Annotated in this window: 84 protein-coding genes, 1 tRNA gene and 9 pseudogenes; 60 read left to right on the forward strand and 34 right to left on the reverse strand. The window is 69.6% G+C overall.

Going from position 1 to position 101,428, the window contains the following annotated elements; translation table 11 throughout:
• Nucleotides 1-123: 123 nt before the first annotated feature.
• Nucleotides 124-399 (reverse strand): hypothetical protein, encoded by a 276-nt coding sequence (locus ACIBLA_RS06515; protein WP_399197952.1) that lies wholly within the window; start codon nt 397-399, stop codon nt 124-126.
• Nucleotides 400-1,413: 1,014 nt separating this feature from the next.
• On the opposite strand from ACIBLA_RS06515, the gene ACIBLA_RS06520 reads away from it, so the two are divergent.
• The 12 genes and pseudogenes from ACIBLA_RS06520 (at nt 1,414) to ACIBLA_RS06575 (ending at nt 13,673) form a co-directional block, all read left to right on the forward strand.
• A complete protein-coding gene (locus ACIBLA_RS06520; protein ID WP_399197953.1) occupies nt 1,414-3,219 on the forward strand; it encodes a CocE/NonD family hydrolase C-terminal non-catalytic domain-containing protein in 1,806 nt (601 codons plus the stop codon).
• 198 nt (nt 3,220-3,417) lie between these two features.
• Complete coding sequence (locus ACIBLA_RS06525) at nt 3,418-3,840, forward strand: RICIN domain-containing protein (protein ID WP_381795782.1); 423 nt, start codon at nt 3,418-3,420, stop codon at nt 3,838-3,840.
• 109 nt (nt 3,841-3,949) lie between these two features.
• Nucleotides 3,950-4,228 carry a hypothetical protein gene (locus ACIBLA_RS06530; protein WP_399198078.1) on the forward strand — a complete coding sequence of 93 codons (279 nt, stop codon included), beginning with the start codon at nt 3,950-3,952 and terminating at the stop codon, nt 4,226-4,228.
• An 84-nt stretch (nt 4,229-4,312) separates the two neighbouring features.
• Nucleotides 4,313-4,408: pseudogene (locus tag ACIBLA_RS06535) on the forward strand (DUF3052 family protein); the annotation flags it as partial.
• Nucleotides 4,409-4,778: 370 nt separating this feature from the next.
• Nucleotides 4,779-6,197: a DEAD/DEAH box helicase gene (locus tag ACIBLA_RS06540; RefSeq protein ID WP_399197954.1), complete on the forward strand. Its 1,419-nt coding sequence runs from the start codon at nt 4,779-4,781 to the stop codon at nt 6,195-6,197.
• An 81-nt stretch (nt 6,198-6,278) separates the two neighbouring features.
• Nucleotides 6,279-6,617 (forward strand): thioredoxin family protein, encoded by a 339-nt coding sequence (locus ACIBLA_RS06545; RefSeq protein WP_399197955.1) that lies wholly within the window; start codon nt 6,279-6,281, stop codon nt 6,615-6,617.
• 411 nt (nt 6,618-7,028) lie between these two features.
• Nucleotides 7,029-7,846 (forward strand): IS5 family transposase gene (locus ACIBLA_RS06550; RefSeq protein WP_399197956.1). Its coding sequence is split into 2 segments (ribosomal slippage): nt 7,029-7,376 and nt 7,379-7,846, totalling 816 coding nucleotides; the frame shifts between segments, so codons are not numbered across the junction.
• Between the two features lie 732 nt (nt 7,847-8,578).
• Nucleotides 8,579-8,971: a transposase gene (locus ACIBLA_RS06555; protein WP_399197957.1), complete on the forward strand. Its 393-nt coding sequence runs from the start codon at nt 8,579-8,581 to the stop codon at nt 8,969-8,971.
• A 510-nt stretch (nt 8,972-9,481) separates the two neighbouring features.
• Nucleotides 9,482-11,551, forward strand: a complete 2,070-nt coding sequence (locus ACIBLA_RS06560; protein ID WP_399197958.1) for a GNAT family N-acetyltransferase — start codon at nt 9,482-9,484, stop codon at nt 11,549-11,551.
• Nucleotides 11,548-12,027, forward strand: a complete 480-nt coding sequence (locus tag ACIBLA_RS06565) for an ASCH domain-containing protein (RefSeq protein ID WP_399197959.1) — start codon at nt 11,548-11,550, stop codon at nt 12,025-12,027. Before ACIBLA_RS06560 ends, ACIBLA_RS06565 begins: the two co-directional genes overlap by 4 nt.
• Before the next feature lie 471 nt (nt 12,028-12,498).
• On the forward strand, nt 12,499-13,140 hold the full coding sequence (locus ACIBLA_RS06570) for a hypothetical protein (RefSeq protein ID WP_399197960.1): 642 nt from the start codon (nt 12,499-12,501) through the stop codon (nt 13,138-13,140).
• Nucleotides 13,137-13,673, forward strand: coding sequence for a hypothetical protein (locus ACIBLA_RS06575; RefSeq protein WP_399197961.1), 537 nt, complete (start codon nt 13,137-13,139; stop codon nt 13,671-13,673). Before ACIBLA_RS06570 ends, ACIBLA_RS06575 begins: the two co-directional genes overlap by 4 nt.
• A gap of 122 nt (nt 13,674-13,795) precedes the next feature.
• Here ACIBLA_RS06575 and ACIBLA_RS06580 read toward each other — a convergent pair.
• Nucleotides 13,796-13,954, reverse strand: a pseudogene (locus ACIBLA_RS06580) (IS5/IS1182 family transposase); the annotation flags it as partial.
• Nucleotides 13,955-14,112: 158 nt separating this feature from the next.
• Here ACIBLA_RS06580 and ACIBLA_RS06585 point away from each other — a divergent pair.
• The gene (locus ACIBLA_RS06585) at nt 14,113-14,970 is read left to right on the forward strand and encodes a hypothetical protein (protein ID WP_399197962.1); all 858 of its coding nucleotides are present in this window, start codon (nt 14,113-14,115) and stop codon (nt 14,968-14,970) included.
• A gap of 207 nt (nt 14,971-15,177) precedes the next feature.
• Here ACIBLA_RS06585 and ACIBLA_RS06590 read toward each other — a convergent pair whose 3' ends face one another.
• Complete coding sequence (locus ACIBLA_RS06590) at nt 15,178-15,807, reverse strand: peptidase (protein WP_399197963.1); 630 nt, start codon at nt 15,805-15,807, stop codon at nt 15,178-15,180.
• Nucleotides 15,808-16,479: 672 nt separating this feature from the next.
• Between ACIBLA_RS06590 and ACIBLA_RS06595 the strand changes: the two genes are divergently transcribed.
• Nucleotides 16,480-19,683, forward strand: a complete 3,204-nt coding sequence (locus ACIBLA_RS06595; protein ID WP_399197964.1) for a hypothetical protein — start codon at nt 16,480-16,482, stop codon at nt 19,681-19,683.
• Between the two features lie 102 nt (nt 19,684-19,785).
• Here ACIBLA_RS06595 and ACIBLA_RS06600 read toward each other — a convergent pair.
• The 4 genes and pseudogenes from ACIBLA_RS06600 to ACIBLA_RS06615 all read right to left on the reverse strand — a co-directional run.
• Nucleotides 19,786-20,235, reverse strand: a pseudogene (locus ACIBLA_RS06600) (aminotransferase class I/II-fold pyridoxal phosphate-dependent enzyme); the annotation flags it as partial.
• A 12-nt stretch (nt 20,236-20,247) separates the two neighbouring features.
• A pseudogene (locus ACIBLA_RS06605) lies at nt 20,248-20,505 on the reverse strand (pyridoxal-phosphate dependent enzyme); the annotation flags it as partial.
• A 103-nt stretch (nt 20,506-20,608) separates the two neighbouring features.
• On the reverse strand, nt 20,609-21,100 hold the full coding sequence (locus tag ACIBLA_RS06610) for a GNAT family N-acetyltransferase (protein ID WP_399197965.1): 492 nt from the start codon (nt 21,098-21,100) through the stop codon (nt 20,609-20,611).
• Nucleotides 21,101-21,266: 166 nt separating this feature from the next.
• Nucleotides 21,267-21,560, reverse strand: a complete 294-nt coding sequence (locus ACIBLA_RS06615; protein WP_399197966.1) for a hypothetical protein — start codon at nt 21,558-21,560, stop codon at nt 21,267-21,269.
• Between the two features lie 189 nt (nt 21,561-21,749).
• Between ACIBLA_RS06615 and ACIBLA_RS06620 the strand changes: the two genes are divergently transcribed.
• Nucleotides 21,750-22,844 (forward strand): IS630 family transposase, encoded by a 1,095-nt coding sequence (locus ACIBLA_RS06620; protein ID WP_399197967.1) that lies wholly within the window; start codon nt 21,750-21,752, stop codon nt 22,842-22,844.
• A 312-nt stretch (nt 22,845-23,156) separates the two neighbouring features.
• On the opposite strand, the gene ACIBLA_RS06625 is transcribed toward ACIBLA_RS06620, so the two are convergent.
• Nucleotides 23,157-23,230: transfer RNA gene (locus ACIBLA_RS06625), tRNA-Gly, on the reverse strand.
• Between the two features lie 186 nt (nt 23,231-23,416).
• On the opposite strand from ACIBLA_RS06625, the gene ACIBLA_RS06630 reads away from it, so the two are divergent.
• The 3 genes from ACIBLA_RS06630 to ACIBLA_RS06640 all read left to right on the forward strand — a co-directional run bounded on the left by ACIBLA_RS06630 (nt 23,417) and on the right by ACIBLA_RS06640 (nt 24,749).
• Entirely contained in the window at nt 23,417-23,596 is a 180-nt protein-coding gene (locus ACIBLA_RS06630; RefSeq protein ID WP_363240392.1) for a hypothetical protein, read from the forward strand.
• A 74-nt stretch (nt 23,597-23,670) separates the two neighbouring features.
• Nucleotides 23,671-24,246 carry a dCTP deaminase gene (dcd, locus tag ACIBLA_RS06635; RefSeq protein WP_363240391.1) on the forward strand — a complete coding sequence of 192 codons (576 nt, stop codon included), beginning with the start codon at nt 23,671-23,673 and terminating at the stop codon, nt 24,244-24,246.
• Nucleotides 24,247-24,251: 5 nt separating this feature from the next.
• Complete coding sequence (locus tag ACIBLA_RS06640) at nt 24,252-24,749, forward strand: phosphoribosyltransferase (RefSeq protein ID WP_399197968.1); 498 nt, start codon at nt 24,252-24,254, stop codon at nt 24,747-24,749.
• A 53-nt stretch (nt 24,750-24,802) separates the two neighbouring features.
• On the opposite strand, the gene ACIBLA_RS06645 is transcribed toward ACIBLA_RS06640, so the two are convergent.
• From ACIBLA_RS06645 to ACIBLA_RS06660, 4 genes are all read right to left on the reverse strand, one after another.
• Nucleotides 24,803-25,750, reverse strand: coding sequence for a Yip1 family protein (locus ACIBLA_RS06645; RefSeq protein WP_363240389.1), 948 nt, complete (start codon nt 25,748-25,750; stop codon nt 24,803-24,805).
• A 138-nt stretch (nt 25,751-25,888) separates the two neighbouring features.
• Nucleotides 25,889-27,013 (reverse strand): FG-GAP repeat domain-containing protein, encoded by a 1,125-nt coding sequence (locus ACIBLA_RS06650; RefSeq protein WP_399197970.1) that lies wholly within the window; start codon nt 27,011-27,013, stop codon nt 25,889-25,891.
• A 178-nt stretch (nt 27,014-27,191) separates the two neighbouring features.
• Nucleotides 27,192-29,474, reverse strand: coding sequence for a heterodisulfide reductase-related iron-sulfur binding cluster (locus ACIBLA_RS06655; protein ID WP_399197971.1), 2,283 nt, complete (start codon nt 29,472-29,474; stop codon nt 27,192-27,194).
• 107 nt (nt 29,475-29,581) lie between these two features.
• On the reverse strand, nt 29,582-30,193 hold the full coding sequence (locus ACIBLA_RS06660) for a sugar transferase (RefSeq protein WP_363240386.1): 612 nt from the start codon (nt 30,191-30,193) through the stop codon (nt 29,582-29,584).
• Nucleotides 30,194-30,448: 255 nt separating this feature from the next.
• Here ACIBLA_RS06660 and dnaK point away from each other — a divergent pair, with 255 nt between their 5' ends.
• The 4 genes from dnaK (at nt 30,449) to ACIBLA_RS06680 (ending at nt 34,749) form a co-directional block, all read left to right on the forward strand.
• The gene (dnaK, locus tag ACIBLA_RS06665) at nt 30,449-32,314 is read left to right on the forward strand and encodes a molecular chaperone DnaK (protein WP_363240385.1); all 1,866 of its coding nucleotides are present in this window, start codon (nt 30,449-30,451) and stop codon (nt 32,312-32,314) included.
• Nucleotides 32,311-32,988: a nucleotide exchange factor GrpE gene (gene grpE / locus ACIBLA_RS06670; protein ID WP_363240384.1), complete on the forward strand. Its 678-nt coding sequence runs from the start codon at nt 32,311-32,313 to the stop codon at nt 32,986-32,988. The genes dnaK and grpE overlap by 4 nt, the downstream gene beginning before the upstream one ends.
• Nucleotides 32,989-33,055: 67 nt before the next feature.
• The gene (gene dnaJ, locus ACIBLA_RS06675; protein ID WP_399197972.1) at nt 33,056-34,267 is read left to right on the forward strand and encodes a molecular chaperone DnaJ; all 1,212 of its coding nucleotides are present in this window, start codon (nt 33,056-33,058) and stop codon (nt 34,265-34,267) included.
• A gap of 5 nt (nt 34,268-34,272) precedes the next feature.
• On the forward strand, nt 34,273-34,749 hold the full coding sequence (locus ACIBLA_RS06680) for a heat shock protein transcriptional repressor HspR (protein WP_356587483.1): 477 nt from the start codon (nt 34,273-34,275) through the stop codon (nt 34,747-34,749).
• Here the strand turns inward: ACIBLA_RS06680 and ACIBLA_RS06685 are convergent.
• Both ACIBLA_RS06685 and ACIBLA_RS06690 read right to left on the reverse strand, forming a co-directional pair.
• A complete protein-coding gene (locus ACIBLA_RS06685) occupies nt 34,746-35,798 on the reverse strand; it encodes a LuxR C-terminal-related transcriptional regulator (protein WP_399197974.1) in 1,053 nt (350 codons plus the stop codon). The genes ACIBLA_RS06680 and ACIBLA_RS06685 overlap by 4 nt on opposite strands.
• A gap of 134 nt (nt 35,799-35,932) precedes the next feature.
• On the reverse strand, nt 35,933-36,916 hold the full coding sequence (locus tag ACIBLA_RS06690; protein WP_363240381.1) for a helix-turn-helix transcriptional regulator: 984 nt from the start codon (nt 36,914-36,916) through the stop codon (nt 35,933-35,935).
• Nucleotides 36,917-37,254: 338 nt separating this feature from the next.
• Here ACIBLA_RS06690 and ACIBLA_RS06695 point away from each other — a divergent pair, with 338 nt between their 5' ends.
• Nucleotides 37,255-37,575, forward strand: a complete 321-nt coding sequence (locus tag ACIBLA_RS06695) for a hypothetical protein (RefSeq protein ID WP_023539836.1) — start codon at nt 37,255-37,257, stop codon at nt 37,573-37,575.
• A 164-nt stretch (nt 37,576-37,739) separates the two neighbouring features.
• On the opposite strand, the gene ACIBLA_RS06700 is transcribed toward ACIBLA_RS06695, so the two are convergent.
• Complete coding sequence (locus ACIBLA_RS06700; protein ID WP_363240380.1) at nt 37,740-38,144, reverse strand: TIGR03618 family F420-dependent PPOX class oxidoreductase; 405 nt, start codon at nt 38,142-38,144, stop codon at nt 37,740-37,742.
• A gap of 158 nt (nt 38,145-38,302) precedes the next feature.
• Between ACIBLA_RS06700 and clpB the strand changes: the two are divergent.
• Nucleotides 38,303-40,882, forward strand: a pseudogene (gene clpB, locus ACIBLA_RS06705) (ATP-dependent chaperone ClpB); the annotation flags it as partial.
• A gap of 202 nt (nt 40,883-41,084) precedes the next feature.
• Nucleotides 41,085-41,630, forward strand: coding sequence for a YbjN domain-containing protein (locus tag ACIBLA_RS06710; RefSeq protein WP_363240379.1), 546 nt, complete (start codon nt 41,085-41,087; stop codon nt 41,628-41,630).
• Between the two features lie 56 nt (nt 41,631-41,686).
• Here the strand turns inward: ACIBLA_RS06710 and ACIBLA_RS06715 are convergent, their stop codons facing one another.
• The 3 genes from ACIBLA_RS06715 to ACIBLA_RS06725 all read right to left on the reverse strand — a co-directional run bounded on the left by ACIBLA_RS06715 (nt 41,687) and on the right by ACIBLA_RS06725 (nt 44,937).
• Complete coding sequence (locus tag ACIBLA_RS06715; RefSeq protein ID WP_399197976.1) at nt 41,687-42,742, reverse strand: hypothetical protein; 1,056 nt, start codon at nt 42,740-42,742, stop codon at nt 41,687-41,689.
• Nucleotides 42,743-43,481: 739 nt separating this feature from the next.
• Entirely contained in the window at nt 43,482-44,366 is an 885-nt protein-coding gene (locus ACIBLA_RS06720) for a hypothetical protein (protein WP_399197977.1), read from the reverse strand.
• A 130-nt stretch (nt 44,367-44,496) separates the two neighbouring features.
• The gene (locus ACIBLA_RS06725) at nt 44,497-44,937 is read right to left on the reverse strand and encodes a hypothetical protein (RefSeq protein WP_399197978.1); all 441 of its coding nucleotides are present in this window, start codon (nt 44,935-44,937) and stop codon (nt 44,497-44,499) included.
• Nucleotides 44,938-45,038: 101 nt separating this feature from the next.
• Between ACIBLA_RS06725 and ACIBLA_RS06730 the strand changes: the two genes are divergently transcribed.
• Entirely contained in the window at nt 45,039-48,989 is a 3,951-nt protein-coding gene (locus tag ACIBLA_RS06730) for a CHAT domain-containing protein (RefSeq protein ID WP_399197979.1), read from the forward strand.
• Here ACIBLA_RS06730 and ACIBLA_RS06735 read toward each other — a convergent pair.
• Nucleotides 48,986-49,209 (reverse strand): annotated as a pseudogene (locus ACIBLA_RS06735) (aminotransferase); the annotation flags it as partial. The gene ACIBLA_RS06730 and the pseudogene ACIBLA_RS06735 overlap by 4 nt on opposite strands.
• Before the next feature lie 92 nt (nt 49,210-49,301).
• Here ACIBLA_RS06735 and ACIBLA_RS06740 point away from each other — a divergent pair.
• Nucleotides 49,302-52,508 carry an amidohydrolase family protein gene (locus ACIBLA_RS06740; protein ID WP_399197980.1) on the forward strand — a complete coding sequence of 1,069 codons (3,207 nt, stop codon included), beginning with the start codon at nt 49,302-49,304 and terminating at the stop codon, nt 52,506-52,508.
• A gap of 145 nt (nt 52,509-52,653) precedes the next feature.
• Here the strand turns inward: ACIBLA_RS06740 and ACIBLA_RS06745 are convergent, their stop codons facing one another.
• Complete coding sequence (locus ACIBLA_RS06745; RefSeq protein ID WP_363240371.1) at nt 52,654-53,871, reverse strand: pyridoxal phosphate-dependent aminotransferase; 1,218 nt, start codon at nt 53,869-53,871, stop codon at nt 52,654-52,656.
• Between the two features lie 926 nt (nt 53,872-54,797).
• On the opposite strand from ACIBLA_RS06745, the gene ACIBLA_RS06750 reads away from it, so the two are divergent.
• From ACIBLA_RS06750 to kynU, 11 genes are all read left to right on the forward strand, one after another.
• Entirely contained in the window at nt 54,798-55,316 is a 519-nt protein-coding gene (locus ACIBLA_RS06750; protein WP_399197981.1) for a DUF2617 family protein, read from the forward strand.
• 138 nt (nt 55,317-55,454) lie between these two features.
• The gene (locus ACIBLA_RS06755) at nt 55,455-57,080 is read left to right on the forward strand and encodes a polyamine aminopropyltransferase (RefSeq protein ID WP_363240369.1); all 1,626 of its coding nucleotides are present in this window, start codon (nt 55,455-55,457) and stop codon (nt 57,078-57,080) included.
• A 60-nt stretch (nt 57,081-57,140) separates the two neighbouring features.
• The gene (locus tag ACIBLA_RS06760; RefSeq protein ID WP_399197982.1) at nt 57,141-58,229 is read left to right on the forward strand and encodes an SRPBCC family protein; all 1,089 of its coding nucleotides are present in this window, start codon (nt 57,141-57,143) and stop codon (nt 58,227-58,229) included.
• A 35-nt stretch (nt 58,230-58,264) separates the two neighbouring features.
• Entirely contained in the window at nt 58,265-59,083 is an 819-nt protein-coding gene (locus ACIBLA_RS06765) for an aldose 1-epimerase (RefSeq protein ID WP_363240367.1), read from the forward strand.
• A gap of 54 nt (nt 59,084-59,137) precedes the next feature.
• Nucleotides 59,138-59,683 carry an orotate phosphoribosyltransferase gene (gene pyrE, locus ACIBLA_RS06770; RefSeq protein WP_399197983.1) on the forward strand — a complete coding sequence of 182 codons (546 nt, stop codon included), beginning with the start codon at nt 59,138-59,140 and terminating at the stop codon, nt 59,681-59,683.
• Nucleotides 59,684-59,788: 105 nt separating this feature from the next.
• A complete protein-coding gene (gene fbaA, locus ACIBLA_RS06775; RefSeq protein ID WP_363240365.1) occupies nt 59,789-60,817 on the forward strand; it encodes a class II fructose-bisphosphate aldolase in 1,029 nt (342 codons plus the stop codon).
• A gap of 142 nt (nt 60,818-60,959) precedes the next feature.
• Nucleotides 60,960-62,471: an MFS transporter gene (locus ACIBLA_RS06780; protein WP_363240364.1), complete on the forward strand. Its 1,512-nt coding sequence runs from the start codon at nt 60,960-60,962 to the stop codon at nt 62,469-62,471.
• A gap of 81 nt (nt 62,472-62,552) precedes the next feature.
• A complete protein-coding gene (locus ACIBLA_RS06785; protein ID WP_363240363.1) occupies nt 62,553-62,966 on the forward strand; it encodes a DUF3151 domain-containing protein in 414 nt (137 codons plus the stop codon).
• A gap of 153 nt (nt 62,967-63,119) precedes the next feature.
• Entirely contained in the window at nt 63,120-63,974 is an 855-nt protein-coding gene (locus tag ACIBLA_RS06790; RefSeq protein WP_399197984.1) for a DUF3152 domain-containing protein, read from the forward strand.
• 92 nt (nt 63,975-64,066) lie between these two features.
• Nucleotides 64,067-64,912, forward strand: a complete 846-nt coding sequence (locus ACIBLA_RS06795; protein WP_399197985.1) for a tryptophan 2,3-dioxygenase — start codon at nt 64,067-64,069, stop codon at nt 64,910-64,912.
• Nucleotides 64,905-66,167 (forward strand): kynureninase, encoded by a 1,263-nt coding sequence (kynU, locus tag ACIBLA_RS06800; RefSeq protein ID WP_399197986.1) that lies wholly within the window; start codon nt 64,905-64,907, stop codon nt 66,165-66,167. Before ACIBLA_RS06795 ends, kynU begins: the two co-directional genes overlap by 8 nt.
• A 50-nt stretch (nt 66,168-66,217) precedes the next feature.
• Here kynU and ACIBLA_RS06805 read toward each other — a convergent pair whose 3' ends face one another.
• The gene (locus ACIBLA_RS06805; protein ID WP_363240358.1) at nt 66,218-67,135 is read right to left on the reverse strand and encodes a hypothetical protein; all 918 of its coding nucleotides are present in this window, start codon (nt 67,133-67,135) and stop codon (nt 66,218-66,220) included.
• Nucleotides 67,135-67,569, reverse strand: coding sequence for a hypothetical protein (locus ACIBLA_RS06810; RefSeq protein ID WP_399197987.1), 435 nt, complete (start codon nt 67,567-67,569; stop codon nt 67,135-67,137). Before ACIBLA_RS06810 ends, ACIBLA_RS06805 begins: the two co-directional genes overlap by 1 nt.
• A gap of 139 nt (nt 67,570-67,708) precedes the next feature.
• On the opposite strand from ACIBLA_RS06810, the gene ACIBLA_RS06815 reads away from it, so the two are divergent.
• Nucleotides 67,709-72,001: a CHAT domain-containing protein gene (locus tag ACIBLA_RS06815; RefSeq protein WP_399197988.1), complete on the forward strand. Its 4,293-nt coding sequence runs from the start codon at nt 67,709-67,711 to the stop codon at nt 71,999-72,001.
• An 83-nt stretch (nt 72,002-72,084) separates the two neighbouring features.
• Nucleotides 72,085-73,347: a serine hydrolase domain-containing protein gene (locus ACIBLA_RS06820; RefSeq protein ID WP_399197989.1), complete on the forward strand. Its 1,263-nt coding sequence runs from the start codon at nt 72,085-72,087 to the stop codon at nt 73,345-73,347.
• Between the two features lie 92 nt (nt 73,348-73,439).
• On the opposite strand, the gene ACIBLA_RS06825 is transcribed toward ACIBLA_RS06820, so the two are convergent.
• The 4 genes from ACIBLA_RS06825 to ACIBLA_RS06840 are packed head-to-tail and all read right to left on the reverse strand — an operon-like array spanning nt 73,440 to nt 76,322.
• Nucleotides 73,440-73,850, reverse strand: coding sequence for a hypothetical protein (locus ACIBLA_RS06825; protein WP_363240354.1), 411 nt, complete (start codon nt 73,848-73,850; stop codon nt 73,440-73,442).
• A 32-nt stretch (nt 73,851-73,882) separates the two neighbouring features.
• Entirely contained in the window at nt 73,883-74,383 is a 501-nt protein-coding gene (locus tag ACIBLA_RS06830) for a protease inhibitor I42 family protein (protein WP_363240352.1), read from the reverse strand.
• Between the two features lie 2 nt (nt 74,384-74,385).
• Nucleotides 74,386-75,936, reverse strand: a complete 1,551-nt coding sequence (locus ACIBLA_RS06835; RefSeq protein WP_399197990.1) for a peptidoglycan-binding protein — start codon at nt 75,934-75,936, stop codon at nt 74,386-74,388.
• 11 nt (nt 75,937-75,947) lie between these two features.
• Entirely contained in the window at nt 75,948-76,322 is a 375-nt protein-coding gene (locus tag ACIBLA_RS06840; protein WP_399197991.1) for a hypothetical protein, read from the reverse strand.
• A 276-nt stretch (nt 76,323-76,598) separates the two neighbouring features.
• On the opposite strand from ACIBLA_RS06840, the gene ACIBLA_RS06845 reads away from it, so the two are divergent.
• The 6 genes from ACIBLA_RS06845 (at nt 76,599) to ACIBLA_RS06870 (ending at nt 82,534) form a co-directional block, all read left to right on the forward strand.
• Nucleotides 76,599-77,504, forward strand: coding sequence for an alpha/beta fold hydrolase (locus ACIBLA_RS06845; protein WP_363240349.1), 906 nt, complete (start codon nt 76,599-76,601; stop codon nt 77,502-77,504).
• 63 nt (nt 77,505-77,567) lie between these two features.
• Complete coding sequence (locus tag ACIBLA_RS06850) at nt 77,568-78,419, forward strand: NmrA family NAD(P)-binding protein (RefSeq protein WP_399197992.1); 852 nt, start codon at nt 77,568-77,570, stop codon at nt 78,417-78,419.
• Nucleotides 78,420-78,525: 106 nt separating this feature from the next.
• The gene (locus tag ACIBLA_RS06855; protein WP_363240347.1) at nt 78,526-79,866 is read left to right on the forward strand and encodes a histidine kinase; all 1,341 of its coding nucleotides are present in this window, start codon (nt 78,526-78,528) and stop codon (nt 79,864-79,866) included.
• Nucleotides 79,863-80,522, forward strand: coding sequence for a response regulator transcription factor (locus ACIBLA_RS06860; protein WP_363240345.1), 660 nt, complete (start codon nt 79,863-79,865; stop codon nt 80,520-80,522). Before ACIBLA_RS06855 ends, ACIBLA_RS06860 begins: the two co-directional genes overlap by 4 nt.
• Nucleotides 80,523-80,609: 87 nt before the next feature.
• Complete coding sequence (locus tag ACIBLA_RS06865; RefSeq protein ID WP_363240344.1) at nt 80,610-81,209, forward strand: Uma2 family endonuclease; 600 nt, start codon at nt 80,610-80,612, stop codon at nt 81,207-81,209.
• A gap of 80 nt (nt 81,210-81,289) precedes the next feature.
• Nucleotides 81,290-82,534, forward strand: coding sequence for a cytochrome P450 (locus tag ACIBLA_RS06870; RefSeq protein WP_363240343.1), 1,245 nt, complete (start codon nt 81,290-81,292; stop codon nt 82,532-82,534).
• Nucleotides 82,535-82,549: 15 nt separating this feature from the next.
• Here ACIBLA_RS06870 and ACIBLA_RS06875 read toward each other — a convergent pair whose 3' ends face one another.
• Together ACIBLA_RS06875 and ACIBLA_RS06880 are read right to left on the reverse strand one after the other, a co-directional pair.
• Complete coding sequence (locus ACIBLA_RS06875; protein ID WP_399197993.1) at nt 82,550-84,208, reverse strand: ABC transporter permease; 1,659 nt, start codon at nt 84,206-84,208, stop codon at nt 82,550-82,552.
• Nucleotides 84,205-85,149: an ABC transporter ATP-binding protein gene (locus ACIBLA_RS06880; protein WP_363240341.1), complete on the reverse strand. Its 945-nt coding sequence runs from the start codon at nt 85,147-85,149 to the stop codon at nt 84,205-84,207. Before ACIBLA_RS06880 ends, ACIBLA_RS06875 begins: the two co-directional genes overlap by 4 nt.
• 121 nt (nt 85,150-85,270) lie before the next feature.
• Here ACIBLA_RS06880 and ACIBLA_RS06885 point away from each other — a divergent pair, with 121 nt between their 5' ends.
• Nucleotides 85,271-85,780: a MarR family transcriptional regulator gene (locus tag ACIBLA_RS06885; RefSeq protein ID WP_363240340.1), complete on the forward strand. Its 510-nt coding sequence runs from the start codon at nt 85,271-85,273 to the stop codon at nt 85,778-85,780.
• Nucleotides 85,781-85,820: 40 nt separating this feature from the next.
• Here the strand turns inward: ACIBLA_RS06885 and ACIBLA_RS06890 are convergent, their stop codons facing one another.
• Entirely contained in the window at nt 85,821-86,666 is an 846-nt protein-coding gene (locus ACIBLA_RS06890; protein WP_399197994.1) for a diacylglycerol kinase, read from the reverse strand.
• 207 nt (nt 86,667-86,873) lie between these two features.
• Between ACIBLA_RS06890 and ACIBLA_RS06895 the strand changes: the two genes are divergently transcribed.
• Nucleotides 86,874-88,157: an adenylosuccinate synthase gene (locus ACIBLA_RS06895; RefSeq protein WP_363240338.1), complete on the forward strand. Its 1,284-nt coding sequence runs from the start codon at nt 86,874-86,876 to the stop codon at nt 88,155-88,157.
• A gap of 58 nt (nt 88,158-88,215) precedes the next feature.
• Nucleotides 88,216-88,536: a hypothetical protein gene (locus ACIBLA_RS06900; protein WP_363240337.1), complete on the forward strand. Its 321-nt coding sequence runs from the start codon at nt 88,216-88,218 to the stop codon at nt 88,534-88,536.
• A 15-nt stretch (nt 88,537-88,551) separates the two neighbouring features.
• On the opposite strand, the gene ACIBLA_RS06905 is transcribed toward ACIBLA_RS06900, so the two are convergent.
• Nucleotides 88,552-90,078: a substrate-binding domain-containing protein gene (locus ACIBLA_RS06905; RefSeq protein WP_363240336.1), complete on the reverse strand. Its 1,527-nt coding sequence runs from the start codon at nt 90,076-90,078 to the stop codon at nt 88,552-88,554.
• Nucleotides 90,079-90,482: 404 nt separating this feature from the next.
• On the opposite strand from ACIBLA_RS06905, the gene ACIBLA_RS06910 reads away from it, so the two are divergent.
• The 8 genes and pseudogenes from ACIBLA_RS06910 to ACIBLA_RS06945 all read left to right on the forward strand — a co-directional run bounded on the left by ACIBLA_RS06910 (nt 90,483) and on the right by ACIBLA_RS06945 (nt 95,960).
• The gene (locus tag ACIBLA_RS06910) at nt 90,483-90,962 is read left to right on the forward strand and encodes a hypothetical protein (protein ID WP_399197995.1); all 480 of its coding nucleotides are present in this window, start codon (nt 90,483-90,485) and stop codon (nt 90,960-90,962) included.
• 133 nt (nt 90,963-91,095) lie between these two features.
• A complete protein-coding gene (locus tag ACIBLA_RS06915) occupies nt 91,096-91,359 on the forward strand; it encodes a hypothetical protein (protein ID WP_363240333.1) in 264 nt (87 codons plus the stop codon).
• The gene (locus ACIBLA_RS06920) at nt 91,356-91,757 is read left to right on the forward strand and encodes a hypothetical protein (RefSeq protein ID WP_363240331.1); all 402 of its coding nucleotides are present in this window, start codon (nt 91,356-91,358) and stop codon (nt 91,755-91,757) included. Before ACIBLA_RS06915 ends, ACIBLA_RS06920 begins: the two co-directional genes overlap by 4 nt.
• A 362-nt stretch (nt 91,758-92,119) precedes the next feature.
• On the forward strand, nt 92,120-92,815 hold the full coding sequence (locus tag ACIBLA_RS06925; protein WP_363240330.1) for a hypothetical protein: 696 nt from the start codon (nt 92,120-92,122) through the stop codon (nt 92,813-92,815).
• Between the two features lie 93 nt (nt 92,816-92,908).
• Nucleotides 92,909-93,016, forward strand: a pseudogene (locus tag ACIBLA_RS06930) (carbohydrate ABC transporter permease); the annotation flags it as partial.
• A gap of 20 nt (nt 93,017-93,036) precedes the next feature.
• Nucleotides 93,037-93,282: pseudogene (locus ACIBLA_RS06935) on the forward strand (ArsR family transcriptional regulator); the annotation flags it as partial.
• 26 nt (nt 93,283-93,308) lie between these two features.
• Nucleotides 93,309-94,646 carry a 6-phospho-beta-glucosidase gene (locus tag ACIBLA_RS06940; RefSeq protein WP_399197996.1) on the forward strand — a complete coding sequence of 446 codons (1,338 nt, stop codon included), beginning with the start codon at nt 93,309-93,311 and terminating at the stop codon, nt 94,644-94,646.
• Nucleotides 94,647-94,709: 63 nt separating this feature from the next.
• Nucleotides 94,710-95,960, forward strand: a complete 1,251-nt coding sequence (locus ACIBLA_RS06945) for an alpha-L-fucosidase (protein WP_399197997.1) — start codon at nt 94,710-94,712, stop codon at nt 95,958-95,960.
• A 9-nt stretch (nt 95,961-95,969) separates the two neighbouring features.
• Here ACIBLA_RS06945 and ACIBLA_RS06950 read toward each other — a convergent pair whose 3' ends face one another.
• From ACIBLA_RS06950 to ACIBLA_RS06965, 4 genes are all read right to left on the reverse strand, one after another.
• Nucleotides 95,970-97,109 carry an RNA polymerase sigma factor gene (locus ACIBLA_RS06950; RefSeq protein WP_399198079.1) on the reverse strand — a complete coding sequence of 380 codons (1,140 nt, stop codon included), beginning with the start codon at nt 97,107-97,109 and terminating at the stop codon, nt 95,970-95,972.
• The gene (locus tag ACIBLA_RS06955) at nt 97,106-97,528 is read right to left on the reverse strand and encodes a YciI family protein (protein ID WP_363240327.1); all 423 of its coding nucleotides are present in this window, start codon (nt 97,526-97,528) and stop codon (nt 97,106-97,108) included. The genes ACIBLA_RS06950 and ACIBLA_RS06955 overlap by 4 nt, the downstream gene beginning before the upstream one ends.
• 88 nt (nt 97,529-97,616) lie before the next feature.
• Entirely contained in the window at nt 97,617-97,850 is a 234-nt protein-coding gene (locus tag ACIBLA_RS06960; RefSeq protein ID WP_399197998.1) for a DUF397 domain-containing protein, read from the reverse strand.
• Nucleotides 97,847-98,683, reverse strand: a complete 837-nt coding sequence (locus ACIBLA_RS06965; protein ID WP_399198080.1) for a helix-turn-helix domain-containing protein — start codon at nt 98,681-98,683, stop codon at nt 97,847-97,849. The genes ACIBLA_RS06960 and ACIBLA_RS06965 overlap by 4 nt, the downstream gene beginning before the upstream one ends.
• A gap of 228 nt (nt 98,684-98,911) precedes the next feature.
• Between ACIBLA_RS06965 and ACIBLA_RS06970 the strand changes: the two genes are divergently transcribed.
• The 3 genes and pseudogenes from ACIBLA_RS06970 to ACIBLA_RS06980 form a co-directional block, all read left to right on the forward strand.
• Entirely contained in the window at nt 98,912-99,283 is a 372-nt protein-coding gene (locus tag ACIBLA_RS06970; protein WP_399197999.1) for a hypothetical protein, read from the forward strand.
• Between the two features lie 74 nt (nt 99,284-99,357).
• On the forward strand, nt 99,358-100,134 hold the full coding sequence (map, locus tag ACIBLA_RS06975) for a type I methionyl aminopeptidase (RefSeq protein WP_399198000.1): 777 nt from the start codon (nt 99,358-99,360) through the stop codon (nt 100,132-100,134).
• A gap of 197 nt (nt 100,135-100,331) precedes the next feature.
• A pseudogene (locus tag ACIBLA_RS06980) lies at nt 100,332-101,428 on the forward strand (hypothetical protein); the annotation flags it as partial.

Consider the following 101,428-nt stretch of genomic DNA (forward strand, 5'->3'; position numbering starts at 1 on the left):
ACAGCCATCTGGCACAACCGCCGCACCAGAACACCGATCACCCGGTCACTGACCGCCTACGACCACTGACCAGCACATCGGACTTACTCATCTAGTCCAGTACTAGTCCCCCAGGAGCCATAGTTAGAGGTGTGACTCGCCCTCCACCTGCAGACAGAGCCTCTCGATCTCCGCCGTTGCGTCATGCCCAAGGAGCTCACGCGCGGACTGGTCGGCAACTTCCTGCCGAAGCTTCACCGTCTGGCGCGAGTTGAACATTGTGTCCGCGAACGGCAGCAGACTTCCGAGAAAGGGGTGCTTGTCAGCATCCACATGCTGAAGCGCGTTCATCCAATCCAGTCTGGACGATCCGTTCACCACGATGTCACCGGTCTCCCCTCGCACCTGCATATTGATCACCAAATTCCTCCTCGTTCAGAGTCCGCTGTGTCGATCCCGCTCGCCCGGCTCATGGAGTTAACCGTGACAGCCACGCGTGCCGCGAGGAAGATCCCAACGAGCTGCGGTACAGCAGGGCCGCGGCGCCCGCATCGTTGTACGCGTGCTCGTAGTGCTCGGACCATGAGCGACGGCAGGAGGTCGTGAGCGGGCTGGTCGACCTCGCGCGCACCGCTCGCGAGAAGGCCGAGGAGAAGCCTTCTGGTACGGATCTGGTGCGGGGCCCCTGAACTGGTCCAGACAACAAACAAGGCCCAAGTCGCTGACTTGGGCCTTTGTTGTGGAGCGGGTGACGAGAATCGAACTCGCGCTCTGAGCTTGGGAATCAACGGTGCCTAGCAGCACCGCACTGTTCTGACCAGGGGTTACTTGGCCCGCGAGCTGTGCTGAAGCGGAACGTCTCGGCCGCTTCTGACCGTGATTTACCGTGCTGAAGGGCTGGTACGGGGCTGGCCTGCGGCAAGGCGGTTGCCGAGACGGCTCGGGTGGTGTTGGGCTCGTACGGCAAAGGACATCGGGCCCCGGGACGCGGCACGGTGCGCGCACGCGAAGGAGTCGGCGGGGTCCGGATCGACGGGGCGGTTGGGCGCAGGCAGTGCGTAACGGGCGGCCTGTAGGAAAGCCGCGGGCTTCCGAGCGTACCGACGGGCGCTCTCTCGCCGGGCCTGCGGCGGCATCGCGACGTAGCTGGCTCGGCGCACTGCTCGTACGAAGGCTTCCTTCTCCCTCGGCCGGGCCGCACCCGTGATCGATGGGCAGCCAGTAACGCTACCTGATGATCGTGGTGCCTGGAAGGCGCAGCCTCACACCATGTGATGAATGCCCAGATCTCAGGTCAATTTGCCCTGAACCTCGTTGATCATGGTGCTGGACCACGGCCATCCAGAGCCGTGCCGGCCGGAGCGGGAAGTTCTCGCGCCGCCACCGCGTGACCCTTCACCGGGTCTCGCGTCCGTTACGGAAAGGGTGGACCTCATGACCGCTGCCGGTGAAGAGCCGACCGCATCGATCAACAACATCGCCACACAAGGCATTTGGGCCTCGGGCCCCACCATCAACCCCGCTGTCGTCCAAGTGGCCAGGGCTCTGCTCGCGGCGCTTGAGGACGAGGCGGCCGGGACGGCCGGGGCGCTGCCCGCGGAGTTGTCGGAGCTGGTGGCCGGTGTGCGGGAGAGGGCCTCGATCGGCTTCCCGCGCATCGTCGCCTCGGACGGGATCCGTCTTTCGGCGTTCTCCATCAAGCTGAACGACGGCAAACCGCACCCCGTCGTGATCGTCCCCGCCGGCTGGAGCCCGTACGGTTGGCTGCCCTTCGCGTACTCCTACCTCACGCTGGCGCAGCGCGGATACCACGTCCTGGCCTACACACCCCGAGGTATCGGCGACCCGGCACTGCCGTCCACGTCCGAGGGCACTGTCGATGTGGCCGGGCCCAAGGACTGGGCTGACGGTTCAGCGGTGATCGACTACGCCCAGGCGCACTTCGACCCGAGCGGCATCGGGTTCCTCGGCGAGTCCTACGGCTCCGGGATCAGCCAGCTGGTCGCCGCGCACGACCCCGACGCTCGGGTCTCCGCCGTCGTCGCGCTCAGCACCTGGGGCAATCTGGCCACCAGCCTGTACGCCAACGGCACCCGGCATCTCGCAGCCGCTCAGGCGCTGATCGCTTTCACCGGCGGCCCGATGGAGGACAAGTTCGACGAGGAGACCCAGCAGATCCTCACCGACTTCCTCCACGGCCAGAACCTCGACGACGTGGTGGCCTGGGCCACCGAGCGTTCGCCCGCTTCCTGTGTGAAGCTCACCAACAAGCGGCGGATCCCGACGTTCGTATCGAACACATGGCACGAGAGCCTGTTCCCCGCCGGTCAGACGATCGACATGTTCACCCGGCTCACGGTTCCGAAGCGGCTGAACATGTGGACGGGCGACCACGGCGCTCCGGAAGGGCCCGGCCTGAGCGGGCTGCTGACAAGCCTGCCGTTCCCCGGGCTCCGGGAGCCGATGCGGGAGGCGTACGAGTGGCTGGACCACCATCTGCTCGGCGCCGACAACGACGTGTCCGGCCGGCCCGAGGTCAGCAACCAGGTCATGTTCACCTACAAGACCGCCCCGGTGCCGGGCGGTACGCGCCGGATCACCGCCCCCGCACGCCGCGAGACGCACGCCGCGTGGGGCGACGTCAGCACCGGGAGCGAGACCTGGTATCTCACGGCCGCCGCCGCCGGCTCCGGTGATGGCGTGCTGGCCGAGGAGGCGGCCAACGGCTGGTCGCGCGGTTTCGCCACCGGCGGCCTCACCGAGGCCACCGCGATGGACGCCGTCCTGCAGACCGGCCAGAAGGAGTGGAGCGGCAATCCCAAGACCTACGACCTGGAGAAGTTCGACCGCTCGCAGCTGCTGGTCTGGGCGACGGAACCGCTGTCCGGCCGGAGCGGAGTGGCCCGCCGGATCCGCGGAGCCGCCACCGTACGGATCACCGTACGCAGCACCGACGACGCCGCCACACTGGTCGCCTACCTGTTCGACATCGCTGCGGACGGTACGGCGCGGATCATCACGCACGAGCCGTACAGGGCCGCCGACCTGACGCCGAACACGGACCGCACCCTCAGCTGGCAACTTCAGCCCGCTGTCTACGACGTGGCGGAGGGCCACCGGCTCGCGCTGGTCGTCAACAGCCGCGACCAGCTGTACTCCTTCGCCGGAACGGACGGCGGCACCATCACCGTTGGCTCACCCGGCGGACAGGACGCCGGCGTGGAGATCCCGCTCGGCTGAGCCCGCCGTGGCTGGCACACCTGCCGGCGCTGCACATCCGCCCCGCCGGTGGAGTCCCCGTTTCCCCGCTTCGAGGACTGCCGATTCTTCCGAGTCAATGGTGGGCGCTTTCTGGCCATACCGCCCAGGAGCCCATCGCTGAGAAGCCGAACGGCCATTACCGCAATGCCCCACTGATCAACCAACGAGGAGAAGTTCATGGCTGTTTTCACCGCCGCTCTGGTCGCCCGCCACAGCGACAAGCTGGTGTCCGTCACCGCCTCGGGTACCGAGGACGGCGCCGAGGTGGTCCAGTGGACCGACAAGAACAAGCCCAACCAGCACTGGAACTTGGTGGCGACGACGGGCGGTTACTACCACGTCGTCGCTGTGCACAGCGGCAAGGCGCTGTCCGTCACCAACTCGGACATGGAGGACGGCGGGACCGTCGTCCAGTGGACCAACAAGAACAAGCCCAACCAGGAATGGAAGCTCGTCCAGAAGGACGACGGCTACTTCTCCCTGGAGGCCCGCCACAGCGGCAAGCTCCTGTCCGTCGTCGGCGAGGACACCGCGGACGGCGGCAAGCTCGTCCAGTGGACCGACAAGAACAAGCCCAACCAGCACTTCCGCCTCGGCTGAGTCATCTGCGCGCACGGCCTCGCCGACGTTCTCGGCGAGGCCGTGCCGCGCCGTCGCCCGTGCGGCGTTGATCGCACCTCACCGAAAACCCACTCAGGAAGGACTCATGGTGATCGCAAGGATCATGGTGGAGGGGCAGTGGACCCTGACCGCCTCCGACATCGACGCCCTCAACGCGCTGGACGACGAGTTGAGCGTCGCGGTTGAGACCCACGACGAGGAGGGCTTCCGTAACGCTCTCGGCGCCCTCCTTGCGGAGGTTCGATGCCGGGGGACCCCACTGCCTGACGACGCGGAGGAGCCCAGCGAGTTGATCCTTCCCTCCTCCGACGCCTCCCTCGACGATGTCCGTGTGATGTTGAGCGACAGCGGCCTCATTCCCGGCTGACTTCCGCCAAGGCGCGACGGTCGCGCGGAGGAAGGCGGGAGCCGTGATGGCAGCAGCAGCAGAAGAACGGACGCAGCGGTCAAGTTGGGCCTCACGGCCGGCCAGGTCGTCCTGGAGATCGGCTACGCCGACGACGCCGACCAGGAGCTGCGTGAGGGCATCGTGGCGATCACCGGCAAGGACTTGGTCGAGGCCCTGACCCTGCCTCGTACGGCGCCGCCCTGCGACAGTGGTGCGTCAGCTCTGCCTTCCGATCGCCCGCGCCCCGACCGTGCCCGCCGTGGTCTCCAGCTGCGGGGCACTCGCGTCCAGCGCCGGCCGGCTACGGCAGAAACCCTTGTACGGCTCGGCAAGAGCATTCCGGATGTCGAGGGGCTTACCGGCCTTCAGCGCGTGACGATCCCTGGGACGGGTGCCCGGCCGGGCCGCGGGACGGCCGACGCGAGGCCCGCGCTGGTAAGGTCGGGTCACGCTTGCAGAGAGCCTGGGCCCGTGCCGGACAAGGCACGGGCCCAGGTCCGTTCAGGGCGCCGAAACGAGGAAACCCCCAATGAAGGTGAAGCAGTCGGCCTCAGGTCGCTCCGGACCCGGCAGGTCCGACCGGGGGAGGGCCCCGAAGGGCGAGCTCTCGGTGCCGGGGACACCGGTGCCTGGTCTCCCGCCGGCCGGCTCCTTCGCGGAGCTGGAACTGCCGGTCGCGCTGATGGGGGTGCTGGCGGGGCTCGGGGTACGAGAGCCATTCCCGATCCAGGCGGCCACCCTGCCGAGCGCGCTGGCCGGCCGGGATGTCCTGGGCCGCGCGCGGACCGGCTCGGGAAAGACCCTCGCCTTCGGGCTTGCGCTCCTCACACGTACGGCGGGCCGGCGCGCCGAACCGAAGCGCCCTCTCGCGCTGGTCCTGGTGCCGACAAGGGAACTCGCGCAGCAGGTGAGCGAGGCGCTGGCTCCCTACGCGAAGGCGCTCGGGCTGCGCTCGGTGACTGTGGTCGGCGGGCTGGCGATCGGCCGGCAGGTGGCGGCGCTCCGGGCGGGTGCCGAGGTCGTGGTGGCGACGCCGGGACGGCTGGCCGATCTCGTCGCCCGGCGGGACTGTCACCTGGACCGGGTGCGGATCGCGGTGCTGGACGAGGCGGACCAGATGTGCGACATGGGTTTTCTGCCGCAGGTCTCGGAGACCCTGGACCGGACGCCGCCCGGCGGGCAGCGGATGCTGTTCTCCGCGACGCTCGACCGCAACGTCGATCAACTGGTCAGGCAATATCTGAGTGAGCCGGTGTTCGCCGCGGTCGATCGGGCGGAGGGCTCGGTCGCGACGATGGAGCACCACGTACTGAACGTCCATCCCGCCGACAAGTACGTGACAGCCACCGAGATCGCGGCTCGGGACGGGCGGGTGCTGATGTTCCTGGACACCAAGCACGGTGTGGACCAGTTCACCCGCCACTTGCGGAACAGCGGCATTCAGGCGGGTGCTCTGCACAGCGGGAAGTCGCAGCCGCAGCGTACGCACACGCTGGCCCAGTTCAAGGACGGGGAGATCACGGTGCTGGTGGCCACCAACGTCGCTGCCCGTGGCATCGACGTCGAGCACCTGGACCTCGTGGTCAACGTGGATCCGCCCTCCGACCCCAAGGACTACCTCCACCGCGGCGGGCGCACCGCGCGTGCCGGGGAGTCCGGCAGCGTGGTCACGCTGGTCACGCCCGGCCAGCGCCGGGACGTGAACCGGATGATGTCGGATGCCGGGATCCGGCCCACGGTCGCTCAGGTTCGCTCCGGCGAGGAGAGGCTGACCAGTATCACAGGCGCGAAGCGCCCGCCGATGCAGGACGGGGCGAAGACTGGCAATGCGGCGTTCCGGGGTCTGGGCACCCGCGCGGGCCGCCCGCCGAAGGAATCCCGCAAGGCCGCGGAGGCGCGCACGATGGCGGAGGCCCGCAAGGCCGCCAGAGCGCGCAGGGCCCACTGACGGGCTGTACGGCCGTCGCGGGTGGGGAGACACACGGAGCCACCCACTGCCTCGCATCGAGTGGAGCGTCAAGGAGTGCCGATGGCGAACAGGGTCCAACGACCCCATGAGGAAGCCGAGTTCGAGTTCATCCTGGCGAGGGCGGACGTCCCGGTGCTCGCGTACTTTCACGGGGTGTGGCCCAAGGCCGCGGCAGCATGCAAGGAAATGGATGCCCTGGTGCGGGAGGTGGCCGACGTTTACCAGGGCCGACTGATTGTTGTGCGGGCCGACATCGCAAGGTGCCCCGGCCCCGTACGGCGGTACGGCGTCACCGGCGCGCCCTCCTTCGTGCTGATCGATCGGGGCGAGGCGATGGAGGCCGGGAGCGGTCCGATGTCCAGGACAGCGCTCGGGGAGTTCCTGGACGCCCACCTGTGATCAGGCCGCGTACCGGCCGACGAGGTTGTGCCCGCAGCGACCGGCCCGGGCACCATCGGGGCCGCAGATGTACAACTCTTCACCGAAACCGCCGAGCGCCCTCGTCAGGTCCTGGTACTCGCGTAAGGCGGCTACCCGTCGTGGCTGGAAGCCTGCTCATCGAACGACGAGATCGAAGTGAACCTGGGCGCCGCGCGTCGATGGATGAGCCACCTCCGTAATCACGGAACGCCGGCGTCCAGCTCTCTCGAATCAGGACCTCACCACGATTCAACCGACATCACGAGTTCAGTTCAGTCCAGTAGCGGATACGGGCGAGACTCGTGCCGCCGCACCGATTGACCGCCAGATGTTGTGCATAAGAGGATGTCTCATGTGGTGATGGTGTGAGCTGCGGCATGATGTCTCTTCGTGAGTGCCGATTTGTCGCAGCGGCTGGTTCCTGACGGTCTGTGGGAACTCGTCGCCCCGTTGTTGCCGTCGTTCAACTCCCGTCCGCAGGGCGGTGGGACTGCGCCGCTGGATGAGCGGGCTGTGTTCACGGCGGTGGTGTATGTGCTGACCAGCGGGTGTGCCTGGCGGCACCTGCCGGAGATGTTCGGGGTGTCGCCCGCGACGGCACACCGTCGGTTCACCGCGTGGACCCAGGCGGGGCTGTGGCGCCGACTGCACCGGTCGGTCCTGGACGAACTCGGCGCCAGGGGCGAGCTCGACTGGACCTCCGCAATCGTCGACGCCGCGTCGGTGCGGGCGAAAAGGGGGGTCCGCTGACCGGGCCGAATCCGGTCGATCGCGGCAAGAAGGGCAGCAAACTACATGTGCTGTCCGAGGCCCAGGGCATCCCGCTCGCTGTCGCCGTGTCCGGCGCGAACATGCACGACAGCCTTGCCCTCAAGCCGCTGATCCGCGGCATACCCGCCATCCGTTCCCGGCGCGGACCCCGTCGGCGCCGCCCAGTCAAACTCCGCGCGGACAAGGCGTACTTCTCCGCCGATCACTTCGCCTGGCTGCGTGAACGGGGGCTGATCCCGCGTATCGCCCGGCCGGGCATCGAATCCGGCGAACGGCTCGGCCGGCACCGCTGGAAGATCGAGCGGTCCATCGCCTGGCTGTTCGGCTATCGCCGCCTTACCGTCCGATACGAACGAAAGGGCTCCCACTTCCTCGCCTTCCTCGGCCTGGCCGCCGCTCTGACCTGCTACAAGAAGCTCGCAAAACTCGCCACATGAGACACGCTCTAAGTGGTGCGTGGCCTTCGAATTGGACTAGACAACAAACGACCCCCGGGCCGCTGGCCTGGGGGTTCGTCGTGGAGCGGGTGACGAGAATCGAACTCGCGCTCTGAGCTTGGGAATCAACGGCGCTCCGGAGTGCCACAGCGCTCTGAACAGGGATAACGAGATCCCCGACCTGCGCTGGGACCTGATGGATTGACCGTTTCGGACCCCTGGCGTACCGCACTAAAGGGCTGGGATGGGGCTGGTCTGCGACGGGGCGGTTGCGAAGACGACTTGAGTGGCGTTGGCCTATTCGGGCAAGGGATTTCGCGCTCATGACCAGAGTGGAGTGTGCGCACGCGAAGAATTCGGAGTCCCGGATACTCGCACGCACCAGCACGCTAGAACATGAGCTTTGCGGTGGACACGCAGTGCGGCACCCGGAGCTGGGAGTCGCCGGATAGTAAAACCATGTCCCTGCGCAGTTCCCGGCGTGGCCGGGAGTCGCCGGAGGTCCGGGCCCGGCGGATCCTGGTCGTGCCCATAGGGGATGAGTAGACCGATCTGCGGCTCCTCCAGCCAAGACCTGGATCATGTCACCTGACTTCTCTTGGAGGCGAGCGTCACCATGAGTCAGCTATGCGGGTGAGGGTTCACACAATCGCATGAACGGGTCAGGGGGGCAGTGTCTCTCCCCGGGTGGATCACGTTCCCCTAGTGTCCCGACTGATACGAGGGGAACTTATGACCGCTCAGTCCAGGTTCACTGCTAACGAGCGTGAGACGTTTGCCGATCAGGTGATCGACGGCGCTCGCACCATCCGAGAGGTCGCCGACGATTGCGAAGTACCGCGGCAGACTGTCCAAAATTGGGTGAAGAGCCGTAGGGAGAGGCGTGGAATCCCGACGCCGCGGCCTGGGTCTGGACCGTCGACCCCAGAGCGCATGGCTGCTCGGCTTGAGAAGTTGGAGAAGGCGAAAGCGGACGCAGAGGTGCGAGCGGCAAATGCGGAGGCACGAAGCGCTTCCCTGGAAGCACTCGTTGCTCGCCAGGGGATCGCAGTGGCAGCACTTAAGGGGACGTTGCGGTTGTACGTCGATCCGGAGGGCTTCGGCGATGGTGTGACCCCTGCTTGACGTGAGGCGGGAGCGACGGACAAAGTTGGTTCTGATCCGAGCGGTACTTTCCCCCATCACGAGCGTGCGAGCCGTGGCCACCCGATTGAGGTGCGTGCCCCCGCCTTCATTCAGCGATGCCTGGCGGCTAGTAAGGGTTAGCGCGCATCCGGATGAGCTGGTCTACGACCTATGCAAGACCCAGGTCGGTAAACCCACCGGATCTGCTTCACCTCGGGTGGTAGCAGAGAACAAGGACGATCATTGATCGTTGAGGCGCTAGCGGGGTACCGCGCGCAATCCGCTATGTAGAGGCGGGAAAAGGGCTGCCCCGTAGAAGCGTGACGACACGGTGGCGAAGTCAAACCGATCGAATTCGCTACGCCAGTGGCCGCGTTGGGACTACTGCTATAGCACCATGCGCCCTTCGTGCCCCCTTGAGGGACGGCTTCCACTGCGATCAGCTTGCCCCGTATGTACTGACAGGGGAGTTGAGGCTGCTCTCGGTCGGCCCTTCTGGAGGGGGAAGTAGTGGCAATCAAGTTGCTGTACGTTGCGCCTGCGCAGAACGACCTGATCGACAAGGCCATCACTCTGGGCAATCGCTACACCAAGACACTGGGGCTCCTGAAGCCTCCCGCGTACAGCAAGGCAGCGGAAGATGGTGGACTGCTCGTAGCGGTTGAAGCGGAAGAGGTGATCGGTTACGCACTGTTCGGGCTGCCGAAAAGGAGTGCCCACATCCGCCTAGCCCACCTGTGTGTGGCGGAAGAACAGCGCGGCAGGAGCGTTGCACGGCGACTGGTGGAGGAGATCAAGGAGCGGTATCCACAACGGCTTGGCATCAAGGCCAAGTGCCGTCGTGACTACAACCTCAGTGCCATGTGGACGAGCTTGGGATTCGTCCCACATGGCGAGGTACGAGGACGCGGTCGGGATGGAGAGATCCTCGACGGATGGTGGCTGGATCTCGGGCACCCGCACCTATTCACGGAGGTGGAGAGCGACGCGCTGCTGGTGGTTGCGATCGACCACGCGGTGTTCGCTGATCTCCGCGGGCGCACCTATACAACCGACGTAGAGGAATCCCGCGCGCTGGAAGCGGGCTGGCTGACAGACCTTGTCGAGCTCGCCTACACGCCCCAACTCGTTCATCAAATCCGCGATATCGCCGACACTGCTGAGCGCCAGCACCAGAGAGCGGCGCTGCCCGGACTACGTCAGCTCACTCCCGCCCCCGCAGCCGTGGCTGAACGGACGGCAGCGCTGCTCAGCGTGGCGGCGGAGTCGCTCCCGGACCTCCCCGACGACGACGGGGCACTGCGTCGTTGCGCGCAGTACGTCGCTGAGACGTCGTGCGCCGGCCTCCGGGTACTGGTCACTCGAAACCCCCTCCTGTCCCGTCTGACGGACGTGGCTTGGGAGGTTGCCAGGGTCCGTGTCGTGGCGCCATCCACGGTGACGCTGCACGTGGACGAGCTTCGGCAGGCCCAGGTGTACCGCCCGGCGGACCTGATGGGTACGGACTTCCGGTCCGTGGAGGTGTCCCCACGAGCGGAGGATGAACTAGTTGCCTTCTTCGATCAGTCCGGCGGGGACGACGGATCAGCCTTCGCCGAATGCTTGCGCTGCCTGACCGCAGACTCGGTCGCATGGCGCCGCGAGCTGCTGCGGGATGGGGAGGGTCACCCTGTCGCCCTCTACGCGTGGGCTCTGGACGGGCGGACGCTGATTGTCTCCGTGCTCCGCACCGCGGAGCACGCACTGGAAGAGACCCTGGCCAGGCAACTCCTCTTTCTGCTCAAGCGTCTTGGGCGCGACTGCGGCGCGGAGATGATTCGGATCACCGATCCGCATCCTTCCATGGTCGCCAAGGCAGCCGCTGGGGACGACGGCTTCTTCGAGCACGACGGTGGGCTCGTGGCTCTGCTGGTGAATGTGTGCGGTACGACAGCTCAGGTCGAGGCAGTGGCCGGCGGGCTCGCTCGCGAGCTGATCGTAGAGGCAACTACGCTGCAGGAGGGGATGCCTGCCGAGGTGGCCGCTGTGGTGGAACGCGCCTGGTGGCCGGCGAAGGTCATCGATTCCGGGATGCCGTCCTTTCTGGTGCCGATCAAACCGCGTTGGTCCACCGAACTGTTCAATTGCCCGGCCACGCTTCTACCGCGTAGCCAGGTGTTGGGCATCAGCAGGGAGCATGTCTATTACCGAACCTCGGGGCACCGAGGCGAGAGCGTTCCCGGTCGTCTCCTCTGGTACGTCAGCGAGGGTCCTTCCGGCGTGGAAAGCCAGATGGTCGTGGGCAGTTCGCGGCTGGACGAGGTGCTCATCGACACACCCGACAGCCTCTTCTCAAAATTCGAACACCTGGGCGTATATGGTCGGGCTGAGGTACACGGAGCCGCTGACGCCTCTGGTCACGCCATGGCGCTGAGGTTCTCGGACACCGAGATCTTCCCCGAGCCAGTAACGCTACGGCGGTTGACCTCACTGGCCAGGGAACTGGGACTACCTTGGTCGTCGAACTCGTTGATCTCACTGTCGAAGATCAGAAACGAGCTGTTCCAGGCGGTCTACAAAGAGGGGCACCGAAAGACGTGAACGATCCGGAACGCGCGATGTTGCTGTCCGTCCACCCGCGCTTCGCCGCCGCGATCCTGGCCGGGAGCAAGACGGTGGAGGTCCGCCGCCAACGCGTCGCCGCGCCTCCCGGAACGACGGTCCTGCTCTATGCGACGGCGCCCACCATGGCCCTGGTGGGCATGGCGCGCATCGCCTCAGTCCACGTGGCCTCTCCCAAGGAGGTCTGGTCGGCGCATCGCACTCAGACAGGAATCACTCGACGCGAGTACGACGCCTACATGAGCGGCGCCGCCCACGCGAGTGGCCTCACGCTGGCGGATCCCGTGTCCTTCAACGAGCCCGTCACGCTCAGCGCGTTGCGGGCCAAGGGCACTTTCCATCCTCCGCAAAGCTACCGATACATGAAGGGCGATGCCCTGCGTCAGGTAGCCGAAGCCGGCCCCGTGGTGGTGAGGGCCCTTCGTGGGGCGCTTGGCGATCTGGTGCCCGCTTAGTGGTCGGCTCCGGAAGTCCTTCGATGGGTTGACTCTAATCGGCTTTCGCACGACAGCCAGGGGGATTGCATGCACATGCGACCGTGCGGGCTTCACTCCGCGGCAGGCTTCGGAGATGCCTTCGACCCGGTCGCGGATTGTGCCTTGCTGCTCGAGCTCGCGCTCTGAGCTAAGGAATCAACCCGCACTTGACTGCGGATCAGCGAATGAACAGCGGAAACGCTCCCCAGGTGGACGCTTGGGCCTCCACGCCAGCGGCCCGAAGTGATCGTTCTTGAGCCTTGGGATGGCGTGGTGGCGCAGAAGGCTCCATGCCACTGTGCGAGGTTCCCGTGTTGGCCCAGTCCCGCCTAGCGGCGAGCAAGCATTGGCGCCGACGGGGACGCGAGCCTGCAGTCCCTGCCTTTTGCCATAGAGGCTAACCGCGGTGCGAGCTGCCCGTGTACGACGCCCATCGGTACTCTGGGGTCTATGGCACCGGTTCCGGAGAAGCCTGAGCAGGCTTCGGAAAGCTCTGCACTGAACCGCCTTGCTCCCAAAAATCGGGACGATTCACCAGATGTAGGGCGCAAGCGGAATCTGGTACGGCACAGCGGTGGCAGTGGGAAGACGATGAGCTTCGCAGCCTTGGCAGCGGCCCGCATCAACCCGAAGTCTGGCCTGTTTCTTGAGTTGAAAGGGGGAGCCCGCAGTAGCCCCCTTACAGCGCACCTGGTCGCCACGGCGTCTTACCTATCCGCCTTCGGTACCTTGGCCGTTGACTCGCCTCTCCATGACTTGGGGAAGCGCGTTCCCTCCTGGCAGCTCCTGCACTGGAGTCACTTGACCACTCGGCTGCCCAGTCCCTTCCTCGGTAGAGACTCGCGGGCGGCCAGGCAGCGGGAAGCCACCAAGCTTATCGAGCAGTACAACGCCAGCATCGCCTACAGGAGTCTGTCCCTGAACGGTGGCGGCGGCAGCCTGTTCACCACCGGAGCCAGAAGGCTCGGAAACCCTGAGAAGTCTCTCATCGAACAGATCAAAGCGCCGATGACCGCGACCGAAGCTCAGAGGCTCAGCGAACGCCTCAAAGCTGAAGACGGTCCGCGACGAAAGTTGCCGCCTCGCCCGTGAGCACTGTCAGCTGGAGAATCCCGGATAAAAAGGACCGCAGCTTACTGCAGTCGTTCAGCTGCGCTCAGGGTGTCCCGCCGACAGGCCGGCCAATGCCCTGGGAGTACGAGGTCCAGACCTACTTCCGCAGTGAAGCCCTGGCGGACACGAATAGGTCCCTCCGCTATGACCAGCGCTTTCGCATCGCTGAGGACGCCCAGGGGATCGCTGCCGCGTACACCCATGCCAGACCCGCTGAACCGCACCCTGACCTGCAGATTCCACCAACTCAAGCGTGCCGCTACCTCCTCGTGATCGCCATCGCCCTCCGGCACCGGCACCAGGGAGGCAAATTCGCCGACGAAGTACTGAATGACGCGCTCTACGACATTGTCGAACGTGAGCCCGATGATGACTCTGTCGCCGTCCTCGCGCGTGTTGACTACCGCAACCTCTCAAGCCGGAACATGTTCCGCCGAACCGGCTTCGAGGAAGTCCTCCCGGGCACTCCGGCGAGCAGGCTCGGCTGGTGGCTGCTGACCCTCGAACGCTGAGGGACCACCGAGCGGTACCAGCAGGGTGGGAAGGCAAGCAACCAGGGACACGAGCGGGCTGCCTGGTTCGCGGGGTGAACAGTGGCCTGAGCGATCCTGGTCGGCCGTCGGGAGAGGGACACTCGCGCGACAACCCATCGGTGAACACCAAGACCGGAGCCATGTGCGACGCCGCAACGGGGGGCGACCGGCTTGATGCTCTGCGTCCGGAGCAGGCGACGGTACTTGTCGTGGCCGTAGCCGCGATCCCCGAGCAAAGTGTCAGGTCGCCGCCGTGGTCGTCGAAGCTGCGAGTGATATGCCCTGTCCGTCGACGAGGATGGGGGCTACGTCGACCTGGGATGCAGGGTGGGAGCCTCACGGTCGGACCAGCCGCGGGTGGGCTGGGGTGTCAGTGGCGCGAAGTACCGTCGGTACGGGACTGTCAAAGGGGCCATCCATGAGCGCGAGTCTGTACCGCGGCCAACTCGGCCGGAAGAGGAAGGCACGCACTGACGCCGAGAAGAAGGCGGGTGCGCTGCGGGTCAAGGAGTCCGGCAAGCGTTCGGACGCGGCGAAGGCCCGGGAAGCCGCCGGGAAGTCAAAGAACGCAGCCACGATCAAGAGCAAACAGATGGCTGCAGCCCGCTACGAGACCGCAGCCAATACGGCCGCACGCGAGGCCAGCACGTTGGAGAGCAAGGCTGCCAGATACGGCAGCGAGATGGCGGCCCTGGAGGTCAAGCTGGCCACGGCGGAGAGAACAGAGCGGGAAGCTGCCGACAAAACGCGGCAGCGGGAGCAGCGGCAAACGGAGCGGCGAGCTACGGCCGAACAAATGAGGATCGAGAACCGTTTGTCGACTGCGGAGGAGCAGGTGAGTACGGTGCTGAAGGAACTGCGCGCGCCGAAGCCCGAGAAACTGCGTGTACTTATGCTGGGGGCCGCTTCAGCCGGGGACCTGCGAGTCGGCCGAGAGCAGGAACGGATCCGTGCTGCCGTAGAGAGGGCCACACACCGGGATTTGGTGGAGCTGGATGTCCATCCGGCAGCGACGGCAGACATCCTCCTTGATGGTCTTACCCGGTTCCGGCCTCACGTAGTTCACTTCTCCGGCCACAGCACGGAGGACTTGATCGTCTTCGAGAAGGACATCGACCATCGTCACAGCCGCCGCCTTCGCAAGCGCAGTTGCGGCCGTCGACGAGCCGCCGCTGCTGGTCCTGCTCAACTCCTGCCACTCTGCCGCACAAACCAAGAACCTGACCGACAGCGTTCCTTTTGCCATCGGCATGTCGGACACGATCGGCGATCTTGAAGCGATCGCGTACGCCGCCCGGTTCTATGCGGCAGTTGCTGATGGGCAGTCACTCCAAGGGGCACACTTGATCGGCAAGGCTGCGGTCGCGCTTGCTGGCCTTCCCGATCACGACCTCCCCACTTTGGACTGGGCCTCCAACGTCGATCCGCAAACGACGCGTCTAGTCACACCGCCGGAGTAGCAGCGCGCTCGTGCCGGCGCTTTTCAAGACCAGATGTGAAAGTCGACATGCGCGAAGTGTCCGGACCCCGGCAGTCGCGATGCGAGGGTCGGGGTGTTGTCGCGGTGCGGGCTTGGTCGGTGTGGCCGGAGGGGTTGTGGAGGTGCACGGTGTCGCCTTGGCGGCTGGTGATGAGGACGAGGGTGGCCGCCCTTGCCGGGGGCTGGGTTTTCGGGGCGGCGGATTTCCTTGTGGACGGAGGCCATGACGAGGTGTCCGTTGTCGAGCAGGGTGAGTAGGTCGGGCACGGTCAGGGTCGGGTGTACCTGTGCCTTCAGGGGGTGGGTGTCTTGGACGTACTGGGCGAAGGGCGCGTAGATGAGGCCGTGGATTGTGCCGGTGTCCAGGTTTTCGGTGTAGGCCCCGTATTTGCGGGCGCCGCCGAGGAGTTCGAAGAGGGTGGGTGCGTTGCCGGTACGTGCGAGGAGGGCCATGCGCAGGCAGGCGATGCCGCACATGTGGCCGCACCACCGGCCGTAGGTGTCGAGGTCGGGGGCGCCGGATTCGGCCCAGCGGGGGTCCGCGCCGTGGGTGCGACCCTCATAGGCGAAGGCGGCGATCAAGTCCGGGCTGGCGTACTGGGTGATGGTCGGGAACGCGTGGTCATCGGGCACGTGAGGGTTCCTTCCGGTGGACCGTCTGGCTGATCAGCCGGTGGAAGGTGGGCCACGCCACTCCTGGTCCATACACCTATTCACGTGGGCACACAAGGCAGGCGAAACGGTATTCTTCAGTCTGGCATCAGCCGTTCGGCCCTACGTCGGCAACGAGCAGACGATCCATCCTCTCAACGATTGTGGCGGCGCGGATTCCGCCGATCACGCAGATGCCATTCGCGAGGGAGACGGGGGTGGGTAGCCTCTGGACAGACCGCACCACTAGAAGCCACCCGCTTGAGGAGTAAGACACATGTCGAATCGTTTGCGGCGACCTCTTGGGTCGGCCTTTCGCTCTCGCGCGTCGGCCGCAGTCATCTCGACGGTGTCCGCTACGGCCATCGCGGTTGTGGTCAATGTGTGGACGACCAATTGGACTTGGCCCGCCGGGGTTGGCCTCGGCACGCTTCTTCTGATTCAGGCACTCTTTGAATGGGGCCGGAGTCGTGTCGCCGACGACACCCCTCCGCCTCGGTCGGATTGGAAGGCCGAGCAACACTTCGCGGACGTGTCAGACAGCAACATCACAGCGGCACGCCGTCCCGTCGGAGGCGGTGTCACGGAAGTACGGCAGCGCGTTGGTGCGGTGAGCCGGTCCACCATCGTCGGCATTGACGGCAACAGCAACCAGTGACGTTCGATAAAGTGCCGGGAATCCCGGCAGAACTGGCTGGGCAGTCATACTCCTTCGTCGGGCGTGAATGGGCTCTGGCCGAGATCGCGTCCTGGTACGAGACCGCCGAACCGCTTCTTGTCATATCGGCAGAGCCAGGGGTCGGCAAGTCCGCGCTCGCGGTACGGCTGCGCCGAATCTCGCTCGGCGGGGTGCCGTCCCCACAGGGACTTGGACCGGGCTGGCTGCACGCGTGGCACTTCTGCCAAGCTCAGCGATTCGGGTCGCTGGACATTCGCGGGGTGCTGGAACAGGTGGCCGGACAGTTGTGCGCCACGCTCCCCGGTTACGCCGAAGCCGTGGCGTACCGCACTTCGGCCACCAGCGTCGTGATCAACCAGAAGTTCACGGGGCCCGTACACAATTCCACTGTGACCGGGATCGACCGCCTGGTACTCCCCGAAGCCGAACCGCGTCAGCTGCTGGACACCCTGTTCCGACAGCCGCTGTCCGAACTTGAGGCCAACTTCGTCATCCTGTTCGACGCGGTGGACGAGACCGAAGAACAGATCGGTGTGGCGCGAACGCTGGCCTGGCTGTTGTCCACGCTGCGCACCGACCCCATACCAGGACTACGGCTAGTGCTCACCACACGCAACGGACCAACTGCTGAGCGCTTCAACCATGGTCGGCGATTGCGGCTGCGAGAGGACGAGCCGACGGGGACGCACGACGTGCAGACCTACCTTCAGGGTCGCCTCCACAAGAGAGGAATCGCCGATCCCACGCTTCTCGCGCAATTGATCGCGAACGCCGCCGATGGCAACTTTCTCTATGCCACCCTGGCCGCATCCGAGGATGCCGGGTGGCTGGGTCTCCTCGCCTCGGGCGAGCATGCTCTGCCACACGGGCTCGCGGACCTGTACGACAGTTTCCTCAACCGTCAAGTGACCGCCCACCCCGGCCAGTGGCGTGACGTCATCCGCCCGGTTCTCGGTCTCCTGGTACAGAGCCGAGGTAATGGGTTCACGAGGCGTCAGCTGGCTCGGCTGTCCGGTCTTCGCCAATCATCCGTCGATGATGCATTGGAGATGTGTGCTCCGTATCTACGAGGTTCGCGGCCCGAAGGGCCTTTTCTTCCCTTCCATGGGTCACTGCGCGACCATCTCCGCTCGGAGTCCCCGCACGGCATCTACCCGTTGGAGTCGACAGAGCGCATCACCGAGACGTTCCGCGCCGATGCCACCGGTCCACATGGCGTGGAGCACCTCTTGGGCTACATGGCCGACCGCGTCCGGCTCACGGCCCCCGGCCCTGACGGCGCGTACATCGCCGAGCACAGCCGACAGGAACAGGGAGCACTGCGCGAACTGGAGCAGACCGTCACGGACTGCGGCTATCTCAGCGCGCGCATCACCGCGACCGGCGTGGACTCCATCCTTAACGAGATCACTGCTCTGCATGGCTTGCATCCGGAGAATGCGGTACTCGGTGCGATGCGTGGGGTGCTCGGACGTCAGGCGCACAACCTGCGGAACGAGGAGTTGGAGCGAGGGACGTCGTTCACCACTCAACAGCTCCAGCACGAGTGCTCGGTGAGTGGGCATTCCAGTCTCCTCCGCCATCGAGTTCCCGAACACGAACCGATCGTCGAGACCTTGTGGAGCGCCGCGAGCGAAAACTGCCGGCTGTTGTCCCACACGCTGGCCACCGGCGAATTCCACGTGGAGGCAGTGGCTATGTCCATGGACGGAACCAGGACAGCGCTTTGCGGACGTACCTGGAAAGAGAGTGACGGGCCGAGCATTCACGTCTTCGACACGAAGACCGGTTCGACGATCCGAGAGCTTGCACCCACCGAGAACAGCATGATGGTGTGGAGTCTTCGCTTTAGTGACGACGGTCGGTACCTCACAGCCCTGCGGGTAGATCGAACAGGCGTGGTCTGGGACGTGGCCTCCGGGACAGCAGAACCGCTGCAGCCCGACGAGGTCTCCGAATTCCAGTCCGTCTCTCAGCCGATTGACCTCCCGCCCTACGCCATGCCCAACGGGCTCGGTCCGATGGAGCTTGCCGAGTTGAGCGCGGCGGTCACTCCGGATCGCCGGTACGCGGCCGTGTACGAGTGCGCGAACGGCTCGGTGCTCATGTGGGACCTCGCCAACCGCACCATGCTGGGAAGCTTCGCTGCCCATCTCGCCAACAAGCTGGCCATCTCACCTGACGGCCGGTGGGTGATCGTAGGCTCGGCCATCGGTGGAGCTCACGTCCTTAGCCCGTTGTCCCCCGCGCCGCGGCGCTCACTGGACGGTCACCGGGGCTCCGTGCGTGCGGCATCGCTGTCCGGTGGTCACGCGGCGACTCTGGGAAATGACGGCGACCTGAAGATCTGGGACGTAGCTTCGGGAGACCTGTGCACGGTGTACACGCCTCCCGATTCCGGACGCGAAGGCGCTCTCGCCTCGGACCGCGAGGGCAGTCTGTGCGTCGTGGGGACCGACGACGGCAGTGCCATGCTCCATGACCTGCGGCGTCGTTCCGTGAGACGGCCTTTCATGGTTGGGGGTGTCCCTTGCGACGACAACTGGCGGACACGCGTAGGCGCCCGGGACGAAGCGCTGCCTCCGGTGGGAGCAGGTGACTGCCCGCGCGCCCACTGGCCGACACGTCTCAACGATCGACATGGCTCCCCCGTTTCGGCCCTCGACATCTCAGCTGACGGCCGCCGCATCGCGACCGGAACCTTAAATGGCGTGGTGCGTGTCTGGGATGCGGACCGCGGTGATCTCGTACGCGAGGTGACACGGGGTGGGCACCTCGTCCGGACCGTTCGGTTCACGCCGGATGGAGACCACCTCATCACTGTCGCTCAACTCGGCGGCATCTACCGGCATATGTGGTTGGGAGTGGAGGAATGGAGCGTCAATACCGGCGAGCTGACCCGGGTCTTGTGGCCCGATGACAAGCACAAGCCCTTTCCCCTCCCTGCTGATGACTTGGTCGCCGCTCTTACCAGAGACGGTCGCTATCTCGCAACGGGGAACAATAACGGTACCGTCACGATCCACGATCTCGCCGACCGGGAACGGGTCGGTCACGTGGTGCTCCACGGCGCCATCACGTGCCTGGCCTTCGATGGGCTGCGTCTCCTCGCAGGTACGGCCAATGGTGACGTCACACTGGGTGAAGTGCGGTTGGCGGCTGCGTCAGCAGGCGGTTGATCCGGTATTCGCCTTCGTCCACACCGCGGCCACACGATGGACGGGTATAGCTGCCTGTCGGTCTTTGCCTTTGCCCTGAGGGGACCATCCTGAGAGTTGCCCTCAGCTGTTGAAGGTCGTCCGGAGACGTGATGCTGCTTCCATGAGGACGGCTAGCTTCTTGCAGAACGCGAAGCGCACGAAGGGCGTGCCCTGTTCCCGGTGGTCGTAGAAGACCGCGTTCGGTACGGCCACCACCCCGCACCGCTCGGGCAGTGCGCGGCAGAAGGCGAAGCCGTCGCTCTCGCCGAGCGGGCGGATGTCGGTGGTGACGAAGTACGTGCCGGCCGGCCGGTAGACCTCGAAGCCGGCGGCGGCGAGCCCCGCCGACAGCAGGTCGCGCTTGGCGCGCAGGTCGTCGCGCAGGTCGTCGAAGTAGCAGTCGGGCAGGCGCAGTGCCTCGGCGACGGCGTACTGGAAGGGGCCCGCCGAGACGTACGTCAGGAACTGTTTCGCGGCCCTGACCGTGGTCACCAGCTCGGGCGTGGCCGTCACCCAGCCCACGCCGCCGCCGGAGATGACCACGCCGATCATTCCCGACTCGTGGGGGACGAGACCGGCAAGGATGGCGGCCAGGGCGCAGGCGCCACTCGGTTCGGCTACGGCTTTCAGGTGCCTGAACGTGAACGTCATGGCGGTGGTGATGTCGCTGTCGGTCACGGTCACGACCGTGTGCAGGAGTTGGGAGTTGACGGCCCAGGTCAGGGGTGAGGGGCTGCTGTGTCCGAGGCCGTCGGCGATGGTGGCGGGTACGTCGCGGGCAGGGCGATGCGCTGGCCGCAGCGCAGGGACAGCAGGGTGTCGGCGCCTTCCTTAGTGGTCTGCGTCGTAAATCCTTCGAGGGTTGACTCCGGTGTCTGCGTTGTCCATGTCGTCTGCAGCTGGCCTACTGCAGATCGAGCAGCATGGTGTCGGCATGGTCCCGGCTCTCGACCACCCGGTAGCCCTCCGCGTAGTAGAGCGCGGCAGCAGGATTAGCGCGTTCCACGCTGAGGCTGACGGACTCCAAGCCGTGCTGTCGGGCGGTGTCGGCCAGCGCCCGCAGCAGCGCACGACCCACACCGCGCCCCCTCCAATCAGCGACAACGCCGATCGCCAGCTCGGGGATGTCGGCATGGACGAAGCCGTAGGCCGGCTCAGCCTCGGTGAAGAACCTCAGCCATGCCGCACCGACGGCGCGCCCGTCGGCCTCGGCGGCCACCACACCGAGGTCGGTAGCACGCGGCCACCCGTTGACGTAGCGCGCAACCTCCGGGGCTGCCAACGTGTCCGCTCGGCTCCGCCCCGGGTGACTGGGCGTGTTCGCCGCCTCAACGAGCATGTCCTGCAGGAACGATGCGTCATCAGTCATCGCCGCGCGGATCACGAAATCATTCATGGCCTCGAGTGTTGGAGTCGCATGAGGTTCACTGCAACCGAGTTAACGTTGAAAACCACCGCTGATGGATCAGGCTGCCGCACCGTGATCAATCCTCAGCACTCACCAGTGCTACGCAGTGCTAAATGTCGGGTGACGGCAGCTATACGAGAACGGGGCCGTCTGGTCAGATGCCGGGGGCGGTGAGGTGAACCCCGCAGGAGCAGTCGAGGGCGTCTTCGGGGCTGCCTGCAAGGCCGCCGGCGGGCAGCAGGGCGTCCTCGTAGCGGCAGCTGCTGGCGTAGTAGAGGGCGAAGCCCCATCTGCCGACGGCGCCGGTATAGCGCAGTCGCATCAGCTTGACCCGTTCGCCGTCGGCCAGGTCCGCCTCCACGTAGGCGAAGGCGCCGCGGTGGCGGACGTGCAGCCCCTTCATCTGCGGCCAGGCAGTGCGGGCACGCTCGCCCAGGCGCGCCTCCAACGGAGCCGGGTGTGTTCCGAAGGCGTGGGCATGGCAGCCATCCTGCCCGACGGGCCGGTGGCCGGATACGGAAGGCTATGGCCCGTCGTGATCCACTTCTCCCGATCGGCCCGCCTGCCTTGCCTGTTGCCGCAGCCCGCCCGATAGCCCTGCGCGCCGCCGAGCGTGAGCGGCTGAAGAAAATGGCCTATGGCCACAAGACCGAGCACCGGCTGCGGATGCGCGCAGGTGGTATTGCACGCGGCCAGGGGGCGCTCCAATGCGCGCATCGCCCGTGAGACGGGCCTGCACCTGGACACGGTTCGCTGCTGGCGCGGCCGGTTCGCCGCGCAGGGCCTGGCCGGTGTGAGCGACCGCGAGCGGTCGGGCCGGCCACCGTCGTACACGGCACTGCAGGTGGCCGAGGCCAAAGCGCTGGCCTGCCGCCTGCCCGCCGAGACCGGGGTGCCGCTGGCGCGCTGGTCGTGCCCGGAACTCGCCGCCGAACTCGCCGCACGCGGCATCACCGGCCTCGTCTCCGCCTCCACCGTGCGCCGCTGGCTCAGGGACGACGCACTCAAGCCCTGGCAGTACCAGTCCTGGATCTTCATCACCGACCCCGAGTTCCGGCCCAAGGCCGAGCGCGTGCTGGACCTGTACGCCCGCACCTGGGGTGGTGTCCCGCTCGGCGCGGACGAGTACGTGATCAGCGCGGAAGAGAAGACCTCCATCCAGGCCCGCTGCCGCTGCCATCCGACTCTGGCCCCGGGCCAGGCCCGGGCGATGCGGGTGAACCACACCTACGGCCGCGGCGGAGCGCTGGCCTACCTCGCCGCTTACGACGTCCACCGCGCGAAGGTGTTCGGCCGCTGCGAGCCGCGCACCGGCATCGACCCGTTCATGGCCCTGGTCACCCAGGTGATGAGCACCGATCCCTACGCCAGCGCGAAGCGGGTGTTCTGGGTCGTGGACAACGGCTCCTCCCACCGTGGCAAGGCCGCAGCGGACCGGCTGGCCGCGGCGTTTCCCAACGCGGTGCTGGTACACACCCCGGTGCACGCCTCCTGGGTGAACCAGGTGGAGATCTTCTTCTCAGTCGTGCAGCGCAAGGTCGTCTCACCCAACGACTTCACCGACCTCACCGAGGTCGAGAACCGACTCCGAGCCTTCGAAGACCGCTACAACGCCACGGCACAGCCGTTCCAGTGGAAGTTCACCACCTCCGACCTGGACGATCTGCTTGCCAGGCTCGACCGGCACACCGCCGATCACCCAGAAGAATCCTCCGCCGCAGTGGCAGCATGATCAACCCCCGAAGGATTTACGACGCAGACCACTTAGCCAGCAACAGCGGTTCTGTCTCCGCTCCATGCCCGGCGGAGTTCGCGGGAAGCGGCATTGCCTTCGCAATGCCGCAACGCCTCACGCTCCTGTGACCCAGTTCACAGGAAATGCGTCTCGCTATTCGAGAAGTCCGGCGCGGAAAGGCTCGCGCATTGCGCCGAAGGGCGCCGAAACGGCGCTTCTGTCAGCAGAAAGGGCTGGTGGAGGGCTGGTGGGACAAGAAATGGTCTAGACAACAAACAAGGCCCAAGTCGCTGACTTGGGCCTTCGTCGTGGAGCGGGTGACGAGAATCGAACTCGCGCTCTGAGCTTGGGAAGCTCATGTTCTACCATTAAACTACACCCGCGCGGAGCGCCCATGATCAGCGGCGCTTCCGTGGACACTCTACCCCATTGTCGACTCTCCGTGCTCGATGCGGCTGTTGGTCGGCGGGAGTTGGGGCGTAGCCTCCAGGCTCGGAGTGCCGCTTGGATGGCTGTCCCGTTGATCCCCTAATGTGTGGGCTCGTCCGTGTTTTTGGGGAAGGGGCCTGATGGACTTGATGGATCGCACCGTCGTCCGCTGTGCCGAAGGGCATGTGTTCAGTACTACGTCGTTCCCGATGCAGCAGCTTGACAACGGGCGGCTTGGGCCCGGGCGGCTTATTCGGTGTCCGCGTTGTGCTCGGTTGCGGCATGCCGTGCCCGTGTCCGTGGAGGGCGGGCGGCGCTGACGTAGGTGGTCGGTAGGGGCGCGCGGGGTTGCCCGAGTTGGGGTGGGCCCGCGCGTTCTGCGTATCCTCGGGGCGTGCTTCTCTCTGACAAGGACATCCGGGCCGAGATCGACTCCGGGCGCGTGCGTATCGACCCTTACGACGAATCGATGGTGCAGCCGTCGAGCATCGACGTGCGGCTCGACCGGTTCTTCCGCGTGTTCGAGAATCACCGTTACCCGCACATCGACCCTGCCGTCGAGCAGACCGATCTGACGCGGCGGGTCGAGCCGGACGGGGACGAGGCGTTCATCCTGCACCCTGGTGAGTTCGTGCTCGCCTCGTCGTACGAGGTCATCTCGCTGCCCGACGACATCGCCTCCCGGCTGGAGGGGAAGTCGAGCCTCGGGCGTCTCGGGCTCGTCACGCACTCCACCGCCGGCTTCATCGACCCCGGCTTCTCCGGGCACGTGACGCTGGAGCTGTCGAATCTCGCGACCCTGCCCATCAAGCTCTGGCCGGGCATGAAGATCGGGCAGTTGTGTCTGTTCCGGCTCAGCTCGCCCGCCGAGTTCCCGTACGGCTCCGAGCGTTACGGGTCGCGTTACCAGGGGCAGCGCGGGCCCACCGCCTCCCGTTCGTTCCTCAACTTCCATCGGACACAGGTGTGACGGACGTGGACGACATACGGGAGAACCTGACGTACGAGCGCTTCGGCAGTGCCGTGCGGGAGCTGGCGCAGGCCGTCGCGGACGACGGGTACGAGCCCGACGTCGTCCTGAGCATCGCGCGCGGCGGGGTCTTCGTCGCGGGCGGGCTGGCCTACGCCCTCGACTGCAAGAACATCCACCTGGTAAATGTCGAGTTTTATACGGGAGTTGGTACGACTCTCGCGATGCCGGTCATGCTGGCGCCGGTGCCCAACGTGGTCGACTTCTCCAACAAGAAGATCCTCATCGCCGACGACGTCGCCGACACCGGGCGCACCCTCAAGCTCGTTCACGAATTCTGTCTCGATCACGTCGCCGAGGTCCGCAGCGCCGTCATCTACGAGAAGACGCAGTCGCTGGTGAAGTGCGAGTACGTCTGGAAGCGCACCGACGAGTGGATCAACTTCCCCTGGAGCGTCGAGCCGCCCGTCGTGCGGCGCGCCGGGCAGGTTCTGGACTCCTGAGAGCAAGACGCCCCCAAAGGCCCGCCATCCTTAGGACGGCGGGCCGGGCGTCCTCAGATCGTGCCCAGCTTGATCAGTGACAGCAGCGCGATCAGCTGGATCGCCGACGCCCCCAGTGCCTTCGGCCACGGCAGGTCGTGCGACCTGCTCACCATCAGCGTGAACAGCGCGCCCGCCGCGATCCAGGTGATCCAGCCCACGATCTGCACCAGGGAGTCCTCGCCGCCCAGGAACAGCGCGAAGACCAGGCGCGGTGCGTCCGTGATCGACATGATCAGCATGGAGAGGCCGACCGTCGGCTGCCAGGCGCCGTCGCCGCCGAGCTGGCGGGCCAGGGTGTGGGTCACCGCGCCCAGGATCAGACCGCCGATCACGAAGGCCACGGCCGTCGTCAGGACGTACGGGATGGCCGTCGAGAGGGTGGCGTTGATCGCCTCCTCGCGGGCGCCGTCGAATCCGAAGATCGCGAGCAGGCCGTAGAGGAACGTCACGACCAGCGCCGGGCCCCAGACCGGGTAGTCGCGCATCTGCCAGAACGTCGCGTTCGGGCGCAGCACGATGCCGCTCAGCAGCTGCTTCCAGTGCAGCCGCGGCCCGGCCGGCGGTGCGGGCGCCGAGCCCGCGTGGTACGTCGCGCCGTCGCCGTAACCGTGCTCGTCCACGCTGAACTGCTGCGTGTGACCGGGGTTGTTGGCGTACGGGTCGGGGGCGCCGCCACCGCCGTGCTGCTGTTGGTTGTACGGGTCCCCGAAGTACTCGGGCTCGCCGTGCCCGCCCGGACCGGGGTAGCCGTAACCCCCCTGCGGGGGGCCGGGGTGGCCGCCGCCCGCCTGGGGCCACTGCTGCTGCGGAGGGCGCGGCTGTCTGCCGTACGGGGGTGCCGACTGCTGCCCGCCTCCGTACTGCGGAGGGGGCGCCGCCTGCCGTCCGTACGGCTGCCGCTGCGGTTCCTGCTGACGTGCGCGGTTGTCCCGGCCGCGTCCGATCCTGAATCCAGCCACGTCACCGAACGTACCCGCTTCGGGCGGGCGCGGGGCGGGAGGAGCTGGAACAGGCAAGCCTTTGCGGCCGAGCTGTGACATCCCCTAAGGGGACCCTGGGGGGCTTGCTACACCTGGGGCAGGGGGGCTTGGTTCACCCTACTTGAGGAAGATCGACGTGCTGAAGCTGACCACCGGGTCGCTCTTCCCCGAGCGGTACAGCGCGATCAGATCCTTCTCCTCGCCCTGGTGCGTACGCGTCACGATGAATTCCGCCGATTCCATGAGGTCCGTCGTCGCCTTGCCGTCCGCGCCCGGCAGTTTCGGCGGGGGCGGGAGCGCGACCGCCTTGAAGGTGTACGTGCCGCCCGCCTCGCCCGGTCCCCGCGGGCCGCCCAGCAGCAGCTTGCCCTTCGCGGCCTTGCCCGGCTCGTGGGTGCGGGTGGCGTGCACGAGGTCGTCGTAGCCGTCGCCGTCGGTGTCCGCCTTGCCCGCGGGGGCGTACAGGACCGGGCCGCCGCCGGGGACGGGGGCCGTGGCGGCGCGGGGCGCGCCCGCGCGGCTGAAGGGGCCGCGCAGATAGCTGACCTGGCCCGCGCTCGCGGTGACGGCGAGGTCGGGCTTGTCGTCGCCGTCGAAGTCGCCGCAAACCGGGTGGTCCGGCCACTCGTCGCCGTAGCGCGCCTTGGCGGGGATCTTCAGGACGACCGCCTTGCCCGTGATGCCGTCCGGGCCGCCGAAGAGGAGCTGGAGGGGGACGGGCGGGCGGCCGAGGCCGTCGTACGGCGGGTCCGTGCTCACGATCAGGTCGGCGAAGCCGTCCCCGTCCAGGTCGCAGCTCGCCGCCGCGTCGAAGGCGGCCGGGAGGACGCCGTCGGTGGGTGCGCCGTTGGCGGCGGGGGTCAGCGTCTGGCGTACGGCGGGGTCGACACCGCGCGGTGTGCCGGAGCCGTACACGATGCCGATGCCCGCGTCGTCGCCCTGGACCGCGTCAGGGGCCTTGACCAGGTCGTTCAGGACGAGGTCGCGGTGGCCGTCGCCGTTGAAGTCGGCCGGGACCTCGCTGCCGTCGCCGCGTGGGACGGGGCGCTTCGGTACGGAGGCGCGGTCGGCCAGGGGCGCGGTGTCGCCGTTCTTGACCCCGGTGCCGTCGGCGGATTCTCCGTCCGAGCCGGAGCCGCTGCAGCCTGTCAGCAGCAGGGCCAGTGCCGTACAGAGGCCGACGCCGGTCATCACCGCTGTCTTCGCGCCGGTGCCGTTGGTGCCGCCAGTACGTATGGGCACGACCCCCACCCGCCTCTTCCATCTCGTCACATGACATTCGCTGCCACATGATGCTCCAGTTCGGGCGTTGGAGTGAGGAAGCGGTAAGAAAACGGACCGATCGCGATCACCGGAGTCGGGAAAAGGCCGGACCCGCCCCCGAGGCAGGTCCGGCCTTCGTGTCCTCCTTAGGAGGGGGTTACGTCGCCGGCTCAGGCTCTGGCTCAGCCGCCCGTTCCGGGGAGTCCTCCGGGTCCGTGGGCGTCCGCACCGAGTCGAGCAGCAGCTGTGCCACATCCACGACCTGGAGCGATTCCTTGGCTTTCCCGTCGTTCTTCTTGCCGTTGACCGAGTCGGTCAGCATCACCAGGCAGAACGGGCACGCCGTCGACACGATGTCCGGGTTCAGCGAAAGCGCCTCGTCCACCCGCTCGTTGTTGACGCGCTTGCCGATCCGCTCCTCCATCCACATGCGCGCGCCGCCCGCGCCGCAGCAGAAGCCGCGCTCCTTGTGGCGGTGCATCTCCTCGTTACGGAGGCCGGGCACCTTCGCGATGATCTCGCGCGGCGGTGTGTAGACCTTGTTGTGGCGGCCCAGGTAGCAGGGGTCGTGGTAGGTGATCAGACCCTCGACCGGGGTCACCGGGATCAGCTTCTCCTCGTCGACGAGGTGCTGGAGCAGCTGGGTGTGGTGGATGACTTCGTACTCGCCGCCGAGCTGCGGGTACTCGTTCGCGATGGTGTTGAAGCAGTGCGGGCAGGTCGCGACGATCTTCTTCGAGGACTTCGGCTTCTTCGTCTCGGGATCGACCCCGCCGTCCTCGTCGAGGGACTCCCCGTACGCCATGTTCAGCATCGCCACGTTCTCCTGGCCGAGCTGCTGGAACAGCGGCTCGTTGCCCAGGCGGCGGGCCGAGTCGCCCGTGCACTTCTCGTCGCCGCCCATGATCGCGAACTTCACGCCCGCGATGTGCAGCAGTTCGGCGAAGGCCTTCGTGGTCTTCTTGGCGCGGTCTTCGAGCGCGCCCGCGCAGCCGACCCAGTACAGGTAGTCGACCTCGGAGAGGTCCTCGACGTCCCGGCCGACGACCGGCACCTCGAAGTCGACCTCTTTTGTCCACTCCAGGCGCTGCTTCTTCTGGAGGCCCCAGGGGTTGCCCTTCTTCTCCAGGTTCTTGAGCATCGTCCCGGCCTCGGAGGGGAACGAGCTCTCGATCATCACCTGGTAGCGGCGCATGTCGACGATGTGGTCGATGTGCTCGATGTCGACGGGGCACTGCTCGACGCACGCGCCGCACGTGGTGCAGGACCACAGGACGTCCGGGTCGATGACCCCGTTCTCCTCCAGCGTCCCGATCAGCGGGCGCTCGGCCTCCGCGAGAGCGGCTTCCGGCACACCGGCCAGCTGGTCCGTGGACGCCTTCTCCTCGCCCTCCATGGTCTTGCCGCCGCCCGCCAGCAGATACGGCGCCTTGGCGTGCGCGTGGTCCCGTAGGGACATGATCAGGAGCTTCGGCGAGAGCGGCTTGCCGGTGTTCCAGGCGGGGCACTGCGACTGGCAGCGACCGCACTCGGTGCAGGTGGAGAAGTCGAGGATGCCCTTCCAGGAGAAGTGCTCGACCTGCGAGACGCCGAAGACGTCGTCGTCGCCCGGGTCCTCGAAGTCGATCTCCTTGCCGCCCGACACCATCGGGCGGAGCGCGCCCAGCGCCGTACCGCCGTCGGACTCGCGCTTGAACCAGATGTTCGGGAAGGCGAGGAAGCGGTGCCAGGCGACGCCCATGGTGGTGTTGAGGCCGAGGGTGATGGCCCAGATCATCGTCACGCCGAGCTTGATCATGGCGGTCAGGTAGACCAGGTTCTGCAGCGTGCCGAGGCTGAGCCCCTTGAAGGCCAGGACCAGCGGATACGAGACCCAGTAGGCGGCGTCGTAGCTGTCGACGTGGTGCAGGGCGCCCTCAAGGCCGCGCAGGATCAGGATCGCCAGGCCGATGGTGAGGATCACGTACTCGACGAAGTACGCCTGCCAGGCCGTGGAGCCCGTGAAGCGCGACTTGCGGCCGGCCCGCGAGGGCAGGTTCAGCAGCCGGATCGCCATCAGTACGAGGATGCCGAGGGTCGTGGCGAGGGCGATGAACTCGACGTAGATCTCGTACGGCAGGAAGGTGCCGATGTACGGGATGATCCAGTCGGCCTGGAAGAGCTGGCCGTACGCGTTGACGATCGTCAGCCCGAGCGTCAGGAAGCCGACGGCGACGAACCAGTGCGCGAAGCCCACGACGCCCCAGCGGTTCATCCGCGTGTGGCCGATGAACTCCTTGGCCAGGGTGATCGTGCGCGCTCTGGGGTCGTCGGTACGGCTGCCGGCCGGGACGGGTGAGCCGAGCTTCACGAACCGGTAGATCTCGGCGCCGGCTCGGGCGATGAGCGCGACGCCGACCACGGTCAGCACCAGCGACACGATGATCGCGGCGAGTTGCATTGGGGGCTCCTCGGGCCTGCGAGGGTGGGAAGAACAGCACTGCGTCAGTGGGTGCCGACGCGTTCTACTAAGCGGTAACTTAATCGGTTTGTGCTGAGGGTACCCACTTATCCCGCCGCACTGTAGCCGCGCGGCCGGTGATCTGTGTCGCTCAGGTGGCCCTGAGCGGGGATCCGGGGCGCGGCAGCCTCGGCGGCGGCCTCCGCGTCGTACGGAGCGTGCGCCGCGGCGGCCGGTGTACGGGCGAGGATCGCCAGGTCGAGGCCGATCCAGTGGTGTTCCACGTAGTGCTGGTCGAGCAGCGCGGGCTCGTCCCACGGCCATGGCGAGCGGCGGCGCACCTGGGCGAGGCCGGTCAGGCCCGGCCGTACGAACTGCCGCCAGGGCGCGGCCGTCCTGGGGTCGCCGGGCGCGAGAGGCGCGGGGCCGACGAGGGACATCTCGCCCCGTACGACATGGGGCAGGCGTGACAGCAGGTCGAGCCGGTGCCGGCGGGTCGCGAGGGAGCGGACGGTGAAGACGCGACCGTCCAGACCGACGCGGCGTTCGTACGTGAAGGCGCCGCCGGGGTGCTTCGCGGACAGCGTGAGGGTGAGGGCGACGGCGGCCAGCAGCGGTGCGGTCAGCATCAGTAGGAGGGTGCCGAGCGTCAGGTCCAGGAGGCGCTTCGGGTCGAGATCCAGGTGCGGATTCAGGCGCGGATCCAGGTCCGGAACCATGGTGCCTCCCTGACCGTTGTAGCCGATATCGCGCCTTTTGCGAGCGCTTGCCGACCGATCGTGCCGCAGTGGGGGTGGGAAGTTCCGAAGGCGCGCGGACCTGCGGGAACCGCCTCAGGGCCGCCTGGTTTCCAGGCGGCTCCGGCAAATCGGACCGCACGATAGTTGAGTCTGGTCGACTCAGCTCTGTTGACGCATGAGGATCAGTCGTGCATCCTTGAGCCTGTTCCACTCAAGTCAGCTGGAGGAATCGAAATGGCACGTGCGGTCGGCATCGACCTGGGCACGACTAACTCCGTCGTCAGCGTTCTCGAAGGCGGCGAGCCCACCGTCATCACCAACGCCGAAGGCGCCAGGACCACGCCGTCCGTCGTCGCCTTCGCCAAGAACGGCGAGGTGCTCGTCGGAGAGGTCGCCAAGCGCCAGGCAGTAACGAACGTCGACAGGACCATCCGGTCGGTCAAGCGCCACATGGGCACCGACTGGAAGATCAACCTCGACGGCAAGGACTTCAACCCGCAGCAGATGTCCGCGTTCGTCCTTCAGAAGCTGAAGCGCGACGCGGAGTCCTACCTCGGCGAGAAGGTCGTGGACGCGGTCATCACCGTCCCGGCGTACTTCAACGACTCCGAGCGCCAGGCCACGAAGGAGGCCGGCGAGATCGCGGGCCTCAACGTCCTGCGTATCGTCAACGAGCCGACGGCCGCCGCGCTGGCGTACGGGCTCGACAAGGACGACCAGACGATCCTCGTCTTCGACCTCGGCGGCGGCACCTTCGACGTGTCGCTCCTGGAGATCGGTGACGGCGTCGTCGAGGTGAAGGCCACCAACGGTGACAACCACCTCGGTGGTGACGACTGGGACCAGCGTGTCGTCGACTACCTGGTGAAGCAGTTCGCCAACGGTCACGGCGTGGACCTGGCCAAGGACAAGATGGCTCTCCAGCGTCTCCGCGAGGCCGCGGAGAAGGCGAAGATCGAGCTGTCGTCCTCCACCGAGACCACGATCAACCTGCCGTACATCACGGCGTCCGCCGAGGGCCCGCTGCACCTGGACGAGAAGCTCACGCGCTCCCAGTTCCAGCAGCTGACGGCCGATCTGCTGGAGCGCTGCAAGACCCCGTTCCACAACGTCATCAAGGACGCCGGCATCGCGCTGTCCGAGATCGACCACGTGGTCCTGGTGGGTGGCTCCACGCGTATGCCCGCCGTCGCCGAGATCGTCAAGGAGCTGACCGGCGGCCGGGACGCCAACAAGGGCGTCAACCCGGACGAGGTCGTGGCCATCGGTGCCGCGCTCCAGGCCGGTGTCCTCAAGGGCGAGGTCAAGGACGTCCTGCTGCTCGACGTCACCCCGCTGTCCCTGGGTATCGAGACCAAGGGCGGCATCATGACCAAGCTCATCGAGCGCAACACCACGATCCCGACGAAGCGCTCCGAGATCTTCACGACGGCCGAGGACAACCAGCCGTCGGTGCAGATCCAGGTCTACCAGGGCGAGCGCGAGATCGCGGCGTACAACAAGAAGCTCGGAATGTTCGAGCTGACCGGTCTGCCGCCCGCCCCGCGCGGTGTGCCGCAGATCGAGGTCGCCTTCGACATCGACGCCAACGGCATCATGCACGTGGCCGCGAAGGACCTCGGCACCGGCAAGGAGCAGAAGATGACCGTCACCGGTGGCTCCTCGCTGCCGAAGGACGAGGTCAACCGGATGCGCGAAGAGGCCGAGCAGTACGCGGACGAGGACCACCGCCGTCGCGAGGCCGCCGAGACCCGCAACCAGGCCGAACAGCTCGTCTACCAGACCGAGAAGTTCCTCAAGGACAACGAGGACAAGGTCCCCGGTGACGTGAAGGAAGAGGTCGAGACCTCCATCGGCGAGCTGAAGGAGAAGCTCAAGGGTGAGGACACGGCCGAGATCCGTACGGCCACGGAGAAGGTCGCCGCCGTCTCGCAGAAGCTCGGCCAGGCCATGTACGCCAACGCGCAGGCCGAGGGCGCCGGCAACGACGCCCCGGGCACGGAGCAGGCCGGTCCCGCCGGCGGCACCGACGCCGCGGACGACGTTGTGGACGCCGAGATCGTCGACGACGAGAAGCCCAAGAAGGACGGTGCAGCGTGACGGAGGAGACTCCGGGTTTCGAAGAGGAGCCCGACGTCCCTTCCGGCGCCACCCCCGATGACGCCGAACCGAAGGCCGCCGAGCCGGACTCCGCCAAGGAGCCGGGCCCGGCGTCCCCGGCCGGGGACGTACAGCAAGACGCGACACAGACGGCGCTGATCGCACAGCTGGACCAGGTCCGTACGGCGCTCGGGGAGCGCACGGCAGACCTCCAGCGGCTTCAGGCCGAGTATCAGAACTACCGCCGCCGTGTGGAGCGGGACCGGGTCACGGTCAAGGAGATCGCCGTCGCGAGCCTTCTGACCGAGCTGCTGCCCGTGCTCGACGACATCGGGCGCGCGCGGGAACACGCCGAGCTGGTGGGCGGGTTCAAGTCGGTGGCGGAATCGCTGGAGACGGTGGCCGCGAAGATGGGCCTCCAGCAGTTCGGCAAGGAGGGCGAGCCCTTCGACCCGACGATCCACGAGGCCCTGATGCACAGCTACGCGCCGGATGTCACCGAGGACACGTGCGTCGCGATCCTCCAGCCTGGGTACCGGTTCGGCGAGCGGACCATCAGGCCCGCGCGCGTCGCCGTGGCGGAGCCCCAGCCGGGGGCCCAGCCCGGAGAGAAGGCGAAGAACGCCGACGAGCCGGAGACTGACGAGGAGAGCGGTGGCCCGGACGAGGGCTGACGTGCACGACGGCAGTGCGGTACGGACGGGCACGACGCATGACGGGCAGTGAGGAGGGACGTCGGGAATGAGTACCAAGGACTTCGTGGAGAAGGACTACTACAAGGTTCTCGGCGTCCCCAAGGACGCCACCGAGGCCGAGATCAAGAAGGCGTACCGGAAGCTCGCCCGCGAGTTCCACCCGGACGCCAACAAGGGTGACGTCAAGGCCGAAGAACGCTTCAAGGCGATCTCCGAGGCCAACGACGTGCTCGGCGACCCCAAGCGGCGCAAGGAGTACGACGAGGCGCGCTCGCTCTTCGGCAACGGTGGCGGCTTCCGGGCCGGCCCCGGCGCCGGTGGCGGCGGCGGATCCTTCAACTTCGACCTGGGCGACCTCTTCGGAGGCGGCCCCCAGGGTGGCGGCGGAGGGACGCAGGGCCAGGGCGGCGCCGGCGGCTTCGGCGGCGGGCTCGGGGACGTGTTCGGCGGCCTCTTCAACAGAGGCGGTCCCGGCACCGGTACGCGTACGCAGCCGCGCCGCGGCCAGGACATCGAGTCCGAGGTGACGCTCAGCTTCACCGAGGCGGTCGACGGGGCCACGGTCCCGCTGCGGATGTCCAGCCAGGCGCCCTGCAAGGCGTGTTCGGGCACCGGCGACAAGAACGGCTCGCCGCGGGTCTGCCCGACCTGCGTCGGCACCGGCCAGGTGTCGCGCGGCACGGGCGGCGGCTTCTCTCTGACCGACCCGTGCGTGGACTGCAAGGGCCGTGGGCTGATCGCCCAGGACCCGTGCGACGTGTGCAAGGGCAGCGGCCGTGCCAAGTCCTCGCGGACCATGCAGGTCCGCATCCCGGCGGGCGTCAGCGACGGCCAGCGGATCCGGCTGCGCGGCAAGGGCGCTCCCGGTGAGCGCGGCGGCCCGGCGGGCGACCTGTACGTGGTGGTCCACGTCGGCTCGCACCCCGTCTTCGGCCGCAAGGACGACAACCTCACCGTCACCGTGCCGGTCACCTTCGTGGAGGCGGCGCTCGGCGGCGAGGTCAGGGTCCCGACGCTGGGCGGTCCACCGGTCACGCTGAAACTGCCCGCGGGTACGCCCAACGGCCGTACGATGCGCGCCCGGGGGAAGGGTGCCGTACGTAAGGACGGCAGCCGTGGCGACCTCCTGGTCACCGTCGAGGTGGTCGTCCCCAAGGATCTCGGTGCCGACGCTCGTGACGCGCTGGAGTCCTACCGGAAAGCGACCGCGGGGGAGAACCCGCGGGACGAGCTGTTCCAGGCAGCGAAGGGAGCGTGACTCCAATGGACGGGGTCGGGCGGCGTCGACCGCACTCATCGTTCAACCGAGCCTTTGAGCTGACCGAAGAGTCGCCGGTGTACGTCATCTCGGTGGCGGCTCAGCTGTCGGGGCTGCATCCGCAGACCCTGCGCCAGTACGACCGGTTGGGCCTGGTCTCGCCGGACCGTACGGCGGGCCGCGGCAGGCGCTACTCGGCACGCGACATCGAACTGCTCCGCCAGGTGCAGCAGTTGTCGCAGGACGAGGGCATCAACCTGGCCGGCATCAAGCGCATCATCGAGCTGGAGAACCAGGTCGCGGCGCTCCAGGCACGCGTGGCCGAACTGGGCGCGGCGGTCGACGGCGCGGCGGCGGCGATGCGCCAACGCGAGGCCCAGGTCCACGCGTCGTACCGGCGCGACCTGGTGCCGTACCAGGACGTGCAGCAGACCAGCGCGCTGGTGGTGTGGCGGCCGAAGCCGAAGCTGTCGTCGGACTAGGGGGAAGACGGCCTTCCTTTGTCTCGCGCGACGGCGCCGGGGTGCGGTGGTTGAACGCCCTTGGAAAGACTGTCCGTCTCGGGGTCGAGCAGGCCCGACTGGACCAGCAGCGCGCCCAGGTGGGTGCGGCTGGAGGCGTTGAGGGCCGTCATCAGCTTGGCTATGTGGGAGCGGCAGGTGCGGACGCTGATGCCCATCCTGCGGGCCACCACCTCGTCGCTGGTCCCCTCGGCGAGGAGCCGGGCGATGCTCTGCTGAACCTGGGTGACCGGGGTGCGGGGAGATGTCGGCGTCAGATGTTCCGTCAGGGGGGTGCCCTGCGCCCACAGCACGTCGTAGACCTGGATGAGGTAGGTCACCAGGGCGGGGTGCCGGATCTCCAGGGCGGTCGTCCGTTCCGGGTCGGCGGGGATGAGTGCCATCTCGCGGTCGATGATGATCAGCCGCTCGACGGTCTGCTCGACGGTGCGTACCTCCAGCCGGTCGGCCGGTACCCGCGTCATGTAGTCCTTGAGGTGCGGGCTGTAGCGCGCCGGGTGCTGGTAGATGTGGCGCAGCCGGGCGCCTCGCTCGATGGCGGCGAGAGAGTTTCTGAGGCCCTGCTCCATGGACGTCTTCGTCCGGTTGCCGCCCGGCTGTGCCGTCAGGATCTCCGACGTGGCGGCGGCCGACGCGTCGCTCAGTACGGAGGCGATGAGCGGCAGTCCTTCGAGGACGGTGATGGAGAGGTTGGGGTCCCCGCTGGGTACGGCCGTCAGTGGTGCCAGGGAGTCGGCCAGGGCGGTGGTGAGTCGCACGCGGTCGTGGATCTCCCGGGTGATGGGCAGCAACAGATGCGCCAAGGCGGCCGACGCCGGTACGGGCCGCATCAAGGAGGCGTCCATGGGGTCCGGGTGCAGCAGGGCCATGTCCGTCAGACAGGGGGCGGCGGTCAGCTCGCCGCGGTCGATGCCGCCGTTGCGTAGGGCATCGGTATAAAGCCGCACGGCGTCGTCGCACAGTTCCCGATCGCCATGTGGATGCGTCAACTTTGGTCTGTTTCCTCCCATTTGGGTACCCCCCTTTTTCTGCAATGCAGGAAGATGGCGGTGGTGGGATTCTAACTACTGGGGGATCGTTGTCGGTGGCTGGGAGTGGTCGACTCCCGGAGCGTGGCGGCGTGCGGAGCGGACGGGGGTACGCGTCAGTGGTCCTGGTCCAGGATCCCTGACTGGGCGATGAGATAGCCGAGTTGGGCGCGGCTGCCACTGCCGAGCGTGGTGTTGAGCTTGGCGATGTGCGCGCGGCAGGTGCGTACGTTCATGCCGAGCCGGCGTGCGATCGCCTCGTCCACGTGGCCGTCGACCAAGAGTTTGGCGATGGAGCGCTGGATGCTGGTGATGCCGTCCATCTCCGGTGCGTACGACAACGGTTCGTCCCAAGGGGTCCCGTGGAGCCAGAACTGCTCGAAGACGCCGACGAGATACTGGACGAGACCTTCGTGGCGGAGTTCCAGCGCGATCCGGCGGTCGCTGCGGGCGGGGACGAACGCCACTTTGCGGTCGACGATGATCAGCCGCTCGATGATCTCTTCAAGGGTCCGCACCTCCACCCCGCGCGAGCCGACGCGTTCTACATAGGCCAGCGTGGACGGGTGATGGCGGGCGGTGTGCTGGTACAGGGTGCGCATCTTCACGCCTCTGCTGATCAGGGGGCGCACCCTGCGGAGCCCCTCCTCGAGGACGTCCGGTGCGCGCCCGCTGCCCGGCTGGACGGTGAGCAGTTCCTCGGTGCATTCGCTGGTGACGCGGTCCAGGGTGGAGTTGATGAGGTTCAGCCCTTCGAGCACCGTGATGGCATGTGTGGCCGAGGGATCCATGGCCGTGATGGTCATGAAGGGCTCGAAGGTGTCGGCCAGGGAGATCGCCAGCTGTCGGCGTTCCTGGATCTCCCGCTCGATGGGGTGTGTGAGCTGGTTCAGCGCGATCGCCGGAGGCACCGGACGGAGCCACTGGACCTCGTCGGGGTCCGGGCGCAGCAGGGCCAGGTCGAGCAGGCAGGGCGCCCCTTCCGCCTCTGACCGGGACAGTCGGCCGTGGCGCAAAGCCGCCGCGTAGAGGTTTTTTCCCACTTCGCACAGTTCGCCTAGCCCATGTGCGTGCCCCGAATTGCCCTGCTCTGACTCCATATGCCACCCCCTCAGGGTCCTGAATTACAGGAACATGATGCCCGTGCTCGCTGGTGGTTGCGTGAACTGTGAGCCATCGTCTTAGACGCGGGGGGAGGGATAGTGATCAGAATGGGGTGGAGATCGTCCATGAAGAGGATGGTTCGCACACTTTGCGCACTTGCTGTGGCTGCGCTCGGCGTTGTCGCGGTGAATGGTGAACCCACTTGGGGAACCGAGCCGGCGCACTCGGTGTCGGTTGCGATCGGTGAGCCCACTTGGGGAACCGAGCCGGCGCATTCCGTGTTGGCTGCACCCGGTGAGCCCACGTGGGACAGCGCTCCGGCGGACCTGGGCGCATGACCGTCCCGCCGGACGACAGGGTCTTTCGGCGGGAGATGGCCTCGGCCTACCGGTCCGGATGGCACTTCATCGATCTCGTCACGGCGATCCCACACCGTGGTGACTCGCTGATGGTCACCCTGTTCGGGGAGCCCGTGGTCGTCGTCCGCGAGGAGGACGAGGACGTCCGCGCCTATCGGTGCCTGAGGAAGCCGCGGGGAGCGCCGCAGCCGGTGCGCTGCGCGATTCGGTACGACATGATTTTCGTCAATCTTGACCAGCGTGACCACCAGCTGGTCGAACCACAGACCATTTCCGCCACCCCCCGCAGTGCCTGAGCGATTCCCCCGTCGTAGTAGATCGCTCCGGCACTTCCCCCACACAGCGGCGCCATCGTGGACCTGAAACGCGATGGCGCCGCTGTGCTGCCCGCATGCGGGCCGGCGCCATGGGCCAGGCATCCTCGGGGCCTTCATCGCCAGGCCCGTCATCCCCGGGCCCGTCATCCCCGGCCGAGCGCGCGGTCGACCGCGATCTCGATGACGATCCGGTCCGGGTTGGGCCTCGGTACGCGCTCGTAGCGCGCCGCGTAACGGCCTACGGCGTCCGCCACCCGATCGGCCTCCGTCCGCACCGTCGCGAGGCCTTCAAGCGTCGCCCAGCGTCCCCCGTGGACCTGGCAGACCGCGACCCGTGCGCCGTCGGGGCCCGCCGCCAGGATGTTGGCCACCTTTGTGGAGTCCTTGCCCGTGATGACACGTGCCAGCCGGGTCTCCGGCTCGTACGTCACACCCACCGGTACCACGTGCGGCGTGCCGTCCGGGCGGAGTGTGGTCAGGGTGGACAGGTGGCGCTCGTGCCAGAAGGCGAGATATTCGGGATCGGGGTCGCGTACGTCTTGGGCCATGCCGGAAGAATAGGCGCGTAATGGCCTTGAAGACGCGGGGTCCTTCGGTCTGAGTGGTGCGTGATTTCAGCTTGAGTGGGATAGACTCAACTTTACGTACGTCGGGTGGGTCAGGTTCATTCGGACGGGCCCTGTGCCAAGGAAGGTAGAGACCGCACGTGGACGCCGAGCTGACGAACAAGAGCAAGGACGCGCTCAACGCCGCCACCGCCCGCGCGGTGTCGGCTGGCCATGCCGACCTGACCCCCGCGCATCTGCTGCTCGCGCTGCTCGAAGGCGAGGACAACGAGAACGTCACCGATCTGCTTGTCGCGGTCGACGCCGACCAGGCTGAGGTACGGTCCGGGGCGGAGCGGCTGCTGGCCGCGCAGCCCAGCGTGCGGGGCTCCACCGTCGCGCCGCCGCAGCCCGACCGCGCGCTGCTCGCCGTCATCGCCGACGGTGCCAAGCGGGCGAAGAAGCTCGGCGACGACTATCTCTCCACCGAGCACCTGCTGATCGGGATCGCGGCCGAGGGCGGCAAGGCCGGAGAGGTGCTGGACCGGCAGGGGGCCGGGGCGAAGCAGTTGCTGGCCGCTTTCGAGAAGGCAAGGGGAGGACGCCGGGTGACCACTCCCGACCCGGAGGGCCAGTACAAGGCCCTGGAGAAGTTCGGCACCGACTTCACGGCCGCCGCGCGCGAGGGCAAGCTGGACCCGGTCATCGGCCGGGACCACGAGATCCGCCGCGTCGTGCAGGTGCTGTCGCGCCGTACGAAGAACAATCCCGTACTGATCGGCGAGCCCGGCGTCGGCAAGACGGCCGTCGTCGAAGGGCTAGCCCAGCGCATCGTCAAGGGCGATGTGCCGGAGTCCCTGAAGAACAAGAAGCTGGTCTCCCTGGACCTCGGTGCGATGGTCGCCGGCGCCAAGTACCGAGGCGAGTTCGAGGAGCGGCTGAAGACCGTCCTGTCCGAGATCAAGGAGAGCGACGGGCAGATCATCACCTTCATCGACGAGCTGCACACCGTCGTGGGCGCGGGCGCCGGCGGGGACTCCGCCATGGACGCGGGCAACATGCTCAAGCCCATGCTGGCGCGCGGCGAGCTGCGCATGGTCGGCGCCACGACCCTGGACGAGTACCGCGAGCGCATCGAGAAGGACGCCGCGCTGGAACGGCGCTTCCAGCAGGTGCTGGTCGCCGAGCCGAACGTCGAGGACACGATCGCGATCCTGCGCGGCCTCAAGGGCCGGTACGAGGCGCACCACAAGGTGCAGATCGCGGACGCCGCCCTGGTCGCCGCCGCCGCGCTCTCCGACCGCTACATCACCTCGCGCTTCCTGCCCGACAAAGCCATCGACCTCGTCGACGAGGCAGCGTCCCGCCTCCGTATGGAGATCGACTCCTCTCCCGTCGAGATCGACGAACTCCAGAGGGCGGTCGACCGCCTCCGTATGGAGGAGATGGCGCTGAAGAACGAGTCGGACCCCGCGTCCAAGCAGCGTCTGGAGAAGCTGCGCCGCGACCTCGCCGACCGCGAGGAGGAGCTGCGCGGGCTCGACGCGCGCTGGCAGAAGGAGAAGAAGGGCCTCAACCGCGTCGGTGAGCTGAAGGAGAAGCTGGACGAGTTGCGCGGGCAGGCGGACCGCGCCCGGCGCGACCAGGACCTCGACACCGCGTCCAAGCTGCTGTACGGCGAGATCCCGGCCGTGGAGCAGGAGTTGGCGGCGGCGGCCGAGGCGGAGGAGGAAGCCGCCAAGGACACCATGGTCAAGGACGAGGTCGGCGAGGACGACATCGCCGACGTCGTCGGTTCGTGGACCGGCATCCCTGCCGGGCGGCTGCTGGAGGGCGAGACGCGCAAGCTCCTCCGTATGGAGGCCGAGCTGGGCCGCCGGCTGATCGGCCAGACGGAGGCGGTCGAGGCGGTCTCGGACGCGGTACGGCGCACCCGCGCGGGCATCGCGGACCCGGACCGGCCCACCGGCTCGTTCCTCTTCCTCGGACCGACCGGTGTCGGCAAGACCGAACTGGCCAAGGCACTGGCCGACTTCCTCTTCGACGACGAGCGGGCCATGGTCCGCATCGACATGAGCGAGTACGGCGAGAAGCACTCCGTCGCGCGCCTCGTCGGCGCCCCGCCCGGCTACGTCGGCTACGAGGAGGGCGGCCAGCTCACCGAGGCCGTCCGCCGCAGGCCGTACAGCGTGGTCCTGCTGGACGAGGTCGAGAAGGCGCACCCGGAGGTCTTCGACATCCTGCTCCAGGTCCTCGACGACGGCCGTCTCACCGACGGCCAGGGGCGGACGGTGGACTTCCGCAACACCATCCTGATCCTCACATCGAACCTCGGCAGTCAGTACCTCGTCGACCCGGTCCCGTCGGCGGAGACGAAGAAGCAGCAGGTCCTGGAGGCCGTACGGACCTCCTTCAAGCCGGAGTTCCTGAACCGGCTGGACGATCTCGTGGTCTTCTCGGCCCTCTCCAAGGAAGAGCTGGCCCGGATCGCCGACCTCCAGATCGGCCTCCTCGCCAAGCGCCTGGCGGACCGTCGCCTCACCCTGGACATCACCCCGGAGGCGCTGGCCTGGCTCGCCGACGAGGGCAACGACCCGGCGTACGGGGCGCGTCCGCTGCGCCGGCTGATCCAGACGGCGATCGGCGACCGGCTGGCGAAGGAGATTCTGGCGGGCGAGATCGTGGACGGCGACACGGTACGGGTGGACCGGGCGGGCGACGGGCTGATCGTGGGACCGGCGACCACGGGTGGGCGGGAGGCGGTGTCTGAGGCCGGGTCGGGGTCGGGGGCCGGCGCGGGGGCGCCTTCTTTGGAGAAGACGCCGTAGCCCCCCGGCCGCGGGCCTCCGTCCGAATTGTCGACGGGGTGCAGGGTTTCCGGCCGGGGATCGCGGCTAGGGTCGTCGTCAGACAACGGCATGCCATCCTCAGGAGAATCCAGCGATGACCATCGACCCGTCCTCGATTCCGAATTTCGGGGCCCAGCCCCAACCGCAGGCTGCGGGCACGGCGGGCCCTGTCGTCCCCGACCAGGATCTGGTCAAGCAGCTCCTCGACCAGATGGAACTGAAGTACGTCGTCGACGACGAGGGCGACCTCGCGGCGCCGTGGGAGGAGTTCCGTACGTACTTCATGTTCCGCGGCGAGGGCGACCAGCAGGTCTTCTCGGTGCGGACGTTCTACGACCGGCCGCACGCCCTTGAGGACAAGCCGAAGATCCTCGACGCGATCGACGACTGGAACCGCCGCACGCTGTGGCCCAAGGTCTACAGCCACGTGCACGAGGAGGAGGGCGCCCCGACGACCGTCCGGCTCATCGGCGAGGCCCAGATGCTGATCGGCACCGGCGTCAGCCTGGAGCACTTCGTGTCGTCGACGGTCAGCTGGGTGCGGGCGTCGATCGAGTTCGACAAGTGGATCGTGGAGACCTTCGGGCTGACGCCGGCGGAGGAGAAGCCCGCCGAGGAGAAGCCTGACGGCGACGCCTGACGAAGGCGCCTGACGGTGCCTCACGGCGCCTGCCGGCGAGTGGTGCGGCGCCGCGGCTACAGCGGCATCGGCGCCACCGTCAGCAGATACGTCCCGTAGCAGCACGACAGCCCGGCGAGAGCCGCGATCAGTACGATCGCCGCCCTCGGCCGGGCTTTCGTGAGCGCGCACGCGAGCGGGAGCAGCAGCGGGAACGCGGGCAGCAGGAAGCGCGGCTTGGACTCGAAGAAGCTCCCGCCGCCGCCGATCGCGATCAGCAGCAGGACGCCCGCGTACACGAGCAGCGGCAGCGGTGGGCGGTTCTCCCGGTCCAGGAGCAGCAGCACGAAGAGCAGCAAGGCCGCGGCGACGATCAGCGCGGTCCCGGTGGAGGCGAGTTCGGCGGGCCCGAGGACGATGTCCCGTACGGCGCGCAGGGTGTCGGCGCCGAAGTCGAAGCGGGATCGCCAGCCGCTCTGGACGGCGAAGTAGCCGGAGAGCGGGTCACCGACGCGTACGCCCACCCAGAGCAGATAGCCGCCCCAGCCGAGCGGCGCGACGACGGCCGCCGCCCAGAGCCGCCAGGGCGCGTGTGCGCGGCGCTTCCACAGCTCGTACGCCACGGCCGCGCACACCGCCGCCGCGATCGCGACCCCGTTGGGCCGGGAGAGCCCCGCGAGCGCGGCCAGCGAGCCCGCCCACAGCCAGCGGCCGGTGAGCACCGCGTACAGGGAGAAGGCGGCGAGGGCGGTGAGCAGCGGCTCGGTGTACGCGATGGAGAACACGACCGCGTGGGGCAGCAGGCCCCACAGGAGCACCAGGACGGCCGCGGTGGTCCTGCCGTGCAGGCGTTCGCCGAGCAGATGGATGCCAAAGGCGGCGGCTGCGGCGGCAGCCCACGAGATCAGCAGGGCGGCCGTGCCGCCGCCGATCGGGAGCACGGTGGAGACGGCGCGTACGAGGCCGGGGTAGAGCGGGAAGAACGCGAGGTCGCTGTGGACGGCGCCGTCGGTGAAGTGGAGCGTGTGGCCGTAGCCCTGTGCCGCGATCCGCGTGTACCACGTGGAGTCCCAGGTCTGGGTGAGGAGTTGGCCCGGCGAGCGCCCGATGTGCTCGGCCCACAGGCAGAGCATCAGCAGACCGGTGAGCCGGGCGGCGGCGAACAGCCCGAGCGCGGGGACGGCGCGGCGCAGGGCGGAGGAGAGACGGGCGGCGCGGCGGCGGGGGGCGTGTGGGCGTGGGGTGACGGAGGTGATGGAGATGAACGTGACGGCCGGTGGGGCGGTTGGGCCGGCGGCCGTGGAGGTGACGGCGGGTTTCGCCGTGTCGAAGGCGTCGACTGGGTCGAGCGTATTGGCGGACAGGGGGCACCTCCGGGCGCGCGCGTGATCGGTCGGAGCCGACCCTCCGTGCCGCCGGCGAACCTCGCGACCGCTGGACGTCCGACCGGGTAGGAAGCGGCGCCGTACGAGGGGTGTGCGGGGCGCGGCGGCGTGTCGGCGTGACAGGTGGGGGTGGGGGTGCGGGGGTGGCTGATGCCCGCCGAGCTGGTGCGTGCGTGCGTGCGATCGCGAGCCGGAGGCGGGGGAACCACGGCCCCGGCTGGGGCTGGTGTGGCTGTGTGCCGCAGGGGGCGGCCACTGTCCGTTCCTGTGGGCGGGTGCTGTTCCTGCGGCGGGCCGCGTAGTTGGCGCGGGTGGGCGATCGTGTCGGTAGAGCTGGCGTCATCGTCGATGACGGTTGGGAAGTCACCGCCGAATGCGCCGTCCGCCGCTCAGATGCGGGCGTTCCTCCCAGACCGGCTACGAGCGGACGGTGTGGACGGCATCGACGCGGCCCGCGCCGTCCCGGCCCGCCCCGGCCCCGAGGGGATCAGTCCGCCTTGCGGAAGACCTCCGACAGCCTGTCCCCGCTGTCAGGCGACAACAACCCCGTACCGTCCGCCCCTTCGAGCCCGACCAGCACCGCCAGGTCCCGCCCGTGCACGTCCACCGCCGCCTCCACCAGTGACGCCAACGCCTCCACCGCCCCTCGCGCGCGGGACCTGGCCACCGCCGCGCAGCCCACCGCGATCAGGGCGGCGGGCCACCACCACGCGGCGACGACGAGATAGCCGAGCGACCACGCGCCGAGCCGTGCCGCCGCCGCGAAGGACGTGCGGGCGGACTCGATCTGGCGCTGGGCCGGTTCGGCGAGGATCAGCCACAGCCGTGGCCAGACGGCGGCGAGGTCGATGCCGTACGCCGCGTGGACGCGGGCCGCCGCGGCGGCGAGGCGGTCGCCGTACCAGGTGGGGCGGCTCGGCGGCACCAGGGCGATACGGTCGCGGGCCCGCGTGAGGCGTTCGATCTCGGCGGCCGGGGTGGCCGGGTCGCGGATCGCGTCGGTACGTTCGCGGTCGAGACGTTCCCACGCCGCGTGGCGGTCGCGCTGGAGGCGCCGTCCGAGGGGGAAGCGGCTCTCCCGCAGCCAGAAGCCCTCGACGGCGGCCCCGAGGAACTGCGCGGCCAGCGACAGCGCCGCGGCGAGCAGCAGGACGGCGGCCACCGCGACCGCCGCCGTGCCGGCGCGGTCCATGACCGGCCGCGCGGTCAGGTCGTCGAGTGCCTTGGTCAGCCGGTGGACGTCGTGCCAGTGGGTGTGCCCGAGGGTCGTGCCGGCGGCGAGGACGCCGAGGAAGAGCGCGCCGGGCAGTACGAGGAGGTTGAGCCAGCGCTCGGTGAGCTTGGTGCCGAGCGTGACCAGGAGCGGGTTCACCGGCGCGGGTACGCGGACGGAGTCGGGCTGCCGTAGCGCGTCGCGCTCGCATTCCTAGCCGCGCTCGCGCCCCGCCTCACGGTCTGTCCCGCGCTCCGTCTCACGCCTTGTCTCGCGCCCCGCCCCACGCTCATCCCGTCAGGTCCCCGCGCAGGCGCTCCTTGCGCATCTCTACGCCGTTGACCGCGCACGCGGGCGCCCGCCGCAGGTCCTTGGCCGGCTCGCGGCGCGTGCAGGGCACCGTACCGGGACAGAGCGCGACCTTGATCATCGGGCGGACGCCGGGCAGCGTGGCTGGTATGGCGGGGTACCCGAAGACCTCTCCCCGCAGATTGCCGAGCAGCCCCCGCGCGTCACCCGCCCTGCGCAGCGCCTCGTCCACCGCGCCGAAGGCGGCGTCCAGTTGGTCCGGCGCGGCGTTCGCGATCAGCAGGCGCCGTGCCCGCCCGACCGCCTCGGCGACCTGGCCGTCGGTGCTCAGCTGTCCGTCCGGGTCGTCGAGCAGCAGGCACAGAGCCGCGACGGAATCGGCGCGTCGGCGTTCCGCGTGCTCGCCGTCTGATGCTGTCATGGCGTCAAGTGTGCCTCGGTCACCCACCCTTGGCGCGCGCTTGGACACAATGGGTCAGCGGAACCCATGGGTGCCGGGAGCGAGCAGGGGAGGGCGTGAGAGTGACGGTGACGAGTCGGGAGCGACTGCTGACCACGCTGGCCGGGCGGCTGGCCCGTGTCGACCAACAGGCCGACGAGACACTGCTGTTCGGACCGGAGGCCGACACCGAACTGGCGGCGTTGCTGCGCGGCTGCGACCTCGGCACCGACATGGAGGCGCGGTACGTGGCCGGTTGGCTGTACTGGTACCGCTGCGCCTCGCTCGGTGAGGGGCGCGGCGCGGAGGAGGGCAGTTGCGCCGGGACGCTGCTGTTTCCCCTCTGGGTACGTGACCGGGGCGCCGTGCCACCGGAGTTGGCGGTGCTCTGGGCCGCGCTGCCCCCGGAGTCCTTGCCGGACCCGGCGAGTGCGGACGGGCCCGACGAGTGGACCTTGGTGTGCGAGGCCGCCACGGCCGCCGGGCAGGGCCGCCAACTGCCGGGCAAGCCCCCGGAGATGGCGAAGATGTTCGAACTGTCCGGCAGCACCCCCGAGATCATGCGCGCGCAGGCGATCGGCGCGGGACGGCTCGCCGTGCTCGCCACCGGTGACGACGATCCGCAACGCGCCAATCGCGTATACCTGTTGGCCGAGGCGGTGGCCGCGGCGGCCCGCGCCGAGAACGACGAGGAACTGCGACAGGAGTCGGTCCGCCTCGCCGACGAGGCGTTACGGCTCCAGCGCGACGCCGTGCGGCGCACCCCGGCCGGCTCCCCCGACCGTCTGCCACGGCTGAGCGATCACGGGCTGTCGCTGGTCCAGCGCTACGAGCGGACGTCCGATCCGGAGGACCTGGACGAGGCGATCGGCATCGCCCGCGACGTCCTGGCCCAGACGGACGAGCGGGACGCCTATCTCGCCCGGTATCAGAGCATCCTGGCGCGGGCGCTGGGCCTGGGGCTCGACCGGTCGGGCGGTGCGGTCGAGGAGTTCGACGAGGTGATCGAGCTGTACCGGCGGGCGGCGCCGGGCGACCCGAACGGGCCGGGCGCGGGGCTGGTGAATCTCGGCGGCGCGCTCTGCAAGCGGTACGAGGTGACGGGGGCGCTGTCCGACCTGGAGGAGGCGATCGTCGTGCTGTCCCGGTCGCGCCGGGAGGTGTGGGCCGAGCCGCGCGAGCGGTCGCGGGCGGACGAACAGCTTGCGCTCGCCCTGCGCTCGCGGTACGCGCGCCTCGACGACGTGCGGGACCTGGAGCAGGCCCGGCGCCTGCTGGGCGGCGATGAGTTGCCTCAGGCCCCGGGTGGGACCACCGGCTCCGGCGAGACCACCGGCTCCGGCGAGTCGAGCGGCGAGACCACCGGCCGCGCGCTCCAGCGGTTGGTCAACTCCGCCCTGGAACTGCGCGGGCGGTACGAACGGGGCCAGGGGGATCCGGACGATCTCCGTACGGCGACGGCGAAGCTGCGCGAGGCGCTCGCGATGGTCCCCGCCGGTCACGCGGCACGGCCGGGCGTACTCAACAACCTGGGCAGCGTCCTCGTATCCAGCCACCAACAGACCTCAGACCTCGGCGAGTTGACCGAAGCCGTCGACGCGCTGCGCGAGTCCGTGCGCGAGACACCCGCCGGACACCACCAACTGGGCGGACGGCTGATCAATCTCAGTGGTGCCCTGATGCTCCGTCACAACCGGCTACAGGATTCGGCGGATCTCGACGAGTCGCTGGAGTGCCGTCGGCGCGCCACGACGCTCCCCGGCACGTCACCCGTGAGGCGTGCCGCCATCCTGTCCGCGACCGGCGGGGCTCTGATCCGTACCGCCGACCGGACGAGGGACCCGGCCACCGCCGATCAGGCGGTGGAGCACATCAGGGCGGCGCTGGAGCTGACGGACGCGACCGATCCGCTCCTGCCGCAACGGCAGTTGGCGCTCTCCATCACCCTTCTGCGGCGCTTCGACTTCACCCTCCGGCGGCGCGATGTGCGGGAGGCCCGGACGCTGGTGGACACGGTGCTCGCCGCGTGGCCCGAGGGATCTCCCCGGCGGGCGAACGCCCTCATGGTGGCCGCCGCCGTCCAGTCGGCCTCGTTGCGCACCGCCCTGTCGTCGAACGCGCGCGATCGAGTGGTCCAACTGCTTCGCGAGGCGGTCGATATCAGCCCGCCCGATCACCCGAACCTCACCGCCCGGTTGTTCTTGCTCGGTACGGCCTTGCTCGACCGGTACGAGCGCACACGCGCGGAGGACGATCTCAAGCAGGCCGCCGGGGTGCTCCGCGAGGCGGCGCTCGAACCGCAGTGCCCGCCGTCCGAACGGCTGGAGGCGGCCTGGCTGTGGGCCCGCGCCGGACAGGACCTCGGACGGCCGGATATCGCGCTCAAGGGGTATGTCGCCGCCGTCGACCTGATGCCGGTCCTGTCGCCCCGCCATCTCCTCCGTGACGACCAGGAGTTGCGGCTCACCGAGACGGCGGGGCTCGGCGCGGAGGCCGCGGCCTGCGCGGTCCGGTGCGGCGAACCGGGGCTCGCGGTACGGCTGTTGGATCAGGCGCGCGGGGTGCTGCTGGCGCAGGCCTTCGACGCGAACAGCGACCTGACGGAACTGGCACGCAGAGCACCGGAGTTGGCGTCCCGGCTGGTCCGGCTGCGGGACGGGCTCGACCAGTCGACGGGCGACCTGGAGCCGGACGGCCAGGAGGAACGAGACGAGTCGGCGAACACTGAGGGTCCTCTGTCGGCACCCGCCAGCGACCGACGGCAGCGGCTCACGGCCCAGTGGGACGAACTGACCGCCCGAATCCGCGCCGAGCACCCCGAGTTGCGCCTCTTCCGGTCCGTACGCGACTGGGACGACGCCGAGTTGTACGCGACCGCAGCGCACGGCCCCGTCGTGCTGGTGCATGTGCCACGCGCCGACAGCGGCGGTGGCGCCGAACCCCCGCCCGGCGGTGCGCTCGTCGTGACCGCGCGGTCCGTCGAGGCCGTACCGCTGCCCCTGCTCACCGCACCGGCCGTCACCGAGCACACCGAACGCTTCCACGGTGCGCTCGCCCGCCTGAACGCACCGGGGACGGCGCGCGCGGAGGCGCTGCGCGCCCAGGGTGAGGTGCGGTCCACTCTCGACTGGCTCTGGTCGGCCGTCACCGGCCCCGTACTCGACCGGCTGGGCCTCGGCGTCCAGCAGGAGGGCGAGGCGCTGCCGCGGATCTGGTGGTCGCCGGGCGGGCTGCTCGGCACGCTGCCCCTGCACGCCGCGGCGCCGGAAGGCACCGGGCCCGGCGCCCTGGACCGGGTGGTGTCCTCGTACGCCCCCACGCTCCGTACGCTCCACCACGCCCGCACCCGCGTCCCGGCCCGCATCCCCTCGCGCGCCTACGCGCGGCCGGCCGCCGGTACGCGCGACGGGGCGGGCTCCCGCAGGGACGACTCCGTGCTGATCGTCGCGGTTCCGGAGGCGGCCGGACAACCCGCGCTGTACGGGGCCCGCGAGGAGGCCAGGTGGCTGGCGGAACGGCTGCCGTACGCCACGGTCCTCGCCGACGCCGCGGCGACCCGCGCGGCGGTCGAGGCCGGCCTGCGCGACCATGCGCACGCGCACTTCGCCTGCCACGCCGTCAGCGACCCGCTGCGCCCCTCGGCCGGCCGGCTGGTGCTGCACGGCCCGGCCGACGCGTCGCCCACGATCCGCGACCTCGCCCGGCTGCGTCTGCCCGGCGCGCGCCTGGCCTACCTGTCGGCGTGCGACACGATGCGTATCAGCGCCGAACTCGCGGACGAGTCCGTCCACATCGCGAGCGCCTTCCAGATGGCGGGCTTCCCGCATGTCGTCGGCTCGCTCTGGCAGGTGGACGACACGGTCGGCGCGAGGGTCGCCCGCCGGGTGTACGAGCAGTTGCACACCGGCGCCGACGGTGCCGCGCTCGCCACCGACGGCACGGCCCGCGCCCTGCACCGCGCGATCTCCGAGGTCCGCGCCGACTACCCCCGTACCCCCAGCCTCTGGGCCTGCCAGGTCCACGCGGGACCTTAGGGGGTGTCGGCGAGCGACTTCAGGCGGGCCGCCGCGTCCGCCAGCACCTCCGGGCGCTTGCAGAACGCGAACCGCACGAAGGGCGCGCCTTGGTCCGCAGGCCGTCGCGCAGCTCGTCGAAGTAGCTGTCCGGCAGCCGCAGCGCCTCGGCGACGGCGTACTGGAAGGGCCCCGACGAGGCATACGTCAGGGACTGCATCGCCGTCCTGACCGCAGTTAAGTTCATGTAACACCTAAATCCGTGGACTGTTGCCACGCCCGACCGGCCCCTAGGGTCGGCGAAGATCATGATCTTCGAACAAAGGTACGGCATTGTCGGTATCACGAAGGACACTCCTCAGGCGCAGCGGCAAGGCGGCGGCGGGGGCCGGGGCCCTGTGGCTGGGCGACCGGTTGACGCAGGGTGCCCCCGAGGCGTTCGCGGCGGACGCGGCGCAGGGCGCGGCGGAGGCGGCCCCTCGGCGGATCGCCGTCAGCGGGGCGACCAACGCCTGCGCCGCTCTCTCCCCTGACGGCCGGACCGTGGTGCTGGACCTGCTGAACATGCTGTGGACGGTCCCGGCCGGGGGCGGTGAGGCGACCCGGCTGACCGGCGTCGAGCAGGAAGCCACCGAGCCGGACTACTCGCCGGACGGCCGTCACCTGGTCTACCAGTCCTACACCGACGGCAATTTCCACCTCTGGATCGCCCGCGCGGACGGTTCGGGGGCGCGCCGGCTGACCGAGGGCGCCGTCGACCATCGCGAGCCGCGCTTCTCACCCGACGGCAAACGGATCGCCTACGCGGCCGAGGCCGGGGGCCGTTACGCGATCCACGTCCTCGACCTCGCCGACGGTGCGACGAAGGTCTGGGCGCCGAGCACGGACGTCACCGCCCAGGAGGCACAGCCCTACTGGCACCCGGACGGGACCGCGATCGTCTTCACCAGCGGCAAGGGCGACAGCCCGCAGAGCGTGGTACGGGCCGACGCCGACGGCGGGCGCACCACGCTCGTCACCGTCACCAAGGGCCGGGTGGCCGGTCCGTCGCTCTCGCCGGACGGCAGCCGTCTGGCATACGTCCACCTCACCTCGTCGGGCACGTTCCTCGTGGTCGACGGGAAGACGGTCTCCGACGACGGCGAGGACGTGTTCCCGTTCGCGCCCCGCTGGCCCTCCGACGACGAGGTGTTCTACACGGCCGACGGCGCGGTGCGCCGCCGCGAGGCAGGTGGCGGAAAGGCGGCGGACGTCCCCTTCACCGCCCACCTCACCGTGCCCCGCGTAGCGGAGCGCCCCGCCACCCGTGACTTCGACTCCATAGCGTCCCGGCAGGTCAGGGGCATCCTCAGCCCGTCCCTCTCGCCCGACGGCCGCAAGATCGCCTTCGGCGCGCTCGGCGACATCTGGATCGGCCGCATCGGCTCCACGCCCAAGGCCGTGGTGTCCGACGGGAACCTCAACGCCGACCCCGCCTGGCACCCGGACGGCTCCGCCCTGGTGTACGCGAGCGACCGGGGCGGCAGCGCGGTCGACCTGTGGATCCACGACGTCGAAACCGGTGCGAACCGCCGGCTGACCGACCTTCGGAGCACGGTGTCCGGAGCGGTCTTCAGCCCGGACGGCACGAGCGTGGCGTTCGGCCTGGAGGCGGGCACGCTGCACACCGTCGACGTGGCCTCCGGCGCCGTACGCAAGGTGGCCGGGCCTCTCAACTCGCCCGGCAGGCCCACCTTCTCCGCCGACGGCGGCACCCTCTCGTGCGCCGCGCTGGTGCCCGTCACCCCCCGTTACCGGGAGGGCGTCAACCGGATCCTGACCGTCGACCTCACCACCGGCGAGGCGCACTACGACGAGCCCGTGCCGGGGAAGTCCCTCACCAACCGCGTCGACGCCGGGCCCGTCCACTCACCCGACGGCAAGCACACCGCGTACATCGTCGGCGGCACCCTGCACGTCAGCGCCGTGGACTCCGCCGGACGCCCCACAGGGGCCGCCCGGCAGCTGAACGACGAGAGTGCCGACTGCCCCAGCTGGAGCGCCGACTCCACTTCGCTGCTCTACCTCTCCGAAGGGACTCTGCGCCGCGCCGACGCGCGCACCGGCAGCGCCAAAACCGTACCCGTGAAGCTGAGCTGGCGCCGGAGCAAGCCCACCGGCCGCACCGTGGTACAGGTGGGCGCGCTGTGGGACGGCACGAGCGGGGAGCTGCGGCGCGATGTGGACGTTGTCATCAAGGACAACCGCGTCGAGCAGGTGGCCGGGCGCGGCGCGGTCCGCGGGGACCGCACCGTGGACGCGCGCGGCCTGACGGCGATGCCCGGCCTGATCGCCGTCCATGAGCACGGCCCCTGGCAGCGGGCCGACACCATGAGGCTGTGGCTGTCCTTCGGCGTCACCGCGCTGCGTTCACCCGGCACCGGTCACTACGGGGCGGTCGAGGCCAAGGAGGCCGTCGACTCCGGCCGCCGTACCGGCCCGCGCGTCTTCGCGGCCGGCGATCTGATCGACGGCTCCCGCGTGTACTACTCGTCCGGCCGTCCGGTGACCGACGAGGAGGAGCTGGAGCGGGAGCTGGCCAAGGCCAAGGCGCTCGGCCATGACCTGGTCAAGACCTACGTGCGGCTGCCGTACGCCCTCCAGCGCGCCGCCGTCGCGGCGGGCCACCGGCTCGGGCTGCGCTCCACCTCGCACTATCTGTTCGGGCCGCTGACCTTCGGCGCCGACGGCACCGAGCACCTCGGCGGTACCAGCCGCTACGGCCGCCGCCAGAAGGAGACCCATCTCGGGCACGCGTACCAGGACATGACCGAGCCGCTCATCGCCTCCGGCATGGCCTTCACTCCGACCTTCGGCCTGTCCGGCGCGGGTCTGCCCGCGACCCGGGCGGCGCTGTACCGGTACGCGCGGTGGGCTCTCGGGGACAAGCGGCTGACCTCGCTGATGACGGAGGCGGAGTACGCGGAGTTCCGTACCGGGGTGGAGGACGCCCAGGCCGAGGAGCCGACCGATCTGCTGGCCTTCGTCGCCCGGCACGGAGCGACGGTGCGCAAGCTGCTGGAGGGCGGGGCGCACGTCGGGGTGGGCACCGACAGCCCGCTGGTGCCGCCGGGCGTCTACTACCACCTGAACCTCCAGTCGATGGTGCGGTACGGCGCCACCCCCCTCCAGGCGCTGCGCTCCGCGACCGTCGAGGGCGCGCGGGTGCTGGGCCTGAGCGCCCACATGGGCACGATCGAGCCGGGCAAGCTCGCCGATCTGGTGCTGGTGGAGGGCGACCCGCTGCGGGACATCACGGCCGCCGCGGCGGTGCGGCGGGTGGTGCTCGGGGGCGTGGTGCATTCGGTGGACGACCTGACGGAGGAGCGGCAGGCGCCGGCATCCGCCACTTCCGCCCGCACCGCCTCCGCCGGCGCGGCCTCGGCGCAGGCCGCGTCCGTACGCACCGAACCCGCCTCGGTCGACGACGTACCCCAGGGGCCGGCCCAGGAGCGGTATTGGTGGCACCGGGAGGAGCACGCCGACCACAGCTGCTGCTGACACCCGTACGGTCCGGCGGACGTGAAGTAGTCCATCGATCGAGGGCGCGTGCCCGTCTGACCGGGAAACCGGAGAAAGCCGAACACCAGGGTCTGCCGCCCGTAGCGGCGGCAGACCCTCGTCCGGGGGCGACGAGGCCCTGAGGTCAGTCGGCCAGGCGGCGCAGCCGACCAGCAGCCTCGTGGAGGACATCGTCCTTCTTGCAGAAAGTGAAGCGGACCTGGCTGCGGCCCGCGTCGGGATCGTCGTAGAACACGGAGTTGGGGATGGCGACGACGCCGCAGCGTTCGGGGAGGGCGCGGCAGAAGGCGTAGGCGTCCTTCTCCCCGAAGGGCGTGATGTCGGTGGTGATGAAGTACGTGCCCCGGGGCTGGTAGACCTCGAACCCGGCTGCCCGCAGGCCGTCGCCGAGCAGGTCGCGCTTGCGGCGGAGGTCGCTGCGGAAGTTGTCGAAGTAGGAGTCCGGCAGCCGCAGAGCTTCGGCGATCGCGTACTGGAACGGGCCGGCGCTGACGTACGTCAGGTACTGCTTTGCCGTCCGGACGGCGGAGACGAGCGGGCCGTTCGCTGTGACCCAGCCGACCTTCCAGCCCGTGAACGAGAAGGTTTTCCCGCTCGACGAGATGGTGACCGTGCGCTCGCGCATGCCGGGGAAAGTCGCGATCGGCAGATGCTCGCCGTCGAAGACCAGGTGCTCGTACACCTCGTCGGTGACGACCAGCAGATTCCGCTCGACGGCGAGCGCGGCCACGGCCGCCAGTTCCTCGCGGGTGAGGACCGTGCCGGTCGGGTTGTGCGGGGTGTTGAGGAGGATCAGCCGGGTGCGCGGGGTGACGGCGTCGCGCAGCTCGTCCAGGTCGAGGTGGTACGCGCCGTCGCGGGGCCGCAGCGTGACGGGGACGCGGGTGCCGCCCGCCAGGGCGATGGAGGCGGCGTACGAGTCGTAGTACGGCTCCAGGGCGATGACCTCGTCGCCGGGCTCGACGAGGGCGAGCAGCGACGCCGCGATCGCCTCGGTGGCGCCCGCCGTGACGAGGACCTCGGTGTCGGGGTCGTACGCCAGGCCGTACCGCTTCATCTGGTGGTCGGCGATCGCGGTGCGCAGCTCGGGGATGCCGGGGCCGGGCGGGTACTGGTTGCCGCGGCCGTCGCGCAGCGCGCGTACCGCCGCCTCCCTGACCGCCTCGGGGCCGTCGGTGTCGGGGAAGCCCTGGCCCAGGTTGATCGCGCCGGTCCGGACGGCCAGCGCCGACATCTCGGCGAAGATCGTCGTCCCGAATTCCGCGAGGCGTCGGTTGAGCAGGGGGCGGCGGCGGGCCGGGTCGTCGCCGGCGGCGGGTGCCGGGGGATTCGTGGCGGTCATGGCGGCCATCCTGCGCCGAAGCTCTGGACTTGCTCAAGTGTGCTTTGGGCGCGTCGGGTGGCGGGCATCCCCCAGTCATAAAAGAAGACGGCACAAAGCCGAACACTGGCGAAGCGGTCACGTCGCAGCTGGATGGGGCGGGGGCCTCGCTTCGGGGGAACAGGAAGACGGTGAGGACGATGAGCATTGTGGGGCTGGCCTTCGGGCTTCTCGCAGTGATGGTTGTTGTCGGGGGACTGGTCGCGATGGGGGCCAGTTCGAGGCGTCGGCGCGCGCGGAACCGTGGCATCCGGCTTTCCGGCAGCCGCCGGTCCGCAGCCGCCGGCAGTGGCAGCGGTGGCAGCGGTGGCAGCGGTGGCAGCGGTGGCGGTGGTGACAGCGGGAGCTGGTGGGGCGGGGGAGACAGCGGGGGCGGCTCGTCCTGCGGCGGAGGTTCGTCCTCCTGCGGCGGTGGCGGCGGGGGATGCGGCGGCGGAGGCAGCTGACACGGGGCAGCTGGTCCGTGGTCATGGAAGGTGCCCGGCGGGATGAACTCCCGCCGGGCACCCTCATGTTGACCACATCGTGAGCCAATGAGCGATTTTCTGTTGAACAGTTGAACAGCTGTGCCCCCCAGGGGATGGAAACCCCGCCAAGTTGGGTAAAAACGCTGTGAGCGCCCCTTACTTCGTGATTCTCTCGCTGTTGAGATTTCCAGCCCCCGGACTTTGGGCCTCGAACCTCGGACCTTCGCGCGGAGCCGAGTAGACGATCTCCTACTGCCGTCAGTCCTCAGCTCTCAGCTCTCAGCTTTCACATCTTCGTTCTCAATTCTCAGCTCACTGCCCGCAGTTGTCCGTTCTCAGTTCTCAGTTCCCCGTTCTCCTGGTTCATCTGCCGGGACGTCACCCGGTCCACTTTGCCAAGCGTGTTTGCGGAGCCGACCCATGCTCAGAACCCTCAATACCGCCTACACCGACACCCGTGCCGCCGATCTGGCCTGGGAGTTGGGGCGAGAGCCGCTGCCCGCCCTCGCGGTCCTCGATCTCGAACTCACGGGCGCCAAAGTCCAGATGAGACTTCTCGGCGCCTCCCACCAGGTGCTTCTTGAGGAAGCGCAGGGCAGTTGCTCCGAGACGGTGGCCTGCATCCCCGGCAGCAGCACACCGCTGCCGCTCGGTGTCGCCGAGCGCGTGGGGGAGTGGGAGTACGAATTCGCCGCGCGCGTAGAGACGTTGTCGCACGGCTCGTTCGCGGGGCGCGCGCAGGAACTGCTCGCCCTCGTCGCCGACCATCCCAACGGGCTCGCGGGCACGTTCCCCGGCGAACCGCACGCGTTCACGGCGATGCTCGTGCGGCGGCAGGAGGGACAGGTGTCCTGGCGCACCTGGCACGCGTATCCCCAGGAGGGGGCGCTGGTCGTGACCCGGACGCGGGTGGGGGTACGGGTGCCGGTCGTGCTGTAGAGCGGGCCGGCAGGTCCGGGGACCGGTGTGTCAGGCGCGTGGGCATCGCGGGAATCGGTCAAGTGGGCGGGCCTGAAGGCCGGTTACCACCCTTGTGGGTGACAAGCCGCACGGACGTCGTGACGTAGCGTTACTGGAATGATCGACCAGTCTGTGGTCGCGCCGCCGGACAGCGCGGCGCGGCTGCCCGTCCGACCGAGCGCGGGGCGCTTCCTGATCCTCGCCGTGGTCTTCGTGTGCGCCGCGTGCGGACTGGTGTACGAGCTGGAGCTGGTCGCGCTCGCGTCGTATCTGATCGGGGACTCCGTCACGCAGGCGTCGGTGATCCTGTCTTTGATGGTCTTCGCGATGGGCCTCGGCTCGCTGCTCGCGAAGCGGCTGCGCTGCCGGGCGGCCGTCGGATTCGGGTTGGTGGAGGCCGCTCTCGCGATGATCGGGGGCTGCTCGGCGCTGGTGCTGTACGCGACATTCGCCTGGATGGGCGAGTCGCGGTACGCGCTGATCGGCTTCTCGCTCTCCATCGGGATCCTCATCGGCGCGGAGATCCCGCTGCTGATGACGCTCATCCAGCGCGTATCCCGGCAGGACGCGGGCGGGACGGTCGCGGACCTCTTCGCCGCGGACTACGTGGGCGCGCTGGTCGGCGGCCTCGCGTTCCCGTTCCTGCTGCTGCCGTGGTTCGGGCAGCTGACGGGCGCGCTGCTGACCGGCGCGGTCAACGTGGTGGCGGGCGGCGCCCTCGTGCTCTGGGTCTTCGGACGCGACCTGACGGGCCGCGAGCGCGGACTGCTGCTCCTGGTGAACGTGCTGGTGCTCGCGGTGCTCGGCACCGCCGCCGTCACGGTGGACGACTTCGAGCGGGCCGCGCGGCGGGCGGTGTACGGGGACGGGGTGCGGGTCGCGGTCCAGACCGACGTCCAGGAGGTCGTCCTCACGGGCGGGCGCGAGGGGCCGCTGGACCTGTATCTGGACGGGCGGTTGCGGGTCAGCGAGCGCGACGAGTTCCGGTACCACGAGGCGCTGGTGCATCCCGCGATGCGCGGACGGCACGCGCGGGTGCTGATCCTGGGCGGCGGCGACGGGCTCGCGGCCCGCGAGGTCCTGCGCTATCCGGACGTCCGTTCGGTCACGCTCGTCGAGCTGGACCCCGGCGTCTCCCGCCTGGCCCGCACGGACCCCGCGCTGGCGGGGCTGAACGGGCACGTGTACGACGACCCGCGATTCCGGGTGGAGCACGCGGACGCGTTCGCGTGGCTGCGCGGGTGGGGGGCGGGGAGCCGTACGTCCCCGGCCGGGCCGGAGCCGTACGACGTGATCATCTCGGACCTGCCGAACCCCGGCATCACCCCGAGCACCAAGCTCTACTCGGAGGAGTTCTACGGGCTCGCCAAGCGCGTACTCGACAAGGGAGGGCGGCTGGCCGTGCACGCCGGGCCGCCGTCGGCCCGGCCGCGTACGTACTGGACGGTGGACGCGACCCTGCGGGCGGCCGGCTTCGGTACGAGTCCGTACAGCGCGTCGGGGCGGATGTCCGGCTTCCGGGCGGGCCCGGACCGGGTGCACGACGGGAGGAGCGAGCCGGTGGACTGGGGTTTCGTCCTGGCCGCCGCCGACGGCCCACCACGGGTCGGACTCTCCCCGGATGCGCCCCCGCTGCGCTCGCTGGCCGAGCGGGTGCTCGAAGCGGGCGTCCTCGGGGCGGAACGCACCCGGTTGCGCGATCTGCCGCCGTCGACGCTGGTGCATCCGAGGTACGCGGGCTGATGGGTCCGGTTGTGCGCGGAGGGGCGCCTGAGGCGGCGGGGCTGAGTAGGCTCGGATCCCATGGAGCATGAGGTGTTCATTCCGGTTCCGGCTGAGACCCTCCGCGAGGCGCTGCGGGACCACGCCCGCGTCGCGCGCTGCGTCCCCGGACTCCAGCAGGACGCGGACGCGTCGGCACGCCCTCTCTCGGGCCGCCTGAAGGTCCGCGTGGGCGGCCACACGATCACGTACCGGGGCGCGCTGACGCTCACGGAGCGGGCGGGTGGCTTCACGGCGAAGGGCGAGGGCGCGGAGGTACGCGGTCCGGGCTCCGTCAAGGTGAACGTCCGCGTCAGACTCACGGAGACGGCCGGGGGCACGACGGTCGCCTTCACGGCGACAACGACCCCGACGCCGAACGGCCGCCTGTCGGACGTCGCCGCGACGACGTCGGAGTCGACGGCCCGCAGACTGCTGGACCGCTTCGCCGCGGCGCTCGCGAAGCCGGTTGGCGCCGCCGGACCGGGCCATGACCCCAGCCCCGCGGGGCCGCCCAACGGCGGGGCGGCGGAGAGCAGTGGCTCCAACCCGGCTGCGGGCGGTGGCCCGTCCTCCGGCCCGGACTCGTCCCGGCCCGATGCCCGGTCGGGCGACCAAGACGTAACGGCCTCGGACGCGGCACCCGGTGACGGACCGTCAGAGAGCCCACGTGCTGACCGCGCTTCGGGCCGTGGCCCGGACGACGCCCGGTCGGACCGGGACGGGACGGCGTCCGACGCCGACCGCGCCAGTGACTCACCCGGCGCTGACAGCGCCGACCACAACGACGCCCCCGACGCCGACCCGGACACCGTCTCCGACAGCGACGACCTTCCCGAGCCCCCGCCCTCCGAACTCGACGCCTCCGTCGAGTTCGGGGTCACCTCCTCCGGGGACGGGGACTTTCTCGTGCCCCTGGAGCCGCCCGCCGAGGCCGCGCATGCGCGGCGGACCATGATCGGGCGCAGCGCCGAGGAGGTCGATCACGCGCCTCCCCGCGGGCGTTACGCGCCCGAACAGGCCCCCGACACCGGGGGCGCCGGTGCCGCGTTGCGGTGGGTGGCGCCCGCCGCCGCGCTCGCCATCGCCGGGGCCGTCGTCGTGGGGCGCGCGCTGAGGCGCAGGCGTTGAGCCGTGCGCCGGATCGCGCCGGTTAGGGTCATGGCGTGAGTACGGACACGGACCAGAAGCGCGAGATCCGACTGGCGGCCGACGACGCCGAGTTGACCATCCATCCGGCGAACGGCTGCCGCGTCGCGAGCCTGCGCGTCGGCGGTACGGAACTGCTGCGGCAGGGCGACCGCTACGGTTGCTTCCCAATGGTGCCCTGGTGCGGGCGGACAGCGGAGGGGCGGTTCCGGAACGGTGGCGTCGTCCACCAACTGCCCCTCAACTCCCCGCCGCACGCCATCCACGGCACCGGCCGCGACACCTCCTGGCGCACGGCCCGCAAGGGCGACAGCGAGGCGGCGTTCACGTACGAGCTGGCCGACCCCTGGCCGTACACCGGCCGGGTCACGCAGCTGTTCGACCTCACCGGCGACTCCCTGACGCTGACGCTGGGCGTCGAGACGTACGACGACTCGTTCCCCGCGCAGGTCGGCTGGCACCCGTGGTTCCTGCGCCACCTCGACGGCGGTACGGCCGACGAGGAGGCCGTACGTCTCGACTTCTCGCCCGAGTGGCAGGAGGAGCGCGGTGCGGACCATCTGCCGACGGGGCGCCGCGTCGAGCCGAGCCCCGGCCCGTGGGACGACTGCTTCGGGATGCCCGACGGCGTCGACGCGACGCTGACCTGGCCGGGACGTCTCGAACTGCGGGTGACGAGCACCGCCGCATGGGCGGTCGTCTACGACGAGCAGGCCGAGGCGGTCTGTGTGGAGCCGCAGTCCGGCCCGCCGAACGGGCTCAACAGCGCGCCGCGACTCGTCACCCCCATCGACCCGCTGGAGATCCGGGCGACCTGGAGCTGGCGCCGGCTCTGAAGGTTGTCCACAGGCCCTGAGGGGCCTCCGCACCCGGCCCGTAAGCTCAGGGTCATGACTGACGTACGCGCTGAGCTGCTCCAGCAGATCAAGGACAAGGCCGTCGTGCACGGCAAAGTGACCCTCTCGTCCGGTATCGAGGCCGACTGGTACATCGATCTGCGCCGCATCACGCTGGACGGGCAGGCCGCGCCGCTGGTCGGGCAGGTCATGCTCGACACCGCCGCGACCGCCGGTCTCGACTACGACTGCGTGGGCGGGCTGACCCTCGGCGCGGACCCCGTCGCGACGTCGATGCTGCACGCGTCCGCGACACGCGGGGAGCGCCTGGACGCGTTCGTCGTACGCAAGCAGGGCAAGGCCCACGGCATGCAGCGGCGCATCGAGGGCACGGACGTGAAGGGCCGCCGCTGCCTGGTCGTGGAGGACGTGTCGACGACCGGGGGGTCGCCGCTGACCGCGGTCGAGGCGGTGCGTGAGGCCGGCGGCGAGGTCGTCGCCGTCGCGGTCATCGTCGACCGCGGCGCCGCGGCGGCCGTCGAGGCGGCGGGGCTCCGGTACGTCAGCGCGTACACCCTGGGAGACCTCGGCCTGGCCTGAGCCTCACCGCAGGGAAAACGATCTGGAAGGATGAGGGCGACAATGACGTCGCCCCCAGGTCAGGGACAAAGCACCTCACACCCGCACATCACAAGGAGCGGCCCGATGCCCATCGCAACCCCCGAGGTCTACGCCGAGATGCTCGACCGGGCGAAGGCAGGCAAGTTCGCCTACCCGGCCATCAACGTGACCTCGTCCCAGACTCTGCACGCCGCGCTGCGCGGCTTCGCGGAGGCCGAGAGCGACGGCATCATCCAGATGTCCACCGGTGGTGCGGAGTTCCTCGGCGGTCAGTACAACAAGGACATGGTGACGGGTGCGGTCGCGCTCGCCGAGTTCGCGCACATCGTGGCCGCGAAGTACGACGTCACCGTCGCGCTGCACACCGACCACTGCCCGAAGGACAAGCTGGACACCTACGTGCGTCCGCTCCTGGACGTCTCGGCCGAGCGCGTCAAGGCCGGCCGTGACCCGCTCTTCCAGTCGCACATGTGGGACGGCTCCGCCGAGACCCTTGCCGACAACCTCGCCATCGGCGAGGAGCTGCTCGCGAAGGCCGCCGCCGCGAAGATCATCCTTGAGGTCGAGATCACCCCGACCGGCGGCGAGGAGGACGGTGTCTCGCACGAGATCAACGACTCCCTCTACACGACCGTCGACGACGCGCTGCGCACCGCCGAGGCGCTGGGCCTGGGCGACAAGGGCCGCTACCTGCTGGCCGCCTCCTTCGGCAACGTGCACGGCGTCTACAAGCCGGGCAACGTCGTGCTCCGTCCCGAGCTGCTGAAGGACCTCCAGGAGGGCGTCGCGAACAAGTACGGCAAGCCCGCCAGCCAGCCCTTCGACTTCGTCTTCCACGGCGGCTCCGGCTCCTCCGCCGAGGAGATCGCGACGGCGCTGGAGAACGGTGTCGTGAAGATGAACCTCGACACCGACACCCAGTACGCCTTCACGCGGCCGGTCGCCGACCACATGTTCCGCAACTACGACGGTGTGCTGAAGGTCGACGGCGAGGTCGGCTCCAAGAAGACGTACGACCCGCGCACCTGGGGCAAGCTGGCCGAGGCGGGCATGGCGAAGCGCGTGACCGAGGCGTGCGCGGCGCTGCGCTCCACGGGCACGAAGCTCAAGTAACCAATGGCCTTAGGTCCTGTCCGGCGGATCTTCCCGGACCCGCGAAGATCCGCCGGACAGGGCCGGCTCACCGCGTGGCCGGTCGGCTCGCCACGTGGTCGCGGGGCTCGCCACGCGGCGACTCGGCGGGGATGATCCCCCTATGGACATCAGGCTGGGTACGGCCTCCGGCCGGTGGATCGTGCTGACGACGGTGCTCGGCTCCACCATGGCGCTGCTCGACTCGACCGTCGTCAACGTCGCTCTGCCGCACATCGGGGACGATCTCCACGCGACTCTGGCCGACCTCCAGTGGACGGTCAACGCGTACATGCTCACGCTCGCCGGGCTGATCCTGCTCGGCGGGTCGCTCGGGGACCGGTACGGGCGGCGGCGGGTCTTCGTGGTGGGCATCGTGTGGTTCGCGCTCGGGTCGCTGCTCTGCGGGGTCGCGCCCACCGCCGAGGTGCTGATCCTCGCGCGGGCCCTTCAGGGGGTGGGCGGGGCGCTGCTGGTGCCCGGGTCGCTGGCGCTGATCCAGGCCAGCTTCCATCCGGACGACCGCGCGAAGGCGGTGGGACTGTGGTCGGGGCTCGGGGGTGTCGGGGCGGCCGTCGGGCCGTTCCTGGGCGGGTTTCTGGTGGACGGGCCCGGTTGGCGGTGGGTGTTCCTGCTGAACGTGCCGCTGGCCGCGATCTGTGTGCCGGTGGCGCTGCGGCACGTACCGGAGTCGCGGGATCCGGCGGCGCACGGCCGGTTCGACGTGCTCGGTGCGGTGCTGGGCGCGGTGGCGCTGGGGCTGGTGACGTACGCGCTGATCGCGAAGGCTTGGTGGGCGGGGGCCGCGGGTGTGCTGGTGGGCGTGGGGTTCGTGATGCTGGAGCGGCGGCGGCCCGATCCGATGCTGCCGCCGTCGATCTTCGCCTCGCGGCTGTTCACGTCGGTCAATCTGGTGACGCTGTGCGTGTACGCGGCGTTCGGCGGGTTCTTCTTCCTGACGGCCTTGCAGCTCCAGGTCGTGGCGGGCTACTCGGCGCTCGGCGCCGGGACGGCGCTGCTGCCGACGACCGTGCTGATGCTGCTGTTCTCCGCCAGGTCGGGCGAGCTGGGCGCGAAGATCGGCCCACGCATTCCGCTGACGGTGGGGCCGCTGCTGTGCGCCTGCGGGCTGCTGCTGATGCTGCGCGTGGGCGGTGGGGCGGACGCGTCGTACGTACGGGACGTACTGCCCGCGCTGGTGGTCATGGGGCTCGGCATGGTGACGCTGGTCGCGCCGTTGACGGCGACGGTCCTGGCGTCCGTCGACAGCTCGCGGGCCGGGCTGGCGAGCGGCATCAACAACGCGGCGGCGCGTGCCGCCGGTCTGCTGGCGGTGGCCGCGCTGCCGCTGCTGGCGGGCGCAGGGCCGGAGGTGTACCGCTCGCCCTCGCAGTTCGACGCGGCGTTCGACCGGGCCATGCCCATGTGCGCGGGGGTGCTGGTGGTGGCGTCGCTGATCGCCTTCACGCTGGTGCGTACTCCGCAGGCGGCCGACAAGACCGCCGAGGCCGAGCCCAGCCTGCCCGAGTGCAAGGTGAACTGCGGGCTCTCGGCCCCGCCGCTGGAGCAGCCGGCCACGGCGCGCAAGGGGTTCGGTGAAGGCGCCGGAGGGGGCGCGTACACGGCGGACGCGTGAGGCGCGGACGGGGGCGCGATTGCCCGTGGCAAACCCGCACCACTGCCACGGAATCCGGCGCGACCTGGGACACTCGGAAGTATGGCCATCCACAAAGACCTTCTCGGGGGACCGCCCCCCACGCATCTGCCCGACGACCCCGAGCCGCGCGCGCTGCTCGCGAACGGGACGGCGCCCGCCGACGTCGCGGCGAAGTATCCGACCTCGTCGCTCGCCTGGGCCCAGCTCGCCGACGACGCGTTCGAGAACGGCCGGGTCGTCGAGTCGTACGCGTACGCCCGTACCGGCTACCACCGCGGCCTCGACTCCCTGCGCCGCAGCGGCTGGAAGGGGCACGGCCCGGTGCCGTGGGAGCACGAGCCGAACCGTGGCTTCCTGCGCGCCCTGCACGCCCTGGCCCGGTCCGCGCAGGCGATCGGCGAGGTCGAGGAGTACGAGCGCTGCTCCGTCTTCCTGCGGGACTCCTCGGCGGTGGCGGCCGACACCCTCGGCTGAGTCCGCGTAACCGACGACGCCGCAGGTCCGTGGCCGTCCGAAAGGTTATGGACCTGCGGTGTTCGGTGGTTACCATCGCACACGCCATCGAATCCGGTACGAGGCCCCGGCACCCTCTCCCCGACTCCGGTCGAAGCAGGGGAGTAGTCCGTCGTGGGCAAGCGTGTCCCGGCCCGTCGCCGTCCGTATGCGCGCGCCGCGCTCGTCGGCGTGTGTGCGACCGCCGTCTTCGTCGGCGGAGGTGTGGCCCTGGCGAACTGGTCCAAGGGCGACCCCGCAGGCGCACCCACGGCCGACGCGGAGGCCCGCGAGGCGCCGACACCGAGCGCCGAGGTGTCGCCCCCGAGCCCCGGCCCGAGCGTCACCCCTACCCCCAGCCGCACCTCCACCCCCACCCCCACCCCCAGCGCCTCCGCCGAGTCACCGCGCACCATCCCCGTCCCCGCCGACGGCCCCGGCACCTTCACCACCGCCAGGTCCGGCGGATCGCCCGTCGGCTCCGGGGACACCGTGCGCCGCTACCGGGTCCAGGTCGAGAACGGCATCGAGCTGTCCGAGCGGCAGGCCGCCGTCGAGATCGAGACAATCCTGGCGCACCCGCGGGGCTGGACGGCCGACGGCCGTAACTCCTTCCAGCTCGTCGGCTCCGGACCGTCCGACTTCGACGTCAAGATAGCGACGCCCGGCACGGTCGACCGGATATGCGGCGCCGCCGGCCTGCTCACGCGCGGCGAGGTGAACTGCACCGTCGGCCGCACCGTCGTGGTGAATCTCAAGCGCTGGGTGCGCGGGTCCGAGCAGTTCGACGGCCCGGTCACGGAGTACCGCGCGCTGATCATCAATCACGAGGTCGGCCACCGTCTCGGCCGGGGCCATGCCACCTGCGGCGGCGAGGGCCGACCCGCGCCGGCGATGATGCAGCAGATCAAGGGTCTCCAGGGCTGCCGTGCGAATGCATGGCCGTACGCCGAGGACGGGACGTACATCACAGGTCCGGCGGTGCCGTGAAGTGGGGATTATGATGCGATCAGGGGACCGGAGCTCCGATGCCGATGGGAAGGGGCGGACCGCTACCCGGTAGCCATATCGAGGAGACAGAGATGTCGCGATACCCCGATGCCTCCGGAGCCGGTTCGGATGCCCCGAACCTCGACTTCGCGGGTACGACCCCGTACGAGGACTACGTCCAGGCGGACGTCCTCACCCATCTTCAGCACCCGGTGTCCGACGATCCGGGCGAGATGGTCTTCCTGGTGACCACCCAGGTGATGGAGCTGTGGTTCACCGTCATCGTCCATGAGTGGGAGACCGCGTCGCGCGCGCTGCGCGAGGACCGGGTGCCGGTCGCGGTCGACGCGCTGAAGCGCTCGGTGCGCGAGTTCGAGGCGCTGAACGCGTCGTGGACGCCGCTCGCCCAGCTGACACCCGCGCAGTTCAACTCCTACCGCAGTGCGCTCGGTGACGGCTCCGGCTTCCAGTCGGCGATGTACCGGCGGATGGAGTTCCTGCTCGGCGAGAAGTCGGCGTCCATGCTCGTACCGCACCGGGGCGCGCCGCGTGTGCACGCGGAGCTGGAGAAGGCGCTTCAGGAGCCGAGCCTGTACGACGAGGTGCTGAGCCTGCTGTCCCGGCGCGGGCTGCCGGTGCCGGCGGGGGTGCTGAACCGGGACTTCACACAGAAGTACGAGCCGTCGGCGGCGGTCGAGGGGATCTGGGCCGGGGTGTACGCGGAGCCCGACCAGAACGGTGAAATCATCAGGCTGGGCGAGGCGTTGACGGATGTCGCCGAGCTGGTGTGGCGCTGGCGCAACGACCATCTCGTCGCCACGCGGCGCGCGATGGGGTCCAAGACGGGGACGGGTGGCTCCGCCGGGGTCGCGTGGCTGGAGAAGCGGGCGCAGAAGAACGTGTTCCCGGAGCTGTGGACGGCGCGCAGCCATGTCTGATCTCTCCGAGGCACTGTCGATGACGGCCGAGGCGGCGAAGCTCGACGCGGCCGACGAGCTGGCCGCGCACCGCGAGCTGTTCGCGCTCGACGACGACTCCGTCTACCTGGACGGCAACTCGCTCGGCGCGCTTCCCCGCCACGTACCCGAGCGCGTCCAGGACGTCGTCACCCGGCAGTGGGGCGAGCTGCGCATCCGCTCCTGGACCGAGGGCGGCTGGTGGACCGCGCCGGAGCGGATCGGTGACCGGATCGCACCGCTGGTCGGCGCGGCGCCCGGCCGGGTGGTGGTCGGTGACTCCACAAGTGTCAACGTCTTCAAGGCGGTTGTGGCGGCGGCCCGGCTGGCGGGGGAGGGCCGCGACGAACTCCTCGTGGACGCCGAGACGTTCCCCACGGACGGGTACATCGCCCAGTCGGCCGCACGCATGACCGGCCTGCGGCTGGTACCGGTGGCTCCCGCGGATGTGCGGGACGCCGCCGGGCCGCGTACGGCCGCCGCGCTCGTCAACCACGTCGACTTCCGTACGGGCCGGCTTCACGACCTGCCCGGCATCACGGCGGCGCTGCACGAAGCGGGGGCCCTGGCGATCTGGGACGTGTGCCACAGCGCGGGTGCGCTGCCGGTCGGGCTGGACGAGCACGGGGTCGACCTGGCGGTCGGCTGCACGTACAAGTACCTGAACGGCGGGCCGGGTTCACCCGCTTTTCTGTACGTCTCCGAGCGCCACCAGGCGGCCTTCGACTCGCCGCTGCCGGGCTGGACCTCGCATGTGGACCCGTTCGGGATGACGCCCGACTACGCGGCGGCGGACGGCGCGACGCGCGGCCGGGTCGGCACGCCGGACATCCTCTCCATGCTGGCCCTGGAGGCGGCGCTCGACGTGTGGGAGGGCGTCTCGCTGGACGTCCTGCGGGCGAAGAGCCTGGCGCTGACGGACTTCTTCCTGCGCTGCGTGGAGGCGTACGCGCCCGCGGGCCGGGTCACTTCGCTGACGCCGGTGGCGCACGCGGAGCGCGGCAGCCAGGTGGCGCTGCGCTGCGCGGAGGCGCCCGCGGTGATGGCGGAACTGATCAACCGCGGCGTGATCGGCGACCTGCGCCGCCCGGACGTACTTCGGTTCGGCTTCACACCGCTCTACGTGGGCTTCCGCGACGCGGAGCGGGCCGCGCGGGTGCTGGGGGAAGTCCTGGCGAAGATCCCGGCGGGTGGACCGGCGGATGTTCCGGGGCCTGCTAGGGGCTCGCTCTCCTGAGCGTGCTCGCCCCGGGCCGGGGGGCCGCCTGTCGGTCCCCCGGCCCGGGGTCAGGAGCGTGTGGGCTGTCCCAGGCGGCGGCCGACGGCCCGGCCCAGTTCGGTGAGTTCGTCGGTGTCGGGCCGGACACCCAACTGGTCCGCGAGGTCGGTGAGATGCAGGTCCACGGCGGCTTCGACGAGGGACGCGAGGACGGCCGCGGCGCCCCGGGCCCGTGCCACGGCGGTGACGAGCACAGCGGCACCGATCAGCGCGGCGGGCCACCACAACACGGCCAGCGCGGCGTAGAGCACACCCCAGCCGGCCAGCCGGGCGGCGGAGTCGTACGCCGCGCGGGCGCCGGACAGGTCGGCGCGCAGGGGGTCGGGCAGCACCGCCCACAGCCGGGGCCAGGCCAGGTCCAGGTCCAGGGCGTAGCGGGAGCGCAGGCGGACGGCGACCGCGTGGAGGGCATCCCCGATCCGGGTGGGGCGATGTGGTTCCCGCTCTGTCCGCAGACGTAGGGCGCGTTCGGCGCGTGCCCGCCGGGCCGTCGCCAGGACCGGGTCCGGCGGCTCGGTGAGATCGGCTGTGACAGCGTCGGCGACGGCCCGCCGGGCGCGCTCCGAGTACCACCTCTGCCACCACCGTAGGCGCCACCGCAGCAGCCACGCGAGCGCCGGACCCGACCCGTCCGCACCCCACAGCCGCTGGTGCAGGGCGCCCAGCCCGCCGGCCGCCAGACCCGCGGCACCGGCGGTGAGCAGGGCGGCGGCCACGGCCAGCAGGATGGCGGCGGGGCTGTCCCCGGCCCGGTGCGTGGCGATCTCGTCGAGCCAGGTGTGCAGCCGTGCCGCGTCGAACGGGTGTGACTGGCCGAGCCGCGCGGCGACGACGAGAATCGCGACCCAGAGCATCCCGGACAGGACGACCGTCTGCAGCCATCGGTCCGCGATCCAGGTGCCGATGCCGGCGAGCAGTCCGGGCATCAGGGGGCCGGGTAAGCCCGCAGCGGCTCGCCGCCCGCGGCGCAGGTCGGCGCAGAGGCGACGGTGTCACCGCTGTTGTCGCCGGTTTCGGGGAGAACCACCCGTCCGCAGTTGCCCCACGGGCAGACCCAGGCCCGCGCCACCCGCTCGTCCGCCGGCAGGCCGAATCCCAGGGGCAGCCGTGCGTTGCCGAACTCGCGCACATCGAGTGCGGACAGGCCGTGCCGGACGCAGGCGTCCTCGATGGTGTCCAGCAGCTCCTTCTCGCGGGCTCCCCCGGCCGTCGCCGCTCCGCTCCGGACCAGTTCGAGCAGTTCACGCAGCTGCGGTCCCGCTCCGGCGGTGTCGATCTCCGCCGCCATCGACCCGTGCCGGGTGAGCTGGTCGCACAGCACGCCCAGCCTGTTCCGCGCGCCGTTCCGCGACCTCGCCAATCCCGCCACCTCCACGGTGCCCCGGTTGTGCGCCAACTGGCCTGATTTCATGCTGATTTGTCAATGTAGCATCCAGTGTCCGGAGCACCGGGCGAGGTTACGGACCAGAGGCTCCGCCAGGCTGAATCGGGGGAATGGGATGGCCGGTCGGGATCTGCTCGGTGACCTTCGGCGGCGTATCGAGACAGCTGTGGAGACGGACGACGCCACCGCGTTGTTCACGGACGACGCGGAACGCACGGCCGTCGCTCTGGCCGCGGCCACCGACCCGGCGGCGGACGTCGAGGCGTGCCACGTTCTGGGCGTGTACCACTGGATCCGGGTCACCGCGCTGCCGGTCGGCGCGGCGCAGGACGAAGCGCTGGTCGAGGCCGTGCGCTTTCTGGCCCCGGTGCACGAGGTGGATCCGGAGGCCGTGCCTGAGCCGCTGCGCGTCGTACTCGCGGCGAGGGACGACGAGGACATGTCCGCCGGGGAGGCCCTCGAATTCGGCCTCGCCGTCTGCCGGGCGTACGAGCGCGGTCGCCATCTTCCGCTGCTGCGCCGGGCTGTCGAGCTGTTCCGGGTGGCGATCGCAGGGCCGCTCGACAGCCCGCTCGACCGGGCGATGTCCCTCAACAACCTCGGGCACGCCCTGCGGCTGACGTACGAGCAGACGAAGGACGCCGAAACGCTGGACGAGGCGGTGACGGCCGCCCGGGAGGCGGTCGGCGCGTCGAGGCATCCCGAACACGCCATGTTCCTCAGCAATCTGGGGCTCGTCCTGGTGCAACTGCACTGGCGGGACGCGAAGAACGGGGACGGGAGCGGGGACGGTAACGGGAGCGGTGACGGGAGCGCCGACACACTCGGCGAAGCGCTCGCGGTCGCCCGCAGGGCCGTCGTCACGGCCTCGCCCGACCACCCCAATCTGGGGATGTATCGCAGCAATCTCGCCGCCATTATGCACGCGTGGGCCGACACCGAGGCCGATCCGGTGGCAGCCGCCGAGGCCATCGAGCTGACCAGGGCCGTCGTCGCCGCCATGGCCGAGGGTGACCCCGCACGCGGCGCGCAGCTCCACATCCTTCTCTTCGCTCTCCAGAGGCAGTACGGGCGGACGGCCGAGATCGACGGACTCGTCGAGGCTGTCACCGTCGGCCGGGAGGCCGTCACCACTCTTCCCGCCGGCCATCCCAGCCAGATCGACTGTCTGGACAAGCTCGCCGTCTGTCTCAGCCGGCTGTTCAAGCACACCGGTGAGATCGCGACGCTGCGGGAGTCGATCGCCGCCGGAAGGGCCGTGGTCGACGCGGCCGCCCCGGCCGACCGCGCGCGGCATCTCCACAATCTCGGTGAGAGCCTTCGTACGCTGGCCGAGCACAGCACGGACCCCGCAGCGGCGGACGAGGCGGTCACCCTCGCACGGGCCGCGGTCGCCGCCGCCGCCGACGACGATCCGCAGCGCCGACTGTGGCTGAGCGGGCTGGCCGTCGCGCTTCTCCAGCGGTACGAGTACACGGGGGGCGTCAGCCGGCTCGTCGAGGCCGTCGCGTGCGAGCGTGCCGCTGTCGAAGCCACGCCCGTCGACCACCCCCAGCGACTTCAGTCGATGAACAACCTCGGTATGGCACTGCGTCTGCGCTACGAGGCGGTGGGCGGGGACGAGTACCTGGAGGAGGCGGTCGACATCGGCCGGGCGGTCGTCGCCGCGCTTCCGGACGGGCATCCGCACCTGGCCATGGCCCTGAGCAATCTCGGGAACGCTCTGGCCAGGAAGAACGAACGCGACGGCGGATACGAGCGTGCACCCGAGTCCATCACGCACGCCCGCGCCGCCGTCGACGCGACGCCCGTCGGTCACCCCGACCGTCCCAAGTGGATGAACAACCTCGGCATGGCACTTCAGGCTCTGGCGAGCCACACGGGGACGCGCGAGCCGCTCGAGGAGGCGGTCACTGTTCTGCGCGGCGCCGTTGCCGCGCTTCCCGACGGTCATCCCTATCTGGCCATTGCCCTGGGCAATCTCGGCAACGCCTTGAACAACCTGTTCGATCGGACCGGGGAACCGGCGTTGTTGCGGGAGGCCGCGTCGACCGCCCGCCGGGCCGCCGACGCCACCCCCGTCCAACACCCGCAACACCCGACCGCCTTGAGCAACCTCGGCCGCATTCTGCACTTCCTGGCCTGGCAGACGGGCGAATCACGGCTGCTGCGGGAAGCGGTGGAGGCAGCCCGCAGCGCTGTTGCCGCGCTTCCCGACGATCACCCGAACCGCGCACATTTCCTGGGATCTCTCGGGGCCGTACTGGAGACGAGTTTCCAGCGCACCGGTGAGAGCGAGCACATCGCGGAGGCGGTCGCGGTCTGCCGCGAGGCCGTCGCCGCCTTCCCCGAGGGCCATCCGTATCGCGTCCACCACTTGTTCGGGCTGTCCGGCGCTCTGTACGCGCAGGCACTGCGGAACCGGGATGTCCGGACGGTGTCCGAGGCGGTGGCCGCGGCCCGCCAAGTCGTCGACGCCACCCCCGGCGACCACTTCAACCGCAACGGGGCGCTGGTCAACCTGGCCACCGCCCTGGTGCAGCGGTTCACCTACGACGGCGACGTCGCCGGGCTGCGCGAAGCGGCCGACGCGACGCGTGAGGCAGTCGCGATCACACCCGCCGGTCTGCCGAGCTACGCGGCCGTCCTCAACAGCCACGCCGCTGCCCTCCACACGCTCGCCACGCACACCGACGACACCGCGCTCCTGGACGAGATCCTGTCCTCCTCCCGGTCGGCGGCCCAGGACGCCTCCGCTCCGGTCTGGACCCGCGTCGCCTCCTACCGGTCGATCGCCGCCCTGGCCGACCCGGCCGACAGCGGTGCCCAGGAAGCGCTCGCGGCGGCCGAGGCGGCCGTCGCCCTGCTGCCGCAGATCGGGCTCGGCACCCTGGACCTCACCGACCGGGGGCACCTGATCGGCGAAGCGGGCTCGCTCGCCGGGGCCGCGGCCGCCGCCGCGCTGAACGCGGGGCGACCGCACCGCGCCGTCGAACTGCTGGAGCAGTCACGTGGAGTGCTGACGGCCGAGTCCGTCGCGGACGGGGGCAGCGACCTCGACCGGCTGCGGTCGGCGGCCCCCGACCTGGCAGGTGCCATCGAAGAGGTACGGAACCGGCGCGAGGCCCTCGACCGCCCCGCCCTCACGGCCGTCGAAGCCACCGCGCCCCCCGAAGCCCGATCCGCCGCCCGACGGGAGGCGCAGGCCGAATGGGACGCACTGCTCACCCGTATCCGCTCCCTCGACGGCTTCTCCGGCTTCCTCACACCCCCGGGAGCCGCCGATCTCACCGCCCAGGCGGCCGGGGGTCCGGTGGTGTACGTCTCCGCCGCGCCGAAACGCTGCGACGCGCTGGTCCTCACCGGTGATCCCGGCGACCCCGTACGCGTCGTGCCTCTCGGCGGCCTTACCGAGGCGGAGGCCGTGCGCCGCATCGTGACGCTGGGGACGGCCATCGACGCCACCGCCGACCCCGCCCTGGATCCCGTCGGCCGGCGGGCGGCCCAGAGCGACATCCTGGACGTGCTGACCTGGCTCTGGGACACGGTGACCGAACCCGTTCTGACCGCCCTCGGCCACACCGGACCCCCGGCCCCGGGTGAGCCCTGGCCGCGGGTGTGGTGGTGCCCCGTCGGCCTTCTGGCCTACCTGCCGCTGCACGCCGCCGGTCATCACGAGGACCTGGCCGACGACTCCCCCCGGCGCCACGCGCCCCGCACCGTGCTGGACCGGGTCGTCTCCTCCTACACCGCCACCGTGCGCGGACTGGCCCGCGCCCGCGCCCGCGCCCGCGAGCGCCCGACCGGTCCAGGGACCCGGACCGCGATCGTCGCGGTCCCCGACGCTCCCGACGCGGGCCCTCTGGATGGCGCCGCCACCGAGGCCGAACTTCTCACCGGGCTCGTCCCGGGCGCCGCGGTCCTTCCCGACCCGACCCGCTCCTCCGTGCTCGCGGCGCTTCCCCGCCACCAGGTGGCGCACTTCGCGTGCCACAGCGAGCCCCACCGGATCGACCCCTGGCGAGGCCGGCTGATTCTCCAGGACCACCGGACGGATCCGCTGACCGTCGCCGACATCGGCGCGCTGCGCCTGGACGGCGGGCTCGCATTTCTGTCCGCCTGCAACACCACCCTGACGGCCCCGCGCCTGGCCGACGAGGCGCTCCATATGACCGGCGCGTTCCAACTCGCGGGCTACCCCCACGTGGTGGGTACCCAGTGGCCCGTGGCCGACCGGGCCGCCCACCAGCTGGCGGCCGACTTCTACGCCCGCCTCACGGGCGACGGGACCACCCCGCCCCAGCCGGCCCTTTCCGCCGAGGCCCTGCACCGGGCCACCCGGCGCCTGCGCGCCGGCTATCCGGTCACCCCGACCGTCTGGGCCGCGCATACGCACACGGGTGCCTGAACGCGAGCCGGGGGGAAACCCCACCGCGTGAACGGGTGCCTCCGTCATGGGATCGGCGCGCGCGTTCCAACAGGCTGATGAACATGAGCACTTACGCGAAAACCTCAGCCCGTTCGCGCCTGCCCGTGGTCACCGCGCTCGTCACCGCCGCCGTCTGCGCCGTGTCTCTCGGGGTGTCCGCCGGGCCCGCGCCCGCGCAGGAGACCGGCGGTGGCGGCGGCCGGGACTCCGCGGGGGCCGCCCTCACGCAGAAGCAGTTGCAGCGTGAGGTGGACCGCACGCTGAAGGAGGCCGGGTACGTCGGCATCTCCGTACAGGTGCGCGACGGCCAGCGCCGTACATACGCCGTCGCCGGGGAGGCGGAGCTGGGCACCGGGCGGCCGGTGTCGCACGAGGCCGACTTCCGGGCGGCGAGCGTCACCAAGACGTTCGTGTCGACGGTCGTCCTCCAACTCGTCGCCGAGGGGCGGCTGTCGCTGGACGACACCGTGGAGAAGTGGCTGCCCGGCGTCGTGGCGGGGAACGGGAACGACGGCAGCCGCGTCACGCTGCGCCATCTGCTCCAGCACACGAGCGGCATCTACAACTACGACTTCATCGAGGACACCGGCGACACGGCCGAGGACTTCGAACGGACCAGGTTCGACCACCACGACCCGGAGGAGTCCGTGGCGGGCGCGATGAAGCACAAGCCGGACTTCGAGCCCGCCGACCCGAACGACCCCGAGCCGGACTGGAATTACTCGAACACCGGCTACACGCTCGCCGGGATGGTCATCGAGAAGGTCACCGGCAGGCCGTGGGGCAAGGAGGTCCGTGACCGTATCGTCCGCCCGCTGGGGCTGACACAGACGTACGCCCCCGGTGACGACCCGAGCCTCAACGGGCCGTACACGCACTCGTATCAGCGGTTCCCCAGCTCCACCGCGTGGACGGACACCAGCGTCCGCAACATGTCGTGGGCGACGGCCGCCGGTGCGCTGGTCACCGGGGAGCGCGACGTGGACCGCTTCCTGACGGCCCTTCAGCGCGGCCGGCTGCTGCCGCCGGCGCAGATGGCCGAGCTGCGGAAGACCGTGCCCGCGAGTGAGTTCTTCCGGGAGGTCTTTCCGGGGCTGGAGTACGGGCTCGGGGTGATGCGCCAGCCGCTGAGCTGCGGCGGATTCCGCTGGGGACACGGCGGTGACCTGGAGGGTCAGACGGTCCGGGCGGCCGTCAGCGAGGACGGCCAGCGGTCGGTCGTCATCAACACGAGCGGCAAGCAGCCGGACGACGCGTGGCTGATCGGCGCGGAGAAGACCCTCCAGGCACTCCAGGACCGCGCGATCTGCGGTACGGAGGGGTGACAGGCCCGGAGCGGTGACAGGCCCGGAGCGGTGGCAGCCACGGAGCGGTGGCAGCCACGGAGCGGTGACCTGCCCGACCGGTGGGCCGTGGATCAGGTGCCGTCGGCCGTCCGTTCGCGGGAGTCGCGGCGCAGGCCCATGAGTTCGGCGACCGAGTCCAACCAGCGGGCGGTACTGACCTCGCCTTCCGGTGCGGGGGCGGCCTGCGCGGCGGTGTCCAGCCACTCGCGGAGGAGTGCCGCCGCCTCGGGGCGCGGCAGGGGCTCGGGCAGCTCCGCGGCGTACACCAGGCCACCGGCCCGTACGACTTCGGCGACGAACGCCACCGATCGGGGCACGACGTCGAGCCGGTCGAGAGTGACGGCGGCGGCGACGGCACCGTCACCGAACAGGGCGGTACGGAATGCGTCCTGGGTGAGGCCGTAGCGCAGGAGGACGGGGACGTCGGTGGCGGCGACGAGTTCGTCGTCGGTGCGCGGGCGGGTGCTGGGAACGGGGGACATGGGGACCTCGGGCTTCCGGATTCCGGTCCGGGTCAGCGGACGGTGATCTCGTACAGGTAGTACTCCACGCGCTCCTGCGGCGTGCCGGTCGACGTGGGAATGGGGGTCGGGTCGGGGGCGCCGAGGGACGGCGTCCTTGCCTTCGCGTCGGCCTCGCTGTGGCACAGTCCGTTCGGGCAGTGCAGCAGCTTGACCGTGGCCTTGCCGGACTTCACGGCGGTGAAGTCGAAGTATTCCTCGCCGTCGTCGCCGGCGTCGTTGTCCTCCCGCTTTCCCCCGTGGTCGAGGACGTCCTCCTCCGGCTTCGGCTCGGCCAGGTACCAGTTCTCGCCCATGGCCGAACTGGCGGGGACCTTCAGGGTGAACTCGTCACCCTTGTCGACCGTGATGGTTCGCTCCTGCGTGCCGTACTCGGTCGGCCCGCCGATGAAACCGCAGCCGGTCAGCACGACCGTGGCGAGGAGGGGGAGTACGGCAACTGGCCTCCGGCGGGGCGCTGTTGCTGTCGCTGAAGCTGTCCGTGTGGTGCGCATGGTCAGTCCTGGTCGATGTAGACGCGGTTGACGTTGTTGAAGCGGCTGTCGGTGGCCGCGCTGAGGTTGCCGTCGATGAAGTCCTGCTCGCTGACCCAGGTGGTGGTACCCCAGGGGTTGTAGACCTGGAGCATGCCGTCCTCCTGACCGACGATCATCACGCCATGGCCGACCCATTCGCCGTCGTCCTCGCCCTCGATGTTGATGGGGACGGGCTTGCCCTCGGCGACGGACCTGTTGATCTCGGTCAGCACGTCACGGCGGTCGTTGGCGCTGTTCATGTCGTGCGACTCGTAGCTGTCGCCGGTGTGCGGGCTCAGCTCCTTGTTGGAGATCTCGACCTGGCCGTCGGAGTCCATGCCGGCCGGCTGCCGGTCCCAGAGCCAGCCCTCGTTGGATCCGTCGCCCTCTTCGTGCAGCCGCATCTGTTCGTCGGTGAGCCGCTCGCGGAAGGCCGCCGGGTCGTTCTCCTGGCCGCTGGGGCCGCCGGTCAGCTCCAGGGCGTAGACGGGGTCGACCATGGCGCGCGCGGTGACGGTTGAGGAGGGAACACAGGTGGCGCCCTCCTGGCTCCAGAGCTTGTCGCCGAAGGTCTGCTGCTCCTGCTCGGTCTGGGAGTTGGTACTGACCGGCGCCAGGTGCTCACGCAGCCACACCGCGTCCTTGCCGTGGATCTTCCCGCCGAACTCCGAGACCTCGTCGACGGAGTAACCCGCGGCGAGCGCCTTCATGAGGTACGCCTTCTCCTGGGGCGTGGAGGCGTTCGCCAGGAGCCTTTCCATCCGCGCGCTCTCGGTCGGCGAGAGGTTCTCCATGGCCCGGCCGGCCCGTTCGAGGTCGTTGGCGGTGAGGATCTCGTTCAGGTCGGGATCGCCGCCCACGTTGCCGGCGTCGGCGAGCATAAGGCGGTCGACGGCGGTCAGGTCATCGGTGTCCATCTTTCCCGTACGGGCCTCGGCCGCCCACTTGTTCAGATCGCGGGCCGCGGCGCGCGCGGCGTCGTCGGCGGCGACGGCGGCCCTTCGCATCAGCTCGACCCCGTCGGCGGCGACGGTGCGTGCCCTCAGCCGGGCGGCCTCCTCGCCGTCGTCCTCGTGCCAGTTGTCGAAGAACCCGTCTCTGCCGCCGAGCGACGCCTTCGCGTCATGCAACTTGCCGCGACCGTCGCCGTGCTGCTTCTGGGCGACTTTGACCGCGTCGGCCAGTACGGTCAGCGCTCGGGCACCGCCCTGGAACGCCTCCGCCAGCTGCGACGCCGCCCGCGCCGCGGCATTCACCGCGTCCGAGGCCAGCACACTCGTATCGCCGACCCAGATCTCCGGCAGCCCCTTGCGGGCCACTCTGCCCACCCGGTCGCACAGATCACCCCCGTCGTCGACCTGCCCGCGATACCGCTTGCCGAGCGACTCCAGCGTCGCCGGATCGCCCTCCGGTGCGGACACCCCGAGCGCCTGGTCGATCAGTTCCAGCAGATCGTTCTTGCTCCCGGCCTTGGGGATGTTCTCGCACAGCCCCTCCAGCCGCGCCCGACGGTCGGTCGTGGACTCCGTCATCGCACAACCCCTCAGTACTCGGACAGAGCCGACGGTCGGTCGGCGTAGGCGGGCATGGTGGTCAGGGAGCTGCCCCCCACCCGGACACCGCTTGTCTGGGTCTCGACGAGCTGATCGCTGCCCGAGTACGCACCCTTGGCGAGGCGGACCTTGTTCGCCAGCTCGTGCAGGGCATCGCGCAGCGTGGCGGTCTCGGCCACCCAGGCAGCCGCGAACTCGTTGAACGCCGCCGCGGAATCGGAACCGCCGAGCTGGGACTGCGTGTAGCACATCGTGGGGTCGATGGCTTTGCGGATCTTCTCCGCGTCGTCACCGGACCCGTCCAGCTCCCCCGCCGGTTGTGACATCCTCGTGGTCGCTACTTGGTAGCCCTGCTCAGCAGACATCGTGGTCCCCCGTCCCCCTGAAGCCCATCCGTCAACGCGTACACCCGTACACGGCACCGCAGTTGACCAAACGGCCCGGAGGCTAACACGCGACCGCCGTCCACGACCGGCCGACCACAGCCCCCGCGCACGCTTCCCACACTCCTGCCACGGTGCGAGGTGGGGCTGGGGCGGGGCCTTCCTGGTGGGGCTGGGCCGTAAACCTGGGGCGTGGATGCTGGTAGCGTCCGCGCTGATCAGGTCAATTCGGGTCTCTCATCGAAAGGTTGGAGCAGCATGACGGATTCCGCCGCCCATGACGCCGCCGCTTCCGCCGACGTCGCTGCGGTCGCCCGTGACCTCGCGGAGTCCGAGGCGCTGTTCTCGCGCCCGAGGGTGCAGCCGGACGTCAGCGTCGCGTACGGGGAACACCCTGATCAGGTGGTCGACTTCTACGCGCCGCGCGGTGGACGCGAGGGGGTGCCGCTGGTGGTCGTGCTGCACGGCGGGGCGTGGCGGGCGCGGTACGACCGGTGGCATCTGACGCCGTTCGCGGACTTCCTGGCCCGGCGCGGGTTCGCCGTCGCCAACGTGGAGTACCGGCGGGGGAACGGAGACGGGTCCGAGGGAGCCGAGCCCGTGGCCGGGCGGTGGCCCGAGACCTTCGACGACATCGCCGCCGTGATGGACGCGCTGCCCGCGCTCGTCGCAGACGCCCTCCCGCAGGCCGACCCGCGCCGGATCGTGGTCACCGGGCACTCCGCCGGTGGCCATCTCGCGCTCTGGGCCGCGGCGCGGCATGTGCTGCCCGAGGGGTCGCCGTGGCGGCTGGACGCGGCGCCGCGGCTGCGCGGTGTCGTGGCGATCGCGCCCATCGCGGACTTCACCACCGCCGTCGAGCTGGGTGTCTGCGGCGGAGCCGTCGTACAACTCCTCGGCGGGGAGGGAGAGTTGAAGGTGCGGAGGGAGAGCGCGGACCCGTCGGCCCTGCTGCCCACCGGGATCGCCACCGCCGTCGTGCAGGGCCGGGACGACATCGTCGTGCCGCAGGCCGTCGCCGAGGCGTACGTCGACGCCGCCGCCAGGGCGGGCGAGATGGTCGGCATCACGCTCCTGGAGGACGTCGGACACTGTCCGCCGGTCGACCCCGGCGCGGACGCGTGCGCGGTCGTGGCCGAGGAACTGGCGCAGCTCGCGTACTGACCGAGGGCAGCGAGCCTGGGCTTGCGGACAGAAGCTGACCGCAAGCCCTTCTACCTTCGGAGCATGACCAACAACGCGATCGTCAACCTCGTGACAGGCGCCACCGGCACCGTGGGCCGCCAGATAGTCCTCGAACTGCTCAGCCGCGGCCACACCGTACGCGCCCTGACCCGCGACCCGTCCAGGGCCGGCATCCCCGACTTCCCCGACGGCGTCGAAGTGGTGCGCGGTGACCTCGCCGATCCGGCGTCGCTCGTCCCGGCTCTGGAGGGCGTCACCGGGCTGCATCTGATCACCTTCGACGGCGGGGGCTTCGCGGCGCTGGAGACCGGCCCGGAGATCGTCGAGCTGGCGGCCAAGGCCGGGGTGCGCCGCATCACCGTGCTCAACGGCGGCGGCGACACCCCGCTCCAGGACGCCGTCATGGCGGGCACCGTTCCGTGGACCGTGCTCATGCCGGTGGAGTTCATGGCCAACGCGCTGGAGTGGGCGGAGGGCATCCGCGCCGGGGACAGGGTGCGGGAGCCGTTCGTCGGCCGGCTGAGTGCCATGGTCCACGAGGGCGACATCGGTGCCGTCGCCGCCGTCGCGCTCAGCGAGGACGGGCACGGCGGCAAGTCGTACCTGATCACCGGGCCCGAGGCGCTGACGATCCGGGACAAGGCGGACACGCTGGCCGCTGCCCGGGGCCGGGAGATCGAGGTGGTCGAGCTGACCGAGGCGCAGGCGGTGGAGCAGTGGCGGTCGGCCGGGCAGCCCGAGGAAGTGATCGGCTTTCTGCTGGAGGTGTACGGGAACACGCCGCCCGAGGGCCGGACGCCGAACGGCACGGTGGAAGAGGTCACGGGGCGTCCGGCGCGCACCTTCGCGCAGTGGGCGGCCGAGCACGCGGACGCGTTCCGGGGTTCCGTGTAGGCGCGTGTAGCTCTCGTGGGTGCCCTCGTAGTACCTGGGAGGGACGGAAAAGGATCCCTATCACTGGTGACGACCGGTGCCCGTCCCTCCCCTTACCTTTGAAAACGTGACCAAGACAGACACGAGGACGACGAAGACCGGGAAAGCCCGGAGCCCCGAGGTCCGTGCGGCGGCGGGCCTTCTCGGCGGCCTGCGCCAGGACCTCTTCCACGACGCCTTCGCCTACCGGCCGCTGCCCCGCATGCGGACGGACGGGATCATCACGCGCCGGCTGCCCGAGGGGATACGGGAGTACGCGGCATGGTTCCCGCACTTCGCGATCGCCGCCTGCGCGCTGTTCGCGCTGTCCATCGGGGCGGCCAACGGGTCGGGTGTCCTCGACCTGATCACGGTGGCGCCGGTCCTGCTGGTCCTCGTCCGGCCTGTCGCCGCCTGGTGGCTGGCCCTCGCGGTCTCCGCGGTCACCGGTGCGACGAGTGGCTATTACGGCGACTGGCCCTGGACACCGGCCGCCTTCGCCGCGTATCTGGCCGTGATGACGATCGTGGCGATACGGACGAACCCGCGTACGGCGGCGTGGATGTGGGTCGCCACCCTGGTGTACTCGCTGTTCGCGGAGCCGCTGTTCAGCCGGGGATACGGGTACGGCACGAGCGGGCCCATGCTCTTCCTCTCCGCGCTCATCCTGCTGACGGTCTCCGCGGTCCACATCCGCCGTGACGCGAAGAAGGAGGTGGCGGTGCAGCTCAGCGTCAACGCGGTCGAGCGCAGCCGGCGCACGCTCCTCGAAGAGCGCACCACCATCGCCCGCGAGCTGCACGATGTCGTTGCGCACCACATGTCGGTCGTCGCGATCCAGGCGGAGGCCGCGCCCTACCGGGTGGAGAATCCACCGCCCGAGCTGGAGCAGGCGTTCGCCACCATCCGGGAGAACGCCGTCGCGGCGCTGACCGAGCTGCGCCGCGTCCTCGGAGTCGTACGGGCCGAGGACTACGACGCCCCCGACGCCCCGCAGCCGACGCTGGCCGACCTCGAAGGGCTGCTCTCCAATGTTCGCGAGGCCGGTCTGACCGTGGAGAAGGCGGTCACCGGAGCGGTACGGGAGCTGCCGCAGGGCGTCGAGCTGTCGGCGTACCGCATCATCCAGGAAGCGCTCAGCAACGCCCTGCGGCACGCGCCGGGGTCGACGGCGACGGTGGAGGTCTCGTACGTGCTCGGCGGACTGGGCCTGCGGATCGTCAACACCCCGCCGCAAGGGCTGGTGAAGCCGTCACCGGGCGCCGGGCACGGCATCACGGGGATGCGGGAGCGGGTGTCCATGCTGAACGGCGAGATGACGGCGAGGCTCCTGCCGGACGGTGGCTACGAGGTGGCGGCGTACATACCGGTCGCCGCGCCGGACGGGGACGAGGACACGGCCCCGGCGGCCGGCGGGGAGCGGTCATGACGATCCGGGTGCTGATCGTCGACGACCAGGTGATGGTCCGCGAGGGCTTCTCGGTGCTGCTGAACGCGATGCCGGACATCGAGGTCGTGGGCGAGGCGGTGAACGGCCGCGAGGCCGTCTCCCAGGTCGCGGCCCTCGGCCCCGACGTGGTCCTGATGGACATCCGGATGCCGGAGCTGAACGGCATCGAGGCGACACGCGAGATCGTGGCGGCGGACGCGGACGCGAAGGTCCTCGTCCTGACCACGTTCGACCTGGACGAGTACGTGTACCAGGCGCTGCGGGCGGGGGCCTCGGGCTTCCTCCTCAAGGACGCGTCGGCACGCCAACTGGCCGACGGTGTCCGGGTGGTGGCCTCCGGCGAGGCACTGCTCGCCCCCACGGTGACGCGCCGCCTGATCACGGAGTTCTCCAAACTGGCGGAGTCCCCGCGCCCGCCCGCGCTGGCCCAGATGGGGGAGCTGACGGAGCGCGAGACCGAGGTCCTGGTGCTGATCGCGCAGGGACTGTCCAACGCGGAGATCGCGGGTCATCTCGTCGTCGCCGAGTCCACGATCAAGACACATGTGAGCCGCATCCTGGTGAAGCTGGGGCTGCGCGACCGCACGCAGGCGGCGGTGTTCGCGTACGAGGCGAGGCTGGTCACACCGGGGTGATCACTCGTTGGTGTGATCGGATCGAAAGGGCCGGCTCCACAGGGCGCGGGTTCGTCACACTGGTCCGTGCCTGACAGGAGGTGCACCATGACTGCCATGGCAGAGCGCACATCGCAGCAGATGACGGTGGACGAATTCGAGAAGATCGCCGAGTTCGCCGCCGCCGAGACCGATGCCGTCAGGTTCGAGTTCATCGGCGGACGGATCGGGGACAAGGGAATGCCGGACGGGGACCACACCGAGATTCTGCGGTGGCTTCAGCAGCGATGCATGCAGGTACGGACTGATGTGTGGCTGTACGGCAGCGACCAAGGGCTCCAGGTGGAGGCGTACCGAAAGGGTCGTGCCCGGCCGGACGGTTCAATGGCGCCGACCGGCTATTTCGCCGGTCAGGGTGAGTGGGCCGATCCCGCGGGTGTGCTGATGACGGTCGAAATCACGTCTTTCGACCCGGACACGGACCGTCGGGACCGTCGGGAGAAGCCTCGTGCCTACGCCGGTGCGGGTATCCCGTTGTTCCTGCTCATCGATCGCGACTCCTGTGTGGTCACCGTGCACAGCGCTCCTGACCCGGAGGGTGGCGGCTACCGTGACACGCACTCGGTGAAGTTCGGCGAAAAGCTCTCCCTTCCCGACCCTGTCGGCATCGAACTCGACACCGAGATCCTGAAGGACTTCGTCAGGTAGGACGACGAACCAAGGGCTGAGGACCGAGTCAGTTGGGCTCCGCTCTGTGAGCCGGGGGCGCGGCTCAGTAGCGTGCAGGTATGGCAGCCTCCTCCGACTCCTCCCGTGGCCCGGCCGCTCCCGCCGGGTCCTTCGACCCGTGGAACCTCGACTTCGTCGCCGATCCGTATCCGTCATACGCCGAGCTGCGCGGCCGTGGGCGGCTGCACTACTTCGAGCCGTCGCGGCAGTGGCTGGTGCCGCATCACGCCGATGTGGCGGCCCTGTTGCGGGACCGGCGGCTGGGGCGGACGTATCTGCATCGCTTCACGCACGAGGAGTTCGGGCGGACGCCGCCGCCCGAGGCGCACGAGCCGTTCCACCTCCTCAACGGCAACGGGCTGCTCGATCTGGAGGCGCCGGATCACACCAGGATCCGGCGGCTGGTGTCGAGGGCGTTCACGCCGCGTACCGTCGAGGCGCTTGCGCCGACCGTGCACCGGCTCGCCGCCGAGCTGGTGGGCGGGCTGGTCGACGCGGGTGGTGGGGATCTGCTCGCCGAGGTGGCGGAGCCGCTGCCGGTCGCCGTCATCGCCGAGATGCTGGGTGTCCCTGCGGCGGACCGGGCGCTGCTGCGGCCCTGGTCGGCCGACATGTGCGCGATGTACGAGCTGAATCCGACGGAGGACGCGGCGCGCCGGGCGGTCCGGTCGTCGCTCGAATTCACGGAGTATCTGCGGGAGTTGATCGCCGCCCGGCGGGCCGCTCCCGGCGGCGATCTGCTCTCGGCGCTGATCGCCGCGCAGGACGCGGGGGACCGGCTGAGCGAGCAGGAGACGATCTCCACCTGTGCGCTGCTGCTCAACGCGGGACACGAGGCGACGGTCAACACCACCGTCAACGGCTGGTGGACGCTGTTCCGGCACCCCGAGCAGCTCGCGGCCCTGCGGTCCGGTGAGGCGTCGTTGTCCACAGCTGTGGAGGAGCTGCTGCGGTACGACACACCGCTCCAGCTGTTCGAGCGGTGGGTGCTCGACGACATGGAGATCGACGGCACGGTCGTGCCGCGCGGCGCCGAACTCGCGCTGCTCTTCGGCTCGGCCAACCGCGACCCGTCACGCTTCGACCGCCCGGACACTCTCGATCTCACCCGCGCGGACAATCCCCATGTGACGTTCGGTGGGGGCATCCACTACTGCCTGGGTGCCGCGCTCGGGAGGCTCGAACTGGGCGCGTCGTTCGGTGAGTTGCTGCGCCGCGCGCCGACACTCCGGCTCGTCGCCGAGCCGGAGTGGAAGCCGGGATATGTGATCCGGGGGGTGAAGGAGCTGCTGGTGGAGGTGTGACGCCTCCGTCGGCCGTTACTTCGTCTCCAGGTCCCGGCGGCGGAAGCCCGCGAGGCCCAGCCAGATCAGCCCGGCCGCGACGGCGGTGAGGACGAGCATGGGCGTCCAGTTCATGTCGGCGGCCGGGAGCTGCGGGACATGCCCGAAGGGCGACAGGTTGTTCATCCAGTCGGGGAACTGGAGGAGCGCCCCGAGATACCCGACCAGGAACGCGTACACCGGCACGATCCACGCCGCCGCCCCGGCCCTCGGGTACCAGCCGAAGAGCGCGACCGCCACGCCGACCGTCACCCACAGCGCGGGCGTGTACGCCACGGCGGCGCCGACGAGTTGGAGGACGAGGTCGCCGTCCCCGACCGAGGCCGCACCCGAGAGGCCGAAGCCCAGCCCGGCCACGAGCAGCAGCGCCGTACCGCCGACGAGTGCGACGGCCACATGGCTGCCCACCCAGCGGTCGCGGGAGAGGCCGGTGGCCAGCAGGGGCTCGGCGCGGCCCGCGCTCTCCTCGGCGCGCGGCCGGAGCGTGGCCATCACCGCGTACACGGCGGCGACCACGGCGATGAAGACCATCACCATCGACGCGAACGACTCCTCGACCGACGCGCCGCCGATCTTCGCCAGCGCCTCCTGGACCGGCTCGATGTCCTTCATCATGTCGGCGGCCTCGCCGAGGATGGAGCCGTACATCACGCCCATCACCAACAGCCCCGCGCCGAAGCCAAGCAGGGTCGCCCGGTGCAGCCGCAGCGCGAAGCCGAAGGGCCGGGTGAGCGGGCCGGAGGCCGTACGCCGGCCGAGCCCCGCGGAGCGCAGGCCCGCGCCGACGTCGCGCCGGGTGCTCAGCACGAAGCCGGCGGCGGCGGTCAGCGCGCCGAGCACCAGACAGAGCAGCAGCGGCCACCAGCGGTTGTCGACGAAGACGTACGTCCTCTGGGCCCAGCCGATCGGTGACAGCCAGGACAGCGCGTCGTTGCCCACGTCGCCGGAGGCCCGCAGCACATAGGCGAGGCCGATCACCGCGAGTGCCATGCCGGAGGCGCCGCGCGTGTAGGCGGTGATCTGTACGGTGACGGCGGCGACGCCCGCGAAGGTGAGCCCGACCGCCGCGTGCGCGAGCCCGTACAGCAGTGCCCCGCCGGTGCTGAGGCCGTCGAGGCCCGCCGACAGGAGGCTGAGCGTCAGCAGGGCGGCGAGCGCGAGGTTGGCGACGGTGGCGACGACCAGCGCGGACGCGAGCTGCGCGTGGTGGCCGACGACGGTGGAGCGCACCAGTTCGGCGCGGCCGGTCTCCTCCTCGTTACGGGTGTGCCTGGTGACGATCAGGACACTCATGAGGCCGACCATGACGGACATGAAGCCGATCAGTTGGTGGCCCATCATCGAGCCCATGGTGTAGTCGTCGAGGTAGTGGCGCGGGCCGGTCATGGCGAGCGCGGCGGGGCTGTCCATGGAGCTGACGGCCGAGGCGCGTTCCTTGGCGGTGGAGTAGAGCGTCTTGAACTCCCCCGCCGAGGACAGCGTGACGAGGGTGAGCGCGACGACCCAGACGGGGATACGGATGCGGTCCCGGCGCAGGCCGAAGCGGATCAGGGTCCCGGTGCCGGCGAGGGCGCCGGACCCGATCCGGGCGGACGCGGACGCGCGGCCGGCGGCGGGTGCCGTGACGGTGGTCATCGGGCGGCCCCACCGATGTCGGCGGTGTCGCCGCCGACGGTGTGCCCGTTGGCGGCCAGCTCGTCGCCGTAATGACGCAGCATCAGCTCTTCGAGGGTCGGCGGGTGGCTGACCAGGCTGCGGATACCGAATTCGCCGAGCCTGCGGATCGCGGTGTCGAGGTGCGCGCCGTCGACGGCGAAGTGCACCCTGCGGTCGGTCAGCCGTACCCCGTGGACGCCGGGCACGGCGTCGAGTCCGGTGGCCGGGCGCTCGGTCTCGGCCTCGACGGTCGTACGGGTGAGGTGCCGCATCTCGCTGAGCGTGCCGGACTGCACGTTCCGCCCCAGCCGGATGATGCTCACGCGGTCACACAGCTTCTCGACCTGGGCGAGGATGTGGCTGGAGAGCAGCACGGTCCGGCCGGCGGCCTTCGCCTGGAGGATGACGTCCTGGAAGACGACCTCCATGAGCGGGTCGAGCCCGGCCGTGGGCTCGTCCAGGAGCAGCAGCTCGGCGTCGGAGGCGAGCGCGGCGACGATGGCGACCTTCTGCCGGTTGCCCTTGGAGTAGGCCCGGCCCTTCTTGGTGGGGTCCAGGTCGAACCGTTCGATCAGCTCGTCCCTGCGCTGCCGGTTCAGTCCGCCGCGCAGCTTGGAGAGCAGGTCGATGGCCTCCCCGCCGGTGAGGTTGGGCCACAGCTCGACGTCGCCGGGTACGTAGGCGAGCCGCCGGTGCAGCGCGACGGCGTCCTTCCACGGATCCTTGCCGAGCAGCTGGGCGGCGCCGGAGTCGGCCCGCAGGAGCCCGAGCAGGACACGGATGGTGGTGGACTTGCCGGCGCCGTTGGGGCCGAGGAAGCCGTGAACCTCTCCCGAGTCGACGGTGAGGTCGAGGCCGTCGAGTGCGTGCGTCCGCCCGAACGACTTGTGCAGTCCGGCGACGGTGATTGCCTTCTTCATGATTCTGAAAGTACGCTTCTTTCAGAAACTTGTGAAGTTAAGGAAGCGTATAAACGGGCTCGACTAGACTTGCCTTAGGCGTTGATGGCACACAGAGACTCACAGAGACCGAGGTCAGAACATGACTGAGCGGCGGCGGGAAGACGGCCGTTACGGCAGCGACGACGAGGCTGCTGTTTCAGAGTTCGTCGAACGCTTCGCGGCCCAGCTCGTCGAGGCCGGCATGACGCGCATGCCGGCCAGGGTCTTCGCAGCGCTGCTCTCCTCGGAGCAGGGCGTCATGAGCTCCGCCGAACTGGGCGAGCAGCTGAAGGTCAGCCCGGCGGCCGTCTCCGGTGCCGTCCGCTATCTCGCCCAGGTCCACATGGTCACCCGCGAACGCGAGCCGGGCTCCCGGCGCGAGCGCTACCGGGTGCAGGACAATCAGTGGTACCAGGCGCTGACCAACCGCGACAGTGTGCTGCGACGCTGGCAGGCCACGCTGCAGGAGGGGGTCGACCAGTTCGGGCTGGACACCCCGCAGGGGCGCCGGATCAACGAGACGATGGAGTTCTTCCACTTCGTGGAGCAGGAGTTCGGGGCCGTGATGGAACGCTGGGCGAAGCGTCAGGCGGAACAACTCGGCCGATAAGGGGCATCCAGGCGGCGGGCGGAGCAGACGGGGGCTCGGTTCAGGCCTGCCCGACGGCCCCCGCCGGCAACGTCAGCCCCCACGCCCCCGCCCGCAGCGTCCACGTCCGCGTCCGCACCGGCCCCGTCACCGCCGCGTCCGCCCGGTAGCGGAAGTCCGCGCCCGAGACCGTCACCGACAGCGCGCTCGCGGTGATCGGCTCGGCCGAGGCGGACGTACGGATCACGACCTCCGCCCGCCCGCCGCGCGAGCGCACCGTCACCGTCTCGACCGGCTCGTCCAGATCGCTCAGCACGACACCGTCCGCCTCCACCCGCAGCCGGTGCGGGTGGACGGCGAGCATCTGCGGCACGGGCTTGACCAGCGTCCGGACCAGGGACCGGCAGGTGTCCCAGACGGACGAGCCGCCCGGCCCGTCGGCGCTGCCCCCGGCCGACGGCAGCGCCGGAATCCGCAGATCGCCCAGCACCACCCCGTCGCTGTCGTCGACGAGCAGATCCAGCCGCCGTACGACCCCGTCGAGCACCGCCCGCGCCGCCGCGACGGCGCCCGTGGGCACCCCCAGCGAACGCGCCAGCTCGACCGACACCCCGACCGGCACCAGCGACAGCACGCCCGTCGAGAGGTCCCGCTCCCGGTGCAGCAGGGCCACCGTGCGCAGCAGGGCGCGGTCGTCACCGACCACCACCGGTCTCCGCGCACCTCTGCGGGCGAGCACCCGCGCGAAGTCGGCGGGTCCGTCCGGCAGGCAGAATTTCGCCGTCGCGCCCGCGCTCAGCACGTCCTTCGCGATACGGACTGATTCGCCGTCGGTCCGGCGGGCGGCCGGGTCGATGACCACGAGAAGCTGCTGCTCACCGTTCTCGGCGGGCTCGGGAGCCGACACCTCGGTCCTTCCTCGGGTAGCATCTTTGTGCAAGAGCCCCTTGCGCTATTGCGCCAGGGGCTTGGTCTATTCCGGGGCAACCGGTTCGACGGCTCGGGCTTCGTCATACAGCGTCGTACAGCGTCGTGCGAGGCATCGCGCGTGTGCGTCCAACGTATGTGCGTCCCCTGGCCTTGGACATGCCCCGCCCGGAAGGGGTGTACGCCTGTGCCCGCACTTGTGCTGCTCGGTGCTCAGTGGGGTGACGAAGGCAAGGGAAAGGCCACCGACCTGCTCGGTGGTTCCGTGGACTATGTGGTGCGCTACCAGGGTGGCAACAACGCCGGCCACACGGTCGTCGTCGGCGACCAGAAATACGCGCTGCATCTCCTCCCTTCCGGAATCCTCTCGCCTGACTGCACGCCGGTGATCGGCAACGGCGTTGTCGTCGACCCGGCCGTCCTGCTCTCCGAGCTGAGTGGACTCAACGACCGTGGCGTCGACACGTCGAAGCTCCTGATCAGCGGAAACGCGCACCTGATCACGTCGTACCACACCACGATGGACAAGGTGACGGAACGGTTCCTCGGATCCCGGAAGATCGGCACGACGGGCCGTGGCATCGGCCCGACGTACGCCGACAAGATCAACCGGGTCGGTATCCGCGTCCAGGACCTGTACGACGAGTCGATCCTGATCCAGAAGGTCGACGCGGCGCTGGACTTCAAGAACCAGATCCTCGCCAAGCTCTACAACCGGCGCGCCATAGAGGCCGGCAAGATCGTCGAGGAGCTGCTGGTCTACGCGGACAAGCTGCGTCCGTACGTCAGCGACACCACGCTCGTCCTCAACGACGCGATCGACGCCGGAAAGGTCGTCCTCTTCGAGGGCGGCCAGGGCACGCTCCTGGACGTCGACCACGGCACGTATCCCTTCGTGACCTCGTCCAACCCGACGGCGGGCGGCGCCTGTACGGGCTCCGGCGTCGGCCCGACGAAGATCAGCCGGGTCATCGGCATCCTCAAGGCGTACACGACGCGCGTCGGCGCGGGCCCGTTCCCGACGGAACTGCTGGACGCGGACGGCGAGGCGCTGCGCCGCATCGGCGGCGAGCGGGGCGTGACGACGGGCCGCGACCGCCGCTGCGGCTGGTTCGACGCGGTGATCGCCCGCTACGCGACGCGGGTGAACGGCCTGACGGACTTCTTCCTCACCAAGCTGGACGTGCTCACCGGCTGGGAGCGGATCCCGGTCTGCGTGGCGTACGAGATCGACGGCAACCGCGTCGAGGAACTCCCGTACAGCCAGAGCGACTTCCACCACGCGAAGCCGATCTACGAGTACCTGCCGGGCTGGTCGGAGGACATCAGCAAGGCGAAGACGTTCGAGGACCTGCCGAAGAACGCGCAGGACTACGTGAAGGCGCTGGAGGAGATGTCGGGAACCCGGATCTCCGCCATCGGCGTGGGACCGGGCCGTACGGAGACGATCCAGATCAACTCCTTCCTGTAGGAACCGGGTTCGACCATGGCTCCGTCCCGGTGGGAGGTACGCCCACCGGGGCGGAGCCATGTCCGCGTGCGATCAGCGACTGCTCGCGGCCGAGCCCCGTGCCTCGTCGGGTGCGGCCGGACGGGGGGAGCGAGGCGGCCATGCCGTGGTCCATGTGACCCGCCGGGTGCCGATCGGCGGCCATTGGCAGAGGCTCGACGCCGTCGTGGTCCTGGACTCCCGGTACGCCGACGCGGTCGTGCCCCTGCTGGGTGAGGCCGCGGGAGGTCTCGTCGCGGGGCTGGCGCAGGGGGAGATCGCCCTTTTCAGGCCCACGGGAGCGGACGTACCGCGCCTGGACATCGCGCCCGCCGAGACGGCGTTGACGGCCTTCTGGTGAGGGGGGCCCGGAGGCTCACCCCTCCGCGCAGATCTTCAGCCCCTCCGGCGTCCCGCACGGTAGATGCCCGTGCGTGCGGATCACGTCCTGGCCGCTGCCCCTGATCAGGTAGTTGAGGAAACTGGAGACGAGTGAGTTGGCGGGCGGCTGGCCGTACGTGTACGCGTACTCGATCTCCCGGTACGGATACCCGCTCACCGTGATGCCCTCGGCCGACGCCGCCCGCCCGTCCAGCTTCAGCCGGTGCAGGCCCTTCGTCGGGGTGGCGGCGCGCAGTTCGCTGTAGCCGAGGGCGCCGGGCAGTTCCGCGACGGTGTTGAGGACCTGCTCGGTGCTTTCGAACTCGCAGCGGAAGACGCGGGCGCTCGCGTCGTCCTTCCGGCGGCAGTCGGTGGACGAGGCGCCCGGCTCGAAGCCCTTGAGGATGCGGCGCTGGAAGGTGTCGCGGGTCCCGGAGCCGGCGTTGCGGCTGACGAGTCGGATGTCGAGGTCCGGGCCGTCGAGCGTCTTCCAGTTGGTGATGGTGCCGCCGTAGATCGCGCGTATGTCGGACGTGGTCAGTCCGTCCAGATCCACGTCGTCGTTGACGACGAGGGCGAACGTGGACACGGCGACGCGGTTCTCGCGCAGATCCTCGTACCCCGGCGACTTCGGACCGTCGGAGAGCGCGACGAGTGCCGGCGAGCCGCCCTTCTGCTGGGCCCCAGCCTCGGCCAGTTCACGGATTCCGGCCGCGCTGCCGTTGGTGTCCACGGTGATGTCCGAGCCGGGGCAGTCGTCCTCGTACTTCTTCGCCAACTCCTGTGCCACGGGCCTGAAGGCGGTCGACCCGACGACGGTCAGCTCGCCCTTCGCGCAGCCGATGGGGGGCCGGTCGTTGTCCCGCAGGAGGATGATCGAGGCGAGCCCGACCACACAGGCCGTCAGCAGGATCGTGATGACGCGGGCCGCGCCGCTGAAGGAGGGTGGCGCCTCGTCGGGGGTGATGGCGCTGTTGACGATCACGTCGCCTTCGGAGATCCCACCGCTGACCGCGACCTCGTCACCCACATCACCTCCGGTCAGCAGCACCAGCAGTTTGAAGTGCTGCCCCTTGTTGAGCGGGACCTTCGGGACGTTGAGCGTGCTGCCGGAGCTGCGCAGGCCTCGCGCGTGGGTGAAGTGCGACATCAGATGGCGGGCCGCCCTCGGGAGGGTGACGGCGACACCCTTGATCGTCCGGCCGGTGAAGGTGACCGTCAGCCCGTGGATGTCGGGTGAGGTGTAGTCCTCCACGGCGATGGTCTGCGAGCCGTCGTTCTCCAGGCGCAGCAGGACGAGCGTCGCGTCGGCCATGTCCGGGTCGTCGTCGAACAGCCCGAGGCGCACGTTCGTGTGCCCTGAGCGGACGTCGCTGCCGATGGCGGTGTCCATCTGTACGCGGTAGCCGATCCGCTTACGGCGCGGCACCCTGCGCTCGTACCAGAGCACCCCGACGGAGGTCAGCACACCCAGCAGGGTGGAGAAGACGGCAAAGGTGTTCTCTCCGTTGAACCACTCCACGACCAGCCGCCCCCCGGCACGCTTCGACTCCGTGAGGTGACGGTAAGTGCGGGCGAGGCGAACGGCAGTACGGGCGCGGATGTTTATGACGGATGTTCATGAGCCGTTCGCCGAGGGGCGTTTGCTGTTCAGGGAGGGCCAGGGAAATTCACTCCGGCGGGTGAACTTTGTGAAGAACTGACGGTTCCTCATATGCTTGCCCATAACGGTCATTTATTCGATCCACGCAGGTCGCCCCTGGCCCGGTTTCCGGGCTCCGGGTGCCCCAACTCCGGCCCGCGGTGACCCTCTTGGCATTTGCCATCGTCACGGTGTGTGGCATTACAGTCACGGAAGCCGAGCACGAGAATGCCCCCGCGGTGCAGCAACACCCGGGGGCTCGACACCCGGAGAAACAGCTCCCGATGCGCATTTACCGTACAACGCCCACGCGTTCCTTCTCCACTTTCACCAACGAGCTGCTGCGAGATCGCCGCATCTCCTGGTGTGCGGCGGGCGTACTGGTGTACCTGCTGAGCCTGCCGCCCAACGGCCGCGCCTCGATCCGCTCGCTCACCGAGCAGCGCAAGGAAGGCCGGGCACGGATCATGGGCGCCCTGCATGACCTGGAGCGTTGCGGCTATCTGCGCCGGGTGCTGGTGAGGAACCCGGACAGTGGTGAACTCTCCACGGTGTACGAGGTGTTCGACCGCCCGTACACGGATCGGGTGACAGGGGAACCGGCCGCGAGCGCCCCGGAAAATGGCCAGAACCCGGCCTGCCCGTCCCCGAACAGCTGTGCTCCGCCATGGAGTTGCTGCTCCCCCTCGGTGGCCGCGGCCCCAGACTCGCGCTCGGCACGGCCGAGGCGGTACGGCTGGCGCCCCTGGCCCGCGAGGCGCTGACCGGCCGGGGTCTGCCCGGCGGTGTAAGACTCCCGGCCCCGAGAGGGGGCCGGGTCATCCAGGAAGAAGGAATCTCATGACCCTCCAGTTGGAACGGCCACCCGAGACGGTATACCGGCGGTATACTGCCGTCATGGCCGACACCACCGTCAAGGTTGACCCCGCGGTCCGCGACCGCCTCATGATTCTCGCGCGCGAGCGCGGGCTGACGATGCGCGATCTGATCGCCGAGTTGGCCGGGGCGACGCCCACAAAGGAAGAGATGCGACTGCGGTACGAGGCGACGAAGGCGTACTGCGAGACGCACTTCGGCGTGACGCTCACCGACGAGGACCACGACAGGGCCGAAAAGGTCTGGCAGGACTTGGAGGCCGGTCGGCCCGTGGACAGCCTGTGAACAGGTCCACCGGGGTCGTGTACGACGAGACCGCACTCGTCGCGCTGGGAGCGGGCAACTGGCTCGCCTCACAGTTCATCGCCAATACCGAACGCGGCCCGACGCGGCACGTGTACGTACCTGCCCTCTGCCTGGCCGCCGCCGACGGCAGGCGCAAGGGGCTCGCCGATCATGTTGGCGCGCTGCCGGCCGCCGAGATCGTGGAGCTGGACTTCGCGGGCGCCTCGGCGGTGGGTGCGCTGCTCCGCGACGGCGTCGAGTGGCGGCTGGGCCAGGCGATCCACCTGTCCCGCCCGACGGTCGACTGGCCGGACGGACGTCCGGTGGTCACGGCCGAGCCGGACCTGTACGCGGACATGCCGCTCGTCCGCACGATCCGGCTGCCCGAGCAGCGGTAGTCACGTGAGGTAGGTACGGAGCCGGAGTGCACCCGGCTCCGTACCCTCCGTAGCCCATTCCACCCCGCTCCGCGAGAACTTGGCGCACCGTTTCACGATCTTCGCAAGAGCGACACACAGGGTACGCACAGCCTCCCGCAGAGCCCGTTAGGTTGTTGCGCGCTCGACCCTGAGTGCGGAACACAGTCGGTCGTCGGTTTCCAGGCGGCGCAGTCAGCACAGGAAGATCTCGGATGGACTACTGCTCGACGTGCCGTCGGACCCTCAACGGGGTTTTCGTGTGCCCCGGTTGTGGCGCCTACTCTCCCGACATCGCACCCGCCGGCTCGCATCTTCACCACACTCCGTCGACGGTCGCGGTGATGTCCGAGATATCGCACTCGCGCGAGTTCGACGCGTTTCCGGGCTTCCCGGACGCCGAGGTCGAGGCGCCCGTCGGGCCTGCCACCCCCTCCGCGACCGGCCGTGCCGCCCGTCGGCGGCGGCTGGCGGACTGGAAGAAGCAGCGGCGGCGGGCCGTTGTCGCGTCGACCGTCGCGCTCGTCGGCGGTGGGCTGACCCTCGCCTTCATGCCGTCGTCCCGGCCCTCCGTCAGCCAGGCCCAGGCGTCCTCGCTGCCCGACCCGTCGACGGATCCCTCCACGTCGTCCGTGGACGGCGCCGAGACCGACCCCGAGGCGGAGAAGCCCCGTACCCGCGATCCGCAGCTCTCCGAGAACGGCGCCGGTTCGTCAAAGGAGTCGAAGGAGCCCAAGGGCGACAACTCGCCCGGCAGCGCGACCGCCATCACCCCGGTGGACTCGCCGGCCAAGCGGAAGACCCCGCCGCCCGCCACTTCGGACGACGCCCGCCCCACCGCCGAGACGCAGCCCCAAAAGCCCCCCGCCGCCGCGGAGCCGGAGGCGCCGCCCGCGGCCGAGAAGCCGACTCCTCAGCCGAACGAGCCCACCGCACCGGCGCCCGCGCCTCCGCCCCCGGCCGCCGAGCAGCCGACGGAGGACCCGTCGGGGCTGTGCCTGCTGGGCCTCGTCTGTGTGGATCTCGACGGCGGCAGGTAACCGCTCAGAGGACTCGCAGGGTCCAGCTCCAGCGGTGGAGTCCCGGTGCCACCAGGTAGGACGGTGAGGTGTCGGGCCCGCACGACGCTGGTGAACTTCCTGCGCCAGTACTGGCACGTGGCCCTCCCGGTGGTCCGGGCGGGCCTGGCCTTCCTCAGCATCTTTACCTTCATGGGCCAGTGGAACGACTACGCCTGCCCCTGATGAGTACTGTTCGGGGCGTGCTGGCAGAACGACGACATCAACTCATCCTGCGGGCCACGATCCGGCGAGACCTGGTCAAGCTGGAGGAGGGCGGGCAGCCCTTCACCGAGGTCGCCGAGATGCGCGTGGCCGAGAAGGACGCCATAGCCGCGCACGCCGCGGCCATGATCACCGACGGCCGGTCCGTGCTCCTCGATATCGGTACCACCGCCTTCCGGCTGGCCAGGCAACTGCACGGACGCCGGCTCACGACGGTCGTGGCAGGAGAACTGCCAGGAAAGGTGACAGCGTGAGACTGACGATTCTGGGCGGCGGCGGGTTCCGGGTGCCACTCGTGTACGGGGCGCTGCTGACCGACCGCGGCGAGGGCAGGGTGACCGAGGTCGTCCTGCACGACCTGGACCCCGGACGGCTCCAAGCGGTCATCCGGGTGCTCGCCGAACAGGCGGAGGGCGTTGCCGACGCGCCCGCGGTGAGCGCCACCACCGACCTCGACAAGGCTCTCGACGGCGCCGACTTCATCTTCTCCGCCATCCGCGTCGGCGGCCTCGAAGGCCGTGCGCACGACGAGCGGGTCGCGCTCGCCGAGGGGGTCCTCGGCCAGGAGACGGTCGGCGCGGGCGGTGTCGCCTACGGGCTGCGGACCGTCCCGGTCGCCGAGGAGATCGCCCGCCGGGTGGCCAGGCTCGCCCCCGACGCCTGGGTCATCAACTTCACCAACCCGGCAGGTCTGGTCACCGAGGCCATGTCCCGCCACCTCGGTGACCGCGTCATCGGCATCTGCGACTCGCCCGTCGGCCTCGGCCGCCGTATCGCCAAGACGCTCGGCGGGAATCCGCGCGAGGCCTGGATCGACTACGTCGGCCTCAACCACCTCGGCTGGGTCCGCGGTCTGCACATCGACGGCCGCGACCAACTCCCGCGGCTGCTCGCAGACCCCGAACTGCTCGGTTCCTTCGAGGAGGGCAAACTCTTCGGCGTCGACTGGCTCCAGTCGCTCGGCGCGATCCCCAACGAGTATCTGCACTACTACTACTTCAACCGCGAGGCCGTCCGCTCCTACCAGCAGGCCGACAAGGTCCGCGGCGCCTTCCTGCACGACCAGCAGGCCCGCTTCTACGAGGAACTGAAGCGCCCCGACGCCCCGGCCCTCACGGTCTGGGAACGCACCCGCGCCGAGCGCGAGGCGACCTACATGTCCGAGAACCGGGAGACCGCCGGCGCAGGCGAACGCGACGCCGACGACCTCTCCGGCGGTTACGAGAAGGTCGCCCTCGCCCTGATGCGGGCCATCGCCCGCGACGAGCGCACCACCCTCATCCTCAACGTCCGCAACCGGGGCACGCTCACCGCGCTCGACTCCGAGGCCGTCATCGAGGTGCCCTGCCTGGTCGACGCCAACGGCGCCCACCCGGTCGCCGTCGCCCCGCTGCCCGACCACGCCACCGGGCTCGTCTGCGCGGTCAAGGCGGTCGAGCGGGAGGTGCTTGCAGCAGCCGAGTCCGGCTCGCGGGCGACCGCGGTGAAGGCCTTCGCGCTGCATCCGCTCGTTGACTCGGTGAACGTGGCCCGCAAGCTGGTCGAGGGCTATACGGCGGTCCATCCGGGCCTCGGATACCTGAGGTAAGCACCGGCCCCGACGCCCCGACGCCCCGACGCCCCGACGCTCCGACTGAGGAGGAACTGACCCGTGCCCATGCAACCCTGGTTCACCGAGGCCAAGTTGGGGATTTTCGTCCACTGGGGCATCTACGCCGTCGACGGCGTCGCGGAGTCCTGGTCGTTCTACGACGGCATCGTCCCGCACGACCGGTACATGTCCCAGCTGGAACGCTTCACCGGCTCCCGCTACGACCCCGACGCATGGGCGGACCTCTTCGCCCGAGCGGGCGCCAAATACGCGGTCCTGACGTCCCGTCACCACGACGGCGTGGCCCTGTGGGACACCGCGTACGGCGACCTCAACCTCGGCAAGGACTACCTGTCCGGCTACGCGCGGGCGCTGCGGGAGAAGGACCTCAAGGTCGGCTTCTACTACTCCCACTCCGACTGGAACCACCCCGACTACGCCTCCACACGCAAGCCGGGCCGCCCGCCCGAGCAGGAGGACAACCGCTACTCCGAGGTCGCCGCCGAGCACGAGGACCTGGCCGCGTGGGAACGGTTCATCGCCTACCGCGACGGCCAGATCCGCGAGTTGGCCTCCCGCTACCGACCCGACCTGATGTGGTTCGACGGCGAGTGGGACCGCAGCGAGGAGCAGTGGCGCATCCCCGAACTGGCCGCGCTCATACGCTCGTACACCCCCGACGTCGTCTTCAACGCGCGGATGCTCAGCGAGGGCGACTACGCCACTCCCGAGCAGGGCGCCCCCGTCGTGCCGCCGGACGGACCCTGGGAGCTGTGCCTCACGATCAACGACTCGTGGGGTTACCAGCACCAGGACCACAACCACAAGTCGCCGGCCCAGCTGATCCGCTACTTCACCGAGACCATCGGCGGGGGCGGCAACCTGCTTCTCGACGTCGGCCCGATGGAGGACGGCACCATCCCGCAGCCGCAGGTGGAGCGCCTGGAAGCGCTGGGGACGTGGATCCGCCGACACGAGCAGGCGGTGTACGGGACCGGGCGCGGACTGCCCGCCGGGCACCACTACGGGCCCAGCACGCTCTCCGCCGACCGGCGCACTCTCTACCTCACGCTGTTCGACGCCCCGCGCGCCGAGATCGGCGTGCGCGGGCTCGCCACCAAGGTCAAGAGGGTCAGCGTGGTCGGCAGCGGTACCGAACTCGGGCACCGGGTCGTCGGCGGGCTCCATGAGGCGGTCGGCGTGCTGTGGATCGATCCGCCGGCCGGGGCGGACCTCGACCCGTACGCCACGGTGCTCGCGGTGGAGTTGGACGGGGAACTGGAGCTGTACCGGGGAGCGGGCCGGTTCTGAACCTCGGTGCTACCGGCCGGCGTTGAGCCGGGCGGCCTGGCGGGTCAGGTGGCCGACCTCGGCGAGGTTGGTCGCCTGCTGGGCCGCCTCGGCGTACAGCCGCGCGGCAAGCGCCGTATCGCCGTCGCGCTCGTGGAGGTACGCCGCCACCGCGGTGTAACGGGGCAGTGAGTGGTCCAGCGCGGCGAGCGCCGCCAGCCCGGCCCGCGGCCCGTCGGCCTCGCCGACCGCCACCGCGCGGTTGAGCCGTACGACCGGGCTGTCCGTCAGCCGTACCAGTTCGTCGTACCACTCCACGATCTGCACCCAGTCCGTCTCCTCGGCGGCGGGCGCGTCCGCGTGCAGGGCAGCGATGGCGGCCTGGGCCTGGAACTCGCCCAGCCGGTCGCGCGCGAGCGCCGCCTGGAGGATGTCGACGCCTTCGGCGATCGACTTGGTGTCCCACAGTCCCCGGTCCTGCTCGGCGAGCGGCACCAGGCTGCCGTCTGGCGCGGTACGGGCGGCCCGCCGCGCGTGGTGGAGCAGCATGAGGGCGAGCAGCCCCGACACCTCCGGGTGGTCGATCGCCGCCGCCAGCTGCCGGGTCAGCCGGATGGCCTCGGCGGCGAGGTCGACGTCGCCCGAGTAGCCCTCGTTGAAGACCAGGTAGAGGACGCGCAGCACGGTGGAGACGTCGCCGGGCCGGTCGAACCGCACGCCGGAGACCGTGCGCTTGGCCCGGCTGATGCGCTGCGCCATCGTCGCCTCGGGTACGAGGTAGGCCTGGGCGATCTGGCGGGTGGTGAGCCCGCCGACCGCGCGCAGCGTGAGCGCGACGGCCGACGACGGCGTCAACGAAGGGTGTGCGCACAGGAAGTAGAGCTGGAGTGTGTCGTCCGCCGTGGGCGTGGGACCCGGCGCCGGTTCCTCGTCGACGGCGTCCTCACGCCGACGGCGGGCGGTGTCCGCCCGCGTCGCGTCGAGGAACTTGCGCCAGGCCGCGGTGACCAGCCAGCCCTTCGGATCCCGAGGCGGATCGGCCGGCCACACGCGTACGGCTTCGACCAGCGCGTCCTGTACGGCGTCCTCGGCCGCCGCGAAGTCGGCTCCGCGGCGGACGAGGATCCCGAGCACGCTCGGTGTGAGGCTGCGGAGCAGAACCTCGTTCACGGGTGCGTCGTGCATTCCGGGATGGTGGGCGGCGCGGTCAGGAACGGGCGCAGCTCAAGCCACTCGTGGATCGGCTTCCCGCCCGCGCCGGGGGCGGCGGACAGCTCCCCGGCCAGCTCGACGGCGCGCTCGTAGCTGTCGACGTCGATCACCATCCACCCGGCGATGAGGTCCTTGGTCTCGGCGAACGGCCCGTCGGTGACCGGTGCGCGACCCTCCCCGTCGTACCGGACGAAGGTCCCCTCGGGCGCGAGCGCCTGACCGTCCACGAACTCGCCGGTTCCTTCGAGGCGGGCCGCGAAGTCGTTCATGTACTTGATGTGGGCCGAGATCTCCTCGGGAGTCCACCGGTCCATGGGGACGTCGTTGACCGCTGCCGGGGCGCCGCGGTAGTGCTTGAGCAGCAGGTACTTAGCCATGGTGGTTCTCCTCGGTGCTGTGGTGCGGCCCATTCTGGCCGCGCTCACACCAGGGACGGAGCCAGGCACGGCTTCTCGACATCACCGGTCAGATTTTTTTGAGGAATGTCGTCCAGGCGGTCGGGGCGACGGAGAAGGTCGGCCCGTCGGCGATCTTCGAGTCGCGGATGTGGACGGCGTGGGGGCAGGTGGCGACCTCGACGCACTCGCCGCCGCTGGCGTTGCTGTAGCTCGACTTGTGCCAGTCGAAGGCGATCTCTACGCATTCGCCGCCACTGTCGCTGCTGTAGCTCGACTTGAACCACCGCAAGGTGCTGGTCATTCCAGATCTCCTGCCAACCGTTCGATGAGGCCCAGCGATTCACGAGGACCCAGGGCCTGTGATCGGATCTTCGCATGGCGCTGGGCGTAAGTGCTCACCTTTACCGGGTCGGTGATAAGCAGGCTCTCCTCCTGAACCTCGAAGTAGACCAAGTGGTCATGGTCCGGGGTTTCCACCAGTGTCATCTCGCCGTGACCACCCGCGTATTCGCCCAGCAGTCCGCAGTCCAGCGGGAGGATCTGGAGCGTCACGTTACGACGCTTCGCGCACTCCGCCAAGTGCAGAAGTTGGTCACGCATAACCTCCGGGCTGCCGATCGTGCGGCGCAGCACCGACTCCTCCAGGATCACCTCGATCAGCGCCACCGGCTCCCGGTCCAGCAGTGCACTCCGCGTCATCCTCGCCTCGACCAACTCGTCCACCCGCTCGTCGGACAACGGCGGATAGCCGCCGCCGATCAGCGCCCGCGCATACGCCTTCGTCTGGAACAGCCCGTGCACGACCAGCGTCGCGTACAGCCGCAGGCCCATCGCCCCCTGCTCCAGCAGCGCGTAGTTCTTGAACTGCTCGGGGTACTTGTCCAGTCGTACGTAGTCCCGCGCCGCCAGGAAAATGCCGATGTCGTCCCCGACCGCATGCTCCATCGCCACCAGCATCTCGTCGCTTGCCGGTTGCGCACACGTCTCCATCGCGCTCACCGCCGCCGCCGAGAAGCCGATCCGGACGCCCATTTCCGTCTGCGTCAGGCCCTTTCGAAGCCGCATGAGGCGGGCGATGTGCGCCACCAACCGCGTCGCCGGGCCGGCCGTTGCTTTGTTCTCCGCTCGCGCCATTGCGATCCCCATTTCGACTCAACCGGACTCAACCGGTCACAACTGATCTGGACCCGAATTCAACTTCACGTCACGTGAGTTCTCGCAGGTCAACCGGCATCCGACGGCTTCCCGCAGACCATGGAAACGCTAGCGGCGACTACGCAGAATGTCTGCGTGAATACACAAAATGAGCGATCAACGGGCCTCTGGCTACCCAAGGCTGGATTTCAACTCCGGAAGGCGGGCGTGCGATTCGACGCCGTACGCGTCGACGGAGTCCAGGGGCGCCGGCTCGCCGACATGATGGACTCGATCACGGCTGGCGATCCCGGCCCGATCGCCACCGAGTCCAAAGGGGCCCGAGCGGTGTACTTCTACCTCCCGGCCGGGAGTACCGCGAACCGGGTCTGGGCGCCGGGCGTGACGCGGTTCAACTCCCGTAGCAGCACGGTGAGTTACGTACCCGTACCGGCGCTCAGCGGTGATACGTGGCCGCTGTTCTGGTACTGCCCGCCCACGCACGCCGAGCGCTTCGTCCATCCGGCGATCCTGCGCAACGCGGCTGCCGCGCTGTTCGGGCACCCGATGTCGTTCGGGGAGGGCTGCGAGGAGACGTAACCTCGGTGATCGACCGATTCTCGTACCGGTATAGTATGGCCGGTATAATTATTGGTCACATAGAAGGACGCCGCATGATCGAGATCCTGAACCCCACCCGCGTCGCCCGAGCAAAGGAAACAGGCGCTCTCGTCGCCGACATCCTGCACACGCTGAAGGGCCGTAGCGCGGTCGGCACGAACCTTCTGGAGATCGACCGGTGGGCAAAGGCCATGATCATCGAGGCGGGCGCGCTGTCCTGTTACGTCGACTACGCGCCGTCCTTCGGACGCGGCCCGTTCGGCCACTACATCTGTACGGCCGTGAACGACGCCGTACTGCACGGCCGGCCGCACGACTACGCGCTCGCCGACGGCGACCTGCTGACACTCGACCTCGCGGTCTCCAAAGGCGGAGTCGCCGCGGACGCCGCCATCAGTTTCATCGTGGGTGATCCGAAGCCGTCGGAGAGCGTCGCGTTGATCAGCGCGACCGAACGCGCGCTGGCCGCGGGGATCGCCGCTGCGGGGCCGGGGGCTCGTATCGGCGACCTCTCCCATGCCATCGGCACGGTGCTCAGTGAGGCGGGATACCCGATCAACACCGAGTTCGGAGGCCATGGCATCGGATCAACGATGCACCAGGACCCGCACGTTGCGAACACCGGACGGCCCGGCCGTGGATACAAACTGCGGCCTGGGCTGCTGCTGGCACTGGAGCCGTGGGTCATGGCGGACACCGCCGAACTCGTCACCGACGCCGATGGGTGGACGCTCCGCAGCGCGACCGGCTGCCGGACGGCGCACAGCGAGCACACGATCGCGATCACCGACGACGGAGCGGAAATCCTCACGTTGCCGCCTCTGCGCTGACCCCGGCAAGGCTGCGGCTCGCCCAAGTTGGGCCCGGCGGTGGGTCCTTGGGCCCTTCGGCGTGGGTCTCGCGCATACGTACTCTGCCGGCGTAGACGCCACGGCTGGTGGAGGGGTTCCCGTTGTTGGACACAAGAGACCTGGCGTACCAGGTCGGGGCACCACCGCACCGGTGGGAGTTGCCGAGGTCGCTCGCAGTGACGCGGGTTCTCCTGTATCTGATGTTCGGTCTGACGCTGCTGGGCGGCGTGGGCGTGCTGAACTCGCTGCTGGAGCTGGGTACTCGTGTCACGCCGACACTGAGTCTGGCGGCGGTGTACGCGATGGTGCCGGGCATTACGGCTGTGGTCTTGGCGCGGCGGCTGTGGACCGGCGGCAAAGCTGTCTGGTTCACGTTGATCGGGCTCCAGGCGTGGCTGCTGGTCGGCAGTGTGGTGAACCTGTACGGGGGGTCGCTTCGCGGGCTCAGCCAACTGGTTCTGCCCGGGGCCTTGTTGGCGTTGGTGAGCGTGGGTGCGAGCCGGGCCTGGTTCGAGCTGCCGGCGGAACAGCGGGCGGTGAGGCCGAAGTGGTCGATCCCGTCGATTCTGCACTTGATCAAGTGGCGGCGGAACCGTGGTCAGTCGACGGTCGAGTACGTCGGTCTGGTCGGTCTGGTCGCGCTGATCATCGGCTCGCTTCTGTTCAGTGGTGTGGGACCGCAGATATCGAACGGTCTCCAGGCGGCGGTCTGCAACATCCTCGGCGGCGACTGCGAGTCGACGACGGTCGCCGGTGACGGTGACGGTGACGGGGGCGACAGCGGGGGCGGGCGCTCCGGCGGGAGTGGTGACTCCGGCGGGGGCGACGACTCCGGCGGTGGTGGGAACTCCGGCGGCGGTGACAACGGCGGTGGTGGCGACTCCGGCGGCGGTGACGACAACGGCGGTGGTGGGAACGGCGGTGGCGGGAACTCCGGCGGCGGGAACTCCGGCGGCGGTGACGACAACGGCGGTGGTGGGAACAGCGGTGGTGGCGACTCCGGCGGCGGAGACGACTCTGGTGGTGGGAGCAGCGGGGGCGGTTCGTCTTCCGGCGGTGGTTCGGACAGCGGCGGCGGTGATTCCGGTGGTTCGTCCTCGGGCGGTGGTTCGTCCTCCGGCGGCGGGAACAACGGCGGCGGGAACAACGGCGGCGGTGACTCCGACGGTGATGATTCCGGTGGTGGGAGCAGCGGGGGCGATTCGTCCTCCGGTGGCAGTTCCTCCAGCGGTGGTGGTGACTCTGGGGGTGACTCGGGCGGTGACGATTCCGG

The sequence above is a fragment of the Streptomyces sp. NPDC050433 genome, from assembly GCF_044458565.1.
In the GTDB taxonomy this organism is placed as follows: domain Bacteria; phylum Actinomycetota; class Actinomycetes; order Streptomycetales; family Streptomycetaceae; genus Streptomyces.

What these genes read in the sequence shown, in the direction of transcription:
- ACIBLA_RS06520 (WP_399197953.1), top strand. Translation starts at nt 1,414, where the DNA reads ATGACCGCTGCCGGTGAAGAGCCGACCGCATCGATCAACAACATCGCC.
- ACIBLA_RS06525 (WP_381795782.1), top strand. Translation starts at nt 3,418, where the DNA reads ATGGCTGTTTTCACCGCCGCTCTGGTCGCCCGCCACAGCGACAAGCTG.
- ACIBLA_RS06540 (WP_399197954.1), top strand. Translation starts at nt 4,779, where the DNA reads ATGAAGGTGAAGCAGTCGGCCTCAGGTCGCTCCGGACCCGGCAGGTCC.
- ACIBLA_RS06545 (WP_399197955.1), top strand. Translation starts at nt 6,279, where the DNA reads ATGGCGAACAGGGTCCAACGACCCCATGAGGAAGCCGAGTTCGAGTTC.
- ACIBLA_RS06555 (WP_399197957.1), top strand. Translation starts at nt 8,579, where the DNA reads ATGACCGCTCAGTCCAGGTTCACTGCTAACGAGCGTGAGACGTTTGCC.
- ACIBLA_RS06570 (WP_399197960.1), top strand. Translation starts at nt 12,499, where the DNA reads ATGGCACCGGTTCCGGAGAAGCCTGAGCAGGCTTCGGAAAGCTCTGCA.
- ACIBLA_RS06585 (WP_399197962.1), top strand. Translation starts at nt 14,113, where the DNA reads ATGAGCGCGAGTCTGTACCGCGGCCAACTCGGCCGGAAGAGGAAGGCA.
- ACIBLA_RS06610 (WP_399197965.1), bottom strand. Translation starts at nt 21,100, where the DNA reads ATGAATGATTTCGTGATCCGCGCGGCGATGACTGATGACGCATCGTTC.
- ACIBLA_RS06620 (WP_399197967.1), top strand. Translation starts at nt 21,750, where the DNA reads ATGGCCACAAGACCGAGCACCGGCTGCGGATGCGCGCAGGTGGTATTG.
- ACIBLA_RS06630 (WP_363240392.1), top strand. Translation starts at nt 23,417, where the DNA reads ATGGACTTGATGGATCGCACCGTCGTCCGCTGTGCCGAAGGGCATGTG.
- ACIBLA_RS06655 (WP_399197971.1), bottom strand. Translation starts at nt 29,474, where the DNA reads ATGCAACTCGCCGCGATCATCGTGTCGCTGGTGCTGACCGTGGTCGGC.
- ACIBLA_RS06660 (WP_363240386.1), bottom strand. Translation starts at nt 30,193, where the DNA reads ATGGTTCCGGACCTGGATCCGCGCCTGAATCCGCACCTGGATCTCGAC.
- dnaK (WP_363240385.1), top strand. Translation starts at nt 30,449, where the DNA reads ATGGCACGTGCGGTCGGCATCGACCTGGGCACGACTAACTCCGTCGTC.
- dnaJ (WP_399197972.1), top strand. Translation starts at nt 33,056, where the DNA reads ATGAGTACCAAGGACTTCGTGGAGAAGGACTACTACAAGGTTCTCGGC.
- ACIBLA_RS06680 (WP_356587483.1), top strand. Translation starts at nt 34,273, where the DNA reads ATGGACGGGGTCGGGCGGCGTCGACCGCACTCATCGTTCAACCGAGCC.
- ACIBLA_RS06685 (WP_399197974.1), bottom strand. Translation starts at nt 35,798, where the DNA reads ATGGGAGGAAACAGACCAAAGTTGACGCATCCACATGGCGATCGGGAA.
- ACIBLA_RS06690 (WP_363240381.1), bottom strand. Translation starts at nt 36,916, where the DNA reads ATGGAGTCAGAGCAGGGCAATTCGGGGCACGCACATGGGCTAGGCGAA.
- ACIBLA_RS06695 (WP_023539836.1), top strand. Translation starts at nt 37,255, where the DNA reads ATGACCGTCCCGCCGGACGACAGGGTCTTTCGGCGGGAGATGGCCTCG.
- ACIBLA_RS06700 (WP_363240380.1), bottom strand. Translation starts at nt 38,144, where the DNA reads ATGGCCCAAGACGTACGCGACCCCGATCCCGAATATCTCGCCTTCTGG.
- ACIBLA_RS06710 (WP_363240379.1), top strand. Translation starts at nt 41,085, where the DNA reads ATGACCATCGACCCGTCCTCGATTCCGAATTTCGGGGCCCAGCCCCAA.
- ACIBLA_RS06715 (WP_399197976.1), bottom strand. Translation starts at nt 42,742, where the DNA reads ATGCTCTGCCTGTGGGCCGAGCACATCGGGCGCTCGCCGGGCCAACTC.
- ACIBLA_RS06725 (WP_399197978.1), bottom strand. Translation starts at nt 44,937, where the DNA reads ATGACAGCATCAGACGGCGAGCACGCGGAACGCCGACGCGCCGATTCC.
- ACIBLA_RS06745 (WP_363240371.1), bottom strand. Translation starts at nt 53,871, where the DNA reads ATGACCGCCACGAATCCCCCGGCACCCGCCGCCGGCGACGACCCGGCC.
- ACIBLA_RS06750 (WP_399197981.1), top strand. Translation starts at nt 54,798, where the DNA reads ATGCTCAGAACCCTCAATACCGCCTACACCGACACCCGTGCCGCCGAT.
- ACIBLA_RS06755 (WP_363240369.1), top strand. Translation starts at nt 55,455, where the DNA reads ATGATCGACCAGTCTGTGGTCGCGCCGCCGGACAGCGCGGCGCGGCTG.
- ACIBLA_RS06760 (WP_399197982.1), top strand. Translation starts at nt 57,141, where the DNA reads ATGGAGCATGAGGTGTTCATTCCGGTTCCGGCTGAGACCCTCCGCGAG.
- pyrE (WP_399197983.1), top strand. Translation starts at nt 59,138, where the DNA reads ATGACTGACGTACGCGCTGAGCTGCTCCAGCAGATCAAGGACAAGGCC.
- fbaA (WP_363240365.1), top strand. Translation starts at nt 59,789, where the DNA reads ATGCCCATCGCAACCCCCGAGGTCTACGCCGAGATGCTCGACCGGGCG.
- ACIBLA_RS06780 (WP_363240364.1), top strand. Translation starts at nt 60,960, where the DNA reads ATGGACATCAGGCTGGGTACGGCCTCCGGCCGGTGGATCGTGCTGACG.
- ACIBLA_RS06785 (WP_363240363.1), top strand. Translation starts at nt 62,553, where the DNA reads ATGGCCATCCACAAAGACCTTCTCGGGGGACCGCCCCCCACGCATCTG.
- ACIBLA_RS06795 (WP_399197985.1), top strand. Translation starts at nt 64,067, where the DNA reads ATGTCGCGATACCCCGATGCCTCCGGAGCCGGTTCGGATGCCCCGAAC.
- kynU (WP_399197986.1), top strand. Translation starts at nt 64,905, where the DNA reads ATGTCTGATCTCTCCGAGGCACTGTCGATGACGGCCGAGGCGGCGAAG.
- ACIBLA_RS06805 (WP_363240358.1), bottom strand. Translation starts at nt 67,135, where the DNA reads ATGCCCGGACTGCTCGCCGGCATCGGCACCTGGATCGCGGACCGATGG.
- ACIBLA_RS06815 (WP_399197988.1), top strand. Translation starts at nt 67,709, where the DNA reads ATGGCCGGTCGGGATCTGCTCGGTGACCTTCGGCGGCGTATCGAGACA.
- ACIBLA_RS06820 (WP_399197989.1), top strand. Translation starts at nt 72,085, where the DNA reads ATGAGCACTTACGCGAAAACCTCAGCCCGTTCGCGCCTGCCCGTGGTC.
- ACIBLA_RS06825 (WP_363240354.1), bottom strand. Translation starts at nt 73,850, where the DNA reads ATGTCCCCCGTTCCCAGCACCCGCCCGCGCACCGACGACGAACTCGTC.
- ACIBLA_RS06830 (WP_363240352.1), bottom strand. Translation starts at nt 74,383, where the DNA reads ATGCGCACCACACGGACAGCTTCAGCGACAGCAACAGCGCCCCGCCGG.
- ACIBLA_RS06835 (WP_399197990.1), bottom strand. Translation starts at nt 75,936, where the DNA reads ATGACGGAGTCCACGACCGACCGTCGGGCGCGGCTGGAGGGGCTGTGC.
- ACIBLA_RS06840 (WP_399197991.1), bottom strand. Translation starts at nt 76,322, where the DNA reads ATGTCTGCTGAGCAGGGCTACCAAGTAGCGACCACGAGGATGTCACAA.
- ACIBLA_RS06845 (WP_363240349.1), top strand. Translation starts at nt 76,599, where the DNA reads ATGACGGATTCCGCCGCCCATGACGCCGCCGCTTCCGCCGACGTCGCT.
- ACIBLA_RS06850 (WP_399197992.1), top strand. Translation starts at nt 77,568, where the DNA reads ATGACCAACAACGCGATCGTCAACCTCGTGACAGGCGCCACCGGCACC.
- ACIBLA_RS06860 (WP_363240345.1), top strand. Translation starts at nt 79,863, where the DNA reads ATGACGATCCGGGTGCTGATCGTCGACGACCAGGTGATGGTCCGCGAG.
- ACIBLA_RS06865 (WP_363240344.1), top strand. Translation starts at nt 80,610, where the DNA reads ATGACTGCCATGGCAGAGCGCACATCGCAGCAGATGACGGTGGACGAA.
- ACIBLA_RS06870 (WP_363240343.1), top strand. Translation starts at nt 81,290, where the DNA reads ATGGCAGCCTCCTCCGACTCCTCCCGTGGCCCGGCCGCTCCCGCCGGG.
- ACIBLA_RS06875 (WP_399197993.1), bottom strand. Translation starts at nt 84,208, where the DNA reads ATGACCACCGTCACGGCACCCGCCGCCGGCCGCGCGTCCGCGTCCGCC.
- ACIBLA_RS06880 (WP_363240341.1), bottom strand. Translation starts at nt 85,149, where the DNA reads ATGAAGAAGGCAATCACCGTCGCCGGACTGCACAAGTCGTTCGGGCGG.
- ACIBLA_RS06885 (WP_363240340.1), top strand. Translation starts at nt 85,271, where the DNA reads ATGACTGAGCGGCGGCGGGAAGACGGCCGTTACGGCAGCGACGACGAG.
- ACIBLA_RS06900 (WP_363240337.1), top strand. Translation starts at nt 88,216, where the DNA reads ATGTCCGCGTGCGATCAGCGACTGCTCGCGGCCGAGCCCCGTGCCTCG.
- ACIBLA_RS06910 (WP_399197995.1), top strand. Translation starts at nt 90,483, where the DNA reads ATGCGCATTTACCGTACAACGCCCACGCGTTCCTTCTCCACTTTCACC.
- ACIBLA_RS06915 (WP_363240333.1), top strand. Translation starts at nt 91,096, where the DNA reads ATGGCCGACACCACCGTCAAGGTTGACCCCGCGGTCCGCGACCGCCTC.
- ACIBLA_RS06925 (WP_363240330.1), top strand. Translation starts at nt 92,120, where the DNA reads ATGTCCGAGATATCGCACTCGCGCGAGTTCGACGCGTTTCCGGGCTTC.
- ACIBLA_RS06955 (WP_363240327.1), bottom strand. Translation starts at nt 97,528, where the DNA reads ATGGCTAAGTACCTGCTGCTCAAGCACTACCGCGGCGCCCCGGCAGCG.
- ACIBLA_RS06960 (WP_399197998.1), bottom strand. Translation starts at nt 97,850, where the DNA reads ATGACCAGCACCTTGCGGTGGTTCAAGTCGAGCTACAGCAGCGACAGT.
- ACIBLA_RS06965 (WP_399198080.1), bottom strand. Translation starts at nt 98,683, where the DNA reads ATGGCGCGAGCGGAGAACAAAGCAACGGCCGGCCCGGCGACGCGGTTG.
- map (WP_399198000.1), top strand. Translation starts at nt 99,358, where the DNA reads ATGATCGAGATCCTGAACCCCACCCGCGTCGCCCGAGCAAAGGAAACA.